This is a genomic window from Gordonia sp. N1V (genome assembly GCF_029269935.1).
GTDB classification, from domain to species: domain Bacteria; phylum Actinomycetota; class Actinomycetes; order Mycobacteriales; family Mycobacteriaceae; genus Gordonia; species Gordonia polyisoprenivorans.
This window is the reverse complement of record NZ_JARJDD010000011.1, coordinates 1-113,416: the sequence shown is the minus strand read 5'-3', so window position 1 is coordinate 113,416 and position 113,416 is coordinate 1. Positions and strand designations below refer to the sequence as shown.

111 protein-coding genes and 1 riboswitch (1 of these 112 cut by a window edge) are annotated in these 113,416 nt (G+C 67.6%); of the genes, 68 read left to right on the top strand and 43 right to left on the bottom strand.

Annotation, left to right across the window (positions count from 1 at the left end):
* The 3 genes in view from P3L18_RS15765 to ilvA are tightly spaced (at most 40 nt apart) and all read left to right on the top strand, a layout consistent with a single transcriptional unit that may run on beyond the window.
* On the top strand, positions 1-186 hold the 3' end of the coding sequence (locus P3L18_RS15765; protein ID WP_079930412.1) for a cystathionine beta-synthase. The gene continues 1,215 nt to the left of window position 1, outside the view; the window shows 186 of its 1,401 coding nt (coding positions 1,216-1,401); the start codon falls outside the window, past its left edge; it ends in the stop codon at positions 184-186.
* A gap of 40 nt (positions 187-226) precedes the next feature.
* The gene (locus P3L18_RS15760; protein WP_006372317.1) at positions 227-1,381 is read left to right on the top strand and encodes a cystathionine gamma-synthase; all 1,155 of its coding nucleotides are present in this window, start codon (positions 227-229) and stop codon (positions 1,379-1,381) included.
* A gap of 8 nt (positions 1,382-1,389) precedes the next feature.
* Complete coding sequence (gene ilvA / locus P3L18_RS15755; protein WP_276114585.1) at positions 1,390-2,589, top strand: threonine ammonia-lyase; 1,200 nt, start codon at positions 1,390-1,392, stop codon at positions 2,587-2,589.
* 46 nt (positions 2,590-2,635) lie between these two features.
* Here the strand turns inward: ilvA and P3L18_RS15750 are convergent, their stop codons facing one another.
* The gene (locus P3L18_RS15750; RefSeq protein ID WP_006372315.1) at positions 2,636-3,154 is read right to left on the bottom strand and encodes an SRPBCC family protein; all 519 of its coding nucleotides are present in this window, start codon (positions 3,152-3,154) and stop codon (positions 2,636-2,638) included.
* Positions 3,155-3,233: 79 nt separating this feature from the next.
* On the opposite strand from P3L18_RS15750, the gene P3L18_RS15745 reads away from it, so the two are divergent.
* Positions 3,234-6,533, top strand: coding sequence for a BTAD domain-containing putative transcriptional regulator (locus P3L18_RS15745; protein WP_276114584.1), 3,300 nt, complete (start codon positions 3,234-3,236; stop codon positions 6,531-6,533).
* Here P3L18_RS15745 and P3L18_RS15740 read toward each other — a convergent pair.
* From P3L18_RS15740 to P3L18_RS15730, 3 genes are all read right to left on the bottom strand, one after another.
* Positions 6,515-7,351, bottom strand: a complete 837-nt coding sequence (locus P3L18_RS15740; protein WP_006372312.1) for an ABC transporter permease — start codon at positions 7,349-7,351, stop codon at positions 6,515-6,517. The two genes, P3L18_RS15745 and P3L18_RS15740, sit on opposite strands and share 19 nt — an antisense overlap.
* Complete coding sequence (locus P3L18_RS15735; protein WP_276114583.1) at positions 7,348-8,385, bottom strand: ATP-binding cassette domain-containing protein; 1,038 nt, start codon at positions 8,383-8,385, stop codon at positions 7,348-7,350. The genes P3L18_RS15740 and P3L18_RS15735 overlap by 4 nt, the downstream gene beginning before the upstream one ends.
* An 89-nt stretch (positions 8,386-8,474) precedes the next feature.
* Positions 8,475-8,777 (bottom strand): hypothetical protein, encoded by a 303-nt coding sequence (locus tag P3L18_RS15730; RefSeq protein ID WP_006372310.1) that lies wholly within the window; start codon positions 8,775-8,777, stop codon positions 8,475-8,477.
* A 274-nt stretch (positions 8,778-9,051) separates the two neighbouring features.
* On the opposite strand from P3L18_RS15730, the gene P3L18_RS15725 reads away from it, so the two are divergent.
* The 3 genes from P3L18_RS15725 to P3L18_RS15715 all read left to right on the top strand — a co-directional run bounded on the left by P3L18_RS15725 (position 9,052) and on the right by P3L18_RS15715 (position 11,630).
* Complete coding sequence (locus tag P3L18_RS15725) at positions 9,052-9,825, top strand: hypothetical protein (protein ID WP_276114582.1); 774 nt, start codon at positions 9,052-9,054, stop codon at positions 9,823-9,825.
* 124 nt (positions 9,826-9,949) lie between these two features.
* The gene (locus P3L18_RS15720; RefSeq protein ID WP_026920237.1) at positions 9,950-10,678 is read left to right on the top strand and encodes a DUF4352 domain-containing protein; all 729 of its coding nucleotides are present in this window, start codon (positions 9,950-9,952) and stop codon (positions 10,676-10,678) included.
* Positions 10,679-10,772: 94 nt separating this feature from the next.
* Positions 10,773-11,630, top strand: a complete 858-nt coding sequence (locus P3L18_RS15715; protein WP_276114581.1) for a hypothetical protein — start codon at positions 10,773-10,775, stop codon at positions 11,628-11,630.
* Positions 11,631-11,654: 24 nt separating this feature from the next.
* Here P3L18_RS15715 and P3L18_RS15710 read toward each other — a convergent pair whose 3' ends face one another.
* The 4 genes from P3L18_RS15710 to P3L18_RS15695 all read right to left on the bottom strand — a co-directional run bounded on the left by P3L18_RS15710 (position 11,655) and on the right by P3L18_RS15695 (position 14,540).
* A complete protein-coding gene (locus P3L18_RS15710) occupies positions 11,655-12,554 on the bottom strand; it encodes an SGNH/GDSL hydrolase family protein (RefSeq protein WP_276114580.1) in 900 nt (299 codons plus the stop codon).
* Positions 12,555-12,669: 115 nt separating this feature from the next.
* A complete protein-coding gene (gene greA, locus P3L18_RS15705; RefSeq protein ID WP_006372305.1) occupies positions 12,670-13,164 on the bottom strand; it encodes a transcription elongation factor GreA in 495 nt (164 codons plus the stop codon).
* A gap of 138 nt (positions 13,165-13,302) precedes the next feature.
* A complete protein-coding gene (locus P3L18_RS15700; RefSeq protein WP_014359414.1) occupies positions 13,303-14,055 on the bottom strand; it encodes a queuosine precursor transporter in 753 nt (250 codons plus the stop codon).
* On the bottom strand, positions 14,052-14,540 hold the full coding sequence (locus tag P3L18_RS15695) for a DUF4307 domain-containing protein (RefSeq protein WP_006372303.1): 489 nt from the start codon (positions 14,538-14,540) through the stop codon (positions 14,052-14,054). The genes P3L18_RS15700 and P3L18_RS15695 overlap by 4 nt, the downstream gene beginning before the upstream one ends.
* Before the next feature lie 162 nt (positions 14,541-14,702).
* Here P3L18_RS15695 and mca point away from each other — a divergent pair, with 162 nt between their 5' ends.
* From mca to P3L18_RS15680, 3 genes are read left to right on the top strand one after another with little or no spacing between them, the layout of a single operon-like run.
* Complete coding sequence (gene mca, locus P3L18_RS15690) at positions 14,703-15,569, top strand: mycothiol conjugate amidase Mca (protein ID WP_006372302.1); 867 nt, start codon at positions 14,703-14,705, stop codon at positions 15,567-15,569.
* The gene (locus tag P3L18_RS15685; RefSeq protein WP_006372301.1) at positions 15,566-15,886 is read left to right on the top strand and encodes a hypothetical protein; all 321 of its coding nucleotides are present in this window, start codon (positions 15,566-15,568) and stop codon (positions 15,884-15,886) included. The genes mca and P3L18_RS15685 overlap by 4 nt, the downstream gene beginning before the upstream one ends.
* 49 nt (positions 15,887-15,935) lie before the next feature.
* The gene (locus P3L18_RS15680) at positions 15,936-17,972 is read left to right on the top strand and encodes a thioredoxin domain-containing protein (RefSeq protein ID WP_276114579.1); all 2,037 of its coding nucleotides are present in this window, start codon (positions 15,936-15,938) and stop codon (positions 17,970-17,972) included.
* Positions 17,973-17,981: 9 nt separating this feature from the next.
* Here the strand turns inward: P3L18_RS15680 and P3L18_RS15675 are convergent, their stop codons facing one another.
* Positions 17,982-18,587, bottom strand: a complete 606-nt coding sequence (locus P3L18_RS15675; RefSeq protein WP_271355346.1) for a TetR/AcrR family transcriptional regulator — start codon at positions 18,585-18,587, stop codon at positions 17,982-17,984.
* Positions 18,588-18,667: 80 nt separating this feature from the next.
* Here P3L18_RS15675 and P3L18_RS15670 point away from each other — a divergent pair, with 80 nt between their 5' ends.
* On the top strand, positions 18,668-19,063 hold the full coding sequence (locus P3L18_RS15670; protein WP_006372298.1) for a DUF4345 domain-containing protein: 396 nt from the start codon (positions 18,668-18,670) through the stop codon (positions 19,061-19,063).
* Here the strand turns inward: P3L18_RS15670 and P3L18_RS15665 are convergent.
* Positions 19,032-19,889 (bottom strand): patatin-like phospholipase family protein, encoded by an 858-nt coding sequence (locus P3L18_RS15665; protein ID WP_276114578.1) that lies wholly within the window; start codon positions 19,887-19,889, stop codon positions 19,032-19,034. The two genes, P3L18_RS15670 and P3L18_RS15665, sit on opposite strands and share 32 nt — an antisense overlap.
* Before the next feature lie 32 nt (positions 19,890-19,921).
* Entirely contained in the window at positions 19,922-20,545 is a 624-nt protein-coding gene (locus tag P3L18_RS15660) for a histidine phosphatase family protein (protein WP_014359419.1), read from the bottom strand.
* 182 nt (positions 20,546-20,727) lie between these two features.
* On the opposite strand from P3L18_RS15660, the gene P3L18_RS15655 reads away from it, so the two are divergent.
* A complete protein-coding gene (locus P3L18_RS15655) occupies positions 20,728-21,129 on the top strand; it encodes a YciI family protein (RefSeq protein WP_276114577.1) in 402 nt (133 codons plus the stop codon).
* An 8-nt stretch (positions 21,130-21,137) separates the two neighbouring features.
* Positions 21,138-22,400, top strand: coding sequence for a sigma-70 family RNA polymerase sigma factor (locus P3L18_RS15650; protein ID WP_276114576.1), 1,263 nt, complete (start codon positions 21,138-21,140; stop codon positions 22,398-22,400).
* On the opposite strand, the gene rocD is transcribed toward P3L18_RS15650, so the two are convergent.
* Positions 22,401-24,515, bottom strand: a complete 2,115-nt coding sequence (gene rocD, locus P3L18_RS15645; protein ID WP_276114575.1) for an ornithine--oxo-acid transaminase — start codon at positions 24,513-24,515, stop codon at positions 22,401-22,403.
* A gap of 97 nt (positions 24,516-24,612) precedes the next feature.
* On the opposite strand from rocD, the gene P3L18_RS15640 reads away from it, so the two are divergent.
* The 5 genes from P3L18_RS15640 to P3L18_RS15620 all read left to right on the top strand — a co-directional run bounded on the left by P3L18_RS15640 (position 24,613) and on the right by P3L18_RS15620 (position 28,713).
* Positions 24,613-25,059: an Lrp/AsnC family transcriptional regulator gene (locus tag P3L18_RS15640; protein WP_276114574.1), complete on the top strand. Its 447-nt coding sequence runs from the start codon at positions 24,613-24,615 to the stop codon at positions 25,057-25,059.
* Between the two features lie 276 nt (positions 25,060-25,335).
* Entirely contained in the window at positions 25,336-26,316 is a 981-nt protein-coding gene (locus tag P3L18_RS15635) for an alpha/beta hydrolase family protein (protein ID WP_006372288.1), read from the top strand.
* Entirely contained in the window at positions 26,309-26,821 is a 513-nt protein-coding gene (locus P3L18_RS15630; protein ID WP_276114573.1) for a hypothetical protein, read from the top strand. Before P3L18_RS15635 ends, P3L18_RS15630 begins: the two co-directional genes overlap by 8 nt.
* A gap of 309 nt (positions 26,822-27,130) precedes the next feature.
* Positions 27,131-28,228: a 3-deoxy-7-phosphoheptulonate synthase gene (locus tag P3L18_RS15625; protein WP_276114572.1), complete on the top strand. Its 1,098-nt coding sequence runs from the start codon at positions 27,131-27,133 to the stop codon at positions 28,226-28,228.
* Positions 28,229-28,323: 95 nt separating this feature from the next.
* Positions 28,324-28,713 carry a helix-turn-helix transcriptional regulator gene (locus P3L18_RS15620; RefSeq protein WP_079929167.1) on the top strand — a complete coding sequence of 130 codons (390 nt, stop codon included), beginning with the start codon at positions 28,324-28,326 and terminating at the stop codon, positions 28,711-28,713.
* 27 nt (positions 28,714-28,740) lie between these two features.
* On the opposite strand, the gene P3L18_RS15615 is transcribed toward P3L18_RS15620, so the two are convergent.
* The 3 genes from P3L18_RS15615 to P3L18_RS15605 all read right to left on the bottom strand — a co-directional run bounded on the left by P3L18_RS15615 (position 28,741) and on the right by P3L18_RS15605 (position 31,684).
* Positions 28,741-29,346 (bottom strand): ATP-dependent Clp protease proteolytic subunit, encoded by a 606-nt coding sequence (locus tag P3L18_RS15615; RefSeq protein ID WP_006372284.1) that lies wholly within the window; start codon positions 29,344-29,346, stop codon positions 28,741-28,743.
* The gene (locus P3L18_RS15610; protein ID WP_276114571.1) at positions 29,343-29,957 is read right to left on the bottom strand and encodes an ATP-dependent Clp protease proteolytic subunit; all 615 of its coding nucleotides are present in this window, start codon (positions 29,955-29,957) and stop codon (positions 29,343-29,345) included. The genes P3L18_RS15615 and P3L18_RS15610 overlap by 4 nt, the downstream gene beginning before the upstream one ends.
* Positions 29,958-30,067: 110 nt before the next feature.
* Complete coding sequence (locus P3L18_RS15605) at positions 30,068-31,684, bottom strand: alkaline phosphatase D family protein (protein ID WP_276114570.1); 1,617 nt, start codon at positions 31,682-31,684, stop codon at positions 30,068-30,070.
* Between the two features lie 101 nt (positions 31,685-31,785).
* Positions 31,786-31,996: riboswitch (cobalamin riboswitch) on the top strand.
* Positions 31,997-32,084: 88 nt separating this feature from the next.
* Between P3L18_RS15605 and P3L18_RS15600 the strand changes: the two genes are divergently transcribed.
* From P3L18_RS15600 to P3L18_RS15590, 3 genes are read left to right on the top strand one after another with little or no spacing between them, the layout of a single operon-like run.
* Positions 32,085-33,158, top strand: coding sequence for an iron ABC transporter permease (locus P3L18_RS15600; protein WP_276114569.1), 1,074 nt, complete (start codon positions 32,085-32,087; stop codon positions 33,156-33,158).
* Positions 33,159-33,189: 31 nt separating this feature from the next.
* The gene (locus P3L18_RS15595) at positions 33,190-33,963 is read left to right on the top strand and encodes an ABC transporter ATP-binding protein (protein WP_276114568.1); all 774 of its coding nucleotides are present in this window, start codon (positions 33,190-33,192) and stop codon (positions 33,961-33,963) included.
* The gene (locus P3L18_RS15590; protein WP_276114567.1) at positions 33,960-34,967 is read left to right on the top strand and encodes an ABC transporter substrate-binding protein; all 1,008 of its coding nucleotides are present in this window, start codon (positions 33,960-33,962) and stop codon (positions 34,965-34,967) included. Before P3L18_RS15595 ends, P3L18_RS15590 begins: the two co-directional genes overlap by 4 nt.
* A gap of 60 nt (positions 34,968-35,027) precedes the next feature.
* Here P3L18_RS15590 and P3L18_RS15585 read toward each other — a convergent pair whose 3' ends face one another.
* The gene (locus P3L18_RS15585) at positions 35,028-35,690 is read right to left on the bottom strand and encodes a hemolysin III family protein (RefSeq protein WP_172398762.1); all 663 of its coding nucleotides are present in this window, start codon (positions 35,688-35,690) and stop codon (positions 35,028-35,030) included.
* A gap of 122 nt (positions 35,691-35,812) precedes the next feature.
* Between P3L18_RS15585 and P3L18_RS15580 the strand changes: the two genes are divergently transcribed.
* On the top strand, positions 35,813-36,622 hold the full coding sequence (locus tag P3L18_RS15580; protein WP_276114566.1) for an isoprenyl transferase: 810 nt from the start codon (positions 35,813-35,815) through the stop codon (positions 36,620-36,622).
* Between the two features lie 18 nt (positions 36,623-36,640).
* Here P3L18_RS15580 and P3L18_RS15575 read toward each other — a convergent pair whose 3' ends face one another.
* Entirely contained in the window at positions 36,641-38,116 is a 1,476-nt protein-coding gene (locus P3L18_RS15575; RefSeq protein WP_276114565.1) for a PLP-dependent aminotransferase family protein, read from the bottom strand.
* Positions 38,117-38,199: 83 nt separating this feature from the next.
* Between P3L18_RS15575 and P3L18_RS15570 the strand changes: the two genes are divergently transcribed.
* Positions 38,200-38,964 carry an NAD(P)H-binding protein gene (locus tag P3L18_RS15570; RefSeq protein ID WP_276114564.1) on the top strand — a complete coding sequence of 255 codons (765 nt, stop codon included), beginning with the start codon at positions 38,200-38,202 and terminating at the stop codon, positions 38,962-38,964.
* The gene (locus P3L18_RS15565; RefSeq protein ID WP_276114563.1) at positions 38,961-39,440 is read left to right on the top strand and encodes a carboxymuconolactone decarboxylase family protein; all 480 of its coding nucleotides are present in this window, start codon (positions 38,961-38,963) and stop codon (positions 39,438-39,440) included. The genes P3L18_RS15570 and P3L18_RS15565 overlap by 4 nt, the downstream gene beginning before the upstream one ends.
* Positions 39,441-39,457: 17 nt before the next feature.
* On the opposite strand, the gene P3L18_RS15560 is transcribed toward P3L18_RS15565, so the two are convergent.
* Positions 39,458-39,910, bottom strand: coding sequence for a MarR family winged helix-turn-helix transcriptional regulator (locus P3L18_RS15560; RefSeq protein ID WP_079929155.1), 453 nt, complete (start codon positions 39,908-39,910; stop codon positions 39,458-39,460).
* Between the two features lie 58 nt (positions 39,911-39,968).
* On the opposite strand from P3L18_RS15560, the gene P3L18_RS15555 reads away from it, so the two are divergent.
* Entirely contained in the window at positions 39,969-40,337 is a 369-nt protein-coding gene (locus P3L18_RS15555) for a cupin domain-containing protein (protein ID WP_276114562.1), read from the top strand.
* Between the two features lie 23 nt (positions 40,338-40,360).
* Here P3L18_RS15555 and coaA read toward each other — a convergent pair whose 3' ends face one another.
* On the bottom strand, positions 40,361-41,302 hold the full coding sequence (gene coaA / locus P3L18_RS15550; RefSeq protein WP_006372267.1) for a type I pantothenate kinase: 942 nt from the start codon (positions 41,300-41,302) through the stop codon (positions 40,361-40,363).
* A 156-nt stretch (positions 41,303-41,458) separates the two neighbouring features.
* Here coaA and P3L18_RS15545 point away from each other — a divergent pair, with 156 nt between their 5' ends.
* The 4 genes from P3L18_RS15545 to P3L18_RS15530 all read left to right on the top strand — a co-directional run bounded on the left by P3L18_RS15545 (position 41,459) and on the right by P3L18_RS15530 (position 46,832).
* Positions 41,459-42,709: a DUF885 domain-containing protein gene (locus P3L18_RS15545; protein ID WP_276114561.1), complete on the top strand. Its 1,251-nt coding sequence runs from the start codon at positions 41,459-41,461 to the stop codon at positions 42,707-42,709.
* Between the two features lie 74 nt (positions 42,710-42,783).
* On the top strand, positions 42,784-44,115 hold the full coding sequence (glyA, locus tag P3L18_RS15540) for a serine hydroxymethyltransferase (protein ID WP_276114560.1): 1,332 nt from the start codon (positions 42,784-42,786) through the stop codon (positions 44,113-44,115).
* Positions 44,116-44,197: 82 nt separating this feature from the next.
* Positions 44,198-45,070 (top strand): acyl-ACP desaturase, encoded by an 873-nt coding sequence (locus P3L18_RS15535; RefSeq protein ID WP_079929185.1) that lies wholly within the window; start codon positions 44,198-44,200, stop codon positions 45,068-45,070.
* 454 nt (positions 45,071-45,524) lie between these two features.
* Positions 45,525-46,832 (top strand): PhoH family protein, encoded by a 1,308-nt coding sequence (locus tag P3L18_RS15530; protein WP_006372263.1) that lies wholly within the window; start codon positions 45,525-45,527, stop codon positions 46,830-46,832.
* A 57-nt stretch (positions 46,833-46,889) separates the two neighbouring features.
* Here P3L18_RS15530 and P3L18_RS15525 read toward each other — a convergent pair whose 3' ends face one another.
* The gene (locus tag P3L18_RS15525) at positions 46,890-48,314 is read right to left on the bottom strand and encodes an FAD-binding oxidoreductase (protein ID WP_276114559.1); all 1,425 of its coding nucleotides are present in this window, start codon (positions 48,312-48,314) and stop codon (positions 46,890-46,892) included.
* 132 nt (positions 48,315-48,446) lie between these two features.
* Here P3L18_RS15525 and P3L18_RS15520 point away from each other — a divergent pair, with 132 nt between their 5' ends.
* From P3L18_RS15520 to P3L18_RS15490, 7 genes are read left to right on the top strand one after another with little or no spacing between them, the layout of a single operon-like run.
* Positions 48,447-49,562: an ABC transporter ATP-binding protein gene (locus P3L18_RS15520; protein ID WP_276114558.1), complete on the top strand. Its 1,116-nt coding sequence runs from the start codon at positions 48,447-48,449 to the stop codon at positions 49,560-49,562.
* Entirely contained in the window at positions 49,559-50,740 is a 1,182-nt protein-coding gene (locus tag P3L18_RS15515; RefSeq protein WP_020171762.1) for a spermidine/putrescine ABC transporter substrate-binding protein, read from the top strand. The genes P3L18_RS15520 and P3L18_RS15515 overlap by 4 nt, the downstream gene beginning before the upstream one ends.
* Positions 50,737-52,578, top strand: coding sequence for an ABC transporter permease subunit (locus P3L18_RS15510; RefSeq protein WP_276114557.1), 1,842 nt, complete (start codon positions 50,737-50,739; stop codon positions 52,576-52,578). The genes P3L18_RS15515 and P3L18_RS15510 overlap by 4 nt, the downstream gene beginning before the upstream one ends.
* Positions 52,579-52,633: 55 nt before the next feature.
* Positions 52,634-53,455: an SDR family oxidoreductase gene (locus P3L18_RS15505; RefSeq protein ID WP_276114556.1), complete on the top strand. Its 822-nt coding sequence runs from the start codon at positions 52,634-52,636 to the stop codon at positions 53,453-53,455.
* Positions 53,456-53,512: 57 nt separating this feature from the next.
* Positions 53,513-54,781, top strand: coding sequence for an acyl-CoA dehydrogenase family protein (locus P3L18_RS15500; RefSeq protein WP_276114555.1), 1,269 nt, complete (start codon positions 53,513-53,515; stop codon positions 54,779-54,781).
* A gap of 59 nt (positions 54,782-54,840) precedes the next feature.
* Complete coding sequence (locus tag P3L18_RS15495) at positions 54,841-55,899, top strand: phosphotransferase family protein (RefSeq protein WP_276114554.1); 1,059 nt, start codon at positions 54,841-54,843, stop codon at positions 55,897-55,899.
* A gap of 28 nt (positions 55,900-55,927) precedes the next feature.
* Entirely contained in the window at positions 55,928-56,641 is a 714-nt protein-coding gene (locus tag P3L18_RS15490) for a TetR/AcrR family transcriptional regulator (RefSeq protein WP_079929194.1), read from the top strand.
* A gap of 6 nt (positions 56,642-56,647) precedes the next feature.
* On the opposite strand, the gene P3L18_RS15485 is transcribed toward P3L18_RS15490, so the two are convergent.
* From P3L18_RS15485 to P3L18_RS15475, 3 genes are all read right to left on the bottom strand, one after another.
* Positions 56,648-57,898: an MCE family protein gene (locus P3L18_RS15485; protein WP_276114553.1), complete on the bottom strand. Its 1,251-nt coding sequence runs from the start codon at positions 57,896-57,898 to the stop codon at positions 56,648-56,650.
* A gap of 148 nt (positions 57,899-58,046) precedes the next feature.
* On the bottom strand, positions 58,047-59,564 hold the full coding sequence (locus P3L18_RS15480; protein ID WP_276114552.1) for an AMP-binding protein: 1,518 nt from the start codon (positions 59,562-59,564) through the stop codon (positions 58,047-58,049).
* Positions 59,565-59,574: 10 nt separating this feature from the next.
* Positions 59,575-60,534, bottom strand: coding sequence for a phosphotriesterase (locus P3L18_RS15475; protein ID WP_014359450.1), 960 nt, complete (start codon positions 60,532-60,534; stop codon positions 59,575-59,577).
* A 194-nt stretch (positions 60,535-60,728) separates the two neighbouring features.
* On the opposite strand from P3L18_RS15475, the gene P3L18_RS15470 reads away from it, so the two are divergent.
* Positions 60,729-61,712, top strand: a complete 984-nt coding sequence (locus P3L18_RS15470; RefSeq protein ID WP_276114551.1) for a L,D-transpeptidase family protein — start codon at positions 60,729-60,731, stop codon at positions 61,710-61,712.
* Between the two features lie 72 nt (positions 61,713-61,784).
* Here P3L18_RS15470 and P3L18_RS15465 read toward each other — a convergent pair whose 3' ends face one another.
* The gene (locus tag P3L18_RS15465) at positions 61,785-62,519 is read right to left on the bottom strand and encodes a PIG-L family deacetylase (RefSeq protein WP_006372250.1); all 735 of its coding nucleotides are present in this window, start codon (positions 62,517-62,519) and stop codon (positions 61,785-61,787) included.
* 42 nt (positions 62,520-62,561) lie between these two features.
* Positions 62,562-63,962: a class II fumarate hydratase gene (locus P3L18_RS15460; RefSeq protein WP_276114550.1), complete on the bottom strand. Its 1,401-nt coding sequence runs from the start codon at positions 63,960-63,962 to the stop codon at positions 62,562-62,564.
* A 222-nt stretch (positions 63,963-64,184) separates the two neighbouring features.
* Between P3L18_RS15460 and P3L18_RS15455 the strand changes: the two genes are divergently transcribed.
* Complete coding sequence (locus P3L18_RS15455) at positions 64,185-65,138, top strand: type IV toxin-antitoxin system AbiEi family antitoxin domain-containing protein (RefSeq protein ID WP_276114549.1); 954 nt, start codon at positions 64,185-64,187, stop codon at positions 65,136-65,138.
* Positions 65,139-65,180: 42 nt separating this feature from the next.
* Here P3L18_RS15455 and P3L18_RS15450 read toward each other — a convergent pair whose 3' ends face one another.
* Positions 65,181-66,881 carry a fumarate hydratase gene (locus tag P3L18_RS15450; protein ID WP_276114548.1) on the bottom strand — a complete coding sequence of 567 codons (1,701 nt, stop codon included), beginning with the start codon at positions 66,879-66,881 and terminating at the stop codon, positions 65,181-65,183.
* Positions 66,882-66,903: 22 nt separating this feature from the next.
* Complete coding sequence (locus tag P3L18_RS15445) at positions 66,904-67,767, bottom strand: LysR family transcriptional regulator (protein WP_276114547.1); 864 nt, start codon at positions 67,765-67,767, stop codon at positions 66,904-66,906.
* Positions 67,768-67,837: 70 nt separating this feature from the next.
* Between P3L18_RS15445 and P3L18_RS15440 the strand changes: the two genes are divergently transcribed.
* Positions 67,838-68,206 (top strand): nuclear transport factor 2 family protein, encoded by a 369-nt coding sequence (locus P3L18_RS15440; RefSeq protein WP_276114546.1) that lies wholly within the window; start codon positions 67,838-67,840, stop codon positions 68,204-68,206.
* A gap of 47 nt (positions 68,207-68,253) precedes the next feature.
* Here P3L18_RS15440 and P3L18_RS15435 read toward each other — a convergent pair whose 3' ends face one another.
* The gene (locus tag P3L18_RS15435) at positions 68,254-68,439 is read right to left on the bottom strand and encodes a hypothetical protein (protein ID WP_276114545.1); all 186 of its coding nucleotides are present in this window, start codon (positions 68,437-68,439) and stop codon (positions 68,254-68,256) included.
* A 30-nt stretch (positions 68,440-68,469) separates the two neighbouring features.
* Positions 68,470-69,465, bottom strand: a complete 996-nt coding sequence (gene glpX / locus P3L18_RS15430; RefSeq protein ID WP_014359458.1) for a class II fructose-bisphosphatase — start codon at positions 69,463-69,465, stop codon at positions 68,470-68,472.
* 168 nt (positions 69,466-69,633) lie between these two features.
* Here glpX and P3L18_RS15425 point away from each other — a divergent pair, with 168 nt between their 5' ends.
* Positions 69,634-70,206: a DUF4245 domain-containing protein gene (locus P3L18_RS15425; protein ID WP_276114544.1), complete on the top strand. Its 573-nt coding sequence runs from the start codon at positions 69,634-69,636 to the stop codon at positions 70,204-70,206.
* An 11-nt stretch (positions 70,207-70,217) separates the two neighbouring features.
* Here the strand turns inward: P3L18_RS15425 and P3L18_RS15420 are convergent, their stop codons facing one another.
* The 4 genes from P3L18_RS15420 to P3L18_RS15405 are packed head-to-tail and all read right to left on the bottom strand — an operon-like array spanning position 70,218 to position 73,038.
* The gene (locus P3L18_RS15420) at positions 70,218-70,700 is read right to left on the bottom strand and encodes a GNAT family N-acetyltransferase (RefSeq protein WP_276114543.1); all 483 of its coding nucleotides are present in this window, start codon (positions 70,698-70,700) and stop codon (positions 70,218-70,220) included.
* A gap of 30 nt (positions 70,701-70,730) precedes the next feature.
* Complete coding sequence (locus tag P3L18_RS15415) at positions 70,731-71,042, bottom strand: exodeoxyribonuclease VII small subunit (RefSeq protein ID WP_276114542.1); 312 nt, start codon at positions 71,040-71,042, stop codon at positions 70,731-70,733.
* Positions 71,039-72,349 (bottom strand): exodeoxyribonuclease VII large subunit, encoded by a 1,311-nt coding sequence (xseA, locus tag P3L18_RS15410; RefSeq protein ID WP_276114541.1) that lies wholly within the window; start codon positions 72,347-72,349, stop codon positions 71,039-71,041. Before xseA ends, P3L18_RS15415 begins: the two co-directional genes overlap by 4 nt.
* Entirely contained in the window at positions 72,346-73,038 is a 693-nt protein-coding gene (locus P3L18_RS15405) for a lipid droplet-associated protein (protein ID WP_276114540.1), read from the bottom strand. The genes xseA and P3L18_RS15405 overlap by 4 nt, the downstream gene beginning before the upstream one ends.
* 52 nt (positions 73,039-73,090) lie before the next feature.
* On the opposite strand from P3L18_RS15405, the gene P3L18_RS15400 reads away from it, so the two are divergent.
* On the top strand, positions 73,091-74,044 hold the full coding sequence (locus tag P3L18_RS15400) for a 4-hydroxy-3-methylbut-2-enyl diphosphate reductase (protein ID WP_014359464.1): 954 nt from the start codon (positions 73,091-73,093) through the stop codon (positions 74,042-74,044).
* A gap of 33 nt (positions 74,045-74,077) precedes the next feature.
* Here P3L18_RS15400 and mycP read toward each other — a convergent pair whose 3' ends face one another.
* Positions 74,078-75,442, bottom strand: coding sequence for a type VII secretion-associated serine protease mycosin (gene mycP, locus P3L18_RS15395; protein WP_276114539.1), 1,365 nt, complete (start codon positions 75,440-75,442; stop codon positions 74,078-74,080).
* 71 nt (positions 75,443-75,513) lie between these two features.
* Positions 75,514-77,046 carry a type VII secretion integral membrane protein EccD gene (gene eccD, locus P3L18_RS15390; RefSeq protein WP_276114538.1) on the bottom strand — a complete coding sequence of 511 codons (1,533 nt, stop codon included), beginning with the start codon at positions 77,044-77,046 and terminating at the stop codon, positions 75,514-75,516.
* Between the two features lie 162 nt (positions 77,047-77,208).
* Between eccD and eccCa the strand changes: the two genes are divergently transcribed.
* From eccCa to P3L18_RS15330, 12 genes are all read left to right on the top strand, one after another.
* A complete protein-coding gene (gene eccCa / locus P3L18_RS15385; RefSeq protein ID WP_276114537.1) occupies positions 77,209-81,426 on the top strand; it encodes a type VII secretion protein EccCa in 4,218 nt (1,405 codons plus the stop codon).
* A complete protein-coding gene (locus tag P3L18_RS15380; RefSeq protein WP_276114536.1) occupies positions 81,423-82,757 on the top strand; it encodes a type VII secretion-associated protein in 1,335 nt (444 codons plus the stop codon). Before eccCa ends, P3L18_RS15380 begins: the two co-directional genes overlap by 4 nt.
* A gap of 221 nt (positions 82,758-82,978) precedes the next feature.
* Positions 82,979-83,422, top strand: coding sequence for a 50S ribosomal protein L13 (gene rplM / locus P3L18_RS15375; RefSeq protein WP_006372232.1), 444 nt, complete (start codon positions 82,979-82,981; stop codon positions 83,420-83,422).
* Entirely contained in the window at positions 83,419-84,015 is a 597-nt protein-coding gene (gene rpsI, locus P3L18_RS15370) for a 30S ribosomal protein S9 (RefSeq protein WP_276114535.1), read from the top strand. Before rplM ends, rpsI begins: the two co-directional genes overlap by 4 nt.
* 1 nt (position 84,016) lies before the next feature.
* Positions 84,017-85,345 carry a phosphoglucosamine mutase gene (gene glmM / locus P3L18_RS15365; protein WP_006372230.1) on the top strand — a complete coding sequence of 443 codons (1,329 nt, stop codon included), beginning with the start codon at positions 84,017-84,019 and terminating at the stop codon, positions 85,343-85,345.
* 13 nt (positions 85,346-85,358) lie between these two features.
* Complete coding sequence (locus tag P3L18_RS15360) at positions 85,359-86,054, top strand: HAD-IA family hydrolase (RefSeq protein WP_006372229.1); 696 nt, start codon at positions 85,359-85,361, stop codon at positions 86,052-86,054.
* A gap of 168 nt (positions 86,055-86,222) precedes the next feature.
* Positions 86,223-86,597 carry a hypothetical protein gene (locus tag P3L18_RS15355; RefSeq protein WP_006372228.1) on the top strand — a complete coding sequence of 125 codons (375 nt, stop codon included), beginning with the start codon at positions 86,223-86,225 and terminating at the stop codon, positions 86,595-86,597.
* Positions 86,590-87,666, top strand: a complete 1,077-nt coding sequence (locus P3L18_RS15350) for a hypothetical protein (RefSeq protein ID WP_276114534.1) — start codon at positions 86,590-86,592, stop codon at positions 87,664-87,666. The genes P3L18_RS15355 and P3L18_RS15350 overlap by 8 nt, the downstream gene beginning before the upstream one ends.
* Entirely contained in the window at positions 87,663-87,923 is a 261-nt protein-coding gene (locus P3L18_RS15345) for a hypothetical protein (protein WP_014359471.1), read from the top strand. The genes P3L18_RS15350 and P3L18_RS15345 overlap by 4 nt, the downstream gene beginning before the upstream one ends.
* 10 nt (positions 87,924-87,933) lie before the next feature.
* The gene (locus P3L18_RS15340; protein ID WP_014359472.1) at positions 87,934-88,875 is read left to right on the top strand and encodes a hypothetical protein; all 942 of its coding nucleotides are present in this window, start codon (positions 87,934-87,936) and stop codon (positions 88,873-88,875) included.
* A 6-nt stretch (positions 88,876-88,881) separates the two neighbouring features.
* Positions 88,882-90,744: a glutamine--fructose-6-phosphate transaminase (isomerizing) gene (glmS, locus tag P3L18_RS15335; protein ID WP_006372224.1), complete on the top strand. Its 1,863-nt coding sequence runs from the start codon at positions 88,882-88,884 to the stop codon at positions 90,742-90,744.
* A 15-nt stretch (positions 90,745-90,759) separates the two neighbouring features.
* Positions 90,760-92,196 (top strand): NAD(P)H-hydrate dehydratase, encoded by a 1,437-nt coding sequence (locus P3L18_RS15330; RefSeq protein ID WP_276114533.1) that lies wholly within the window; start codon positions 90,760-90,762, stop codon positions 92,194-92,196.
* A 46-nt stretch (positions 92,197-92,242) separates the two neighbouring features.
* Here P3L18_RS15330 and P3L18_RS15325 read toward each other — a convergent pair whose 3' ends face one another.
* A complete protein-coding gene (locus P3L18_RS15325) occupies positions 92,243-92,731 on the bottom strand; it encodes a hypothetical protein (protein ID WP_043456370.1) in 489 nt (162 codons plus the stop codon).
* 210 nt (positions 92,732-92,941) lie between these two features.
* Between P3L18_RS15325 and alr the strand changes: the two genes are divergently transcribed.
* The 6 genes from alr to tsaD are packed head-to-tail and all read left to right on the top strand — an operon-like array spanning position 92,942 to position 98,051.
* The gene (gene alr / locus P3L18_RS15320) at positions 92,942-94,114 is read left to right on the top strand and encodes an alanine racemase (protein WP_079929217.1); all 1,173 of its coding nucleotides are present in this window, start codon (positions 92,942-92,944) and stop codon (positions 94,112-94,114) included.
* Positions 94,111-95,235 carry an alpha/beta hydrolase gene (locus P3L18_RS15315; protein WP_276114654.1) on the top strand — a complete coding sequence of 375 codons (1,125 nt, stop codon included), beginning with the start codon at positions 94,111-94,113 and terminating at the stop codon, positions 95,233-95,235. The genes alr and P3L18_RS15315 overlap by 4 nt, the downstream gene beginning before the upstream one ends.
* Positions 95,232-95,678 carry a tRNA (adenosine(37)-N6)-threonylcarbamoyltransferase complex ATPase subunit type 1 TsaE gene (gene tsaE / locus P3L18_RS15310; RefSeq protein ID WP_014359478.1) on the top strand — a complete coding sequence of 149 codons (447 nt, stop codon included), beginning with the start codon at positions 95,232-95,234 and terminating at the stop codon, positions 95,676-95,678. Before P3L18_RS15315 ends, tsaE begins: the two co-directional genes overlap by 4 nt.
* The gene (gene tsaB / locus P3L18_RS15305) at positions 95,675-96,481 is read left to right on the top strand and encodes a tRNA (adenosine(37)-N6)-threonylcarbamoyltransferase complex dimerization subunit type 1 TsaB (RefSeq protein WP_276114532.1); all 807 of its coding nucleotides are present in this window, start codon (positions 95,675-95,677) and stop codon (positions 96,479-96,481) included. The genes tsaE and tsaB overlap by 4 nt, the downstream gene beginning before the upstream one ends.
* The gene (gene rimI / locus P3L18_RS15300) at positions 96,478-97,011 is read left to right on the top strand and encodes a ribosomal protein S18-alanine N-acetyltransferase (RefSeq protein WP_006367573.1); all 534 of its coding nucleotides are present in this window, start codon (positions 96,478-96,480) and stop codon (positions 97,009-97,011) included. The genes tsaB and rimI overlap by 4 nt, the downstream gene beginning before the upstream one ends.
* Positions 97,008-98,051: a tRNA (adenosine(37)-N6)-threonylcarbamoyltransferase complex transferase subunit TsaD gene (gene tsaD / locus P3L18_RS15295; RefSeq protein ID WP_276114531.1), complete on the top strand. Its 1,044-nt coding sequence runs from the start codon at positions 97,008-97,010 to the stop codon at positions 98,049-98,051. Before rimI ends, tsaD begins: the two co-directional genes overlap by 4 nt.
* A gap of 15 nt (positions 98,052-98,066) precedes the next feature.
* Here tsaD and P3L18_RS15290 read toward each other — a convergent pair whose 3' ends face one another.
* Complete coding sequence (locus P3L18_RS15290; protein ID WP_014359482.1) at positions 98,067-98,528, bottom strand: MarR family transcriptional regulator; 462 nt, start codon at positions 98,526-98,528, stop codon at positions 98,067-98,069.
* A gap of 99 nt (positions 98,529-98,627) precedes the next feature.
* Between P3L18_RS15290 and P3L18_RS15285 the strand changes: the two genes are divergently transcribed.
* The 3 genes from P3L18_RS15285 (at position 98,628) to groL (ending at position 102,644) form a co-directional block, all read left to right on the top strand.
* The gene (locus tag P3L18_RS15285; RefSeq protein ID WP_276114530.1) at positions 98,628-100,244 is read left to right on the top strand and encodes an MFS transporter; all 1,617 of its coding nucleotides are present in this window, start codon (positions 98,628-98,630) and stop codon (positions 100,242-100,244) included.
* 175 nt (positions 100,245-100,419) lie between these two features.
* Entirely contained in the window at positions 100,420-100,719 is a 300-nt protein-coding gene (gene groES, locus P3L18_RS15280) for a co-chaperone GroES (RefSeq protein WP_006334733.1), read from the top strand.
* 308 nt (positions 100,720-101,027) lie between these two features.
* Positions 101,028-102,644, top strand: coding sequence for a chaperonin GroEL (gene groL / locus P3L18_RS15275; RefSeq protein WP_014359484.1), 1,617 nt, complete (start codon positions 101,028-101,030; stop codon positions 102,642-102,644).
* A gap of 135 nt (positions 102,645-102,779) precedes the next feature.
* Here groL and P3L18_RS15270 read toward each other — a convergent pair whose 3' ends face one another.
* Positions 102,780-103,076, bottom strand: a complete 297-nt coding sequence (locus P3L18_RS15270) for a WhiB family transcriptional regulator (RefSeq protein ID WP_006367568.1) — start codon at positions 103,074-103,076, stop codon at positions 102,780-102,782.
* A 455-nt stretch (positions 103,077-103,531) separates the two neighbouring features.
* On the opposite strand from P3L18_RS15270, the gene P3L18_RS15265 reads away from it, so the two are divergent.
* The 3 genes from P3L18_RS15265 (at position 103,532) to P3L18_RS15255 (ending at position 106,007) form a co-directional block, all read left to right on the top strand.
* Positions 103,532-104,404: a hypothetical protein gene (locus P3L18_RS15265; protein ID WP_210739049.1), complete on the top strand. Its 873-nt coding sequence runs from the start codon at positions 103,532-103,534 to the stop codon at positions 104,402-104,404.
* A 132-nt stretch (positions 104,405-104,536) separates the two neighbouring features.
* Positions 104,537-105,127: a sigma-70 family RNA polymerase sigma factor gene (locus P3L18_RS15260; RefSeq protein ID WP_014359485.1), complete on the top strand. Its 591-nt coding sequence runs from the start codon at positions 104,537-104,539 to the stop codon at positions 105,125-105,127.
* Positions 105,128-105,140: 13 nt separating this feature from the next.
* Positions 105,141-106,007, top strand: coding sequence for an anti-sigma-D factor RsdA (locus tag P3L18_RS15255; protein WP_276114653.1), 867 nt, complete (start codon positions 105,141-105,143; stop codon positions 106,005-106,007).
* A gap of 86 nt (positions 106,008-106,093) precedes the next feature.
* On the opposite strand, the gene P3L18_RS15250 is transcribed toward P3L18_RS15255, so the two are convergent.
* A complete protein-coding gene (locus P3L18_RS15250; RefSeq protein ID WP_014359487.1) occupies positions 106,094-106,483 on the bottom strand; it encodes a DUF5319 domain-containing protein in 390 nt (129 codons plus the stop codon).
* Positions 106,484-106,628: 145 nt separating this feature from the next.
* Here P3L18_RS15250 and guaB point away from each other — a divergent pair, with 145 nt between their 5' ends.
* The 3 genes from guaB (at position 106,629) to P3L18_RS15235 (ending at position 111,218) form a co-directional block, all read left to right on the top strand.
* Positions 106,629-108,140 carry an IMP dehydrogenase gene (gene guaB / locus P3L18_RS15245; RefSeq protein ID WP_006367563.1) on the top strand — a complete coding sequence of 504 codons (1,512 nt, stop codon included), beginning with the start codon at positions 106,629-106,631 and terminating at the stop codon, positions 108,138-108,140.
* A gap of 114 nt (positions 108,141-108,254) precedes the next feature.
* A complete protein-coding gene (locus P3L18_RS15240) occupies positions 108,255-109,397 on the top strand; it encodes a GuaB3 family IMP dehydrogenase-related protein (RefSeq protein WP_006367562.1) in 1,143 nt (380 codons plus the stop codon).
* A 54-nt stretch (positions 109,398-109,451) separates the two neighbouring features.
* Complete coding sequence (locus tag P3L18_RS15235; protein WP_276114529.1) at positions 109,452-111,218, top strand: GMC family oxidoreductase; 1,767 nt, start codon at positions 109,452-109,454, stop codon at positions 111,216-111,218.
* An 84-nt stretch (positions 111,219-111,302) separates the two neighbouring features.
* Here the strand turns inward: P3L18_RS15235 and P3L18_RS15230 are convergent, their stop codons facing one another.
* The 4 genes from P3L18_RS15230 to P3L18_RS15215 all read right to left on the bottom strand — a co-directional run.
* Positions 111,303-111,905, bottom strand: a complete 603-nt coding sequence (locus tag P3L18_RS15230) for an energy-coupling factor transporter transmembrane component T (RefSeq protein ID WP_276114528.1) — start codon at positions 111,903-111,905, stop codon at positions 111,303-111,305.
* Positions 111,902-112,576, bottom strand: coding sequence for an energy-coupling factor ABC transporter ATP-binding protein (locus P3L18_RS15225; RefSeq protein WP_014359491.1), 675 nt, complete (start codon positions 112,574-112,576; stop codon positions 111,902-111,904). Before P3L18_RS15225 ends, P3L18_RS15230 begins: the two co-directional genes overlap by 4 nt.
* A 19-nt stretch (positions 112,577-112,595) precedes the next feature.
* Entirely contained in the window at positions 112,596-113,240 is a 645-nt protein-coding gene (locus P3L18_RS15220) for a biotin transporter BioY (protein WP_276114527.1), read from the bottom strand.
* Positions 113,237-113,416 (bottom strand): hypothetical protein (locus P3L18_RS15215; protein WP_276114526.1); only part of this gene is annotated, 180 nt, incomplete at its 5' end. The genes P3L18_RS15215 and P3L18_RS15220, both read right to left, overlap by 4 nt.

Here is a 113,416-nt window from a genome sequence, read left to right as displayed (position 1 = left end):
GTGTCGGCGCACATGGGAGAACCGTTCCCGCTCATCGGTTCCGGCGAGCCGGTGTCGGCGGCGACCAAGGCGCTCTCGGACACCGACGCGCTGATGGTGGTCGAGGACGGCAAGCCGATCGGCGTCATCACCCGCCACGATCTGCTGGCCTTCGTCAGCACCCATCCGACCATCACCGCCGGCTGACACCGGCTTCCCCCGACGTCCACCGACGAGGAGTTATCCCGTGAGTTCCCAGCAGCGTCCCCGCGGTTTCGCGACCGACGCCATCCACGCCGGCTACGAGCCCAACCCGCTCAACGGGGCGGTCAACGTCCCGATCTATGCCAGTTCGACCTTCGCCCAGGACGGCGTCGGCGGCATGCGCGACGGATTCGAATACGCCCGCACCGGCAACCCGACGCGCCGGGTGCTCGAGGCGAACATCGCCGCGATCGAACACGGCACCTACGGACGGGGTTTCGCCTCCGGGATGGCCGCCACCGACGCGTTGCTCCGTGCGTGCCTGCGCCCCGGGGATCATCTGGTCATCCCGAATGACGCCTACGGCGGCACCTTCCGGCTCATCGACAAGGTCTTCACCCAGTGGGGCATCACCTATTCGGTTGCGCCGGTCACCGACGCCGACGCCATCCGTGCGGCGATCACCCCGCAGACGAAGCTGGTGTGGGTGGAGACGCCCACCAATCCGCTGCTCAACGTCGGCGACATCGAACAGACCGCCGCGATCGCCCACGACGCCGGCGCAAAGTTGGTGGTGGACAACACCTTTGCCACACCTTACCTGCAGCAGCCGCTGTCGCTGGGGGCCGACGTCGTGCTGCACTCGACGACGAAGTACCTCGGCGGGCACTCCGACGTGGTCGGCGGCGCTCTGGTCACCGACGACGCCGAACTCGACGACGCGATCGCCTTCCTGCAGAACGGGGCCGGTGCGGTACCCGGGCCCTTCGACGCCTACCTGACCATGCGCGGCATCAAGACCCTGGCAGTGCGGATGGAAAAGCACTGCGACAACGCCGAAGCCGTCGTCGATTACCTGTCGAATCACGACCGGATCGACCGCGTGCTCTACCCGGGACTGCCGATGCACCCCGGTAACGAGGTCGCGAGCAAGCAGATGAAGCGTTTCGGCGGGATGGTCTCGGTCCTCGTGGCCGGCGGCATCGAGGACGCCCAGAAGTTCTGCGCGCGCACCGAGGTGTTCACCCTCGCCGAATCCCTGGGCGGGATCGAGTCACTCATCGAGCATCCCGGCGCGATGACCCACGCGTCGACGGCGGGCTCGCTGCTCGAGGTGCCCGCCAACCTCGTGCGGCTGTCGGTCGGCATCGAGGACGTCGACGACATCCTCGCCGACCTGGAGCAGGCACTGCAGTAGCGACGCCCATGCTGATCACCGCGTCCGAGATCGCCGACGCCGTCACCGAACTGCGCGGCGTCATGCGTCGTACCCCGATGGTCGCGTCCCGGGTGCTCAGCGAGCGCGCCGACCGCGAGGTCTGGCTCAAGTGCGAGAACCTGCAACGCACCGGATCGTTCAAACCCCGCGGGGCCTACTACCGGATCAGCCGGCTGAACCCGGCCGAACGCGAGCGCGGTGTGGTCGCGGCCAGTGCGGGCAACCACGCGCAGGGCGTGGCGTGGTCGGCGAGCAGACTGGGGATCTCCTCGCGGGTGTACATGCCGGTCGGCGCGGCCCTGCCGAAGATCGCCGCCACCCGCGCCTATGGCGCCGAGGTGGAGCTCGTCGGTGCCACCATCGACGAATCCCTGGTCGCCGCACGCGAATTCGCCGAGCGGACCGGAGCAGTACTGATCCACCCGTTCGATCATCGCGACATCGTGATCGGGCAGGCGACGGTCGGCGTGGAGATCTGTGAGCAGATGCCCGACGTCGGCACGATCGTGGTGCCGCTCGGCGGTGGCGGGCTGCTCGCCGGTATCGCGGCCGCGGTCAAACCCGTTCGCCCCGACGTGCGGATCATCGGCGTGCAGGCCGCAGAAGCGGCCGCGTGGCCACAGTCGCTGGCTGCCGGATCGCCGACGGCCGCGGCGCGGATGGCGACGATGGCCGACGGCATCGCGGTGGCGCTCCCGGGGGAGGTTCCGTTCGCCCACGTGACCGAACTCGTCGACGACGTCGTCACCGTCGACGAGGACGCGTTGGCGACCGCGCTGCTCCTGATGCTCGAGCGCGCCAAGCTCCTCGTCGAGCCGGCCGGGGCAGCCGGGGTCGCGGCGGTGGTTGAAGGCGTGTGTGGACAGTTGTCGGGGCCGGTGTGTGTGGTGGCCTCCGGCGGCAACATCGATCCGCTCGTGCTCAGCCACGTCACCACGACCGGACTGAGCGCCGCCGGACGGTTCCTCACCGTCACCGCCACCGTGCCGGACCGCCCCGGGGGTCTGATCTCGCTGCTGGAAATGCTGCGCGACCAGGGTGCCAGCGTCGTCGACGTGGTCCATTCACGTGTCGCCGAGGGACTCGCGCTCGGGCAGGTGCAGGTGACCGTCAGCGCCGAGACCCGGGGGCCCGACCACCAGGCGACGGTGCGCGAGGCGCTGGCCCAGGCGGGTTTCCTGCGCTGAACCGTTGGGGTGGCAGGGCCTTGAGGGGCTGAGCGCCCGGTCCGGGTCAGGCCTGCGGGGTCAGATGCGCGAAGTGCCGCAGGGTGTCCGATTCGATGCTCTTGAACACCGGCACCGAGGCCGGGTTGGAGAACGCATTCAGCGCCCGCGATGACGGGCCGAGTTCGAGGGCGAACGCCCACACGAGACGCGACCCGACTGCCGCCGGGGTGATCTCGGTGTACTCGCCGAACCGCCGCATCCCGGGGACATTGACCTTCGCGACGCGAAAAGCGTTGTGGTAGCTCGAGTTCTCGGCATCCTCGGTCCAGTCGAAGAACACCTCCGAGAGGGTGACATAGCCCGGGGCGAGCGACGCCTGCCGGGTGGTGCCGACTCCGTAGGGCGCCGCCGAGGTGAACTCGATCGACTTGATCGCCTTGCACCAGTCCAGTGTGTTCTGCCTGGTCAGTTCGGCCCACGCGCGCTGCGGTGACACCGGGATGTTGATGTCGATGCGATAGGAGATCGGGGCCGTGTCGAAGAAGTCGAGGTCGAACGGTTCGAGGTCATAGGTGCGCGCCATGAGTCGAGATTAGGGCATCGCCTCCCCGTGCACCGCCACGATCCGTCTGTCCGTCGGCGGAGTCCACTACGCTGGCGGGGTGGCCCATGACGGGGAGGTGATCATCGGACTGCTCGGTCCGGTGTCGGTGATCGCTGCGCCGCACCCGGATTCGGACTCCGACGCACCGCAGGCCACTCCGGTGCCCGGTCTTCGTGCCAAGCGCCTGCTGACGTCGCTGGCCTTGGCCGATGGACGGACCCGATCGGCCGAGCGACTCATCGACGACGTGTGGGGCGACGACGCGCCCCGGTCGCCGAGCTCGGCGTTGCACACCCAGATCTCCCGGTTGCGGCAGTTGCTCGGCGCCGCCCACCTGCAGGGGTCGGGCAGTGGATACCGGCTCGTCGGCTGCCGCACCGATCTCGACGTCGTCACCGAGATGATCGCCTCCACCGACGACGCGGAGTGCGCGGCGATCTGGTGGCGCGGGACCCCCGGCGATGATCTCGGTACCGACGAACCGGGCGGGCTGATCGACGAGCTGACCGCCCGCGCCCGGCAGGTCGCCGATCGCCTCGACCGTTCCCGCTACACTGCGGCCATGGCCGCCGGCGACCACGTCACGGCCCGATCGATCGCCGAAAAACGTTGCCTCGCTGATCCTCTCGACGAGTCCGCGCATCTGGATCTGATGCAGGCATTGGCCGCTGCGGGTCGGGTCGCCGACGCCATCGCGGTCTACACCGGACTCCGTCGGCGGCTCTCGGCCGAACTCGGGGTGGACCCGGGCGCCCAGATCAGTGCGCTGCACACCCAATTGCTCAGCGGCACCGACACTTCGGTCACGGAGCCGACCGAGGTGCCCCGGACCGTTCGTCGCGGTCGGGGCATCGGACTGCTCGCCGACACCACCGCGCTGATCGGTCGGGACGCCGACGTCGATGCGATTGTGTCGGCCATCGAGACCGGTCGGGTGGTGACCATCCAGGGTCCGGGTGGGGTCGGCAAGACCCGCGTGGCCAACCGCGTCGGTCATCGGCTCGTGGAGACCGGCGCCTCGGTGTTCTATGTCCCCCTGGCGCCGATCCGTGCCGACGACGACGTGGTCCCGGCGATCGCTGCGGCGCTCGGCGTCGGTGAGTCCGATCTGAGCGGTAACCGCCCGCGCATGAGCGTCGGTGACCTGCACGACCGGCTGCTCGACGCCGTGCGCGGTCGCGACGCGGTGCTCGTCCTCGACAACTGTGAACAGGTCATCGACCGGTGCGCCCAGATCGTCGCCGACCTACTCGCCGCCGACGACCACATCCGGGTCCTGGTCACCAGCCGCTCACCGCTCATGCTGCCCTCGGAGCGTATCCACCTGCTACCGACCCTCGACGCGCGCGAGGCCGGACCGGCAGTGCAACTGTTCGTCACCCGTGCCCGCGCGGTGCGCCCCGATGCGTTGTTGCCCCCGGACCGAGTCGCCGCGCTGTGCCGTCACCTCGACGGTCTGCCGCTGGCGATCGAACTGGCCGCCGCCCGAATCCGCACGATGACCGTCGAGGAGATCGCCGATCGCCTCGTCGAACGGTTCGCACTGTTGCGCGGTGCCGATCGCAGCGCGCCCGATCGGCACCGCACCCTCTATGCGGTCATCGACTGGAGCTGGGAGCTCCTCGACGAGGACGCACGAATCGCGTTGTGCCGGTTGTGCCGATTCCCCGGGGGAATCACCACCGACGCGGCCGCAACGGTGTTGGGCTACCACGGATTCCGGCTCGACGACACGCTCGCCGCACTGGTCAACCAGTCCTTGCTCGAGGTCACCGAGAGCGGTGGACGCGTGCGGTACCGAATGTTGGAGACGGTGCGCGAATTCGGCGAGGGCAAGCTCGGCGCCACCCCGGAGGAGTCGGAAGAGGTCGACCACCGGATGTGGCGGTGGGCCCGCGAATTCTGCGTCGACGCGGCCGCACGGTACGACGAGGGCATCGACGACGTGCTGCTCGGCGCGGTGGCCGCCGACGCCGAGAACCTCGTCTGGGTGATGCGCAGTTGCCTCGATCGCCTGAGTGCCGGCGAGCCGTCGTTGCACTCCGGCTCCCCGACCGACACCTTCCTGACCGTCATCCGGGTCTTCCCCGTGCTCTCCGGCCTGTGGATGGCGCGGGGATTGCATGCCGAGGTGTTGAACTGGGGGACAAAGATTCTCGCGGTGATCCCGACGCCACCGCGCACGGTCGCCGACGATGTGCGGCGAGACTGGGAGGCGTCGTTGCTCGCCGCGCTCGCCCACCAGGTGATGCGCCGTGATCTGCGTGCGCTGGCGAAGGGCCGCTATCACCTGCGCCTGCTCCACCGACCCGATCACGCCTACGACGAACCGACCGATCTGATCGCGGCATGCGCGCTCAGCCGTACTGCCCTCGAGGCCATGCGCCACATCGTCCGCGGCACACGGGCCGCCGAGGAGCGGGTGGCCACCGCGGCGATGGCCGCGCGGATGAACATCCGCGAGAACATGGGTGACCTCGAGGGTGCATTGCGAGACGGGGTGACCCTGCAGAAGCGAGCCGAGGCGAACGGCGACACGTGGATGTCGGCGATGGTCGAGGTAAGTGTCGGCAGCGTCCTGGGTCAACAGATGCTGTGGCGTGATGCGGTGCGTCACTATCGCAGGGGCATCGTCGAACTCGTACGCCTCGGCGCCTACGAGGACGAGATGCAGACCCGAACCTATCTGGTCGTGACACTGATCGCACTCGGTGAAATGGATTCTGCGGCAATAGAGCTCGACGTCGTCTCGGACGGGTGGACGCCGGATCAGCCCGATCCGCAGGGCAGCCCCGAACTCGGTGCGGCGCTGATGCTGGCCCACGCCGAATACCGATTCGCCAGGGGAGACACCGATCTCGCCGGTGATCTCTATCGTCGGGCCGGTGAGCAGGTGATGCGCGAGCATCCCCTCGGGGCGCAGGATCCGGGAGTGCTCATGATGGTGAGCGTCGCGGTGATCGGGTTGATGCGAGCGGGTCTCACAGAGCTGGCGCGCGGCTATCTGCCGATCCTGGGTGACGGCGTGGCGGCGACATTCTCCGCGCTCGGCTGGCACGATTCGCCCCAGGCCGGGGCGATGGCCCTGGCCGCGGGTTATGTCCTGAGCGCCGACCCGCAGACGCGCGGCGACGGCGCCCAACTCATGGTGCTGTCGCAGCGACTACGGGCTCGTCGGGATTACCCGGGCTTCGTCTACACCGTTGAACACATGCAAGAACTGTCGGGTCTCACCGATGAGGAGTGGGAGGCGCACACCGGTCCGGTCGCCGACCTGCCCCGACGCCAGGCGGCCGCACGGTTGCAGGCTATCCTGGCGTCGAGGCGTGCCGATGGTGCTCAGGCGTTGCGCATATAGGCGCGCACCGCGAGCGGTGCGAACACCGCGGTGATGACGGCCGCACCGATCAACGACCACACCACGTGAATGCCGATGTGTCCGTTGGCGGTCAGTTCCCGGACCGCGGTGACGAGATGGCTGATCGGATTGACGTTGACGAAGCCCTGCAACCAGCCGGGCATGGTGCTGACCGGGACGAAGGCATTGGACATGAAGGTCAGCGGGAACAGGATCAGCATCGAGATGCCCTGCACGGCTGAGGCTTTGCTCATCAAGCAGCCCATGAGTGCGAAGATCCAGGAGATCGCGAAGCTGCACACGATGACCAGCAGGGCGGCACCGATGGCGCCGAGGGCGTCGGGGCGCCAGCCCATGATGATGCCCATCACGATGGTCAGTGTGGTGGCGATCAGGTAGCGGATCATGTCGGCGAGCAGTGCGCCGGCGAGCGGACTGATCCGCGCGATGGGTAGGGCCCGGAATCGGTCGAAGACACCCTTGTCCATGTCCTCACGCAGCTGCGTGCCGGTGACGATGGAGGTGGTGATCACCGTCTGCACCATGATGCCGGGGATGATCACCGGCAGATACGAGTGGATGTTGCCGCTGATCGCGCCACCGAAGATGTAGGTGAACATCAGCGTGAAGATGATCGGCTGAAGCGTCACGTCGAACAGCTGCTCGGGGTTGTGCCGGATCTTGAGCACGCCGCGATAGGCCATGGTGAACGACTGGCGGATGGTCTCGCCAAGGCTCACAGAGGTTTTCACCTTGTCACGCACTTCGCGCGTGGTGATGGCCGACGGGGTGGACGTCCGGTTGAGTGTGGTGGTCATGACTGGGTCTCCTCGGTGGAGTCGTCGGTGGAGGTGTCGGCATCGGTCTCGGCGGGTTTGCCGGTGAGTGTCATGAACACCTCGTCGAGGCTGGGTTTCTGGACGTTGATCTCATCGACGGTGATGTTTTGCTCGCGCATGGCGATGAGGATGTCGGGGACGAGGTCGGGGCGGTGCAACGACGCCGAGACACGACCGGCCTCGGCCGACAGCGCGGCGGGCTCGCCGAGCATCTGCTCGACGATCTCCGCGACGCGCGGGGCGTCGGCACGGTCGGCGGGCCGCAGTTGCAGGGTGGCCGCGCCGATCGAGTTCTTGAGCCCGTCGGCGGTGTCGTCGGCGATGACGCGACCGTGGTCGATGACGGCGATGCGGTCGGCGAGCTGGTCGGCCTCGTCGAGGTACTGCGTGGTCAGCAGCACCGTTGATCCGCCGCGGACGAGATTGCGGATGGTGTCCCACATCTGGGCGCGGGTGCGGGGATCGAGGCCGGTGGTCGGCTCGTCGAGGAACAGCAGCGGCGGGGTGTCGATGAGACTGGCCGCGAGATCCAGGCGGCGACGCATGCCCCCGGAGAAGTTCTTCAGCGGCCGGTCGGCGGCGTCGGTGAGGGAGAACTCGTCGAGGAGTTCCTCGGCGCGTGACTTCGCGGCCTTGCGGGAGAAACCGAGGAGCCGGGCGAAGACGACGAGGTTCTGGGTGGCGGTGAGGTCCTCGTCGACCGAGGCGTACTGCCCGGTGACACCGACGAGCGAGCGGACCGCGACGGCGTCGGAGACGACGTCGTATCCGAAGACCGTCGCCGACCCCGCATCGGGTTTCAGGAGGGTGGCCAGCATGCTGACCGTGGTGGTCTTGCCGGCGCCGTTGGGGCCGAGGACGCCGTAGACCGAACCGGTGGGGACGGCCAGGTCCACGCCGTCGACGGCGCGGTTGTTACCGAATGTCTTGACCAGGCCGTGGGCGTCGATGGCGAGGTCGGTGGTCCGAGCCGCGCCACCCGGAGCCGGGCTGGTATGCAGTGCTGTGGTCATGGACACCACTGTGCCCGGTGTGGCTGTCGTCGCGCTTACGTCGGCTTACGCGTGGTGTCGGCGACTGACAGTGCGACTATCTCTGCAGGTCAGGCGGCTGAGGACACCGAGGTTGCCGGAAGGTCGGTGGCGTAGCGGACGACCGCACCGACAGGGCCGAGGCGGCGTTCGACCGTCACGATGGCGCCGGCGAGTTGCTCGGGGTCGTCGACATCGGCGACGAGTGCCACGGTGTGGCCGTTGTTGCCGAGCATGTAGGGCACGACGTCGGAGTAGGTGCTGCTGACGACGGCGAGCGGCATCCCCGCGTCGAACAGCGTGTCGGCGTAGGCGTGGACGGCCCGATCGTCGGTGAGGACGATCATCGGCACCTCGGGTGCGGGCTTGTGCATTCTCATCGGTCTCTCCGTTCGCGAGTTGTGGTGAACGCGATAGAACCACTGTGAACCCGCAGGTTGTCGGCGGTCTGCGACCAACCTGTGGATCGTCTGTGACCCATCGCACTGGTTGTGGACAGCTTCGCGGCGAATGCCCGAAATGCGCCTAGCCTCCTCGGCCATGGGAAAACGCAAACGCCATCGCAGAGCTCCTCGCACCCCGTCGCACGCGCGGCGCGCCAATCGGTCGTCGTCGCGATCGCTCCAGGCGCGGTGGTCACCCGAACGGATGGTCGTATTCCGCGATGAGCTTTCCGACGCCTATGACCGGACCCTGCGTGACTGCGCTGCGGTGACCGAAGACTTGGAGCCACGTCTGCGAGCATTGAACGCCCGGTACCACGAGCTGGCCGGCCTGGGTTGCGAGACCGGTGACGAGGACTACGACTGGCTGCTCGGTGAAGTGCGAGCTCAGTTGTCGATGTATCGCATGGCGGACGAGGTGGCGAATCGATGCGTCGATGCGAGCGAGGCACTTTCGGGCCTTGCGCCGATCTGGTTACCGACGTCGGCGCTGACGGTGGCGTCGGCGGTGACCGATATCGCCGGTCAGAACACCTTCGGATTGGCCGGTCTGCTTCCGAAAGGGCTGATGGTGTTCGCGAAACCCTTCGTCAAGGCCGGCGAGATCTATGAATGCGACTGTCCGCAGACACCGGACGTCGATGTCGACGCGGTGCTGTGGTGGACGGCCGAACCCGAGCACGACGGGATGGTCGACGACGGTGTCGACGAAGGGGAGGTCGACGAGGTCCTGGAGGTGGTGGCGTTGGCTCGTCGGAGTGGCGCACATTCGCCGCGGCTTGAGAATTGGGCGTCGTCGACCCTGATCGAGGTGACCGGTGTGCGCGTGCCGATCGGAAGCACTTTCGACGTACCCGATGGGGCGCGACCGTTGATCGAGATGTTGTGTCGAGTCGGAAAGGCGTTGCAGAACAACACCGTCGGTCTCGTCGAGATCAACGGGGGATGGATGGTGCAGGTGACTGCGAAGGCCGCATGACGGGCCCGGGACCCATGCGTCATCCGGTCGAATGACAGATTCGTCGGAATTGTCGGACCCTCTATGTTGAGTGAGTCGGGAGGCGGTACCGACCGGTTACCGCACCAAGTCAAAGGAGATCGACGTGACCACTCCCCAGGATCCGAATGCCCAGAATGCCGGGCCCCAGTACGGAGCACCCCAGTACGGAGCACCCCAGTACGGAGCACCCCAGTACGGGTCGCCCCAATACGGTGCACCCCAGTACGGCCAGACCGGTTATGGGGTTCCGCCGCAACCGATTCCGGCGCCTCCCAAGAAGAAGCGCAAGTGGCCGTGGATTCTCGGCGCCATCGTGGTGCTGATCATCATCATCGCTGTGGCGACGAGTGGCGGCTCCGATGATTCATCTCCGAGCGGGTCGCAGAACGGATCCGCGCAGAATGCGCCCGCGAACGGCGGTGGGGAGCAGGCGGCCGGGCTCAATACCCCGGTGCGGGACGGCAAATTCGAGTTCGTCGTGACCGGTGTCGAGAAGGGGCTCGCCAGCGTCGGCGACAACCCGTATCTCACCGAGCAGGCGCAAGGGCAGTTCGTGGTCGTCACGATGACCGTCAAGAACATCTCCGACAAGGCCTACGGATTCAGCCCGTCGGATCAGAAGCTCCTCGACGCGCAAGGGCGCGAATTCGAGCCGAGCACGAGTGCGCAGATTGCTCTGGGCGGCTCCGATATCCCGGTGTGGGACAACATCAATCCCGGCAACACCGTGACCGCCAAGGTGGTCTTCGACATGCCCAAGGACGCGGTGCCCACCGCCATCGAGTTGCACGATTCGATGTTCTCCGGTGGCGCGAAGGTCACCCTGGGCTGACCCGAGGAAGCCGCGACGTACCGGTGTCCGCACCGCCCGCAATGGGTGTGCGGACACCGGAGGGCGTCGGCACGAGGGAAGGTTCCCCGCGAATGTGAACCGTGCGACGCCTGCCCCGTGCCGACGCAAGCATCTCGAGGACGAGCTCGCGCAGGCGAAAGCGACTGATGGTCAGGAGATCTCGCCATGGGGCCCGGGTTGGGCGCCGACGGTGTACTCCGGTCTCGTGCAGGCCTACCGCACTCTCCTGACCGAATGGCCGCACCATCTCGCACACATCGAGAAGCGCCTCGAACACTACGATCGGGTGCTCGACGCGATGAAGGCCAACGGCCGGCAGGACACCGAAGCGTTTCGCGAACTCGACGCCCGATCGTTTGAACACGCCGACATGTATGTGACCGTGTATCGCAGCATGCTCACCACCGAGGCCGTCAGCGAGGCGGTGGCCGGGGTCGGCCCGGTCTGGGTGCCCGATACCGTGATGACGGAACTGGGTGCGCCCGGAATCGATATGCGCGACACCCGAATCCTCGCTTCACTCGGGCCGAGTGGGTTGTTGCTGTTCGAGCGGCCGCCGGCGCGCATGCATGAGGACCTAGGGCCGGGTATCCCGGTCATGCCGGAGGTGACTGTCGACGGGTTGCTCTGGCATCCCAAGGCGATCGGTGCGTGGGCCGCGCACGCCGACGACATGGCGCCGATGGTGGTCCTGGGCCCACTGACCCGGAGTACTGCGCTGCAACCACTGCGGGGCGTGGGATGGAAATCGTCGATCCTCACCGAGGCGACAGTGATCGATGTTCCGCTCCAGCAGCATCATTCGGTCGCCGACAACCTGTCACCGGTCGTCGAACTCGCCATCACACTCGCGTATGCCATGCACGACGGCGCGGTGCGAACCGACGTCGGCGCACCTGGGGCGGCCCTGACCATGGTGCGTGCTACGTGAGCGGCAATCCGGGTGGTGTGGCCCTCAGCGCCCCAGACCCAGCGCACCGGCAGTGATCGAGGCCAACTCCCGCTCGCCCAACGCATTCGGATGGACCGGAACGATTTGCTGGGTGGTCAGGATCGGTTCGATCCAGCGGGTCCCGACCGGCTTGCAACTGTCGTGGCCGACCGACGGGGTGGTGGCGTCGACGAAGGTCACACCGGTCTCGGTGGCCGCGCGTCGAATCGCGTCGTTGAGCGTTGCCTGGATGTCGTAGGTGTAGGCGACATCGCCTGCGGCGACCGGGAACGCGGGACAGGGCTCGTAGGTCGCCGGCATGATCCACGGATAGCTGATCACCGCGATGCGAGCGTGCGGTGCCTTGCTGCGTATCGCTCTCATGGCCTTCGCCAGCTTCGGAAAGGTTTGTGTCCGAATCTCATTCGCGATGGTGTCGCCGTAGGTGTCCTTACACGGTGAGCCGCGGCCCAGGGTGGTCGCGGCGGCTGCGAGGCACTTGCCCACGGTCCCGGCGAAGACCATTCCGTCGTTGCCGCCGATCATGAAGGTGACCAGGTCGGTGCCGGGGCCTAGAGCGTCGAGTTGTGGATGCAGGCCTGGGTATTGGACTGTGAAGAAATCGTCGGTGGTGGCGCCGCCGCAACTGACGTCGGTGAGGTGATAGCCGAACCGCTGCGCGATGAGATGCGAGTAGTTGTCGGCCGATTGTGCGCATTGCTCGAGGGTGCCCGGTGCCGTCGGCACGACACCGGAACCGGCGGAGTAACTGTCGCCGAGATTCACGTAGGTCAGCGCAGAGGTGGTCGGCGCAGAGGTCGGTCCAGGGGTGGCGAGGGCAGGTCCGGCGCCCATCAACGCGGCCGCGACGACGGCGGATGCGATGAGGCCCCCGACCCTGCGTGCGCGTACATGCAGGTTCACGCCGAATGTTGTAACACGTTCTCGTTCGCCACGTGGCCGGATCAGCGCACCCGGAAACGACGATCGCGGCCGTCCGGTGAGGACGGCCGCGATCGCAGATCTCGGGATGAACCGGTCAGCTGTGGTAGGGCTCGGCCTTGACCAGCGTCACCTTCACCGTCGCTCCGCTGGGGACGGTGTATTCGCGGGTTTCGCCGACCTTGGTGTCGATCAGCGCAGCGCCCAGTGGTGAGCTGGGGGAGTAGGTCTCCAGCTTCCCGCCCTGAGCGCCTTCCTCGCGGGTGGCGATCAGGAAGGTTTCGGTGTCGTTCTCGTCACCGTCGTAGTAGACGGTCACGACCGATCCGGGCAGCGCAACACCCGACTGGGTGGGTGCCTCGCCGACCTTGGCGTTGTTCAGGAGTTCCTGCAGCTGGCGGATACGCGCTTCCTGCTGGCCCTGCTCTTCGCGGGCAGCGTGGTAGCCGCCGTTCTCCTTGAGGTCACCCTCTTCACGACGCTCGTTGATCTCCGCAGCAATGACCGGACGGTTGGCGATCAGGGAATCCAGCTCGCCCTTGAGGCGGTCGTAGGACTCCTGGGTCAGCCAGGTCACCTGGGTGTCGGTCATCGGTCACTCCTTTGTGTTGTCCGCGCCCTGTCGCGATGTCTTCACGATGGGCATGTGGACTGCTCTAAATGCAGCAACACGACCCCTTGCGGAGCCGTGTATCCGTCTAGGGTACCAGCGAATGAGATCGAACGCACATCACGACGGGGTCGCGCGTGCCTCCGCGAGAGCTGCCACATAAGAGGGCTCGGCCTTTTTCAGCCACGCGCACACCAGATATGTGATGGGCATGATGATGATTTCGACCAACGTCTTCCACAAGAATCCGACGATCGTGTAGTTCCAGAAGTCACCCCAGGTCGAGATGCCCAGCGCCGAGGCGGCGACCGAACAGAACACGAGGGTGTCGGCGAATTCGCCGACGACGGTCGAGCCGAGCAGCCGCGCCCACAGTCGTCGCTCTCCGGCTCGTTCCTTCATCTTCACCAGGACAAAGGAATTGAGGAATTCGCCGGCGAGATATCCGAGTAGTCCGGCCAACAAGAACTGTGGTACCACCCCGGCGACGGCTTTGAACGATTCCTGATTGGAATAAAACGGGGCCGCCGGAAGGTGAATGGTCAGCCAGAAGCACGCGGAGGCGATGAGCAGGACGACGAATCCGGCGAGAATCACCCGACGCATGGTTTTGAAGCCGTACACCTCGCTGATGACGTCGCCGAGCACATAGGCGAGGGGGAACAGATAGAAAGCGCCGTCGGTGACCAAGCCGTTGAGGTGAAAGGGGCCGAGATCGAGATGCAACCACTGGTCGAACAGCAGCACACCTTTGGTGCCGGTGATGTTGCTGATGAGCATGACCCCGACGAACAGCGCGGTCAGCATCGGTAGATAGTGGCTCGTCACGGTCGCGAAGACCGCGCGGTTGGTACGCGTGTCGGTCGCGGTCATCCGGCCGATCCTGCCGACGGCGGAGCGGTGAGATAGGCGGGCACGCTGGTCGAGCAGCCGAACACCTCACCGATCACCGGTGGCTCGGAGGTCTTCACCTCGACCCGGTGTCCTTCTTGCACTTGTCCGGGGCCGATCAGGACCTCGCGGCGTCCGGTCTCCGACCCGTCCTTGGAGCGGGCGCGGATGACACAGGCGACCGGCTGTGACGGGTCGGCCCGGTTCACGGTGAACTGCACCGCCACGGTCGACGAGTTGAGGATGTCGTATCCGGTGGCCTGACCGGAGACGTCCGGATCGGCGAATTTGTGGTAGCCGATGACCGCGAGGATGACGCCGACGACCACGACGAGCACCGACAGTGCGATGAACCACAGTCGACGGCTCGACGCCGATTGTGCGACGGGATAGGTCGCCCGCGGGCCGCTCTGCGGGCGATCCTGCAGGTCGGAGCCCGGTGGCGTGCCCCCGTCTGAACTGTTCACGGGTCAATACCTACCATGAGAGAAGTACCGACCCGAAGGCGAGGAACCGTGCGCGAGACCCACACCGCCGAATCCCACCCGTCGACATCGTCGACCCAGGGTGCCGGCGCGTCGACGCCGACCGGGGTTGTCACGACGTCGTCGGGTGGTGGATTCCGATTGATGGCGGTGCATGCCCACCCCGACGACGAATCCAGCAAGGGCGCGGCGACGTCGGCGAAATACGCCGCGGAGGGCAACGACGTTCTGATCGTGACGCTGACCGGTGGTGAGCGCGGTGACATCCTCAACCCGGCGATGGATCGCCCGGGCGTCAAGGAGCGGATGAGCGAGGTTCGCAAGGAAGAGATGGCCAAGGCCGCCGCGGCGCTCGGTGTGCAGCAGCGGTGGCTCGGCTTCGTCGACTCCGGGCTACCCGAGGGCGATCCGCCGCCGCCATTGCCGGAGGGGTCGTTCGCCACCCTGCCGCTCGAGGTGCCCACCGAAGCGCTCGTGAAGCTCGTCCGCGAGTTCCGGCCGCACGTGATGATCACCTACGACGAGCGCGGCGGATACCCCCATCCCGACCACATCATGTGCCACAAGGTGTCGGTCGCCGCGTTCGAGTCCGCCGGTGACCCCGACGCCTATCCCGGGACCGGTGAACCGTGGACCGTCTCGAAGCTGTACTACACCCACGGCTTCATCCGGGACCGGATGATCCTGTTCTCCGACGAGTTCGAACGCCACGGGCAGGAGAGCCCGTTCAAGGAATGGCTGAGCAAGTGGGATTCCAGCCGCGGCGACCTGATGGCGCGGGTGACCACCCAGGTCGAGTGCGGCAAGTACTTTCCCCAGCGTGACGACGCGTTGCGCGCGCACGCCACCCAGATCGACCCGAACGGGATGTTCTTCGCCGTCCCGCTCGAGTGGCAGCAGCGTCTGTGGCCGACCGAGGAGTTCGAGCTGGCGCAGACCCGGGTGACCACCTCGATTCCCGAGAGCGATCTGTTCGCCGGGGTCGAGGCGAACAGCGAGGTATCCCGATGACTTCTGTTTCGATCGCCGCCGGGGTGCACAGCGTGCTCCTGGCCGCCGACCAGCAGCCCCAGGGGCCCGAGTTCGGCAAGGCCTCACCGCTGGGTCTGCTGATCATCATCCTGCTGCTGATCTGCACGGCCCTGCTCATCTGGTCGATGAACCGGCAACTGCGCAAGCTGCCCAAGACCTTCGACACCGAGCACCCCGAAGCCGATCAGGCCTTCGACGAGGGCACCGATTCGGCTGGCCCCACGACGCCGCAGTCGCTGGGCGACGTGAACGCCATCGGTGACGCGGGTACGGCGAGGAAGCCGGCCGACACCTGACCCGGCAGGTGGATCGTCGGACACCCGAGCACCGGATGCGAGGACACCGATGACCAGTGAGTCCAGCGCAGCGCGCAATGAGCTCGGCGCGGCGACCAGCCCCTATCTCCGTCAGCACGCCGACAACCCCGTGCATTGGCGGGAATGGGGTGACGGCGCGCTCGCCGAGGCTGCCCGTCGTGATGTCCCGGTCCTGTTGTCGGTCGGGTACGCCGCATGCCACTGGTGTCATGTGATGGCGCACGAATCGTTCGAGGACGAGGCGACCGCCGCACAGATGAACGCCGAGTTCGTGTGTATCAAGGTCGACCGTGAAGAGCGGCCCGACATCGACGCGATCTACATGAACGCCACCGTCGCGATGACCGGGCAGGGTGGTTGGCCGATGACCTGCTTTCTCACGCCCGGCGGGGAGCCGTTCTATTGCGGCACGTACTTTCCGGACTCGCCGCGCAACGGCATGCCATCGTTTCGGCAACTCCTCACCGCCATCACCGAGGCGTGGACGCAGCGGCGCGACGAGGTCTCCGATGTCGGGCGCAAGGTCCGAGATCATCTGCACGCCAATGCCGCGGCGTTACCGGCCGGGGCGCTCGAGGTCGACGACCGGCTCCTCGCGCACGCGGTGAACACGGTCCTCGGTGACGAGGACCGGGAGTCCGGCGGATTCGGCGGAGCGCCGAAGTTCCCGCCGTCGGCGTTGCTCGAAGCACTGCTCCGGCACACCGAATACACCGGAACGCCCGAGGCGCTCGACGCGGCTCACCGCACGTGTGAAGCCATGGCGCGCGGCGGTATTCACGACCAGCTCGCCGGCGGGTTCGCCCGCTACGCGGTCGATAACGACTGGGTGGTCCCGCACTTCGAGAAGATGCTCTACGACAACGCGCAGCTGTTGCGGGTGTACGCGCATCTGGCCCGGATCACCGGCGATCCCCTGGCCACCCGCGTCACCGGAGAGATCGTGGAGTTCCTACGACGGGACCTGCAAGTGCCCGGGGGCTTCGCGTCCGCACTCGACGCCGACGCCGCCGGCGTCGAAGGATCGACCTACGTGTGGACGCCGACACAACTGACCGAGGTGCTCGGCGATGCCGACGGCCAGTGGGCTGCAGAACTTTTCGGTGTGACCGCGACGGGCACCTTCGAGCACGGTACGTCGACGCTGCAGTTCCGGCTCGACCCCGACGGATTCGACACCCCTGCCGTCCGAGAGCGATTCGACGACGTGCGCCGGCGGTTGCTGGCCGCGCGCGCCGATCGGCCCCAGCCGGCCCGCGACGACAAGGTGGTCACCGGCTGGAACGCGATCGCCGTCACCGCCCTGGCGGAGGCCGGCGCGGGGCTCGGTCATCCGGAATGGATCGACCTCGCACGCGAGGTTGCCGTGACGCTGCTCGCCGAGCACGTCCGAGACGGTCGACTGCGCCGGGCCTCGCTCGGTGGCGTCGTCGGTGATCCTGTTGCCGCACTGGATGATCACGCATCGTTGGTCACCGCGCTGCTGACCCTGCACCAGGTGACCGGTGAGATCTCCCATCGTGATCAGGCGCTGGAACTCCTGGACACCACGATCGAGATCTTCGCCGATGCCGACGAGCCGGGAAGCTGGTACGACGCCGCGGGTACCGACCTGATCGCACGACCCCGCGACCCGATCGACGGGGCCACTCCCGCGGGTGCCTCACTGCTGGCCGAGGCCCTGCTCGCCGCGTCGGCTCTGGCCGACACCGCTCCCGCCGCGCGCTACGCGGAGCTCCTCGACGCCACTCTCGGCCGGGGTGCGGTGCTGTTGGCGAAACTTCCGCGCTCGGCCGGCCAGTGGCTTGCGGTGACACAGGCACGCGTCGCCGGGCCACTGCATATCGCCGTGTCCGAGACAGCGAGCAGCGCCGGGGCACTCGCCGGCCTCGCGCGGACGGTCGCGCCCGGCGGATCGATCATCGTTGCCGGTCAACGAGATTCGCTGCCGTTACTGGAAGACCGCGGGCCCGTCGGGGATGTCGATGCCGCCTATGTGTGCAGAGGTACGGTGTGTGATCTCCCGGTCACCGACGGGCAGGCGCTGCGAGCTGCGCTGGGGTGACCCGGCCATTCAGCTCCGAGGCTGCGTGGTGAGGTCGACGTGCGTTCCGACGGTGGAATCGAGCGCGGCCATGCAGAGGTCGCGGTTCTCCTGGGGTGAGATCTTGTTGTCCAGCAGGGACGCGATGGTGCTGGCTCGAACGAAGGCAATCCACCCGGCGAATCCCACCTCGGCCAGATCGCGTGCGTGGCCGTCGCTTCCGGCCGCGTCGAGCATCGTGTTCCAGAGTGACTCCATGTCGCGATCGATGGGACCGCGTACCGCCGGATCGGCCGATACCGAACTGCGATTGGCGATGAGTACCAAAGCCAGATTGTCGGCGTAGAAGGTCAAGTACGTATCGAGTGCCGTGGCGATGCGGTCGCGCACCGTGTCGGCGGGTGCGGTGGCTGTGTTCTCGCGCAGTCTGCTGTGGGCGCGTTGCCATACGGCACCGAAAAAATGGGCCTTGGTCGGGAAGTAGTGATACAACAATCGGCGCGTGACGCCCGCCGCGGCGGCGATGTCGTCCATTGAAAGGTCTTCGAACCGACCGGAGGATCCGAAGAGTTCCTCGCCGGTATCGAGGAGCGCCTCTCGGCGCTGCTCCGGAGACATCCGACGTCGGCTGGACATTGCTCCATCCTAAGTCTTGCGGACAGCAGGTCCGGCGATCTATCGTCTAGCTATTACACATACGTGAAATAGAGGTCGCCATGCTCACGGTTTTCCGGATCTGGCTCGTGGTCTTCGGTCTTGTCGTACTCGGTATCGCGTTGGCGCACTTGCTGTTCGGTCAAACAACCTATATCGGTGGTGGGACCGTCAACGCCACGATGGACTCCGATCTGCGGTTCTTCAACGTTCTCTTCGCGGCGTACGGCATCGGATTTCTCTGGGCGGCAGGAGATCTGGTCGGCCGAGCACGCGTCGTCGATCTGCTCGGACTTCTGTTCTTCCTCGGTGGCCTCGCCCGGCTACTGGCGTGGGCGACCAGTGGCGCGCCGAGCTGGTTCTACATGCTCATGACGCCGATCGAGCTGGTCATCCCGATTGTGAATCACCTGCTCTTGCGTGCGGTCACGCCGACGCCGACCACTCCGATGACGTGAGTGCGAGGACGCCGTCGTCGTAACCGAGAACCGCTGCCACACCACGGATGTCGGGATCAAGGGGATTGGTTCCGAATCCGGCGGCCGAACGTTGCGAGGGGGTGATCACGCGCGCCGCGCACAGGACCGTCGCGACCTGTGGGGTGACGGTATCGGGATCGTCGAGCATCGGCGCGATGACGATGACCTCGTCGAATCCGGCGGCCAGGTGGGCGTTGGTGGGTGAGAACGATCCGCCGTCGATGAATTCGGCGCCGCCGATGGTGACGGTCGGCCAGATCCCCGGTACGGCGCAACTCGCGGTGACCGCATCGGTCAGGTCGACGCCCGCGACGGATCGCGCTCCGTCGGGCACCGCGCGCTCCTCAGCGGTGAAGACCGTCAGCTCGCCATCCTCGCGCAGTGCGGTGATCTGCAGGTTCTCCGGCCAGATCTCGGAGGTGTAGCGACCGCGGACCGCGGCCCGACGGCTGCCGCGCTCCGTGCCGGCGTGAGTGTGTGACAGTTCGACGAATCGCCGGGCCCGCTCGGCGCGCGGTGCGCCGGACGACGCCACCTCGAAGAACGCCTCGAGCGCCGAGGCGACGTCGCCCTCGGGTGTCAGTTCGTCACTGCGTCGAGACGCGCGCACCATGATGTCGAATTGGTCGTCGGCCGAGCCTGATTGAAGAATGGCGGTACCGACGGCCGATCCCGCGGACGTGCCGATCACTGCTGCGGCGTCTCCGAGGCGCAGCGCACCGGCCTCCTCCAATGCCGCGAGTACGCCGGTCATCCAGCCGATACCGACCAGACCGCCACCGCCGAGCACGATTGCTGTCGCCATCACCGGTCTCCTCTCAGATCCCTCCGGACTTGTCAGATCGAGGTGGGTTTCGCCCATTCGCCCACGGGCCCACGCAATTCGGACAATCGGCGATCGCCGCCCGCCTCGGCGAGCAGGGCCGAACCCGCGGGCCGCAGGTCGATGTCGGCGCCTTGGCTGATGGGCCATCGCAGGAATCGGCAGATGAACGACCGCGAGAAATGCCCATGCGACACGACCACCACATCGCTTGCACCGAGCTGACTTTCGACGCGATCGACGGCGGCGTCGACTCGTCTGGTCATGTCCGCGACCGATTCGCCACCGGGTGCGCCGTGGGTCCAGATCGCCCACGTCGGATCGTGATCCGCCTGGATCTGCACCCGGGTCAATCCCTCGTAGTCGCCGTAATCCCACTCCGCGAACAATTCGTTGGTCTCATCGACGGTGAGGCCGGCGAGTTCGGCGGTCCGCTGGGCGCGGCGTCGGGGAGAGGCGAACACGAACGGCTGGTGCAGACCGATGCGCTCGGTGATGCCCTTCAGTGCAGCGGCATCCTGCTCGCCTTTTGCGGTCAGGTCGATGTCGGTGCGACCGGTGTGCTGATCGGACAGCGACCATTCGGTCTGTCCATGGCGGATGAGCAGGACACGGCGGCGGGTGCGATCGGTGGACACGCGACTCAGCGTAGTCGTCACCTGCCGGTGCCCGACGTCATCGACAAGAGCCGCAGGAGATTTCTTTTTCGGCGAGTTGTCGAGGTGCGCGTTCCATTTCGTCATAGGGGTGATCGCGCCGCTCGGATGCGATCATGGATCCGGCGAACGGCGTCGGATCGCACCCGATGAGAGGAATCGACATGCAGTATCTTCTGGCGATCACCACCGACGAGAGCGTTCCGCGACCCGCACCCGGCGAGCCCGGATTCGACGAGATGCGGCAGGCGTTCGCGAGCTACGGGAGGGCGCTGGCCGCAGCCGGGGTGCTGTGCGACGGGGGAAGTCTGCAGCCCAGCGCGTCGGCGACGACGCTGCGTCTGACCCTGGGGGACAAGCCCACGGTGACCGACGGTCCGTACACCGAGTCCAAGGAACAACTCGCCGGGTACTACCGGATCGAGGTCGACGACCTCGACGCGGCGCTGGAATGGGCCGGCAGGATTCCGGTCCCGTTCGGCGTCGTCGAGATCCGCCCGATCCTGCTGGTCCCGGGCCCCGACGGAACCTCCGCCCCGGTCGGCGACGCGGCTACGACGGCATAGCCGCTGTCGTGACCGACGATCCGGTCGGGGTCGCGGTGACCCGCGTGGCGCGTGAGGAGAGCGGGCGCCTGCTCGCTCTCCTCGCCGCCCGGTACGACGACGTCGACCTCGCCGACGACTGCGTCCAGGAGGCGTTGCTCAAGGCGATCGGGGCGTGGCGCCGCACCGGAATCCCCGACAACCCGACCGCATGGATCCACACCGTGGCCCGCAACGCGATGGTCGACGCGCTGCGCAGGCGCGCCGCCGATCGGCGACGGCTGGCGTCGGCGGCGCGAGATCTCGTGGCCGCGGATGAGATCGGCCCCTCGAGCCCGGAGCCGATCGTCGACGAGAGCGCCGTTCCCGACGAGCGGCTTCGCCTCATGTTCCTGTGTTGCCATCCCGCACTGGACCTCTCGGCGCAGACGGCGTTGACGCTTCGGCTGGTCGGTGGATTGACCACGGCCGAGATCGCCGCAGCCTTCGGTGTCACCGAAGCGACTCTGGCGCAACGTATCGTGCGGGCCAAACGCAAGATCCGCCAGGCCCGCATACCGCTGCGGGTACCCACCGATCTCGACGATCGGGTCGCCGCGCTCCTCGGGGTTCTCTATCTGATCTTCAACGAGGGCTATCTCGCCTCTGCGGTCGACGCCCCGGTATTGGTCCGCGTCGACCTCGCCGCGGAGGCGATACGGCTGACCGAGACGTTGGCGATGCTGCTGCCCGACAACGGAGAAGTCGCCGGGCTGCTCGCACTCGAGTTGTTCCAGCATTCCAGGGCGGCAGCACGCACCGACGACGGCGGTGGTCTCGTCACTCTGGATTGCCAGGACCGGACCCGTTGGGACACCGGGATGATCGGTCGGGCGCAACACCATCTCCGGGAGGCGGTGGCGCGCCCGGGTGTTGGACCCTACCGCTTGCAGGCGCTGATCGCCGGCATCCATGCACGAGCCGCCGGCAGCGCCGACACCGACTGGGGTGTCATCGTCGAGATCTACCGGATACTCGAACGGTTGACCCCCGGCCGGTTCGTCGCGTTGAACAGTGCGATCGCTCTCGCGATGCACGAGGGACCGGAGGCCGGACTGGCCGCCCTCGATCGTATCGACGGGCTCGACACCCACCATCTGTGGCATGCGGCCCGCGCCGAACAGTACGACAAGCTCGATCGGCGAGAGGAGTCCGTCGAATCCTTCTCTCGAGCACTGGAATTCGTACGCAACCCGGCAGAGCGACGGCACCTGGAGCGGCGACTGGAGCAGGTGCGGGGGATCGAGTGGTGATCAACCGCGTAGTGCGAGGGCGAATCGTTCGATCATCCAGTCGATCTCGTCGTGGGTGATCACCAGCGGCGGCGCAAACCGGATCGTCGAGGAGTGGGTGTCCTTGGCGAGCACACCCCACTGCGCGAGCCGTAGACAGATCTCCTTGCCGGTTCCGAGCTGCGGGTCGATGTCGAGGCCTGCCCACAAACCCTTGCCGCGCACGGCGAGGACGCCGCGGCCCACGAATTCGCGCAGCCGTGTGTGCAGGTGCTCACCGAGGTCCGCGGCGCGCGCCTGCCAGGTCCCGTCGGCGAGCATGCGCACCACGGTGTGACCGACCGCTGCCGCCAACGGGTTTCCGCCGAAGGTCGACCCGTGCTCACCGGGATGCAGGACCCCGAGCACGTCGGTGTCGGCGACGACCGCCGAGACCGGGAGCACCCCGCCACCGAGCGCTTTGCCCAGGGTGTAGACGTCGGGGACGACGTCCCAGTGTTGACATGCGAAGGTCTTCCCGGTGCGGCCGAGCCCGGATTGGATCTCGTCGGCGATCATCAGGACGTCGCGATCGGTGCACAGCCGGCGCACGGCGGGCAGGTAGTCGTCGGGCGGCACGATGATGCCGGCCTCGCCCTGGATCGGTTCGACGAGCACGGCGACGGTGTGGTCGGTGATCGCCGCGGCCATCGCGTCCGCATCGCCGAACGGGACCCGCACGAAACCCGGTGTGTACGGACCGAATCCGTCGCGTGCGGAGTCGTCGTCGCTGAAGCTGATGATGCTGATGGTTCGTCCGTGGAAGTTGCCGCCGGCGACGATGATCTCGGCGGTACCCGCAGGAATCCCCTTGACGTCGTAGCCCCACTTGCGGGCCACCTTCAGTGCGGACTCGACCGCCTCGGCACCGGTGTTCATCGGCAGCACGAGGTCCTTCTCGCACAGGGCCGCCAGTGCTGCGCAGAACGGTTCGAGTCGATCGGACCCGAAGGCGCGGCTGGTCAGGGTCAGACGATGGAGTTGTTCGGTTGCCGCCGCGACGATCTCGGGATTGCGGTGGCCGAAGTTCACTGCCGAGTAAGCGCCGAGACAGTCGAGATACCGGTGCCCGTCGACGTCGGTGATCCACGCGCCCTCTGCGGTGGCCGCGACCACCGGCAGCGGTGAATAGTTGTGGGCCACATGAGGTTCGGGCGCCAATTCGAGGTGGCGGGGAATCCCGATGGTGTTCGGTCCGGTCATGGGTGCCTCCGATGCTGACTGCCCGGCGTCGGCGGTCGGGCGCAATTCCAGTGTGCAACATTTGATGCCGCCGCCACCCTTGAGGAGTTCGGACAGATCGAGGGTGATCGGTTCGAATCCGGCGCGACGGATCTGCGACTCCAGATGTGGTGCGGCGTCGGTCATCACGACATGACGGCCGTCGGAGACCAGGTTCAGTCCGAGGACTTCGGCGTCGGCATCGGTGGCGATGATGGCATCGGGATGGAGTTCGGCGAGCAAGCGGCGAGAGGCCGCCGAGAAGGCCGGCGGGTAATAGGCGATGGTGTGCTCGTCGAGTACGCCCAGGGCGGTGTCGAGGTGGTAGAAGCGAGGGTCGACGAGGTCGAGGGTGATCACCGGCAGACCGGTCAGTGCGGCGACCTCGGCATGGGTGTCGGGGTGGGTGCGGAAGCCGGTGCCGGCGAGGATGCGGTCGCCGACGACGAGGAAGTCGCCCTCGCCCTCCTGCACCCCGGTGGTCTGGTGGACCTGACGGATTCCCGCGGTGCGGAACCACTGTGCGTAATGCCCGGCCTCGGCCGCCCGTTCGGGGAAGGTGAAGCGGGGCGCGATCGCTGTGCCGTCGACGACCAGGCCGCCGTTGGCGGCATAGACCATGTCCGGCAGACCCGGCTGCGCATCGACCGTGTGGACGGTGTGGCCGAGGGTTTCGTAGGTGCGGCGCAGGCATTCCCATTGCGCCATCGCGCGGTCGGAATCGACACCGACCGACGGATTCATCCATGGATTGATCGCATAGGTGACGGTGAAATGCGTCGGCGGGGTCATCGCATAGGAGCGTGTGCGCGCCACCCTCGCCGGGAATCCGGTGGTGGCTGGGCGCACAGAGATATTGGGGGTCGTCAGCGTCATAAATCGAGCGTATGCTCGCGCATCGTTGCAATCAATCGACGAAAATTGCGCACGTGATGAAGATGTCGTGCGTCAATGGCGAGATAGGGGCGATACGTTGCGTGGGATCGACGAACTGGACGAGAAGGTGTTGGCGTGTCTCACCCGGGACGCGCGCGCGACCTATGCGCAGATCGGTGACGAGGTCGGGCTCTCGGCACCGGCGGTCAAGCGGCGAGTCGACCGCCTCGTCGAGGACGGCGTGATCAAGGGATTCACCACGGTGGTCGACCCGGCAGCGATGCAGTGGACCACCGAGGCCTATGTGCAGATCTTCTGCCGCGGCAACATCTCGCCGGAGATCCTCAAGGAGTCGTGGGAACCCATTCAGGAGGTCGTCAGTGCGGCCACCATCACCGGGCAGGCCGACGCGATCCTGCGGATCATGGCCCGCGACGTGCATCACCTCGAGCAGGCGCTCGAACGAATCCGGCAGGCCGGTGGCGTCGATCGCACCGAATCGATCATCGTGCTCAGTCATCTCATCGATCGCGGCCATCCCTGACCGAGGTGTCCGGAATCAACCGATGGTCACATTTGGGGTGTACCCATCGTGCCCGACCGGCGGTGTAGGTTGATTCCGGCGGTGACAAATGTTGTGCCACTGGGAAGTTCGTCCGATTTGTCGCGGAGGTCGGTGCGCGGAATCGGTAACGGGGGCGGCGTATTCGCCGATAGTCGTCATGAGTTGTGGCAGAGACGAAGTGCTGTCGACGGGAGCGGGTAGATGGTGAGAGGTGTTCGGGCGGGCGCGAAGTGGCGTCGCCGATCGGGTCGGTCGGTGGGCGCCAGGGCGCTCACCCTGGTGCTGGCCGCGGTGAGTGTCGGGGTGTTGTCGGTCATCGGCCAGGGCGTCGCGCAGGCGGCACCCCCGGCGCAGACCTGGTGGATCAATTCGTGCGGCATGCCGACGCAAAGCCCTGGCGGACCGCCCAATTCGGTCAAAGTGCGCGCCTGGACGCGACCACAGAACACCAAGACCGTCGTCCTGCTCGACGGTCTTCGGGCCACCAACGATCTCAGCGGGTGGGAACACAACACGCACATCCAGGATCTCGCCGACCGCGGCGTCAATGTCGTTGAGCCGGTTGGGGGTTACGAGAGCTTCTACACGAACTGGGATACACCGGACAATTTCAGCCGGCAGAGCTACACCTACGAGTGGGGATGTGTGATCAGTCGGAGTCTGGTCGCCGCGATGGACGCGCACGGGTTGCGCGGGCCGTCGGGCCACTACGCGATCATGGGGATCTCGATGAGCGGTAGCTCGGCGTTGATCACCGCCGCCGACGATCACCGCGACTTCGACGCGGCCGGGTCGCTGTCGGGTCTGCTCAACACCACCGCCCCCGGCGTGCGTGAAGCGATTCGGGTCGCGATGATCTTTCCCGCGATCGACGGGGGCACCCCGGCGATGAACGTCGACGCCATGTGGGGCCCGCCGTGGTCGACTCGCTGGCTCGACAACGATCCGCTGGTGCAGATCGGCAAGATGCGTGGACTGCGACTGTTCCTCTACACCGGCAGCGGTATCCCGGGCTACACCGCGACCGCAGGCGCTGTCCTGACCGATCCGGCGCTGATCATCGAAGGAGTGCCGCTGGAGGTGCTCTCCTCGGCGCTGACGCACACCTTCGACGTGCAGGCGATGATCAACGGGGTGCCCGTCATGACCGACTTCCCGGTCTCGGGGATGCACGACTGGCCCTACTGGCAGGACGCGGTCAACAACGCCTTCGCGAGAGGGTTCTTCCATGCGTGACCCCGACGGTACGGATCGTCGATACCGGTCGACGCCGTGGACCGTGGTCGGGGTGGGGTGTTTCGGACTGGTGTTGTTCGTCGCCGGCTGCGCCCAGTCCGACAACGGCACCACCGCAAACGCATCGAGGACGTCGGCGTCGGTGAGTTCGGTGACGGCGACCAGCCCGGTGTCGGCCGCCGCCGGGTCGGCGTCGACCGCCGCATCGACCCAGGCGCCGCCACCGACACCGGTGACCCTGCCCAGCGCGGGCACCGCTGAGACGGTGGCGCCGCCGCCGACATCCGCGCGCACCGCCTTCCTGAACTCGCTGCGCGCGAAGGGGATCGACATGGACGCCGACACCGCGGTGTCGCTCGGGTCGTCGGTCTGCCGGGTTCGCAAGACCGGCGGCGAGGACGCGGCGCGCACGTTCGCGGCGCCGGTGATGAAGCAGGCCATGGGCGCCGAGCCCTCCGACGCACAGGTCGCGGCGTTGGTCGACTCCGCGGGCGGGCTCTGCTGAGCGGGTGGGCTCTGCCGAGCGGCGGCCCGGGTATCCGATCGGGTGCCTCGCAGGCGGTCGTTGGGTCCGGACCGCGGCCCGTGGTAGCCTCGCTGTCGTGATCAGCACCGTGCGCGCCTATTGGCGTTTCTTTATCGAGGCTCCGGGTGAGCCTGCGATGAAGCGCTGATCGCGCCGCACGCCACATCCCGGAGCCCCGAGCAGTGACCACCAGGTCACTGCTCTTGTCATGTCAGGGGCTTTCCGGCGACCACGATGCGGGCGGGCCCAGCGGACAACCAGGGCCCACAACCCGCGAAAGGCATACCAGTGACCACCCTCGGAGATCTCTCCCGAACTCCCGCCGACCGCTCTCTTTCGGCTGAATCGACCTCGGACCGCCGGATCCGCTCGTTCCGGTCGATCCCGTCGCCGGACACCATTCGCACCGAATTGCCACTGACCGCGCGGCGGGCCCTTGCGGTGCAACGCGACCGCGACGAGATCGCGGCCATCCTCGCCGGCGCCGACGATCGGCTGCTCGTCGTCGTCGGCCCGTGCTCGGTGCACGACCCGATCGCCGCACTCGACTACGCGCGCCGGTTGGCGCCGCTGGCCCAGCAGTACTCCGAGCGGCTCAAGATCGTGATGCGGGTGTACTTCGAGAAGCCCCGCACCACCGTCGGATGGAAGGGCCTGATCAACGACCCCGGCATGGACGAGACCTTCGATGTCGAGCGCGGTCTGCGGACGGCGCGGTCGTTGCTGCTCGACATCATCGACCTCGGGCTGCCGGTGGGATGTGAGTTCCTCGAACCGACCAGCCCGCAGTACATCGCCGACGCGGTCGCCTGGGGGGCGATCGGAGCCCGCACCACCGAATCCCAGGTGCACCGCCAACTCGCCTCGGGACTGTCGATGCCGATCGGCTTCAAGAACGGCACCGACGGCAACGTGCAGGTGGCGATCGACGGCGTGAAAGCCGCTGCGGCATCGCATGTCTTCTTCGGCGTCGACGACTTCGGGCACGGCGCGTTGGTGGAGTCGGCGGGCAACTCCGACTGTCACATCATCCTGCGCGGTGGCACCGCCGGACCCAACTACGACGACGACTCCGTCGCCGATGCTGTTGCGGCATTAGAGCGCTCGGGTCTGACGCCGCGGGTGATGATCGACGCCAGCCATGCCAACTCCGGCAAGGACCACCTCCGCCAGGCCGAGGTCGCCACACAGATCGCGGCATCGATCCGCGCGCGCCGGGAAACCGGCGACCCGGTGCAGGTGAGCGGCGTCATGCTGGAGAGCTTCCTCGAGGCCGGAGCCCAGTCTCCCGATGCCGATCCGCTCGTCTACGGCAAGTCGGTGACCGACAAATGCATGGACTGGGCGGTCAGCGCCGCGGTGCTCGCCGAATTGGCGCGTGGCTGAACCATTTCGGCGTGGCACCGTCGATCTGCCGCGACAGTTCTGCTCACAGCAGAAGGTGGCGGGTACCGCTCGGGTGCCGTCGTAGGATCGACCCCATGATCGAGCAGACGTCCAAGGCCGAGACCGCCGGAGCCCGGTCGTCGGCACCGGTGGAACCGCTGTTGCGCGAGGTGACCGGCAAGGTTCTGCGACGCCATCGCCACGATCGGGCCGAACGTCTCGTCGAGACCGCTGGTCGGGCCGGTGTCTCGAGCCAGTATCTTTCCGAACTCGAGCGCGGCCGCAAGGACGCGTCGAGCGAACTGCTCGGTGCCGTCGCCGGGGCTCTCGGCCTGTCACTGCTCGACCTCACCCGCGAGGTTGCGGCGGAGTTGGCCCGGTCGATGAGCGTTCCGGTGCTCGGTTCGGTGCCGGCGCGGGGCGGGGATCGGGTGACCACTCGGTGGCGCAACGCCTCCCGGGCGCCACTCGCGCTGGCCGCGTGAGTACTGCGGGCCGTCACCGGCGGGCCGTCACCGGCGGGCGAGCACGGCGCGCTCGTCGATGACGTGGTCGGCGATTCCGTAGTCGACGATCTCAGACGCTCGCAGGACCCGATCCCGGTCGGTGTCGTGGCGCAACGTCTCGACGTCGTTGCCGGTGTGGCGGCTCAATGCACGTTCGATCTCCTCGCGGGTCCGCAGGATCTCCTCCGCGGCGAGGATCAGATCGGGAATGGTGCCGCGGCCCTGCCCCGACGGCTGGTGCAGTAACACCCGCGCATGCGGCAGCACCGCACGCCGGCCTGGTCGGCCCGCCGCCAGCAGCAGGGCGGTCGACGAGAGTGCCTGTCCCACACAGGTGGTCGCGATGGGCGCGTGACAGTACTGCATGGTGTCGTAGAGCGCGAAGGTGGCCATCACCGATCCCCCGGGAGAGTTGATGTAGAGGTCGATCGGCGCCTCCGGGTTGTCGGAATCGAGGTGGAGCAATTGTGCGATGAGTGCGTTGGCGACGCCGTCGTCGAGTTCGGTTCCCAGATAGAGGATTCGGTCGTCGAGCAATCGGCTGTAGATGTCCATGACGCGCTCGCCCTGCGGCGTTCGGCTGATGACGTTGGGAATCGTGTAAGTGCTCATCGGATCACCCCGAATCCGGCCGGTGCGGTCGCGGCCGGACGCAACTGTGCCACCGAGTCGACGACGTGATCGACGAAGCCGTACGCAAGCGCCTCCTCCGCGGTGAACACGTGATCGCGCAGCGAGTCGGCGAACACCCGATCACGGGTCTGGCCCGTGCGCTCGGCGATGACCCCGAGAACGGTGTCCCGAACATGGCGCAGGTCGTCGGCCTGCAACTCGATATCGGGGGCGTAACCGCCGATCCCCGCAGATCCCTGGTGCAGCAACACCTTTGCGTGCGGCAAGATGAATCTTTTTCCGCGGGTGCCGCAGCAGAGCAAGAATTGTCCTGCGCTGTAGGCCATTCCGAGGTTGACCGTCACCACGTCGTTCGGGACGATACGCATCGTGTCCATGATGGCGAGCATCGCGGGCACCGAGCCGCCCGGAGAGTTGATCCACAGGCCGATGTCGGCGACCGGATCGTGTGCCGACAGCATCACCAACTGTGCGCACAGCGCACTGCCGATCTCGTCGTCGAGTGCCGAATCGAGCATCAGGATGCGTTGGTTCAGCAGGCTCTCGGCGGTGCGTTTACGGAGGGGTGGGGAGGTCTTCTGTTCGCTCATGTGTCCAGGTTGTCGAACGCTTCGCCAGTGGTGCCATCCGATGCTGCTGTGCGCGGAACCGCGCGGCGCACAGCAGATGTGGTGTGGGCACAGCAGATCTGATGGTCTCCTCAGAGCACCTCGACCTCGGGGCGTCCGGCCGGAATGGTCACGACTGCGCGTGTGTGGAGCCGGGCGTCGGCGGTGCTGACGGTCGGGCAGACCCGGAACCGCGCCTCCCACCGGTCGTGGGTGATCGTATTCAGGACGTATCCGCGTTGGGCGTTGCCGAATTGTACATGGGGTGAGGCGGCCTTGAGTTGTCGATCGGACTCGTCACTGTCGGGTCCGTCGCCGCCGGAGCTGATGGATGTGCCCGCCAACTCGACACCGACCGTGGGCGCAGGTCGGGTGTAGGTGGATCGCAACTCCGACACCACATTCCGGTGGATGTCGCCGACGATCGACACGAGGTTGGGGGTTCGGCGTTCGCGGGCGCCGTCGAGGACACGCGCCCGCGACGCCTCGTACCCGCTCCATCCGTCCATGCTCACCGCGCGGACCCCGTCACGCTCTCGCGCGAGGTCGGCGATCGTCGTCTGGTGGGCCAGGACGTTCCATCGGCAACCGGAGGCCGCGAGACCGTCGAGTATCCACCGCTCCTGGGCTGCGCCGGTGATGGTGCGGCGTGGGTCCGCGGTGGCCGCGTTCTGCCCGGTGTCGTTGTCGCCGTTCACCTGATCGCTGCGGTGGGTACGCGTGTCGAGGACGCTGAACCGAGCGAGATCGCCGAACGTGAAGCGACGATAGGCACGAAATCCGCGCCCGGGCGGGGCGAGCCGAACGGCGGTGTTCTCCCACCAGGCGCGCATGCCCGCAGCCCGCCGGAGCAGGAACTGCGGAATGGGTTGGTCGTCCTCGGGAGTGTCGGCGGCCCAGTTGTTGTCGACCTCGTGGTCATCGAAGATCGTGATGAACGGGCTCATCCGATGCGCCGCTTGCAGGTTCGGGTCGAGTTTGTACAGGGCGTAGCGCTCGCGGTAGTCGTCGAGGTCACGGCATTCGCGATACGCCGACGCCGGTACCACCGCGGTATCGCGTGCACCGCCGCCCATCGGGATCGGCTTCTCGTAGATGTAGTCGCCCAGATGAAACACCACGTCGGGGGCCTCGCGGGCCATTTCGCCGAACGCCGGGTAGTGGCCGTCGGCCCAGGCCTGGCAGGAGGCGAAGGCCAACGACAGTGCGCCGGTGGGTGTTCCGACGCGCTGTGCGGTCCGGGTTCGGCCGACCTCGGAGATCTCGCCGAGCGCGCGAAATCGGTAGAAGTAGTCGGTCCCGGGCGTCAGGCCGCGGACGTCGACGTGCACGCAGTGCCCGGTGTCCGGGCCGGCACCGGTCACACCACGCGCCACGACGCTCCGCATCCGCTCGTCGCGGGCCACTTCCCAGCCGACATCGTGGGATTCTCGGCCCATGCCCCCGCCGGGTGCGAGTGGGTCGGTCGCCAGCCTCGTCCACAGGATGACGGCGTCGGCGAGCGGGTCGCCGGAGGCGATTCCCAGGGCGAACGGGTGGCCGGCACCTCGGACCCGTCGAGCGGAGGCGGCGTCGGTGGCGAACAGGGTGGGGGCGGTGGCCAGCCCGGCGGCCAGCGCGGTCCAGGTGAGGAATCGACGGCGCGTCGTCCCGGCGCGCAGCACCTTGTCCGGGGTGACGCGTAGCGGAATATGGCTGGGGGAGGACATGCCTCGAGGCGATCACCGCACGGTGTCGTCGGGGATGACGACCGGCCACGACTCGGTGATGCGGTGGTGAAGACCTGGGCAACGCCTCGGCGAGATGCCTGCTACGCTCAGCGCGCGTCGGTTCCGACCGGGTCACACGGTCCGGTCGGTGAAAAGGGAATCTGGTGAGAATCCAGAGCTGCCCCGCAGCGGTGACGGAAACGACAGCGGCTCCTCGCACTGGACTTCACGGTCCGGGAAGCGGCCGCGGGTAGGTGGCATCTCGGTGCCGCGTCCGAAGTCCGAAGACCTGCCGCCGTGGCCATGGGGGACCGTGGTCGACACTTGCCTCGCGGGATATGGCCGGTGCGCCGATCTGTCGTGCGCGGCTGTCTTCCGCCCGACGAGAGACCGTGCCACAGTGGACGATCACACCTCACCGCAGGCCGCGCCACCCGCGCCGACCTGGGCGCGTGTCGGCGTGTTCGCGGTGCTCGGTGTGCTCGCGCTGTTCGTGGTCGCATGGGCGGGTGTGGCGTTCGGTACCGCCGACGTCGGTGGAACCGATGTGCCGCGCTTCGTGTGGGCCGCACTGACCGGCGGCTCGATCTCCGCCGACGACGCCGCCGCGTACTGGATCGTCATCGATTCGCGGGTACCACGGGTGATCACCGGAGCGGTGGTGGGCGCCGGGTTGTCGGTGGTGGGAGTGGTCGTGCAGGCGATGGTGCGCAACCCGCTCGCCGACCCGTACGTGCTCGGTATCTCCTCCGGCGCATCGGTGGGGGCCACGAGCGTGGTGCTCTTCGGCGTCCTGTCGGGCATCGGGCTCTATGCGATGCCGGTCGCGGCCTTCGCCGGAGCGCTGCTCGCGACCCTCATCGTGTTCGGGATGGCCTCCGGGGCAGGCGGATTGACACCGTTGCGACTCGTGTTGACCGGCACCGCGGTGGGCTACGGCTTCTCGGCGCTGACCACGGTGTTGGTGTTCCTCGCACCCACCGGCGACGCCGCGCGCAGCGTGATGTTCTGGCTCCTGGGCAGTCTGGCCGCGGCCAGCTGGTATTCGGCGGTCCTCGTGGGCGTCGTGACCGTCGGCGGGGTGATCGCGGTGGCAGGCTTGGCGCGCTCGCTCAATGCCCTCGCCATGGGCGACGAGGTCGCCGCGTCCCTCGGGTTGTCGGCGTCGCGGTTCCGCGTCATGGCATTTGCGTTGTCGGCGTTGATGACCGGTGTGATGGTGTCGGTGTGCGGGGCGATCGGCTTCGTCGGGCTCGTCGTTCCCCACGTCGCGCGGCTACTCGTCGGCGCCGACCATCGTCGCCTCGTGGTGATCGCTCCGCTGATCGGCGCGGTGTTCCTCGTCGCCGCCGATCTCGTCGCCAGAACCGCCGTGCCGCCACAGGAATTGCCGCTGGGCGCGATCACCGCCGCCGTCGGGGTGCCGATGTTCCTGATCCTCATGCACCGCCGACGCAGCGTGGTCGATCGATGAAACGGGTTGACGACCACCGGGGGTGGGGAAGATGACGACAGCGGGCTATCACGGGGTCGGCGTCGACATCGGTTCGGCAACGTTGCTGCGCGAGGTGACCTTCACCGCTGCGCCGGGGAGTTTTCTCGGCGTGATCGGACCCAACGGCAGCGGGAAATCGACACTGCTGCGCTGTCTGTATCGTGCGCAGCGGCCCACGACCGGCCACGTTGAGGTCGACGGCGTCGACGTGGCCGCGATCTCGATGCGCGACAACGCCCGTCAGGTCGCCGCGCTCACCCAGAGTTCCACGCTGGACTTCGATTTCACCGCTGCCGAGGTGATCGCCAGCGGTCGGTTCCCGCATCGGTCGATCGCGCGGACGTCCCGGGCGACCGACGGGGCGGCGGTCGAGGAGGCCATGGGTGTCGCCGGGGTCGGCCATCTCGCCGACCGGATCTTCACCTCGCTGTCCGGGGGTGAGGCGCAGCGGGTGCTGATCGCGCGGGTACTCGCCCAGCAGCCACGGGTCATGGTGCTCGACGAACCGACCAACCATCTCGATGTGCGACACCAGTTCTCGGTGCTGGCCGCAGCCCGGGACTCCGGTGTCACCGTGGTGGCCGCCCTGCATGATCTGAACATCGCCGCCCAGTTCTGTGACATGTTGCTCGTCCTCGTCGGCGGTCGGGTCGTCGGGAGCGGCACTCCCGAGCAGGTGCTCGTACCTGCGAATCTGCGCGCCTGGTTCGACATCGACGCCCACATCGTCCGACATCCTCGCCTCGACGTCCCCCAGATCCTCTTCGATGAAAGGCAATCATGAGAAGACTCCCGCTGCTCGCGCTGGCGTGCGCGGCACTGTTGACACTCGCCGGATGCGGCGCCGACGTGGCGTCGCCGTCGCAGAGGTCCGCCGGGGCCTCGGTGACCGTCACCAACTGTGGTGCGCCCCTGACGGTTCCCGGCGTGCCGGACCGCGTACTCACCAACGACACCGGTATCACCGAGTTCATGTTCGCCCTCGGGCTCGCCGATCGGATGGTCGGCTACACGACCTACGCGGGCAAGGAACGTGACATCGCCTCCTCGCCGTGGAAGTCGGATTTCGCATCGACCAAGAACCTCGGTGACGCCTTTACCCGAGAGGTCATCGCGGCCGCCGAACCCGACTTCGTGTTCGCCGGATGGAACTACGGGTTCAAGGAGTCCACGGGAGTCACCCCGGACTGGATACGCACCATCGGCGCGGTCCCGTATCAGTTGACCGAGGCGTGCCGGCAGGCCGGCAGCACCGCGCGCGGCATCATGCGGCCCTTCGATGCGCTCTACGCCGACATGAGCAATCTCGGTGAGATCTTCGGCGTGCAGCGCCGCGCCGGTGACCTTGTGTCGCAGTACAAGTCACAGGTCGCCGAGGCCGGGCGCGGAGCCCCGCAGGCCGGTTCACGGGCCAAGGTGTTCCTCTTCGACAGCGCCGACCCGAGCCCGTTCACCTCCGGGCGCAACGCGGCGCCGGATCAGATCATCGACGAGGCCGGCGGCACCAACGTGTTCGGCGATCTCAACGACTCCTGGACCACCACGTCGTGGGAGGCCGCGGCGCAGCGCAACCCCGACGTCATCGTCATCGTCGATTACGGTGCCGGCGAGCAGAACACGGTGGACGCCAAGATCCGCCAGCTCGAGTCACAGCCGCTGATGGCCAACACCACCGCCGTACGGGAGCGGCACTTCATCTCGTTCCCGTACGCCGCACTCGTCGAGGGCCCGCGGAATCCGGCGACCACGGTGGCGCTGGCGAAATACCTACGGTCGATCGGTCGGTGACGGCTCGGGGATGACGAACTCGGGGATGTTGTTGGTGGGGGCCCGGCACGGTGGGGCGTGTCAGGCCAGCACCAACCACACCGCGATGTAGTGCAGCAGCGCCGCGATCGCGGTGCACACGTGGAAGACCTCGTGGTGACCGAAGGTCGCCGGCCACGGGTTGGGACGTCGTAGCGCATAGAGGATGCCGCCGACGGTGTAGAAGATCCCACCGAGGGCGAGTAACACCATGACGGTGACCCCCGCGTGGGTCACCAGGCTCGGGGCGACGGCGACGATGACCCAACCGAGCAGAACGTAGAGCGCCACGCCGAGCCAGCGTGGTGCCGCGGGCCAGACGATCTTCAGCACCACCCCGGCGACGGCACCGATCCACACGATCCCGAGCACCCACAATCGCAGCGGGGACGGCAGGGCGACCACACAGAACGGTGTGTAGGTGCCGGCGATGAACAGGAAGATCATCGAATGGTCGGCGCGCTTCATGCGGATCTGGGCGCGGACGGTCTTCCAGTGCACGCGGTGATAGGTCGCCGACACGCCGAAGAGACCGACGATGGTGATCGCATAGATCGCACACGCCGTCGATGCGGCGGCGCCGCGCAGGAGTGCAGCGCCGATCACCACGGCGATACCGCAGGCCGCGGCCACGAAGGCCGCGTACTGATGGATCACGCCCCGCAACCTCGGCCGATCGGCCACTGGGGTGGTCAGTACGGTCATCACAGGAACCTACGGTACCGTAACTTATGCGGTCTGCATGACGATGTGGCGATCGCCTCCCGGGCGTCCCGACGCCGACGACCGCACACGCCCGCGACCGGGCGCGGCTAATCTGGGTCGCGATGAAACTGCTTCCCGATCGCCTGCGCGGCCCGATGCTCACCGTGTACGAGCGACGTCTGGTCCAGCTGATGGACACCACCCGCCTGCCGCGCCACGTCGCGATCATCTGCGATGGAAACCGGCGGTGGGCCCGAGAAGCCGGTTTCGAGGACGTCAGCCACGGCCACCGGGTCGGGGCGCGCCGGATAGCCGACATGCTCGGATGGTGTGCCGAGCTGGGAATCGAGACGGTCACCATCTACCTGCTGTCGACGGAGAACCTGCAGCGTGAATCCGAGGAACTCGACGCGCTGATGGAGATCGTGCCCGACATCGTCGACGAGATCTCGCGGCCGGCCGACGACGCCGACCCCGAGGCGCCGGCCGGCGACTGGCAGGTGCGCATCGTCGGCACGCTCGATCAGTTGCCGGAGGCGGTCGCGCAACGGCTGCGCAGTGCCTCCGAACGCACCCGGGGCCGCGACGGCATGAACGTCAACGTCGCTGTCGGCTACGGCGGCCGCCAGGAGATCGTCGACGCCGTGCGGGCGCTGCTCGCCGAGTGCAAAGCCGACGGCGGGACGCCCGAGCAGATGATCGACGCGGTCACCGTGGAGGCCATCGACCGCAACCTCTACACCAAGGGTCAGCCCGATCCGGATCTGGTCATCCGCACCTCCGGAGAGCAGCGACTCTCCGGATTCCTGCTGTGGCAGAGCGCGTACTCCGAAATCTGGTTCACCGACGCGTACTGGCCGGAGTTCCGGCGGGTGGACTTCCTGCGCGCGCTACGCGACTACGCGGCCCGGAATCGACGATTCGGTAAGTAACTCCGGGCCCTTCGTCGGTCAGCGGTACTCGGTGATCAGCGTGGCGAGGGCGTCGACGTCGCGGACGAAGGTCGAGTTGGCCGGACTCGCGAACCCGACGACCAGCCCGCCCTGAGCGACGCCGTTCTCGTCGACGGGCGGATCGGCGTCGGGGTGGCGCATGGCGTCGAGGCCGCCGAAGGCGAAACCTCGTGCATGACAGTCCCGCAGGAGTCGGTGCTCGACGTCGACCGGCAGCGGGATCACCGCGTGCAGACCGGCCGCGATCCCGGACACCTCGATCCCATCGGCGGCGAGCCGGGCGATGAGGTGATCGCGTCGGGCGCGATAGAACTGACGGCTGCGCCGGATGTGGGTGTCGTAGGTGCCGGCCGCGATCATGTCGGCGAGGACGAGCTGATCGACGATCGAGGCGTCCGGCTCGCGAACCCCCTTGGCCCACATGACCGCCGACACCAGCCGCGGCGGCAGGACGAGCCAGCCGATGCGTACCGCGGGCGAGAGGCTCTTGCTCACCGATCCGGTCTGGATCACCGAGTCGGGCGCGAGACCCTGCAGCGCTCCCACCGGGTCACGGTCGTAACGCAACTCGCCGTCGTAGTCGTCTTCGACGATCACCGCGTCGGTACGCGCGGCCCACTCGACGACCTCCGCGCGCCGATCCGGTGCCAGTGCCACGCCGAACGGATACTGATGACTCGGCGTCAGCACGACGGCGTCGACGCCGGAGTCGGCCAGACGCGACACGTCGGCACCCCGGGCATCGACGGGTAGCGGCGAGGTGGCGACACCGCGCCGGGCGATGACCTCCCGATGGAACGGCAGGCCGTGGCTTTCGACAGCCACTTTCCTCTCGAACACGGTGCGCGACAACAGATCCAGCGACCCACTGACCGAGGTGGTCAACACGATGCAGTCCGGGCTGGTCCGGACGCCGCGGGCACGGGCGAGGTAGGCGGCCAGTTCGGTGCGCAGTGTCTCGCTGCCGTTGGGTGCCGACGGCGCGAAGACGGAATCGGAGGCGCCGTTCAGTGCACGTCGTGTCGAGGCAGCCCACGCCGACCGCGGAAACAGCGACGGATTCGGTTGCCCGAGAGCGAAATCGTGGTCTGCAGTGGGCAGGGTGACCGTTGGTGGCGCCAGACTGGCCGGCTGTGGATGTATCCCGCCGGCCACTCGTGTGCCCGAGCCCTGACGCGCGGTGAGGCGGCCCTCGGCAACGAGTTCGGCGTACACGGCGGCCACCGTGCCGCGGGCGAGTCCGAGATCGGCGGCCAGCGACCGGTACGGCGGCACCATGGTTCCCGGGGGTAGCCGGCCATCGGAGATGGCGTCGCGCAGGCCGTCGGCGAGAGCGCGGCGTCGCATGGCTCCGCGTCCTCGTGCCGTCGTCGACGGGTCCGGCTGGAGATCGAGGAACAGGTCGGTGCCCAGGCGTGCCGCCACACGCTCCCACGGGTCGCCCTCGGTCGAATTGACCTTCTTTTCGGCCATCGGATTGGACCTCTTTTCCGGTGCAATTACTCCCTACCGTAGGTGACACGACACTTGAGATGAGAGAACTGGAGGAGGCAGGGATGCGGACAGTCGTGTTCGGGGCGAGCGGTGAGATCGGACGCCGCCTGGGCGAAACGTTGCAGGGCAGAGGGATCGAGGTGGTCGCCGCGCAGAGGTCGGCCGGTGTCGATGTCTACACCGGCGACGGCGTGGCCCGGGCGTGCGCGGGTGCCGACGTGGTCGTCGACTGCGTCAATGTCACGACCACTCGTGCGAAGGTCGCCGTCGACTTCTTCGGCACGGCTGCGCGGCGGATCGCCGAGGGCGCGGTCACCGCCGGCGTGGGCCGGGTGGTCTGCCTGTCGATCATCAATGCCGCCGATCCGGCGGTCAACGCGAAGTTCGGCTACTACCAGGGCAAGGGTGAGCAGGAGCGGGTCTACCGCGAGTTGCTCGGGCCCGACGTGCTGAGGGTGGTGCACTCGGCGCAATGGTTCGAACTCGCCGAGCAACTGCTCGCGCGCACGAGTCTGGGGCCGGTGGCGGTGGTACCGCGCATGAGGTGTCGGCCCTTGGCGGCCGCCGACGCCGCCGATGCCGTGGCCGATGCGGCGCTCGAACCCGTACACGGCGATGTCGAGGTGGCCGGGCCGGAGGTGATCGATCTCGCCGATCTGGCGAAAGAGGTTGCTCGTCAGGACGGTTCCCCACGATGGGTGATTCCGGTGCGGATCGGGGGTAAGGCGCTTCGGACGGACGGGTTGCTGCCGCGCGGTGAGTTCGTGCAGACCGAGACAACCGTTGAGGCCTGGCTCGCCCGGCGCGGTGAGCGGGTGTCACGATGAGCCCGGCGGCGCCCGACGGGGTGCGCTATTGGTTACCAACGGCCAACCCCGGTGTCTACAAGGCGCTCGTCGCCCTTCAGCGCGCCTCGGCAGATGCGCTCGATCGAGAGCTGTTGGAACTCATCAAGATCCGCGCTTCGCAACTCAACGGGTGCGCATACTGCCTACACATGCATCTGTCCGATGCGCTCGGTCTCGGCATGGATCCGATCACCCTCGGGATGGTTGGGGTGTGGCGGGAATGTCTTTCGATGTTCGACGAGAAGTCCAGAGCGGCATTGGAGTTGACCGAGTACGTCACACGGATCGGTGACGACGGGGTGCCCGACGAGGTCTACGAGCGGGTGCGTTCGGTATTCGGCGACGCGGCCTTCGGTCAGGTGCTCGCATCGATCGCCATGATCAATGTCTGGAACCGGATTGCCCTCACCGGGGGCTATCCGGCCGGTCTCGATGAGCGCACGCTGCGTTCCTGAGTTCTCGCCGACAGGTGTCACCACAGGGGGCGGGGAGTGGCGTCCGCGCCGAGTCTCTGCAATGCGCCGACGACCGTCGCCATCGCGTCGTGCCCGATGTCGCACTCGAGGTCGGCGGCGACGTCGGCGGCGCTCTGCGCGGCCAGCCGGGTCACCGCCCGACCGCGTCGGGTGAGTTCGACCAGCCGCGCTCGCCGATCGGTCGGATGCGGCCCGCGTGTGACGTAGCCCTGATCCTCCAGCGTTTCCACGATCGCGGAGGCCGATTGCTTGGTGACCCCGAGGTGCGTGGCGATCTCGTTGACCGTCGCCCCGGCGGAGGCGATCCGCGCGAACACCAGTCCGTGCACCGGACGTAGGCCCGGGTGTCCGTGCGCGACGACCCGGGAGTTGATGTGTTCGGTGACCGCCGCCTGTGCGCGCATCAACAAGAAGGGGAGATCGGCCATCGGGGGACCCGGGGTTGACATGTGGACAGTCTAGCTGTCTTATAAAGACAGTTTAACTGTCTGATGGGGAGTGGTTGTCATGTCTGTCGTCGTTCGACCGGTGGTTCACGGAATGCATGGTGCGCGGTTCGAATCCTTTGTGGCGCCGTCGCGCGGTAGTGCCGAATTATGTGCGTGGCGAACGGTTCTGGAATCCGAACAGATCGGCACGGCGCATCGGGTGGATCGCGAGGAGGTCTTTCTGGTGTTGACCGGGGAGCCGGAGTGCGAGCTCGATGGTCGGCGGCACACTTTGACGGCGGGGTCGGTCGTCCATGTACCGGCCGGGTCGCGGGTGCGGCTGGACAACCCGGGATCGGCGGAGGCGACGGTGTGGGTCACCGCACCGGCCGGCCTGACCGCGGTCACCGACTCCGGGGAGACGATCACTCCGCCCTGGGCTCGCTAGGGCGTGTCTCCCACACCCCGGGTTCACAACTTGCGCAGGCGAACCCGATTGATCGAGTGGTCGGCGTCCTTGCGGAGTACCAGGCTCGCTCGGGGGCGGGTCGGCAAGATGTTCTCGCGCAGGTTGGGCAGGTTGATGGAGGTCCAGATGTCGCGCGCGGCGATCATTGCCTGATCGTCGGTCAACGACGCGTAGTGGTGGAAGTGCGAATTGGGGTCGGCGAACGATGTCGACCGCATCTGCAGAAACCGGGAGATATACCATTTCTCGATGTCGTCGGTCTTGGCATCGACGTAGATCGAGAAATCGAACAGGTCCGACACCATCAGGGTGGGGCCGGTCTGTAAGACGTTGAGCCCCTCCAGGATCAGGATGTCGGGCTGGCGGATGTAGTGGCGGACATCGGGAACGATGTCGTAGGTGAGGTGTGAATAGACCGGCGCGGTGACCTCCCGGGCGCCCGATTTCACCTCGGTGACGAAGCGCAACAGCGCCCGACGGTCATACGACTCGGGAAAACCCTTGCGGTGCATGATGGCCCGACGTTCCAACTCCGCGGTCGGCAGCAAGAAGCCGTCGGTGGTGACGAGATCGACCTTGGGGTGCGACTCCCAGCGTGCGAGTAGCGCCGCGAGCACACGCGCGGTCGTGGACTTGCCCACGGCGACACTGCCCGCGATGCCGATCACGAACGGCACCTGCTTTTCTCCGTGGCGGTCGCCGAGGAAGGTCGAGGTCGCGGCGAACAGTCGTTGCCGCGCGGCCACCTGCAGATGGATGAGTCGCGACAACGGCAGGTAGACCTCGGCGACCTCGGTCAGGTCGATCTGCTCGCCGAGGCCGACGAGCTGATCGAGTTCGTCGGAGGTCAACACCATCGGCATCGATTCACGCAGTTCACGCCACTGTTTGCGGTCGAGTTCCATGTACAGGCTCGGGTCGCGATCGCTGGAGTGGCGTGCCATCAGCGCAGCACCGGATCCGTGACGGTCGCTGCATGGGTGCTCGACATGCCACCCACCCTATAAGCACCGCAGAATCGGCGGTGTCGGTGCCCTATCGGGACGAACGCGACATGACGGCGTGGCCGTTACGCGATGTGGTGGGTAGCGTGTCCGACTATGTCTCCTGCCCAGGCGAGCACCTCCTCGTCCGACGTGGTCACCGCATACCTCCGGCTCGGGCTGGCCTTCGATCGCATCGAGGAGGGATTCGTCGACGCCTACACCGGCGACCCGAACCTGCGTGCCGCGGTGGGCAATGCGCCGGCACCGCAACCCGCCGAACTCGCCGATGTCGCACGGGGGCTGCTCGCCGACCTACCCGGCGACCTCGATCCCGACCGCGCCGCGTTCGTCGGCGCCCACCTGCGCGCACTGGAGTGTTCGGCCCGCAAGTTCGCCGGCGACGACATCGGCTTCGTCGACGAGGTGCGCGCCTACTTCGACGTCGACATCGAGCCGGAGGACCCGGCGATCTACCGGGCCGCCCACGTTGAACTCGCTGCGGCCCTGGGTGTTCCGGGAAGTTCGGGAGAGGCGCTGGCGGCGGCTTATGCCCGCCATCGGCGTGCCGACGAGATTCCGCCGGAACGGGTCGACGAGTGCGTACGTGCCTTCAGCGGCGCGCTGCGTGAGCGGGTGCGGGCCACCTATCCGCTGCCCGACTCCGAGATCGTCGACTTCGAGGTGGTCACCGACAAGCCGTGGTCGGGGTTCAACTACTACCTCGGCGACTATCGCTCCCGAGTGGCGATCAACGTCGATCTGACACAACACATGTCGAACCTGCCGCACCTGATCGCCCACGAGGCCTATCCGGGTCATCACACCGAACACTGCCGCAAGGAGCAGCGACTCGTCGGCGGGGGACAGCAGGAGCAGACGATATTTCTCGTGAACACCCCGCAATGCCTCATGGCCGAGGGTTTGGCCGACCACGCCCTGCACGCGATCGTCGGGCCCGAGTGGGGTGTGTGGGCGCAGGAGATCTACGCCGATCTCGGCCTGCGGTTCGACGGGCAGCACGCACAACAGGTGAGCCGGGCGACCGCCGGGCTGCTCGGCGTGCGCCAGGACGCCGCCCTGATGCTGCACGATCAGCACCGCGACGCCGACACCGTCGCCGAATTCTTGCAGCGCTGGCTCCTCGCGCCACCCGAACGGGCGCGGCAGATGCTGCGCTTTCTCACCTCGCCGTTGTGGCGCGCCTACATCTCCACCTACGTCGAGGGCTATCGCCTGCTGCAGCGGTGGCTCGACTCCGATGCCCCCGGTATCGGCGGCACCGATCGCGCGGCCCGCTTCGGGCGGCTGCTCGACGAGCCGTTGATCCCGGCGTCGTTGCGGGCCGAACTCGGCGAGACCGCCTGACCTCGCCCCGGAGGACCTCACAGGATGGCCCGGGGGATTCGGTCAGCGGGCGCCGGGCCCATAGACTTGCGGGCATGACCGAGAACGCCTCGTCCGCACAGTCCGTGAACTCGACGTCGGTGAACGCGATGTCGCTGGTCGACGTCGACCCCGACGTCGCCGCCGCGATGAACGGTGAGTTGAGCCGGCAGCGCGACACCCTCGAGATGATCGCGTCGGAGAACTTCGTCCCGCGCGCGGTTCTGCAGGCGCAGGGCAGCGTCCTGACGAACAAGTACGCCGAGGGATATCCGGGTCGGCGCTACTACGGCGGTTGCGAGTACGTCGACGTCGTCGAGGACATCGCGCGTGACCGGGCCAAGGCGCTCTTCGGCGCCGACTTCGCCAATGTGCAGCCGCATTCGGGGGCGCAGGCCAACGCCGCGGTGCTGATGGCGTTGATGAATCCGGGTGAGACGATGCTCGGTCTCGACCTCGCGCACGGCGGGCACCTGACCCACGGGATGCGACTGAACTTCTCCGGCAAGCTCTACGAGAACGCCTTCTACGGCGTGAGCAAAGAGGACTTCCGCATCGACATGGACGAGGTGCGCAAGATCGCCCTCGACACCCGCCCGAAGGTGATCGTCGCCGGGTGGTCGGCCTATCCGCGCACCCTCGACTTCGACGCATTCCGCTCGATCGCCGACGAAGTCGGCGCCTACCTGTGGACCGACATGGCGCACTTCGCCGGCCTGGTCGCCGCCGGGCTGCACCCCAACCCGGTACCCGCCTCCGACGTCGTGTCCTCGACGGTCCACAAGACCCTCGGCGGACCGCGCTCGGGCATCATCCTGGCCAAGCAGGAATGGGCCAAGAAGCTCAACTCGGCGGTGTTCCCCGGTCAGCAGGGTGGTCCGCTCATGCACGTCATCGCCGGTAAGGCCGTCGCACTGAAGATCGCCGGCACCGAAGAGTTCGCCGAGCGGCAGCGTCGCACACTCTCCGGCGCAAAGATCCTCGCCGACCGGCTCACCGGCGCCGACGTCGCCAAGGCCGGTGTCTCGGTGCTCACCGGCGGCACCGACGTGCACCTGGTGCTCGTCGATCTGCGCAACAGCCCGCTCGATGGCCAGCAGGCCGAGGATCTGCTGCACGAGGTCGGCATCACCGTGAACCGCAACGCGGTGCCCTTCGATCCGCGCCCGCCGATGGTGACCTCCGGACTGCGGATCGGAACCCCTGCGCTGGCCACCCGCGGGTTCGGTGACGAGCAGTTCACCGAGGTCGCCGACATCATCGCTACCGCGCTGGCCGCCGGGACCGGCGCCGACACCTCGGCGTTGCGGGCACGCGTGTCGCGTCTCGCGCTGGACTTCCCCCTCTACGACGGGCTCGAGTCGTGGGGGCTGATGAGCCGCATCTGATCGGCCGTCGCGGCTGGCGGCGCGCCACGCAGGCGATGTCCGGATTGCCCCCGATGGTTACGCATCCGTATCCTCTTACGCGATGAACGCACTCACCGAAGACGACCTGATCATTGCGCTCGAGAAGGCGCTTCCGGAGATCGCCGAGGATCACGCCGCGGCGGCCACGCCCTGGAACCCGCACGACTGGGTGCCGTGGGACGACGGCCGCAACTTTGCCTTCCTCGGCGGTGACGACTGGGATCCGTCGCAGGCGACGCTGTCCGACGAGGCGCGCGCCGGCACCCTCGCGCTGCTGCTCACCAAGGACAACCTGCCGTCCTACCACCGTGTGCTCGCCAAGCACTTCCCGGCGTTCTCCGACTGGCGTCAGCTCGTCGGGGTGTGGACCGCCGAGGACAACCGGCACGCCATCGTGTTGCGCGACTACCTGGTGGTGCGTCGCGCGATCGACCCGGTCGATGCCGAGGAGCGTCGTCGCGAGCACGTCACCAAGGGTTACCGTCAGCGTCCCGAGCTCGTCCGGGATCTCGGCCCGCTCGACGTCCTGGCATTGATGGCGGTGCACGAGTACCAGTGCGTGCATTACGTCAAGCGTCTGGCGACCGCGGTGACCGACGACGTCTACCAGACGATCCTCACCAAGATCGTCGGTGACGACGAACTGCAGGCCCGGACCTTCACCAACTTCCTCGGTGCCGGGCTCGTCGCCGATCAGGACGCCACCGTGATCGCCGTCGACGAGGCACTGGCCCGACTGACCACCGAGCCCATCGGATTCGACATCGACGACTTCGACGCGGAGCGCGCGCTGATCGCCGACTACGAGAGCGGCGAGACGCACACGGCGATCGCCGCCGCCATCGCCGACGGCCTCAAGCTCGAGAGCTTGCAGGAACTCGGTGACGACGCGCAGGCCGCACGGCAGCGCATCCAGGCGCTCGCCGGCCGATAGTCCGCCAACTCACCACACTCCCGGTACCCCGCGATCACGTGGGTGCCGGGAGTGTGTGCGTGAGCGGGTGCCGCGGTCTCGCGTCGCACGCGGTTCCGGCGCTGTCCCGGGCCAGTCACCGGCGGTGAAAACTGTTCCGGACATGCCGATTGAGCACGGCTTTTCCCCCGGTGGCGGCGCCATCGTCACTTCGCTCAAACGATACGTGCGTTTACGCGAAATTCACGCCGACACACCTTCTCCGGCGCGCCGCCACGCGCCACACCGCGTACGTTGGCGAGTGACGGGCCGCGGGGAAGCGGTTCGTCCGGGAGGTTCTCATTCGTGGTTTGCAAGAGCAGCGCGAGGGGGCCGGCCCCGGTCCCCGTCCACTTCGGCTAACCGGAGCGGACCGAGACCCAGCCGGTCGACTTGAACTGGTTTGTGCGGGCGCCGCACAAATGTAGGAGCCCACGTGACCACACGCACCTACGTCCTCGACACCTCCGTCCTGCTTTCTGATCCCTGGGCGGTCACCCGTTTCGCCGAACACCATGTGGTTCTTCCGCTGGTGGTCATCGGCGAACTCGAGGGCAAACGTCACCACCACGAGCTCGGCTGGTTCGCACGTGAGGCCTTGCGGCTCCTCGACGATCTGCGGCTGGAATACGGTCGACTCGACATGCCGTTCCCCATCGGGGACGAGGGCGGCACGTTACAGGTGGAACTCAATCACACCGATCCGGCCGTACTGCCGGCCGGATTCCGCACGGAGACAAACGATTCACGGATTCTCGCGTGTGCACTCAACCTGCGGGCCGAGGGTAAGAACGTCACCCTGGTCTCCAAGGACACGCCGCTGCGGGTGAAGGCCGGCGCGGTGGGCCTGGCCGCCGACGAGTACCACGCCCAGGATGTCGTGGTCTCCGGATGGTCGGGGATGGCCGAACTCGACGTCGACCAGCCCGCCATCGACACCCTGTTCGCCGACGGCGTCGTGGACATCGACGCGGCGCGGGAACTGCCGTGCCACACCGGGGTTCGGCTGATCGGTCAGGGCTCGTCGAGTGCGCTGGGCCGGGTGAACGACGCCAAGCAAGTGCAGTTGGTGCGCGGCGACCGCGAGGCTTTCGGTCTGCACGGGCGCTCCGCCGAACAGCGTGTGGCGCTCGATCTGCTGCTCGACGACAGTGTCGGCATCGTGTCGCTGGGCGGCAAGGCCGGAACCGGCAAGTCCGCGTTGGCCTTGTGTGCCGGACTGGAAGCCGTCCTCGAACGACGGACCCAGCGCAAGGTGGTCGTCTTCCGGCCGCTCTACGCGGTCGGCGGACAGCAGCTCGGATACCTACCCGGCGGCGCCGACGAGAAGATGGGCCCGTGGGCGCAGGCGGTGTTCGACACGCTGGAAGGCCTTGCCTCGCAAGAAGTCATCGAGGAGGTGCTGGCACGCGGCATGCTGGAGGTGTTGCCGCTCACCCACATTCGTGGCCGGTCATTGCATGACTCGTTCGTGATCGTCGACGAGGCACAGTCGCTGGAGCGCAACGTCTTGCTGACCGTGCTCTCGCGTCTGGGGTCGGGGTCGCGGGTGGTGCTCACCCACGATGTCGCGCAGCGCGACAACCTGCGCGTCGGACGACACGACGGGGTGGCGGCAGTCATCGAAAAGCTCAAGGGCCACCCGCTTTTCGCGCACATCACGCTGACCCGCAGCGAACGGTCGCCGATCGCTGCGCTCGTGACCGAAGTGCTCGAGGAATTCGCGCCGGGCGCGGCGTACTGATCACCGGGTGAAAGTCAGGGTGCTCGAAACCTACTGAGTCGCACCGGGTGTCGGGGTTCAGGACCGACCCGACACCCGGTCGGCCATCCGTGCGATGACATTCGTCCGCGATGAGCCATCGGCCAGTTCACGTCGATCGGCCGTGCGGTAGGCGGCGTACATCGTCGCCACGCCGAGCCAACGAAGCGGTTCTGGTTCCCAGTTGCGTGTGCGGTGTCCGACCCACGGTAGGTCGGTGAGATCGGTGCGGTCGCCGGCGACGAGGTCGCACAGCGTTCGCCCGGCCACGTTGGTGGTGGTCAGACCTGATCCCACATATCCACTGGCAGAACCGATTCCGGTGACCGGGTCGTAGCAGATGGACGCCGACCAGTCCCGGCTCACCCCCAGCACCCCACACCAGGTGTGGGCGATCGGGGTGTCCGCGGTGGCCGGGAACATCTCGTGCAACGCGGTTATCAGGGACGCCGTCGTTCGCTCCTGGGTCCGGCCACGATCATCGATGCCGGAACCGAATCGATAGGGAACACCGCGCCCGCCCAACGCAATCCGGCCGTCGGCGGTGCGCTGCGAGTAGGTGTAGGCGTGAGCGGTCTCGCCCAGCAGCTCGCACCCGCCCCATCCGATGCGGTCCCAGATCTCGTCGTCGACTGGCTCGGTGACGATCATCGACGAATTCATCGGCAGTAGCTTGCGGTGTGTACCGGGCATGGTGGCGGTGAAGCCCTCGAGGCAGACCAGAATCGATTCGGCCCGCACCACACCGCGATCGGTGTCGACCCGGCGCGGACCGATGCCGGTGACGGTGGTGCCCTCGAAGATCTGTACGCCCCGGCGGGCCACCGCGTCGGCGACGCCCCGGGTGAGCTTTGCCGGGTTCACCCGCGCGCACTGAGATGAGTACATCGCCGATCGTGCACCCGCAACGGTGATCCGTTCGGCGACGGCGACGTCGTCGAGATACTCCCATCGACCACCGAGATGCTCCTCGTGCTCGATCTCGGCGCGTAGTCGGGCGTCCTGTGCCGCGCAACGGGCGATGTGCAGGACCCCCGACTTCACCGCGTCACACTCGATGGACTCGTTGGTGATGCGGTCGAGAACCTCGTCGACGCCGGACCGCATCGTCGCCGTGAGACGGCGATTCGCGTCGAGACCGTCGCGACCGCGGGATTCGGCGACCGCCGCGTAGGTGCGGCGATTGCCCGCGACCTCGGCCGAGAGCCATCCACCGTTGCGGCCGCTGGCGCCGAAACCGCAGAACTCGCGCTCGAGCACGACGATGCGCGCGTCGGGCAAGCGCTCGGCGAGGTAGTACGCCGACCACAGGCCGGTGAGTCCGCCGCCGACGATCGCGATGTCCGCGTCGCGATCGCCCGGCAGCGGTGGCCGTGGCGCCGACGGTCCGGTGGTGCTGTGCCAGAAGGAGACGTCGCCGTTGCGCATGTGGCCACCGTACGTCGCTGAATGTTGCGCGCGCATTAAGAATCAGTTGTTCAGTTGGCGATCGGAGACTGAATCCGTGACGATTTCAGCGAAGGACTGCCGTAATCGATACTCCCAAGGTTCGACCGACCCGCCCGCCGCCGGCGTGGTCGCCACGAAAGGCCCACCATGACCACTGTCTCGCAGGCTCCGATTGCCGAGCCCGTGCCGACCACCCGCGGTGCGGTCGCCCTCCGGGCGATCCGCAAGGTGTATGCCAACGGCCACGTCGCGGTCACCGGCATCGATCTCGACGTCGCCGCCGGCGAGTTCGTGTCGCTGCTGGGCCCGTCGGGGTGTGGCAAGACGACGCTGCTGCGCATGCTGGCCGGTTTCGAGCGGCCCACCGCAGGTGACATTCTGCTCGACGGTGCCTCGATCGTGGATGTGCCACCCGAACGCCGCCCGGTCAACACCGTGTTTCAGTCCTATGCGTTGTTCCCGCACATGACGGTCGCGCAGAACGTGGGTTTTGGTCTGCGACAACGCAAGGTGGCGAAGAAGGAGATCGGCCAACGCGTCGCCGACGCGCTCGATCTGGTGCAGATGACGCGCTTCGCCGACCGCAAACCGGCCATGCTCTCCGGCGGTCAGCAGCAGCGGGTGGCGCTGGCCCGCGCGCTGGCGAACCGGCCCGACGTGCTGTTGCTCGACGAGCCGATGAGCGCGCTGGACCGCAAGTTGCGCGAGGAGATGCAGATCGAACTCAAACTGCTGCAGAAGGAGCTCGGCACCACCTTCATCTTCGTGACCCACGATCAGGAGGAGGCATTGTCGATGAGCGATCGGATCGTGGTGATGAGCGAGGGGCGCATCGCCCAGGTCGGCGTCGGTAAGGACATCTACGCCGCGCCGACCAACCGGTTCGTCGCCGACTTCATCGGCAAACAGACCTTCTTCGACGTCACCGGCGACTACGAGGACGGACGCATCGCCACCACCGACGGGCGTTTCGCCGTCGCCGAGATCTCGGCCGACGCCACCGGTGGCCTGGTCGTCGCGGTACGCCCGGAGGCGATCTGGTTCGCCGAGAACGACTCCGACGTCGACGCCGCCGACAACGTCGTGTCCGGCACCGCCGCAGGCGTGTCGTTCCTCGGCGACCTGACGCAGGTGGTGGTCACCACCGACGCCGGCACCGAGGTGCTCGTACGCGGCGCCACCCGCAACTTCCCGCCATTGCACGAGGGACAGCGTGTGCGGTGCACCTTCGCCGCCTCCGACGCCCGGGTGTACGCCAAATGACCGCCCGCACAGCGTCGGACGCATCGGACGCGGTGCGCGCACTGGTGCCGAATCGGTCCGTCGCGCGGATCACCCGTCGCAGCTTCCTCGCCGGAATCGGTGTGGCGGTCGCCGGGGTCACGGTGTCGGCGTGCGGTGGTAGTCACAAGATCGCGAGCTCGGCGCCGATGGGCGCGGCCGCCGAGGGCAGGCTGAACTACTACAGCTGGGGCGACTATGAGGACCCCAACGATCTCGACGGCTACGAGAACCGCTACGGGGTCACGCTACAGGTCGATTCCTTCGGCTCCAACGAGGAGATGATCGCCAAACTCGCTGCGGCACGCGGAACCTCGGGTTATGACGTGGTGGTGCCCACCGGGGTGTACATCCCGCAGATGGTGGAGCACGACCTGCTCGATCCGCTCGATCATGCGCGCGTGCCCAACCTCGCCAACCTGGAGGAGCGGTTCTTCGACCCGCCGTGGAATCCGCGCTCGCGCTACGGCGCCTGCAAGGACTGGGGCACCACCGGATTCATGTATCTCAAGTCGCTGACGACGAGGACGCCGACCACCTGGCGCGATTTCATCGAGCTGGCCCAGGGTCCGGCCCGGGGAAAGGTCAGTGTCCTCGAGGATCCCTGGGAGGTGGTCTCGATCGCCATGGGGGCGTTGAACATCGACCCCAACACCACCGACGAGAAGGATCTCGCCGCGGCCCGGACACTGCTCGTCAACGATCTCGCCCCGACGCTGCAGGGGTACAACTCGTCGATCACGTCGGTGGTGTCGGGCGGCGCCTACAGCTTGCTGCAGGCGTGGAACGGCGATGCGCGTCTGACGCTGACGAACGAGAGCGACCCCGACAAGTGGGGATTCGTTTATCCGCTGCCGACGGCCAACCTGTTCGTCGACAACTTCGCGATCGTGCGCGGGACCCAACACCCGGTCGCCGCACACGAATTCATCAATTACATGCTCGACCCGGAGGTGTCGTACCGGGAGATGGAGTACATCGGCTACCAGACCGGGGTGAAAGGGATGGCGGAGAAGGGCCGGGCCGCCGACCTCGACTACCCCGACCTGTTGTTCCCACCCGACGAGGTGGTCGATCGGCTGGTGTCGGCCAATGTCGACTCGGCCACCCAGGAGCGCACCGAGATCCTGGGGCAGATGCAGGCGAGGAGCGCCCGATGACCACTACCGTCGACACCCCGGCGATCACCCCAGAACCGATCACCCCGACCCCGAAACCGCCATGGCGGCAACGGTTGTTCGGTGCAGGTGGGCTGACCTTCCCGGCCTGGGCGTATCTGCTGTTCTTCTTCGTCGTCCCGGTGGCCTTGGTGGTGTGGTACAGCTTCGGCTACAAACCCGACCAGTTCACCACCTATGCCACCGACCAACTGAGCTTCGGCCGCTATTCGGAAGCCTTCGGCGCGGACTACCGGTCGACCTTCTACAACACCCTCACCATCGCCGTCACCGGCGTGGTGATCGCGCTCGTCGTCGGTGTGCCGTTCGCCTATTGGCTTGCGGTCAAATCGAATCCGCGACGACGACCGATCTATCTCGCGCTCATCATCATCCCGTTCTTCACCAACTTCCTGGTGCGCACCATCGGCTGGCAGATCACCCTGGCGCCGTCGGGATGGCTCTCGGGCGTGATGCAGAGCGTGGGGCTGGGCGAACTCGGCATCCTCTACACCCGCGCCGCGGTGCAGGTCGGCGTGGTCTACAACTACCTGCCGCTCATGATCTTTCCCCTGTTCGTTGCCATGGACCGAGCGGGTCTGCCGCTGCGGGAGGCCGGGCGCGACCTCGGCGCCAACCGCTGGACGACGTTCTTCCGGATCACCCTGCCGCTGGCGTCGCCGGGCATCGTCTCGGGCACGCTTCTGGTGTTCATACCGTTGATGGGCGACTACGTGACACCGTCGGTGCTCGGCGGCGCCAAGGGCACGATGGCCGGGCAGATGATCGCCGCGCAGTTCGAGACCGCCCAGAACTGGGCGCTCGGCAGTGCGATGACGGTATCGCTGATGATGATGGTGCTTGTGTGCGTGGTGCTCGCCGGTCTCATCGTCAAAGGTGTTGCGGTGGTGCTGGATCGGCGGGTCTTCTCGGTGACCCTGCCGACCGGCGACCCGGCCGATCTCGGCGCCCTGCCGCGTCTGGTGATGACGCCGCTGCGCACCCGGCGGGACTGGTACTCGATCTGCCTGAAGGTGTGGGCGGTCGTGGTCTATGCCTTCCTGTTCCTACCGATCCTGGTGATCGTCGCCTACTCGTTCAACACCGGGCGTGTGCTCGCCTCGTTCGAGGGTTTCGGGTTCGGCGCCTACCGCGACGCGCTCACCGACGACACGATCCTGCACAGTGTGCGCATTTCCTTGGAGGTGGGCCTGCTGTCGGCTCTGCTGGCCACCCTCCTGGGGTCGTTGGCCGGCATCGCCATCGGGATGTCGCGGCGCCCGCGCTGGTGGTCGGTGGGGTTGCTGGCCCTGCTGACGGTCACCCTGGTGACGCCCGACATCGCCGATGCGGTGGCCTTCCTGCCCTGGTACGTCACGCTCGGCGTCGACTGGAATCTGTTGCCGTTCAACAACGGTCTGGTGCGGTTGGTCATCTCGCACGCAGTGGTGTCGATGGTTGTGGTGACATTCATCGTGCGAGCCCGGGTGTCGGCCATCGATCCGGCACTCGAGGAAGCGGCCGCAGATCTCTACGCCTCGCCGCTCGCGCGGCTGCGGCACGTGATCCTGCCCGCCGCCACCCCGGGCATCGTCGCCGGGATGATGCTGGCCTTCACGTTCAGTCTCGACGACGTCGTGATCTCGACCTTCGTCCAGCAGCCGGGCTACACGCCGTGGCCGGTCTACATATTCTCCGCGGTGCGTATCGCCCTGCGGCCGGAGGTGGCCGCGATGTCGACGCTGATGCTCGTCCTGACGCTGGTGGTGCTGGCGCTGTCGGCCCTCGTGCTGCGCAGGTCGGGGGAGGATGCGACCTCGATGACCAAGATGATCGGCTGAGGCACGACCCGACCCGAACCTTGAAGGTGAAACCGGGTTCAAGTACGGTCGGGGCATGGAGATCCAGAACACAGTTGCCGTGGTCACCGGTGCCGGCGGCGGCATCGGTGGCGCGATCGCCCGCGCGCTGAGCGTTGCCGGCGTCCGCGTGGTGCTGACCGACCTCGATTCCGACGCCGTCGCGCGCACCGCCGAGGCGATCATCGAGGCCGGTGGCCAGGCGATTGCGCTGGCCGGCGACGCCTCGGACAACGCGCACATCGACGACGTGCTCGCCACGGCCGGTGAGCATTTCGGCCCCGTTGATCTGTATTTCGCCAACGCCGGAATCGGCGGTGCGGCGGGTCTGGATGTCACCGACGACGACTGGGACACCGTCATCGACGTGAACCTGATGGCACACGTACGCGCCGCGCGTCGGCTCGTGCCCGAGTGGAGCGAACGCGGCCGCGGATACTTCGTCAGCACTGCGTCGGCGGCCGGCTTGCTCACCCAACTGGGGTCGGCGACCTACTCGGTGACCAAGCATGCGGCGGTCGGGTTCGCCGAGTGGCTCAGCGCCACCTACGGCGACGCCGGCATACGCGTCAGTTGTCTGTGCCCGATGGGCGTCGACACCAAGCTGCTGCGTCCCGACCATGCGCCGGACACCGACGGCGAGCGCCTGATGCAACGAGCGGTCGAGACCGCCGGCGCGGTGATCACCCCCGAGGAGGTCGCCGGCCTCGTGCTGGCGGCGATCGCCGATGAGCGTTTCCTGATCCTGCCGCATCCGGAGGTACTCGAGATGTACCGACAGAAGGGCGCCGACTACGACAGGTGGCTGCGCGGCATGCGGCGCTATCAGGCCGCGTTGCTCGCCCCGCAGGACGCCTGAAGCGCCACCGTCGGCGAATCCGTCGAGACCACAACCGCTCTCATCGAGGAGACAACCATGACATTGTTCGAGCCATCACCGCGCGCCGAGGAATACCGGCAGAAGCTGCTGGCCTTCATGGACACCTACGTCTATCCCAACGAGGCCGTCTACGACCAGCAGATGCGGGAGTCGGCCAATCCCCATGCCACCCCGGACATCCTGATCGAACTCAAGGCGAAGGCTAAGGCCGAAGGATTGTGGAATCTGTTCCACCCCTACGCCGAATGGGGGCCGGGGCTGTTGAACCTGGAGTACGCGCATCTCGCCGAGATCATGGGACGGGTCGGTTGGGCGCCGGAGGTGTTCAACTGCAACGCCCCCGACACCGGCAACATCGAGGTACTGACCCTCTTCGGCACCGACGAACACAAGCAGCGCTACCTCAAGCCCCTGCTCGACGGAGAGATCGCCTCGGCATTCGCGATGACCGAGCCCGCGGTCGCCAGCTCCGACGCGACCAACATCGAGTTGCAGATGGTCCGTGACGGCGACGAGTACGTCCTCAACGGACGAAAGTGGTTCGCCTCCAACGCGGTGCGGCCCGACTGCAAGGTACTCATCGTGATGGGCAAGACCGATCCCACCGCCCCCACCCATCGACAGCAGTCGATGATGGTGGTGCCCACCGACGCAGAAGGTCTCACCATCCTGCGCAACCTGCCGGTCTTCGGCTACGTCGACCGGGAGAGCCACGGCGAGTTGGTGTTCGAGAACGTCCGGGTGCCCGCGACCGACGTCCTCAAAGGAGAGGGTGAGGGATTCGCGATCGCACAGGCGCGTCTGGGGCCGGGCCGCATCCATCACTGCATGCGCACCATCGGGATGGCCGAGCGGGCACTGGAACTCATGTGTCGGCGAGCGGCCGCACGCTCGACGTTCGGACAGCCACTGGCCGACCGCGCCAACATCCAGGACTGGATCGCCGAGGCGCGCATCGACATCGAAATGGTGCGGCTGCTGACCCTCAAGGCCGCGTACATGATGGACACCGTCGGCAACAAGGCCGCGGCGACCGAGATCGCCGCCATCAAGGTGGCTGCACCCAACATGGCGCTCAAGATCATCGACCGCGCCATCCAGGTCCACGGAGGTGCCGGTGTCACCGACGACTTCCCGCTGGCCATGGCCTACGCGCACCTGCGCACGCTGCGCCTGGCCGACGGTCCCGACGAGGTACACAAGCGCGCGATCGCCCGCCGCGAGTTGCGCAGTTTCCGGGAAGCCGCCACGGTGCCGGAGACGGTGGCCGGCGTGTCCGACGACGCGCTCTCGGCCCGGTACTGATCGAAGGCGGGAAGCCGTTGCAGCGCAAGAGAGTCCGGTGATCGAGTGGGGAGCGGGTAATGAGTGAGACCGACGTGGTGGGGGATCTGGCGGAGATCGCCGAGGTCGATCCCGTCGCCCTGCTCGGCTGGCTGCGCGGAGCGGGTATCGAGTGGGCCGGCACGGTGCGGTGTACGCGCGTCGGATTCGGTCAGTCGAATCTCACCTATCTCCTCACCGATGACGCCGATGGCCGATGGGTGCTGCGTCGTCCGCCGGTCGGCACCCTGCTGGCCTCGGCGCATGACGTGGCGCGTGAGGCGCGCATCCTCGCTGCGCTGGCCCCGACCGACGTCGCGGTTCCGGCCGTCCTCGGTGTGTGCACCGACGAGTCGGTGAGTCCTGTTCCGCTGGTGGTGATGGAGTTCGTGGACGGTGTCGTCCTGGACCGGCTCCCGGCGGCGCAGGCGCTCTCGCCCGCGATACGGCGGGCGGTGGGGGAGTCGATGATCGACACCCTCGCCCGCATCCACGACGTGGACATCGAGCAGGCCGGTTTGGCCGACCTGGCGAGCCACACGCCCTACGCGGCACGCCAACTCAAGAGGTGGAGCGCGCAGTGGGAGAAGTCGAAGACCCGCGAGATCCCGGCGCTGGACGAGTTGACCCGACGACTGTCGGCAAGTGCCCCCGAACAACGGGAGACCCGACTGGTCCACGGGGACCTCCACATCCGCAACGTCATGATCGATCCGGAGAGTGGAAGGGTACGGGCGGCACTGGATTGGGAGTTGTCGACCCTGGGTGATCCGCTCGCCGACATCGGCAGCACCTTGGCGTACTGGCCGGCGGCCGGTGAACCGCCGCTCAGTGCGGCGCCGGTGGAACTGCTCGAGGGGTTCCCGACCCGCGACCAGCTGGCCGAGATGTACCTCGACCGCACCGGCCGTGACGCGAGAGCCCTGCAGTTCTGGCACGCACTCGGACTGTGGAAGGTCGCGATCATCGCCGAGGGCGTGCTCCGTCGTGCGCGGGACAATCCGGCGAACCGAGCCGCCGCCGGCGTCCCCACCGACGAGGTGATCGACAGTCTGGTCGCGCGGGCCATCGCCGTCGCCGACGCGGCCGGACTCGGATGAGAACGCCGATGGGTGAGAAGATGTCGGCATGACTGCACGTGATTCGCGCGCGGTGGGGACACAGCCGGTGGGGGAGCAGCCACTGCCCCCTCTGGCGGTGACCGACGGGGACAAGGCCCCGCCGGTGACCGCGCGCGGCGAGCGCACCCGCTCCGCCCTGATTGCCGCCGCGCGACGGATCTTCGAGCGCGACGGCTTCTCCGACGCGCGACTCACCGACATCACGGCCGAGGCGAAGTGTTCGACGGGCACCTTTTACACCTATTTCGACAGCAAGGAAGAGGTCCTCGACGCCGTCCTCGCGCTCGCCCACGAGGACATGCTGCATCCCGGGCTCCCGCACATCGAAACCGATCCGCACGAGGATCCGTATGCGGTGCTCGAGGCCGCCAACCGCGCGTACTTCGAGGCGTACAAGCGCAACGCCGGATTACGGCTCGTTCTCGAGCAGGTGACCGCCAACATTCCGGAGTTCCGCGAGAAGCGGCGTCAGCGTGGGCTCGTGTTCGCCACCCGAAATGCCAGGCACATCAAGGATCTCCAGAACCGCGGCCTCGCAGATCCTGAACTCGACCCGCTGGCTGCGGCGAGCGCTCTCTCGGGCATGGTCTCGCGGATGGCCTACCAGGCCTTCGCACTCGGCGACGATGCCGATCTGGATCAGATGGTGTTCACTGCAACCCGGTTGTGGGCCAACGCCATCGGCTTACGGAGTGGTGATCGCCGACCGTCTCGACGGTGATCGCACTCAGACCGGTCGGACGCCCATGAGCGCGGCCAGTTGCCGGGCCAGCGGGGTCAGGTCGAGGCGGTCGGGGTCCTTCTTGGGTGTCGAATCCCATGGCTGCGGCGTGTTCGGATTGGCGTAGACGGTTCGTGCGGCACTGCGGACGCCCGTCGGATTGCCTTGTGGAACAGTGCATCCGGCACTCGTGTTGAATGGGAAGTCGTCGTAGCGGATGTCGAAATCCGGGTTGGCGCGTTTCATCTCGTCGATGATGCGGGTGGTGCCTTCGTATCCCTGAGTGCATGCCGGTGGGTTGTTCGTCTCGAGCACGACACCGAAATGGATCTGCCCGTCGCCGGGGGCGGTGGAGTGGCTGCCGGCCGAGAGGTTGGACAGCATCGCGAACGTCAAGGACGTGGTGTAGGTGGCAGGTCGGAGCGTGCGCATCACCGACGCCAGGTCGTGGACGACCTTTGCGGCGTCACCACCGTTGCGTTGCACCAGTTCTGAGAGCTGGGTTGCCGAGGCGCTCCCGGTGGTCAGCAGCCGGCGCAGGTCGGGATCGGATGCCGACAGCGTTGCCGTGAGCACGTCGAGCCCATGAGACCAGGTGAGAATGGCGTCGGACTGGTCGGCCTGGGTGGCCAGTACCGAATTCGCGTCGCGGATCACTCCGATCGTCGCGGGTAGATTGTCGGCACCCTCGGCGGCCAGCGTCGACAACGAGTTGACGAGCCGGGACAGGTTGTCGCCCTGTCCGTTCAGCGCTTTCCCGAGCTCGGTGATCACGGTGTGCAGATCGTCGAGCGGTATCGATTGTGCGAGTCGCACGGTGGAGGCCACCACCTCATCGAGAGGCGGTGGTACCGAGGACCTCGTGATCGTCGACCCGTCGTGGAGGTGCGCATCGTCATCGCCGCGGGTCGGCTGGAGGTCGATGAACTGTTCGCCGATCGCGGATCGGTTCGCGACGACCGCCATTGCCGACGCCGGGACCTTCGCCGCTCCCGAGTCCAGCTGGAGCTCGACGTCGACGCCGTCACGCGTGAGATGCAGCGGCCCGACGCGGCCGACCGGTATGCCGAGGTAAGTGACCTCGGCATTGGTGAAGATGCCCCCGGAATCGGGGAGATGGGCGGTCACCGTGTAGACCCCGACACCGACGACGCGGTTCACGTGGACCAGCCAGATCCCCGCCACCACACTGACCACCAGTCCGAGGACGACGATCGCGGTGATCTGAAGTCGCGCAATCCGACTCAGCGGTGGCATGTGTGAGGACCCGACCCTTCCGCCTCGCGTTCTCGCGAGGCTGGTCGAACATTACTCGGGGGTAAGGTCCGGCAGCCAGGGCTCTGTGGTCAACACCGCGATGAGCCTGCACTATGACGGGCGACATAGCGTAGTGGTGGGCCTGTGGTCAGTGCGGAACCGAGGCCAGCGGTGCGCGGTCGATGGCCCGCTTGAGGATCTTGCCGGTTGCCCCCTTGGGGAGTTCGTCGACGACGTGCACGATGCGCGGCACCTTATAGGCCGACAGACGTTCTTTTGCCCACTCGCGCAACGTGTCCTGCTCGATCGTGGCACCCGGGCGCACCGCGACGACGGCGGCGATCTCCTCGCCGTAATGGTCGTCGGGTATTCCGATGACGGCAACCTCGACGATGTCGGGGTGGGTGTAGAGGACCTCCTCGACCTCACGGGGATACACGTTGTAGCCGCCGCGGATGATGAGGTCTTTGGCGCGATCGACGATGCGGACGTCGCCGTCGGCGTCCATTGAGCCCAGATCGCCGGTGCGCAGCCATCCGTCGACGAGCTCGGCCGCGGTGGCGTCGGGCCGATTCCAGTAGCCGGTCATCACCGTCGGGCCGCTGATGAAGATCTCGCCGACCTCGTCGGCGGGCAGGACGGTGCCGTCGGGGTCGCGGATCTCGATCCGGAAGCCGGGCAGCGCTGTCCCCACGGTCCCCACCTTGGGCGGACCGTCGAGATTGCGGAAGGTGGCGGTGCCTGCGGTCTCGGTGAGGCCGTAGCCCTCGAGGATGGAGCAGCCGAACCGCTCCTCGAAGACGCGGATCACCTCACCGGGAAGAGAGGCGCCGCCCGAGCAGGCCAGTCGTAGGTCGGCGAAATCGCCTGGGGTGTAGCCCCCGGTGACCTGCAGCATGGCGTTCCACATGGTGGGCACTCCGCACGCGATCGTGATGTGCTCGTCGCGCAGGCGATCCATGAACTCGGTCGGCGTGAAGGGGCTCATCAGCGACAACGTGCCCGCCCAGGTGAGTGCGCCGTGCATGACGACCACTTGACCGAAACAGTGGAACAAGGGTAACGCGGTGGCCCATCGCTCGGTGTCGTGCAGGCGCAATGGGTCGCGGAACGCCTGTGGTGCGGCGTTGACGTTCGCGATGCTCAGCTGTGCGCCCTTGGGTTTGCCGGTGGTGCCGGAGGTGTAGAGGATCACCGCGGTCTCGTGCTCGTCACGCTCGACATACGTTGTCACGCCGTCGATCTCGGTGGCATCTTCCTCGAAGGGCCGGATCTCGGCGAAGGGCAGCCCCCGCTGCTCGGCGACCTTGCGGGCATTGGTCGCACAGTCCTGCCAGGCGACGATCATCGTCGTGCCCGAATCGTCGACGACGTAATCGATCTCGGGAACCGTCGAAATCACGTTCATGGTGATGACGGTGGCGCCGAGGGTGTGCAGACCGTAGTAGACGATCGGGAATTCGGGGATGGTCGGTGCGATGAGCAGGACGCGGTCCCCGGGCGCCACCCCGGCGGCGGCGAATCGGGCCGCGGCCCGGGCGATGCGGGCCCGAAGGTCGGCGTAGGTCAGCGCTCGCGACCCGCTGCGTACCGCGATGCGATCGGGATGCTGCTCGGCGTTGTTCCACAGTGCGGCAACAGGGTTGGCTGCGACAGGAGTGTTCATGAGGTGCCTCTCACTCGAAGTAACGGCGGGGGACCTCGACGAGCATCGTGGTGATTTGCTCGTCGGAGACTCCGCGTTCACGCAGGGTCGGTAGGACGTCTTCGCTGATGTGGCGGTAATTCCACTTGGGCACCGCCTGCTTCTTGGCCTCGGGATCGAACCAGTCGATGAAGCATGCGGCGTCGTGCGCGAGACCGATGCGATCGGCGTATCCGCGTTTGCACAGTTCGACGATGGTGTTGATGCGATCGTCGAAGGGCAACAAGACATCGAGCCCGAACCGATCCATGCCCAGGATCGACCCGGCGTCGGCGATCTTCATCAGATAGTCGAGGTCGGTGCTGTCTCCGGAGTGTCCGATGACGACCTTGCTCAGATCGGCACCCTCCTCGGCGAGCACACGCTGGGCGACGAGCCCGGATTCGGTGTGCGGATTGGTGTGCACGGTGATGGGGGCGCCGGTGGCGACGCTGGCCTGCCCGACCGCGCGCATCACCCGCTCGACGCCCGGGGTGAGCCCCTGTTCCTCGATGGCGCACTTCAAGAACGCCGCGCGCACGCCGGTGTCGGCGATGCCCTCGGTGAGATCGCGCACGAAATAGGTGACGAGCGGTTCGTCGACGTCGAAGAGCAAGCCCGGGCCGGTGTAATGGAACTGGAAGGGGATCTCGTTGTAGGTGTAGAGCCCGGTCGCGACGACGATGTTGAGGTCGACCTGCTCGGCGATCTTCTGGATGCGAGGGATGTACCGACCGAGACCGAGGACCGTCGGGTCGAAGATGGTGTCGATGCCCAGGGACTTGAGTTCGTTGAGGTCGCGGACGGCCTCGTCGATCTTGCGCTCTTCGTCCCAGTCGTCCTGATAGTTGAGCCGATACTCCTCGCCGACGACGAAGACGTGTTCGTGGATGAGGGTGCGACCGAGGTCGTCCGAGGAGATCGGACCGTTGACGGTGGTGACGGTGGACATGCGCTTCCCTTCGATGCGAGCGAGATCCGGTGATGCACTGTGGTCTGCATCACTGGAAGGACCCTAGTTGAGGGTGAGTTCAGATTCAAGGAGGCGGTGGTGATCGGATCCATGTCGCACCGTGACCATCGCGAGACTCATCGCCTCTTGCCTTTTGCCACACTGGTGTGGTGCAGAAGTTACTGATGAGGCGAATGAGGTTTTTGGGACTAATGGTGATTGCGGTGCTGGCCGCTTTCGCCGGTGGTGCCGGCATCGCGACTGCCGCCCCATCGACCACGCCGACGACCCCGACCACGCCGGCCACTCCCGGTGCGACGCTGCCCGGCGGCATCAGCATTCCGCAGACCGGCATCCCCGAACTCGACAAAGTCCTCGACACTCTCTCCGGGACCGGCTCGTCCGGCGGTGGGACGCAGTCGAGTCAGACAAGTCAGCTGGTCGTGGTGACCGCACCCAAGGCGAGTGACCAGAAGGCGACGCTCACGGCGTTCGAACGCGACTCCGCCAGTGGTGGCTGGAAGCCGGTGTTCGGGCCGACCCAGGCGTTCCTGGGGGAGGTGGGAATGGGCGAGCCCGCCGACAACGTCTACCGCACCCCGCAAGGCACCTTCGCGCTCGACCAGGCCTTCGGGCGGCTGGCCAATCCCGGCACCAAGATGCCGTATTTCCAGGTGACACAGCAGGACTGGTGGGACTCCAACATGAAGTCACCCACCTACAACACGCACGTGCACCAGGCGCAGAGTCCCGGCGGGGACAGTGAGAACCTCTACGACGCCGGACCCGCGTACGACTACGCGGTCAACATCGCGTCCAATCCGCAGCGCATCCCCGGCAAGGCGTCGGCGATCTTCCTGCATGCCAGTACCGGCGAGCCGACGATGGGTTGTGTGGCGATCGACAAGGATGTGCTGCGCAACATCTTGACCTGGCTGGATCCCGCCAAGAGCCCGAAGATCACCATCGGTGTCAATCAGGCTGCGCCCACGGGTAATGCGCCGGCGCTGACGACACCGCAATCAACGCCCCAGTCGGGAACCCCCCAATCAGGAACCCCGCAGTCGGGAACCCCGCAGTCGGGCACCACGAGTGGACTCCTCGACGACAATGCCCTGACCCAGTTGCTCAATCAACTCGTCGGCATCCTGCCGTCGATGCTGGGAGTCGGTGGCTGACAACCACATCCGTGAGGTGACGAGGCGACGCCGTCGATCCATGTGGGATCGGCGGCGTAGCCGTGTCAGTGGTCAATGGTCGGGGTCGGTGTCACCGTCGCGCACCAGTGTGAAAGCGACCGCACGTCGGCCCCCGAAATCCTCCCTGGGCGCGGTGACCTTCTCGATCTGGGCGCGGGCCTGCTCGTCGACCGGAGTGTCGGGGTCGAGGACCTCCAGATACCTACGATGCGCGGCAAGGGATCTCACTGCAACCTCGACCTCGTCGCCGACCTCGACGGCATGGCTGGCGTTCGGACCGTTCTCGAACAGCCACCGCTGATGTGCGCGCGGTAGGAGCGCGTCGTAGGCGTCGACGACCGCAGCGGCGAACTCGATGTGGTCGCGTTGGTTGGGCGCGCCGGGTGCCCAGTGGTCGCCACCGAAGAGCGAGATGATCACGTCGGGGTCGACGGCCATGATCGTCTCGGTGATCCGGGCGCGCAGGGCCTCACTGTTGGCGATGTCGCTGTCGGGAAAGCCCCAGAATTCCACCTCGTCGACCCCGACGATGGATGCGGCTTCGCGTTGCTCCTGCTCACGCAGTGGACCGGCCTCGTCCGGGTCCATCCCCGCGATGCCTTTCTCGCCGCTGGAGGCCAGCGCGTAGACGATGCGCTTGCCCTCGCCGACCCATCGCGCCACCGCGGCGGACATCCCGTATTCGGGATCGTCTGGGTGGGCGACCAACGCCAGACCGGTGTGCCACCGGGTCGGGAAGTCGGCGAGGTCGCCGGTGCTCTGCTCGGTCGTCGTTGCGTCGCCCATCTCTGAAGACCGTAGTGCGCTCCGAGGGAGATTCGTCGCCGATCAGCGTTCGCGGTCGAGATTCGCCATCTTCAGCACGTCGAGCCGCTTGTCGAGCTCGGCCTCGCTGAGCTTGTCGCCGATGAGGCCACGGTCGATGACGGTCTGCCGAATCGTCTTGCCCTCCTTGAGGGCTTGTTTGGCGACCGCGGCCGCCTCCTCGTACCCGATCGCCGAGTTGAGCGGGGTGACGATCGACGGAGAACTCTCGGCAAGCGTCTTGAGGCGCTCCTCGTGGGCGACGAGGCCGGAGATGCAGCGGTCGGCGAACAGCCGGGACACGTTGGCCAGCAACTTGAGCGACTCCAGCACGTTGCGTGCCATCATCGGGATGTACACGTTCAGCTCGAAGGCGCCGTTGCCGCCACCCCAGGTGACCGCGGCGTCGTTGCCGACGACCTGTGCGGCGACTTGGGTGACCGCCTCGGGCAGAACGGGATTGACCTTGCCGGGCATGATCGAGCTGCCGGGCTGCAGATCGGGCAGCTGGATTTCGCCGAGGCCGGTGAGTGGGCCCGACCCCATCCAGCGGACGTCGTTGGCGATTTTGGTCAGCGACACCGCGACCGTCTTCAGCTGACCCGACAGTTCGACCAGCCCGTCCCGGGCGGCCTGCGCCTCGAAGTTGTCCTTGGCGAGTGAGAGGGCGTCGACGTCGGTGAGCTTGCGCAGTTCGGCGACGACCTTGGTGCCGAAGCCGGCCGGCGCGTTGAGTCCGGTGCCGACGGCCGTTCCGCCGATCGGCAGTTCGCCGACCCGGGGGAGTGTCGAGGTGATGCGTTCGATACCGGCCTCGACCTGGCGGGCATAACCGCCGAACTCCTGGCCCAGGGTCACCGGTACCGCATCCATCAGGTGGGTGCGACCGCTCTTGACGACCTCACGCCACTCGTTCGACTTCTCCAACAGGGCCAGCCGGAGATGGTCGAGCGCCGGGATCAGATCGCTGACCGCGGCCTCGGTGGCGGCGACGTGGGTGGCGGTCGGAAAGGTGTCGTTGGACGACTGCGACATGTTGACGTGGTCGTTGGGATGGACCTCGACGCCGGCCGCATTGGCGATCGAGGCGATGACCTCGTTGGTGTTCATGTTGGAGCTGGTGCCCGAGCCGGTCTGGAAGACATCGATGGGGAACTGGTCGTCGTGGCGGCCGTCGGCGATCTCCTTGGCCGCGGCGATGATGGCGTCGGCCTTCGCCGCATCGAGTAGCCCGAGATCCTTGTTGACCTGCGCGCACGCCGCCTTGAGCAGTCCCATCGCCCGGATCTGGGTGCGCTCGAGTGGGCGGTGGCTGATCGGGAAGTTCTCGACGGCGCGCTGGGTCTGGGCCCGCCACAGCGCGTCGACGGGGACTTTGACCTCGCCCATGGTGTCGTGCTCGATGCGGTACTGCTGCTCGGTCATGGTGCTGCGTCCTCCGATGGTCGACGGCGAGTTAGGACTACCTCAATTCACGCTACTCGTCGCGTGTGCAGCCCGGCGCGCAGGCCTGTCGACAGACCATGCCGTACTTCGGTGTCACTGGGCGACACGAAAGTACGGCACAAGTGGTGGTCTCGACCGAGTTGTCCACAGATCCTCCTCGCGGGCGACCAATGGCGCCGTCGAGCGGTCACACTGTGCGCCATGACTGTTGCTGCGCCCGACACGGCTCGTCTCGACGACCTGCTCGCGTCGCAGGACGGTGTCATCACCCGCGGGCAGGTGATCGACTGTGGATTCTCCGCAGCCTTCGTCCGCCGCATGGTGCGGTGCCGGGAATGGGCGACGGTGTTCCCCGGCGTCTATGTCGATCACACCGGGCCACTGACCGCACGACAGCGCCAGTGGAGTGCGGTACTCGACGCGTTTCCGGCGGCGCTGAGTCACTCATCGGCGATACTCGACGGCGACGTGGCGCCGACCCAGCCGGTGCACATCGTCGTAGACCGACAACGCCGGGTGACCAGACGCCAGGGTGTGGTCGTCCACTACGGCTCTCGGCTGGACGACAGGGTGCTCTGGCATGCGCGTCCCCCGCGCCTGCGTATCGAGGAGGCCGTGCTCGATGTCGTCGATGCGTCGTCGTCGTCGGCGCGCGTCGTCGCCTGCCTGGCAGATGCGGTGCAGGCTCGCCGAACCACCGCAGACCGCCTGCTCGCGGCGCTGCGCCGCCGGCCACGGATCGCGCACCGACGGTTCGTCGAGGGCGTTCTCCGTGATGTACGGGACGGCACGTGTTCGGTTCTCGAGCACGGATACCTGACGAAAGTTGAACGGGCCCATGGTCTTCCTGCGCCGATCCGGCAGGCGCCGACCACCGTGGGACGTCGGGGCCTGCGCGATGTGGAGTTCGTCAACTTCGGTCTCGTCGTCGAACTCGACGGCCGACTCGGTCACGACGGTCCGGTGGCACGCGACCGCGACCTCGAACGTGACCTCGACGCCGCGGTTCACGGCGATCGGCTGACGCTTCGTCTGGGATGGGGACAGGTGTACGAACGTCCGTGTGCCACAGCGACGAAGATCGCCCGCGCGCTGCGCGCCCGTGGATGGCGGGGAACCGTCGCCGGATGCCCGGCATGTCCGTCATCGCCGTAGATCGGTGTCACATGGTGGCATCGATCTACGGCGTAAGCCCGCTCAGCGCTCCTTCGACCGGATGCGCACCCCACCCAGCGGGACGGTCACCGCGCCACCAGGATCGGTGAAGAAGTCGTTGCCCTTGTCGTCGACGACGATGAACGCCGGGAAGTTCTCGACCTCGATCTTCCAGACGGCTTCCATACCGAGCTCGGGGTATTCGATGACCTCCTGGCTCCTGATGCAATCAAGCGCCAGCCGTGCAGCCGGGCCACCGATCGAGCCGAGATAGAAACCACCGTGTGCCGCACAGGCATTGGTGACCTGCTTGGAGCGGTTGCCCTTGGCCAGCATGACCATCGAGCCGCCCGCCGCCTGGAACTTCTCGACATAGGAGTCCATGCGGCCGGCCGTGGTCGGTCCGAACGAGCCCGAGGCCATACCCTCCGGGGTCTTCGCCGGTCCGGCGTAGTAGACAGGGTGATCGCGCAGGTACTGCGGCATCGGTTCACCCGCGTCGAGGCGCTCGGCGATCTTGGCATGCGCGATGTCTCGGGCGACGACGAGCGGGCCGGTGAGCGAAAGCCGGGTCTTGACAGGGTAGTTGGACAGCTCCGCCAGGATCTCACTCATCGGGCGGTTCAGGTCGACGTCGACGACCGCGCCGCCCTCGATGTCCTCGGCGACCCCGGCGTCCGGCATGTATTGGGCGGGATCGGTTTCGAGCTGCTCGAGGAACACGCCATCGGCGGTGATCTTGCCCAATGCCTGGCGGTCGGCCGAACACGACACCGCGATCGCGACCGGACAGGAGGCGCCGTGGCGCGGCAGGCGCACGACGCGGACGTCGTGGCAGAAGTACTTGCCGCCGAATTGTGCTCCGATGCCGAAGGATTGGGTGAGCTTGAACACCTCCTCCTCCAATTCGACGTCCCGGAAGCCGTGTGCGGCCATCGATCCCTCGGTGGGCAGGGTGTCGAGATAATGAGCCGAGGCGTATTTCGCCGTCTTCAACGCGAACTCGGCGGAGGTTCCACCGATGACCACCGCGAGGTGATACGGCGGGCAGGCTGCGGTGCCGAGCGAGCGGATCTTCTCGTCCAGGAACTCCAGCAGCCGCTTGGGATTCAGGATGGCCTTGGTCTCCTGGAACAGGAACGACTTGTTGGCGCTACCGCCACCCTTGGCCATGAACAAGAACTTGTATTCGGGGCCCTTCGGTCCCTGCTCGGTGGAGTAGATCTCCACCTGCGCAGGCAGATTGGTGCCCGTGTTCGTCTCGTCGTAGGTGGTCAGGGGCGCCAGCTGCGAATACCGCAGATTGAGCTTGGTGTAGGCGTCGTAGACACCGCGTGAGATCCACTCACCGTCGGTGACCCCGGTGAGCACCCCCTCGGACTTCTTGCCCATGACGATCGCGGTACCGGTGTCCTGGCACATCGGCAGCACGCCGCCGGCGGAGATGTTGACGTTCTTGAGCAGGTCGAGCGCGACGAAGCGGTCGTTGCCCGAGGCCTCCGGATCGTCGATGATCTTGCGCAACTGCGCGAGGTGCGCGGGCCGCAGATAGTGGCTGATGTCGTGCATCGCCTCGGCGGTCAGTCGCTGCAAGGCCTCGGGGGCGACTTTGAGGAAGGTCTGACCATCGGCGGTGAAGGTCGAGACCCCCTCGGTGGTGATCAGTCGATACGGGGTGTCATCGGCGCCGGAGGGCAGCAAATCGGCATAGCGGAACTCCGGAGCAAGGGCTGGTTTGCTCACGCGGAAATCCTAGCGCGGCACCTCAGAGCCCGAGCAGGGAGCGGAACGCCTGCGCGGCCGCCGACGGATCGCGGCGCGAGACGACCCCGAGACTCGAGCGGGCTGCGGCGTCGGCAAGGGGCACCGCGACGACGCCGTCGAAGCCGGCCGCGGTGTTCTCGCTGAGTGCACCGACGCCGATGCCGCGCCGGGCCAGCAGGCTCACCTGGGCGGGCGTCGTGACCTCCCAGCGTGGGGTTGTGGTCATCCCGATACGAGCAGCTGCGGCATCGAGTGCGGCGCGTGCCCCGGTACCGACCGGCAAGGAGATCAGATCGGCGGTCAACAGGTGCGCGGTGTCCAGGGTCGTCGACGACGCCCACGGATGATCGGGGGCGAGGACCGCGCACAACGCGTCCTCGACGATGACGTGGGTGAGCATGTCGGCCGGGGCCTCGCCCGCCCATCCGGCGACGGCGACGTCGAGCCCGCCGTCACGCACCGCGCGCATCAGATCGTCGGAGAGACCCTCGATCAGCCGGACGTCGATCCCCGGGTGACTGTCGTGCATCACCGCAAGCGCGTCGACGAGCGGATCCCACGTCAGTCCGGTGACGGCTCCGACATGCAGCGATCCGGTCATCACACCGCGGATCGCGTTGGCCGTGTCGGTGACGGCGTCGATGCCGCTCAGGGCCTGACGGATCACCGGAAGCAGCGTGCGGCCCTCCGCGGTGAGCGACACCCGCCGCGAGGTGCGATCGAAAAGCGTCACGCCTAGTTCGCGTTCGAGCTTCGCGATCTGGGTGGACACCCCGGACTGGCTGACACGCACGGTCTGCGCGCCGGCGGTGAACGTGCCGGCGTCGACGACCGCGGTCACGTATCGCAACTGATGCAGTTCCATTGCTGAAAATGATAGATGCTATCCGAAAGATCTGTTGGACGGATGGACTCTCGGACTCCACCATGGAGTCATGACAGAGATGATCTCCACCACCGAGACCACCCGTACCGTCGCTGAGACCTACTTCGATGCTTGGCGCACAAGAGATTTCGACCGGTTGCGGTCGGTGCTCGCCCCCGACGTGAGCTTCGTCGGCGTCATGGGTGTTGCCGACGGCGCCGACGCCTGCCTCGCCGGACTGCGGGGCATGGCCGAATCGATCATGGATGACCTCGTCCTGCACGCCCGTGTGGCCGACGGCGACGACGTCATCACCTGGTTCGACCTGGTGACCAAGGACGGCGCCACGTTGCCGACCGCCAATTGGAGCCATGTCGAGGACGGACTGATCACCCGCATCCGGGTCACCTTCGATCCGCGGCCACTCGGAAACGTTTGAGCCTCAGGGGTAGTGGCGCACCGGCCCGAACTGGGGCCGGTGCGCTTTCAGAAGCGGTGCTCGATGTCGGCGTAGTCGCCGATCTCAGCAGCGAGAAGCTCGGCTATGCGATGTCCCTCGGTTCGCCAGCGTGCCTCGATGGCTGAATCGCACTCCTCCGTGCTCACCGCCGTCCAGGCCGGCAGGGCCGGCTCACCGTCGGCGGCCGCCGGCTCGGTTGCGTACAGAACCACGTGTGTCGTCCGGGTGCTCCTCGCGAGGACTCAGATGCTCAGGCGTGCGTACTCGCGGAGCTTGGCGGTCTTGTGGACGGCCTCGATCCGGCGAATGGTGCCCGACTTGGAGCGCATGACCAGCGAACGCGTGGTGGCGCCGCCGGGTCGGTAGGTAACGCCGCGCAGCATGTCGCCGTTGGTGACGCCGGTCGCGCAGAAGAACGAGTTCTCACCGCTGACCAGATCGTTGGTGCCGAGCACACGGTCGAGATCGTGGCCGGCGTCGAGTGCCTTCTTGCGCTCTTCCTCGTTGCGCGGCCAGAGCTTGCCCTGGATCTCGCCGCCCATGCACTTCATCGCGACAGCGGTGATGATGCCCTCGGGGGTACCACCGACACCCATCAGCATGTCGACGGTGCTGTAGTCGCCCGCAGCGGCGATCGACCCCGCGACGTCGCCGTCGGAGATGAGGCGGATCTTGGCGCCGGCCTGTCGGATCTCGCCGATCAGATCGGCGTGGCGCGGCCGGTCGAGGACGACGACGGTCAGGTCGGCGACGTCGATGCCCTTGGCCTTGGCGACGGAGTTGATGTTCCATTCCACCGATTCGTCGATGTTGATGGCGCCCTTGGCCTCCGGCCCCACGGCGATCTTGTCCATGTAGAACACCGCCGACGGGTCGTACATGGTGCCGCGCTCGGACACCGCGATCACCGCGATCGAGTTGGGGCGGCCCTCGGCCATCAGGGTGGTCCCGTCGATGGGGTCGACCGCGACGTCGCAGTCGGGTCCGCTGCCGTCGCCGACCTCTTCGCCGTTGAACAGCATCGGGGCTTCATCCTTCTCGCCCTCACCGATCACCACGACGCCGCGCATCGACACCGTCGAGAGCAGCTCACGCATCGCGTCGACGGCGGCACCATCGCCGCCCTTCTTGTCGCCACGACCCACCCAGCGTCCGGCTGCCAACGCGGCGGCCTCGGTGACTCGCACCAACTCCATCGCGAGGTTGCGGTCAGGGGCCTGGGGGGTGGCTTCGGTCATGTCTTGGACTCCTCGGCGTGCGGCGGTGCGACTGCCCTCCATCCTCGCATGTCACCTCGATGCGCTGGTCACCGCCCGGTGTGATCGATCCGTGCGGTTGCGTGCGGCCGGTAAACGGCGGATGGGCGATTTGCCGAACGGCGTGTGTCGGCTGGAATACTGAGCCCCATGGCCCAGAAACCGCGCTATCTCGTCAGCGGTAAGGACATGATCTGGTCGATCATTCCGCTGTTGGCGATCTGCGCGCTCGTCGCGATCGCCTCGGGGAACTGCTCGGTGGGGCTCACCGGAAGTGCCTCCGACGACCGGCGCAGCCCGTTCGACGTGCAGGGTGCGCTGCTCTCGGACTCGCAGACGCTGCCCTTCCCGATCCGCAAGCCGCCGGACCCCGCCGGATGGAAACCGAGTTCGGGCAGCCGTGAGAACGTGGCCGGACACGTGGTCAGCAACGTCGGCTGGATCACCAACAGCGGTAGCTACGTGCAGCTGACCCAGACCGACGCGTCCGAGGACGAACTCGTCGACCATCTCGCCGATGGTTCGACCGTGGCCTCGGGGACCGGCACCCGTGAGATCGGTGGGCAGCGCTGGGTGACCTACAGCACCCACGACGGCAACAAATTCTGGATCACCGACCTCGGGTCGGTCCGAATCGCGGTCATGTCCACCGGTTCCGACAGCGGGATGGCCACGATGGCCGAATCGGTGATGGAGCAGCAGCCGCTGCCGGGTAGGGGTTGACGCGCACCGCGTCAGCGATAGCGAACCATCAGATCGTTGTCAGTGCTGAATCCGCAACGTGCGTATAGCGGAACGGATTTCGAGGTCGGGGACAGAACGACCTTGGTGTAGCCTCGAGCGTCGGCGAATCTGAGTACCGCTTCGATGAGGTCGTGGCCGATGCCGCGGCCTCGATGTTCGGCAGCTACGTAGAGATGCCCGAGATATCCCCACGATTCCGCGGCGACAGACCTGGGACTGGGCATGCGCGTGTATTCGGTCAGACAGACCATGCCCACCGCGGCCGACGTTGTGCGATCCGCTGCCACGACCTCCGTAACGGCGGTCCACACGGACCGGTGCGGGGCAGTCATCCAGCGCTCAACCTCAGTGACGAACTCGGCATCGGCCGACCACGCCGGTATCTCCGGCGCGGTTTCCCGCGCCCAGGCCCATCGCAGCACGGCCACGTCGGTGGGACTGGTGCACTCGGAGATCATCGTCGCTTCGGCCACTGTGCTCCTCGTGTTCTTCTGACTCCAAGCTCAGTCGTCGAACTCGTCGTCATCCTCCGACGCGTCCTCCTCGTCCAATTCCTCACCGTCGTTGAGCACCGCCTCGATGCGTTCGCGTGCGCCGGCGAGGTGGGCCTCGCAGCGATCGGCGAGCGCCTCGCCGCGTTCCCACAGCGCGAGCGAGGCGTCGAGGTCGAGGCCTCCGCGCTCCAGGGCCGCGACCACTTCGTTGAGTTCGTCGCGGGCTTGTTCGTATCCGAGTTCGTCGATCGGGGTGCGTCCGTCGTCGGAGGTGTTGGCCTTTTGTGAAGCCGAATTCTTGGCTGCCCGTTGGGGACTCACTGTTCCTCCTGCGTATGGTCGTCGGTCTCGTCGTGGTGGTGAGGGGCGTCGTGGTGGTGAGGGGAGTGCGCGGCCGATTCGATCGAGGTGACGTCGGCGTGAATCGATCCGTCGCCCAACCGGATTCGTAGCCGCGCCGACGTCGGCAGACCGTCCACGGAGTCGAGCACGTGCGGCGGGTCGGTGTCGACGCGCTGCACGACCGCGTAGCCGCGGGCCAGCGTCTGAGCAGGCCCCAGCGTCGCCAGCCGGGCCACGAGATGTTCGGTGCGGCGGTCCTCGGTGTCGAGTCGGCCGATGAGGGTACGACGCAGATCGGCTCGCAGTCGGTCGACGCGTTCGTTGTGTCGGTCGAGCACGGTGAACGGATCGGCGAGCACCGGGCGAGCACGAAGGCCGGCGATCACCCGGTCCTCGCGGTGCACCCAGTTGCGCAGGGCGTGCGCGCTGCGGCGGCGCAGGGCGGCGATCCCGGCGAGTTCGGCCTCCACGTCGGGGACCACGCGTTTGGCCGCGTCGGTGGGGGTGGCGGCACGGATGTCGGCGACGAAGTCCAGGAGCGGATTGTCGGGTTCGTGGCCAATCGCGCTGATCACGGGCGTCGAACACGCGGCGACCGCCCGCAACAGCGCCTCGTCGGAGAACGGCAACAGGTCCTCGACGCTGCCGCCGCCGCGGGCGATGATGATGACGTCGATGTCGGCGTGCGCGTCGAGCTCGCGAAGGTGGCCGATGATCCGCGGTACCGCCGTCGGGCCCTGCACCGGTGCATCGCGCACATCGAAGCGCACCGCCGACCACCGCGCCGAGGCCACCGACACCACGTCGCGTTGCGCGGCACTGGCGCGGCCGGAGATCAGGCCGATGGTGCGCGGTAGGAACGGGATCGGACGTTTCAGACGCGCGTCGAAGAGTCCCTCGGCGGCCAGCAGCTGCCGTAGCCGCTCGATGCGCAACAGCAGCTGACCCACGCCGATGGGGCGAATGTCGCTGACGCGCAACGAGATCGTGCCGCGGCCGGTGTAGTAGCTGGGACGACCGAGCATCACCACATGAGCCCCATCGGTGATCGGGACCTCGGTGCGGGCCAGCAGATCGGGGCTGCAGGTCACCGAGATGGAGATGTCGGCGGCCGGATCGCGCAGCGTCAGAAACGATGTGCGCGTACCGGGGCGGCGGCTGATCTGGGTGACCTGGCCCTCCACCCAGATCTGGCCGAGCCGGTGAATCCAGTCGCCGATCTTCGTGTTGACGGTGCGCACCGGCCACGGGTTGTCGGCCGAATTGGCCGAACCGCCACCGCTCACTTCGATGGCGAGCGCTTGTTCTCGGCCGCGGTGATCCGATTGTCGATCATGGTGATGAACGGCGCGCGGTTGCGGTTGGCCTTCTCGTAGGCGAGCAACTCGGAGAGTTCGTCGACGCCGACCGACCTCAGCTTGGCACGCAGCTGGGCCAGGGTGAGGTTGTCGTATTCGGTGTATTCGACGACCTCGGGCACCGGACCGGTGGGCGCCGGGGTGTCACTGCCGGGGCCGGTGGTCGAGGAGGTGATGACCTCCTCGGGGGCCGATGAGTACAGCGCGAATCGCCCGGCGTCGGCGCGCGGGGCCGGCGACTCGGCGGGTGTGGACTCGGACGGCGCGGGCCCGGTGTCGTCGTCCGCAGCGGTGTCGTGCTCGTCATCGGTGGTGTCGGTGAGGCTCGCCCGCCCGGACTCGATCGGCACGACGGTATCGGCGACCTCGGCGTCATCCTCGTCGAACCGCGCCCACGCGGGTTCTTCGCTGGGGCGGTCGAAGATCATTTCCAGTGCGGTGTCGCCCTTGATGGCCAACTCGGCGATGCCCTGTTGGGCGCGCATCGCCAACTGCAGCGTCTCGCTGACCGCGGTCACCGGCAGGGTGAACAGCAGAGTCGGCAACTTGCGCGTCTCTTCGACGGCCGTGACGACGAGACCTGCGGCGATACGGGCCGGATAAGGAGCACGAACCATGGGTTCACTCTGCCATCTCGCGGCGAGTGGTCCAACACGTACCCTTGGGGACATGACTGAATCCAAGCGCATCCTGCTCGCCGAACCGCGGGGATATTGCGCCGGCGTGGATCGCGCCGTGGAGACCGTCGAGCGTGCACTCGACAAGCACGGTGCGCCCGTCTACGTCCGCAAGGAGATCGTGCACAACCGGCACGTCGTCGACACCCTCGCCGAGCGTGGCGCGATCTTCGTCGGCGAGACCGACGAGGTACCCGAAGGCGCCATCGTCGTGTTCTCCGCCCACGGCGTCTCCCCGGAGGTGCATCGCACCGCCGCGCAACGCAACCTCAAGACCATCGACGCCACCTGCCCGCTGGTCACCAAGGTGCATCAAGAGGCCAAGCGCTTCGCCCGCGATGACTACGACATCCTGCTCATCGGTCACGAGGGCCACGAGGAGGTCGAGGGCACCGCGGGGGAGGCGCCGGAGCACATCCAGCTCGTGGACGGTCCCGACGCCGTCGACACCGTGAGTGTGCGTGACGAATCGAAGGTCATCTGGCTCTCCCAGACCACGTTGTCGGTGGACGAGACGATGGAGACCGTGCGCCGCCTCCGTGAGCGATTCCCCGAGCTCAACGACCCGCCGAGCGACGACATCTGTTACGCGACCCAGAATCGTCAGGTCGCCGTGAAGGCGATGGCCCCGAAGTGCGATCTGGTGATCGTCGTCGGCTCGAAGAACTCGTCGAACTCGGTGCGGCTCGTCGAGGTGGCGCTGCAGAACGGCGCGTCGGCCTCCTACCTGGTCGACTATGCGCGTGAGATCGACCCGGCCTGGCTCGACGGCGTCGAGACCGTCGGCATCACCTCGGGTGCATCGGTGCCGGAGGTCCTGGTCCGTGGGGTCATCGACTTCCTGTCCGAGTACGGCTTCGATTCCGTCGAAAAGGTCACCACCGCCGAGGAAACGCTGACCTTCGCCCTGCCGCGTGAACTGCGGCCGGCTCGAACGGCCAAGTAACCCAACACCGGATCCGTCGTGGGCGGATTCCGGTCAGTACTCGTCAGGGTCGAGTCGACGGACCCGACGATGGGGTAGCGAGAGCGCCAGGACCGCAACCACCACGGCCACGGCGAGCCCCACGCCCACCAGCGCGACGTTGCGCGGGCTGTGATCGGGTGCCGTCGCGACCGCGGGAGCCGCGATCGGCGTAGGCACCTCGGGATCGGCGAGCGGTCCCTCGGGCAGCTCAGCGGTCAGCGCCGCGACAGTGTCGATGACCCCGTGACCGATCGCCTGATCGTGGCCCGGTCCCGGGGCGTGCGCGGTGCGGACGATACGGTCCATCACCTCACCCGCCGACAACCCCGGGTACCGTGCGCGGACCAATGCCACCGTGCCGGCGACGAACGGGGTGGAGAAGCTGGTACCCAGCAACGGAAGCGGGCCCGAGTTGCTCCGCTGCGCGTTGACCAGCGACGAACTGCGGGGAGTGCTGTCGAGACTGATGATCCCGGTACCCGGTGCCGCGACATCGACCCACGGCCCGTGCAAGCTGAACGAGCTCGGCGCTCCGGTGCCGGCATCGACCGAGCCCACCGCGAGAACATAGGGCGAGAACCAGGCGGGACTGGCCACGGTCTGGACCGATCCCCACCCGTCGGGATCGCCGGGTAGCGGTGGCGGATTCTGTTCGGCACACGCCGACCCCTGCGACAGGTTGCCTGCAGCGACCACCACGACCACGTTGCGGTCGAAGGCGTAGCGGACCGCGGCGCCCAGCGAACGGTCGGCGGGCCGGGCACCCGCCGGGGAACACGCCACCTCGGAGATGTTGATGACCGTGGCACCGAGGTCGACGGCGCGGACCACCGCGTTGGCGAGGGTGGTCACCGACCCGTATCCGCCGCCGACCGCCGGGTCCGCGTCGTCGCGACGCCGGTCCTTGGCGTCGAAGGCGCTGCTGGACTGGCGAATCGAGATGATCGAGGCATCCGGTGCGACTCCGGAGAACGCGTCGTCAGGCGACGGGGCGGCCGCGATGAGCCCGGCCACCAGCGTGCCGTGCGCATCACAGTCGGCGAGTCCGTCGCCACCCGAGACATAGTCGCCGCCGCCGCGCAATCGCGGCAGTCGGGGATGCGGCGTGACACCGGTGTCGATCACGGCGACGCGTTGTCCCGCTCCGCGCGAAAAGCGCCAGGCCTCTTCCAGATTCATCATCTGTTGAGCAGGAGAGGGCTGGCTCGCGGCGGTGACGGCGACGGGTCGCGCGCAGAGCGTGCGTTGTTCGGTGGGTTCGGGCGGTGCCACCGGGGCGGACCGGTTCAACGCCCCCGGATCGACCTGAGGCGGACTCAGCGCGAAGGCGGGCCCACCACCGGAGACGGCGACAAGCGTGGCGACGGCCAGTGCCATGGCGAGGCCGGTCGGGAAACGACGACGACGGACAACTCCGGACGCCGGTCGCCCAGCTCCGTGACGGACCACTAGATGTCCCGAACCGTCTGGTACAGATCGAGAATCCAGACGAGCAGCGGCACGATCACCACGATCAGGGCGTACTCGCCGAGTTCGGCGAGGCGTCGCATCACCGGCGAGAACTCATGTCCGGGTGCGAGCACACCGACCACGAGTGCGACAACGAGAGCTGTTGCCGCGACCACGAATCCGACGAACGGCCACCACCCGTCGACCGCGGTCAACGAATCGACGAGCGCAGCGAGGGTCAGCACCCCACCGCCGATCAGGACACACGCCTGCACGAGGTCGCTGTGTGAGCGGCCGCGCAGGCACAACACGACGGCCAGGATGACCGCCAGTGCCATCGACTTGGCGTCGACGCCGTTCCACGGGGTCGCGGTGATGACCGCGGCGGGGCCGATCACCGCGGTGGCACCGGCCACGATGCCCGTGAGATAGGCGTTCGCCAGATACGAACGACGTTCGAGCGCATCGGCTTTCGGAAGAGCCATCGCTCCGATCGCGCCGATGCCCTCGATGGTGGGGACAGGCTGGGCGTCGTCCGGATCGAGCGGCACACCAGCCGTCGGCACCGGCGGCAGCGGTAGTTTCGCCAACACGATCGTCAGCCGGGGCGCCATCGCGACGACGAGCAAGGCCGCGGCCGCGCCGACGGCGGCGACATTGCGCGTCGAGCTGTCGATGAGCAGAGCAGCCAGCGAGATCGCACCACCGATCACCGAGGCGGTCAGCAGGGCGGCGTGCACCACCGCGCCGACCGCGCTCAGCCGATAGGACACGACGCAGACGAGCACCACCACCGCGAACCCCAGCGAGAGATGCGCGGAGCCGTAGGGTCCGGGAACGGTGAGCATGCCGGCCACGAACGCCGTCGGAGCGGCCGCGGCAGCCAGGACCGTCGCCGTGGTGTCGTCGCGATATCGATGGGCGACGATGGCCGATGCGGTGACCAACGCCAGCGTCATCGTCGCGGCCGGGATCGCCGGCCACCAGACATCGGCATGCCACCGCATCCCGGCCAGGGGCACCGCGCCGACGATGCCCGCCAGGATCGCCGCGGCGAATCCGATCACCCGGGCTCCCTGCGCCGACCAGTTGGCGAAGCGCGATTCGTTCAGGCGCGCAACGGCATCGACGACGTCGTCGAACAGTGCCGGCGAATCGTCGGTGCGCACCGAGGTGACCATCAGCAGGTCGCCGTCACGCACCCCGGAGTCGGCGAGCGAACGGTTCACGGGCAGCGGCGGCTGCCCGATGCGCGACAGGGTCCATCGCGACCGCCGATCGAGCACGTTGTCGCCGCTCGGGTCCGGCTCGGTGTCGTCGGGGTCTCGCCGGCGCGGGCTGCGCGACTCGATCTGGGTGACGAGATCGCCGAGGAGCGCAGCCACCGGGACTGCAGCCGGAAGTGCGACGTCGAGCTGGGTGTTGCCGCCGAGCACCGACACCCGTACCAACGCGGGTTCGATCGACGGCGCCGACGCCCGCAGCGCACCGTTCTCGGCGGGTGCCGCTGGTCGGGTATCCACAGATGACATCTCGACGTTCCTCCCCCTTGATTCGCAGTTACCATAACCACACGTTCGGCTTTGGGTGAGATGTCCTATTCGTTCCGGTGGATAACACGGTGTACGGAACGTCTCGGTGAGTCGACGGGGGACAACGCGCGAGGGGCGAGGTAGAGGGGACGAGGGGGACAGGTGAGCACAACCGATGGTTTCGTGCGGCGGCCACGGATCACGCCACCACGTGCGCCCGGTGGTGAACTGAACATCCAGCCGCCCCCGGATGTGCCGCGGGTGGTTCCGGGCGGGATGTTGCTGAAGTTGCTGCCGGTGATCATGGTGGTCGCGGTCATCGGCATGTTGGCGATGATGTTCGCGACCGGGGGTCGCAACATCCTGACCAATCCGCTGTTCATGATGTTCCCCCTGATGATGCTGATGTCGATGTTCGGCATGTTCGCAGCGGGAGGTCGTGGGGGCGGCAAGAAGGCCGCCGAACTCAACGAGGAACGCAAGGACTACTTCCGCTACCTCGCCGGCCTGCGCACGCAGGTCGGCGACACCAGTGGTGCACAGCGTGCGGCGTTGGCCTGGAGCCATCCCGATCCGCGCAGCATTCCCGATCTGATCGGGACGCGCCGGATGTGGGAGCGGCGACCGGCCGACAACGATTTCGCGCATGTGCGGGTCGGTCTGGGTACGCAGCGATTGGCCACCCGTCTGGTGCCGCCGGAGACCGGGCCGCTGGAGGATCTCGAGCCGGTGTCGATGGTCGCGCTGCGGCGATTCGTCCGGACGCATTCGGTGGTGCACCGACTGCCGACCGCGGTGTCATTGCGGGGCTTTCCGGCCATCAACATCGAGGGTGTGCGTCAGGAGACCCGAGAACTGCTGCGCGCCATGGTCATCGAGTTGTGTGCCTTCCACGGGCCGGACCATCTCCGGGTGGCCGTGGTGACCGCAGACCCGGCCGGTGAGGCCTGGGACTGGGCGAAATGGCTGCCGCACGTCGGGCATCCCTCGCTGGCCGATGCCGTCGGACCGATGCGGATGATCTTCCCGACATTGGCGGACCTGGAGACCGCGCTCGCCACCGAACTGGCCGACCGCGGCCGGTTCTCCCGGTCGGCGCCGCCGACTCCCGGTCGGGTGCACCTGGTGGTGATCATCGACGACGGCAGGGTGACCGGAGCCGAGCGGCTCGTCAACGACGCCGGGATGGAGGGCGTCACCGTACTCGATCTGACCGCACCGCCCGACGGGCTCGCCGCCAGACGCGGACTGCAGCTGGTGGTCTCCGACGGCACTGTGTCGGCGAGAAGTGCCTATGGCACCGAGGATTTCGCGACGATGGATGCGTTGGGTATCGCCGAATGCGAGGCCATGGCCCGACGGCTGGCTCGCTATCGGTTGGCGACGGCGGCCTCCCTGGCCAGTCTCGATTCCGAGGCCACCGCCCTCGACCCCGGACTACCGGCGTTACTGGGCATCGACGACGTGTCCCGCTTCGACACGGCGGTGCACTGGCGAGGGCGCACCGGGCGTGACCGCTTGCGCGTTCCGATCGGCTACACACCATCGGGTGGGACAGTCGAACTCGACATCAAGGAGAGCGCGCACGGCGGCACCGGTCCGCACGGGTTGTGCATCGGCGCAACCGGTTCGGGAAAGTCGGAATTCCTGCGCACGCTCGTGGTGGCGATGCTGGCCACCCACTCACCCGCCGAGCTCAATCTGGTCCTCGTCGACTTCAAGGGCGGCGCCACCTTCCTCGGGCTCGAACGCAGCCCCCATGTGGCGGCCTTGATCACCAACCTCGAGCAGGAATTGGCGATGGTCGACCGGATGAAGGATGCGCTGTCGGGGGAATTGAATCGTCGTCAAGAAGTGTTGCGCGCGGCCGGGAACTTCGCCAACGTCACCGAATACGAACAGGCCCGCGCCGCCGGCGCTCCGTTGCAACCCCTGCCGGCATTGTTCATCGTCGTGGACGAGTTCTCCGAATTGCTGGCGCAGAAACCGGATTTCGCCGAACTGTTCGTCGCGATCGGACGGCTCGGGCGGTCGCTGCACATTCATCTGCTGCTTGCCTCCCAACGACTCGAGGAGGGCAAGTTGCGCGGTCTCGACAGCCACCTCTCGTATCGGATCGGTCTGAAGACGTTCTCGGCGAACGAATCCCGATCGGTACTCGGGGTTCCCGACGCGTACCATCTGCCCAGCGTGCCCGGTTCGGGATACCTCAAATGCGATGCGGGCGAGCCGATCAGGTTCAACACCTGCTACGTCTCGGGTCCGTATCACCCGCCCGCCGACGTGCGAGACACCGTAACCGGGGTCGGTGACGCGCCGGGGTTACGGGGTGCGATGAAGATGTTCACCGCCCTGCCCGTCCCGTTCGACGCCGCCGACGACGCCTCGGGCCTGGATACGACGGGGACGAATCGGGTGCCGCCCGCCGCGTCCGTTGGTGCCGGTGGCTCGGTGCTCGACCAGGCGGCCGCACTGCTGTCGGCGATGCCGCCCGCCTCCTCACCCCCTTCCGTGCCGGCCCCCGCTGCGTCGACCCCACCTGCGTCCACCGCCACCTCCGACACCCCACCGGAGCCGGCGGGCGTGACCGCCGGAACCGTGAGTGTTCCGTCCCTGCTGCAGACCCTGGTCGGACGGATCGCCGGTGCCGGGCCCAGCGCCCACGAGGTCTGGCTGCCACCGCTCGACGAGTCGCCGACCGTCGACGGGTTGATCGGCGACCGCGACTTCTCGACGCCGTCGGCTCCCGGCGATCTGCGGGTACCGGTCGGCATCATCGATCGCCCCTTCGATCAGCGCCGTGACCAGCACGTCCTGGACCTGTCCGGTGCGGCAGGCAACGTCGCGGTCGTCGGCGGCCCCCAGACCGGCAAGTCGACCGCGGTACGCACGCTGATCGTCGCCGCGGCCGCCACCCACACCCCCGAACAGGTGCAGTTCTACTGTCTGGACTTCGGTGGGGGTTCCCTCGCCGGTATCGCGGGCCTGCCCCACGTGGGTTCGGTCGCGACCCGCGGCGACATGGACGCGGTGCGTCGCACGGTCGCCGAGGTGACCGCGGTGGTGCGGGCGCGGGAGTTGCGGTTCGCCCGTCTCGGTATCGAGTCGATGTCCGATTACCGTGCGCGGCGCCAGGACTGGATGCGGACCGGCCGCACCGGGCCCGACGATCCGCTCGCCGATGACCCGCACGGCGATGTGTTCCTGGTTCTCGACGGGGTCGGCGTGTTGCGCGGGGAGATGGAGTTCCTGGAAGAACAGATCGGGATCATCGTCTCCCAGGGGCTTTCCTACGGCGTCCACCTGATCGTGACGGCCACCCGCTGGGCCGAGGTCCGCCCGGCGATGCGGGACCTGATCGGCAGTCGACTCGAACTACGCCTCGGTGACGCCATGGATTCCGAGCTCGGACGCAAAGCGGCCTCGCAGGTGCCGCACAACCGGCCCGGTCGTGGACTCAGCCCCGACGGTATGCATCTGCTGGTGGCATTACCGCGCCTCGACGGCGACCCCTCGCCGGCGACATTGCCGATGGGCGGACAACTCGCCCTCGACACGATCTCGCTGGCCTACCCCGACCGGCGAGCACTGCCGGTGCGCAAGCTCGGCACCGAGATCTCCGCGGCACGCGTTGCCGAGCTCGTCGCCGACGCCGAGATCGTCCTCGGTCCCCACCAGGTGGCCATCGGAGTGGGGGAGCTCGAACTCGCCCCGGTCATCCTGGATTTCGGTGTGCAGCCCCATTTCATGGCCTTCGCCGACGTCGAGCACGGCAAGAGCACACTGCTGAAAACGATCGTCTCCGGTTTGGTCGGCGGGGCCACGCCGGATCAGGTGAAGATCGTGTTGATCGACTACCGCCGCACCATGCTCGGCATCATCACCGGTGATCATCTCGCCGGGTACGCAAGTTCGGGGGAGAACGCGACGAAGATGATGCACCAGCTCGCCGCGTACTTCACCAAACGCCTGCCACCCGACGACCTGACCGTCGATGCGCTCAAGGCACGCAGCTGGTGGTCGGGACCGGACGTGTACATCGTCGTCGACGACTACGACATGGTCGCCACCTCGTCGGGGAATCCGTTGTTGCCCTTGATCGATCTGGCATCCCACGCCCGCGACATCGGTATGCACATAGTGTTGGCGCGTCGCTCCGGCGGACTCGGGCGGGCGCTGTTCGACCCGGTGATCGGGCGACTCAAGGATCTCTCGTCGGACATGCTGCTGATGAGTGGTGACCGCGACGAGGGATACATCACCGGACGAAACCGCATGCAGCGGTTGGTGCCCGGCCGCGGTGAACTCGTGTCCCGCACCCGCACGCAGGAGATGATTCAGGTCGCCACCTCCGACCCGACCGGTCCGGACACCGCATGACGGGAATGCTGGCCACCGACCGGGGCATCCCGGGCGCCGCGACGACGACCTCGGCGAGACCGCTCGTGATCGATCTCGCCTACGGGCACACCACGATCGGTGCCGTCGGCGGCCCGGACGTCACCGACCTCCTCGAGGCCATCGATGCGGACGTCATCGTCGCAGGCGGGGTCCGGATCGGCGTCGAACAACGCTGGCGTGAGGTGTTCGCGCAGATGATCGGCGGGTACCGCGGGCCCCTGCTCATCGGCCATCCCAGCACCTGGGGTGCCATACGTAGAGGGGTGCTCACCCGGGCCGCGGGCTCGCTGCGCCCGGACATCACGCTGGTACCCCGGGCGATCCTCGTCGCCCGCAGCCATGCCGATGCGACGGTCAGCAGGTGCGCCGTCGTCGAGACCACCCACCGGCCCACGCACCACTGCGAACCGGTGCCGCCGCGCTGGGGCGTGCAGCGTCTGCGTCGCGGGGCCGCCGGCTGGGAGATCGAGGATTCCGCGGTGCTCCGCCCGGCCGGCTCGACGGCCGCCGACGCCGCGGCGGTCGAAGAGGCGATCGACGACGGCGTCGAGGCGGTCTACGTCGACGGTGACGATCCGGCGGAGGTGGGCCGGGCCGTCGACCTGATCCTCGACCACGCTGTGGCCGGCCGGGTCGTGTCGGTCGATCGCCGACTGATCGCCCGCTGGGGTTCTCGCGTCGCCCACCTCGAGCCGCTGGATTTCGGCGACCTCGAGGCGCGGGTGGCCGCATCGTCGGGGCGCCGGCGTGTGGAGCTGACGCGATGGCAGGTGCTCGGCGCGATATTGGCGGTCGCCATGCTTGTTGTCGGTGTCGTCGCCGCGGTGGCGTTGACCCGACACGACCGGCCACCTGCGCCCGCCGACCACCGCGTCACCCAGGGGCGGACGAGTCTGCTGATCCCGACCGACTGGCAGCAGGCCGAGCAGAGTGCGCCGAGTGGTGCGACGTCCTCGTCGGTGCAGTCGCGCATCGTGTTCGTCGCCCCCGAGGACGGTAGCCGCATCCTGCTGGTCCAGAGCACCGTGCGGGCGGGCTCGACGCCGTCGTCGGTGGCGCTGAGCCTGCGCAATCGGATCGCCCAGCGTGGCGACGACGTGGTCAGTGAGTTCTCCGCGTCGACCCGCTTCGCCGGGCGGGATGTGATCAGCTACCGCGAGGCCCCGGCATCGGGTGCGCCGATCCGCTGGTACGTGCTCGTCGAGCACGATCTACAGGTGAGTGTCGGATGCCAGGCCGGCACCGGCGGTGACTCCGTCGACGAACCATGCGCGCAGGCGGTGGCCTCGGCGCGCATCGCCCCGGCCTGACCTGCGGGTGCCGACGGGTACCCCGCCGGCGCGGGTGAGGCGTGTTTTGACCCTGACCTGGGCTCTCGCGTAGCCTGGATCGCTGGTGCGTGGCACCTTCTCGTCGTGCTCATCGAGCGCGGTGCGAGGAGGTAGTCGAGGCCCGGGTCCCCACTGGTCGCCGGAACATCCTCTGCCGTCGTGCCCGACCAGCATCCATGACAAGAGTTGAAGGACCAACTGTGCCTACCTACACCCCGAAGGCCGGTGACATCACCCACGCGTGGCATGTCATCGACGCCACCGACGTGGTGCTCGGCCGGCTGGCCGTGCAGAGCGCGAACCTGCTCCGCGGCAAGCACAAGCCGACCTACGCCCCGCATGTCGACGGTGGCGATTTCGTCATCATCATCAACGCCGAGAAGGTCGCGCTGACCAGCAACAAGGCCGAGCGCAAGCTGAACTACCGGCACTCCGGGCATCCCGGTGGCCTCAAGGTCCAGACGACTGCCGAGTTGCTCGAGAGCCACCCCGAGCGCGTGGTCGAGAAGGCCATCACCGGCATGCTGCCGCACACCAAGCTCGGCCGCGCCATGGCGTCCAAGCTGAAGGTCTACGCCGGCCCGAATCACCCCCACGCGGCCCAGCGCCCCGTCCCCTTCGAGATCAAGCAGGTGGCCCAGTGAGCAACGAGAACATTTCCGACGAGGCCGTCGAGGCCGCCGTGGAGAACGCTGCCGAGGTCCAGGCTGCCGCCGGTGACGACACCGCAGCTGCCGAGAGCGCCGTCGAAGCCGCCGTCGAGGCTGTCGAGTCGGTCGAGCAGGCTGCCGACGGCTACGACGCCGATGCCGTCGCCGAGCCCGCCTTCGATCGTGGCCCGGTCGTCATCGACCGCCCGATCCAGACCGTCGGTCGCCGCAAGGAGGCCGTGGTCCGTGTTCGCCTGGTGCCCGGCTCCGGTCAGTTCCACCTCAACGGCCGCACCATCGAGGAGTACTTCCCGAACAAGGTGCACCAGCAGCTGATCAAGGCCCCGCTGGTCACCGTAGAGCGCACCGAGTCGTTCGACATCTACGCCAAGCTCGTCGGTGGCGGCCCCTCGGGCCAGGCCGGCGCGCTGCGTCTGGCGATCGCCCGTGCCCTCATCGAGGTCACCCCGGAGGATCGTCCGGCCCTGAAGAAGGCCGGCTTCCTCACGCGCGACCCGCGTGCGGTCGAGCGCAAGAAGTACGGCCTGAAGAAGGCCCGCAAGGCGTCGCAGTACTCCAAGCGCTGACTTGGCACGCCTTTTCGGAACCGACGGCGTCCGAGGCCTGGCCAACGCCGAGCTCACCACCGAGCTCGCGTTGCGCCTGGCCTCGGCCGCCGCGTTCGTTCTCGGTACCGGCCCCCGACCCCGCGCGGTCGTCGGCCGGGATCCGCGCGCCTCGGGCGAAATGCTGGAGGCCGCGGTCTGCGCCGGGCTGGCCGCCTCGGGTGTCGACGCGATCCGCGTCGGCGTCCTGCCCACCCCGGCCATCGCTTTTCTCACCGCCGACTACGGCGCGGCGTTCGGCGTGATGATTTCGGCGTCGCACAATGCGATGCCCGACAACGGGATCAAGTTCTTCGGCGCCGGTGGCCACAAACTCGACGACGAGATCGAGGACCGTATCGCCGCGGCGATGGACACCGAGTTGCCCCGTCCCACCGGTGCCGGCGTCGGCCGACTGTCCGACGCGCCCGATGCGTCGCAGCGTTATGCCCGGCATCTGGCCGAGGCGATCGATGTGCGACTCGACTCGCTGACCGTGGTGGTCGACTGCGCCAACGGCGCAGCGTCACTCATCGCCCCGCAGGTCTACGCCGCCGCGGGGGCCACGGTCATCCCCATTCACGCCGACCCCGACGGCATCAACATCAACGAGGACTGCGGCTCGACCCACATGGGGAAGTTGCAGGCCGCGGTACTCGAACACGGCGCCGACCTCGGGTTGGCCCACGACGGTGACGCCGATCGGTGTCTCGCGGTCGATTCCACCGGCCAGATCGTCGACGGCGACCACATCATGGCGATTCTCGCAGCCGCGCTGCACCGCCACGGACGCCTGCACGAGGGCGTGCTCGTCGCCACGGTGATGAGCAACCTCGGCCTGCACATCGCGATGCGGGAAGCGGGAATCACGTTGCGCACCACCGCTGTCGGCGACCGCTACGTCCTCGAGGAACTCCGCCGCGGTGGCTTCTCGCTCGGCGGCGAACAATCCGGGCACATCGTTGTCCCGGCCTCGGGCACCACAGGCGACGGCATCCTCACCGGTCTGCTGCTGATGGCGGAGATGGTCGAGAGCTCCTCGCGACTGGCCGATCTCGCGGCCGTCATGACGGTGTTGCCGCAGGAACTGATCAACGTGCGCGTCACCGACAAGCATGCGGTCGCCACCGCGGCGGCCGTCACCGAGGCGGTCTCGGCCGCAGCGGCCGAGCTCGGTGACGGAGGTCGAATCCTGTTGCGCCCGTCCGGAACCGAGCAGTTGGTTCGCGTGATGGTGGAGGCACCGACCCCGGATCTGGCACACACGATCGCCGCGCGCGTCGCCGACGTCGTCGAGACCGCCGGCGCGTGACGCACACACGGTCATGAGCGGTGTCCCAAAGGCTGTCCTGTTCGATTTCTCGGGCACGCTCTTCCGCTTCGAGGCACGTGACGAGTGGTTCGCCGACCTCCACGACCAGCAGGGCCGGCCGCTGCACGTCGACGCGCAGGCCGAGTTGGTGCGCCGGATGACCCAGCCGGTCGGATTGCCCGCCGACATCATCGACGACGACCGGATCGCCTGGGAGCAGCGAGATCTCGATCCCGTCCAACATCGGCGCGCGTATCTGGCGATGCTGCGCACTTCTGGGCTCACCGTGCCCGGCCAGGCGGAATCGCTGTACGAACGGGTACTCGACCCGCACTCGTGGGTACCCTTCCTCGACACCGCGGCGGTCTTGACCGCGCTGTCCGCCCGGCGGATTCCCGTGGGCGTCGTCAGCAACATCGCCTTCGATCTCCGAAAAGTCTTGGCGCTGCACGACCTCGCCGACACCGTCGGCGCGTACGCGCTGTCCTACGAGGTCGGTGCGATCAAACCCAATCCCCGGATCTTCCATGCCGCGCTCGATGCGCTCGGCGTGGCGGGCTATGACTGCCTGATGGTCGGGGACAGCGAGGAGGCCGACGGCGGAGCCCGCCGGATCGGCGCCGCCTTCGAACTCGTGCACGACCTCCCGCCGGAGCAGCGGCCCACCGCGCTCGGCGACGCCGTCCGCGCGCACGGCATCGACCTCTGACGGCGCGACCGGCCCGGAGAAGAAAGCCGCGCACGTCGGCGCCCGATACGTGAGACTTGGGTCAGTTGGGTGAACCTGGCGTGAGGGGAACCACGGGGACGTCGCGTGCGTCCAACCTCACGGTGGACATCTCGAGGCGAGTGATGATGGGCAGGGGAGGGAGTCGGTATGAAGCACGAGGCAGCCTCATCCGAGGAGGCGACCGGGGTGACGTCGAGGGCCGGGGTGTCGGTGGAAACCGACGAGGTGCTCGCCGTCGCCGACTTCTATCGCAAGACCTCGCAGGTACTCGCGGTGGCCGCGGGCGACCTCGACGAGCACCGATTCGGCACCTGGGCCGCCGACGATGACGACCACGCCCGGCTCGCCGGCCGCTTCACCGAGATCAGCCGGGTGCTGACCGGACGATTGCGTGATCAGTCGGAGTCGGCCGCGGCGCTCGCAGAGCTCCTGACGCGCGGACTCGCCGCGATCGATGCCGCCGACGACGAGGCGGCGCGAGGTGTGTCCGCCGCGGTGGCGGGAGCTGATTCGGATGGCTGATCCGTCGGAAACACTTGTCGCGCTACGTGATCGGGCGATCGCGGGCGTCGAGGACCTGATCTCGGTGCTCGGTGCCGGCCGCGTCGTCGGGGTGGCCGTCCCCGCCGACGATGAACTCCGGGCAGTACTGGCGCGGACCGGACGGCTCGACATCCCCGGGCTGGCCGCCGACGCACGCCGGCTGGCCGCCGTGCACCGGGTCGTCGCCGACCAGATGCACCGGCTGCCCGAGCAGCAGGTACGTCTCGACCACGGCTGGTCGTCAGGTGCCGGAGCCGTTGCCGTCGGCCTGGTGATCGAACACCAACGCCGCGCCGAGGCCGATCTGGCGGTGGTCCGCTCCGTGGCGGAGGCGACGAGCGCCGCAGCGGCGGGAATCGATCAGATCCTGCGTACCTGGTATCGCACGGTGGCCCGGCTGTCATCGCCGCTGGTCGCAGGCGTGCCATTGCCCGAGCTACCCGCGGCGGTGCTGACCGGTCGTGTCCCGCCCGCTGTGGTCGCCGCCGACATCACCTCCCGGATCGCGCTGCTGACCACGACCGCACACGCCACTCAAAGCGGTGTGCAGGCAATTCTGTCGATCCTTACCCGATCCGCCGACGAGTGGGATCTGACTCAACGCACCGAGGCACCGGCGCGGGTGCGCGTGCCGGATGGTGACGGCGGTTCACCGGACGAGCGAGGCGATGTCCCCGTCGAGGGCAAGGTACCGACGCCCGACGCCGCGCGACCCGTGGCCGCCGGACAACCCGCGCACGTCACGGTGACCGACGGATCGCCCGCCGTCGAACCGAAGTCGAATCCGGCCCCGGACGGCCCCGACGTACCGTTCACGCTCACCGCAGAGGAGGCGGGTACGGGTCAGAACGGCTCGAGTATCCAGCCGGCCCCGGGACCCGAGCCCGCCCCGAGACCCGAGCCGGCGCCGGCCGAATCGCCGTCGTCACCGCAGTCGGCCCCGTCACCGCAATCGGCCCCAGCGCCCCAGTCGGCCCCGACACCTGCACCGAATCCGGGGACCCAGCGGGCCCCGGCGTCGGATCTGGCTCTGGCAGGTGATCAATGAACGCGGCCGAGCAGATCGAACACCTCACCCGATCGACGATCGGGAGCCTGACTGCCGCGTCCCGCGAGTTCAGCGAGACGCAGCAGGCGCTGGTTGCCCGACTCGACGATCACCAGCACGCACACCGCACCGAGGTGTCGCAACTGCGCACCGACCTGCAGACCGCCGCCGATGCCGCCGACAACGCCACGCCGCGGATCCTGCTGCCCGCCGACATCGCCGAGGCCAGTCCCCACGGCGCGGCCGCAACCGAATAGGCTGTTTCCCGTGTCCGGCAAGAAGCGATCCAGCAAGCCGTCCAAGCCACCTGCCAAGCAATTCAAGGCGTTGACGAGGCGCGGTCCGCACCGTGTGCTCGCGGGCAATCTGGGCATCGTCGGAATCGAGGGGCGGGTGTTCACGCCCGCCGACGGCACCCGGTTACCGGCCATCGCGTTCGGCCACACCTGGCTGTCCGGCGGCAACCGATACCGGGACCTGGCCTACCACCTGGCCTCGTGGGGTTTCGTCGTCGCACTCCCACAGGGGCAGCGCGGACTGATGCCCTCGGATGTGGGACTTGCCGCCGAGATGCGTTCGGCACTTGGTGTGGTCTGCAGTGCGCCCCTCGGCGACGGCGGGATCACCGTCGACGCAGCGAAGGTCGGGTTCGCCGGACACGGCTTCGGCGCCGCGGCTGCGGTGCTCGCCGCCTCCGACGAGCTGTTGCTGGGTCAGGAACCGGTGCCGACGTCGGGTGTGGTGGCGATCTTCCCCGCCCCGACGACCGCATTGCTGCCGGCCGCCGCGCCACGCGTCACCGCGCCCGGGCTCATCCTGGCCGCCGGGACCGAACTCGACACCTTCGACGCCAATGCCCGTCCGCTCGCGCGCGTGTACGGCGGTGATGTGGTGTTGCGCACTCTGCCTGCCGCAACCAGTCGCGGGCTTCTCGAACGCCGCACCTGGAAGACGATCCTCGGGGCGAACGGGGCCGACAAGACCACACATCGGCAGGTCCGCGCACTGATGACGGGATTCCTCCTGCACACCGTTGCCGGCGACACCGACTATGCCGGGTTCGGTGACCCGCAGGCCGTCATCGGCAAGAGTCTGGTTGTCGACCCCTCCGACGAGCCCGAACACGAGTTGGATCACATCTCTCGTCTGCTCGGCGCCAAGCCCCGCGAACAGCGTGGCCGGATCGCCCGCAGAATCCCGGTACCCTGACCTTCTATGTGTGGAATCGTCGGATATGTGGGAGGGCGTGACGCCCTCGACATCGTGGTCGAAGCGCTGCGGCGGATGGAGTATCGCGGCTACGACTCGGCGGGTGTGGCAATTCTCGACGGCCACGGGCATACCGCGATCGAGAAGAAGGCCGGACGGCTGGAGAACCTCGACAAGGTGATCGCCGGCGTCGGGCGGGAGAAGCTGTCGGGCACCACCGGGATGGGCCACACCAGGTGGGCGACCCATGGTCAGCCGACCGACCGCAACGCGCACCCGCACGCGAGCACCGACGGCAAGCTCGCCGTGGTGCACAACGGCATCATCGAGAACTACGCGCCGCTGCGTGACGAACTCGAGGCCGACGGTATCGAGTTCACCTCCGACACCGACACCGAGACCGCGGTCCATCTCGTCGAACGCGAGTATGTGAACGGCCCCGACGCCGGTGACTTCGTGGCGAGTGCCTACCGCGCCCTGCGCCGTCTCGAAGGTGCGTTCACGCTGGTGTTCACCCACTCCGATCATCCGGGCACGATCGTGGCGGCACGCCGCTCGACCCCGCTCGTGGTGGGCGTGGGTGTCGGCGAGATGTTCGTCGCGTCCGACGTGACGGCGTTCATCGAGCACACCCGCGAAGCGGTGGAGCTCGGCCAGGACGAGGTCGTGGTGATCACCGCCGACAGCTACGCCATCACCGACTTCGACCAGAATCCCCGGGCGGGTAAACCGTTCCACATCGACTGGGACCTCGCCGCCGCCGAGAAGGGCGGCTACGACTTCTTCATGCTCAAGGAGATCGCCGAGCAGCCCGCCGCGCTGGCCGATACCCTCCTCGGCCATCTCGAGGAGGGCCGCATCGTCCTCGACGAGCAACGCCTCACCGATCAGGACCTGCGTGACGTCGACAAGGTCTTCGTCGTGGCCTGCGGCACGGCCTACCACGCCGGGATGCTGGCCAAGTACGCGATCGAGCACTGGACGCGACTGCCCGTCGAGGTCGAACTCGCCAGCGAGTTCCGTTATCGGGACCCGGTGCTGGATCGCTCGACGCTGGTCGTGGCGATCTCGCAGTCCGGCGAAACCGCCGACACCCTCGAGGCCGTCCGGCACGCCAAGGACCAGAAGGCCCGGGTGTTGGCGATCTGCAACACCAACGGCGCGCAGATCCCGCGCGAGTCCGACGCCGTGCTCTACACCCACGCCGGACCAGAGATCGGGGTGGCCTCCACCAAGTGTTTCCTCGCCCAGATCGCGGCGGCCTACATGGTCGGCCTGGCTCTGGCCCAGGCCCGCGGGACCAAGTACGCCGACGAGGTCGCCCGTGAGTTCGCGGCGATGGAGCACATGATCGAGGCGGTCCGCGACGTCCTGGGCACGATGGAACCGGTGCGCGAGCTCGCTCACTCGCTGGCCCATCACAACACGGTGCTGTTCATCGGCCGTCACGTCGGGTATCCGGTGGCGCTCGAGGGTGCGCTGAAACTCAAGGAACTCGCGTACATGCACGCGGAGGGTTTCGCGGCCGGCGAGCTCAAACACGGCCCGATCGCACTCATCGAGGACGGCTTGCCGGTGATCGTCGTGATGCCCTCACCCGACGGTCGTGCGGTCCTGCATTCGAAGATGGTCTCCAACATCCGGGAGATCCAGGCCCGCGGGGCAGTCACCATCGTGATCGCCGAGGACGACGACGCATCGGCGAAATCCGTTGCCGATCACTTCATCCCGATCCCCAAGACGCCGACGCTGTTGCAGCCGCTGGTGTCGACGGTGCCGTTGCAGGTGTTCGCCGCCAGTGTCGCGCAGGCCCGTGGCTACGACGTCGACAAGCCTCGTAACCTGGCCAAGTCGGTCACGGTCGAGTAGGTCCGGGACGCGCCCATGCCGGTCAGTCACTTCACCGCCGAGGAGGTCCGGGCCGCCGAGCGCGCCACCGGGCACCTGCTGACCGACGGCACCCTGATGCGCCGCGCCTCGCACGGCGTCGCGCAGGTGGTCATCGGCGAATTCGCTTCTACGGGCGGATGTTACGGACGCCGGGTGGGGCTCGTGGTGGGTGCCGGTGACAACGGTGGCGACGCCCTGTTCGCCGGAGCGGAGCTCGCTCGCCGTGGTGTCGACGTGACCGCCGTGCTCCTCGCCCCCGACAAGGCGCACCCGGCCGGATTGGCCGCGCTGCGACGTCGCGGTGGGCGTGTCGTCGCGGCACTGCCCGTCGATCTCGACGCCGTCATCGACGGTGTGGTGGGCATCGGTGGGCGAGGTCCGTTGCGCGGCAACGCCGCCGAGGTGTTCGCGGCGCTCGACCCGAGTGTGACCGTCGTCGCGGTCGACCTGCCCTCCGGCGTGGACGCCGACACCGGCGAGGTCCATCACCCGGCGGTGCGCGCCGATGTCACCGTCACCTTCGGCGTGCTGCGTCACGCGCACCTGCTCGCCGGACCGCAGTGCGGGCGCATCCATGTGGTGGACATCGGGCTGTCGGGAACCATCGGCCGGCAGGGCGGTCCCTTCCTGTACTCGTTGTCGGACACCGAGATCGCCGAGGCATGGCCGATTCCGGGCGCCCACGACGACAAGTACACCCAAGGGGTCGTCGGCGTGATCGCCGGCTCGCACCGCTATCCCGGCGCGGCCATCCTCGCCTCGGGCGCCGCCGTCACCGCCACGTCGGGCATGACCCGCTACGTCGGTTCCGCGCACGCCGAAGTCGTCGAACATTTCCCGGAAGTGGTTGCGGTGCCGGATCTCTCCGATGCGGGCCGGGTACAGGCGTGGGTGATCGGGCCCGGAGCGGGCACCGACGCCGCCGCACTCGAGGTGCTGCGCACCGTGCTGGGCACCGATCTGCCCGTGCTCGTCGACGCCGACGCGCTCACCCTCGTCGCCGACCACCACGATCTCGTCGTCGGCCGTGACGCGCCGACACTGCTCACCCCGCACGCCGGCGAATTCGCCCGTCTCACCGGCGAACCGGTCGGCCCGGACCGGCTCGGCGCGGTCTCGTCGCTGGCCCGGCGGTGGGGGGTGACCGTACTCCTCAAGGGACGTATCACTCTCGTCGCCGAATCCGACGGCGTCGTTCATGGGAACGATGCCGGGTCGTCGTGGGCGGCCACCGCCGGCGCGGGAGACGTGCTCTCGGGGATCGCCGGAGCACTGCTCGCGGCCGGGCTCCCGCCGATCTGGGCCGGTGCCGCCGCCGCCCGGGTCCACGCGCGCGCCGCCGCGCTGGCGGCGCGCGGCGCCCCCATCGGCGCGTCGGCTCTCCTCGGCGCACTCCGGCCGGCGATCCGAGAGTTGCTCGCCGGCTCGTGACCCCAAGGCTCGTGACCCAAAGGGCACCGGTCGACGGGCTTGGGGGTCACAAGAAGAACGGCAGCCACCACACTCCCGGTATCAGCACGGGCATCGTGACCACACCACTCGCGATCGCCGCGCCGACGAATTCGCTCGTCGCGGGTAGCGGTCCGGTCGGGTGGTGGAGGGCCGTTCGATCCGGCTTCGCCGGGTGTCGCGCGGGTCGCGAGATGAACGCCGTGATCACCAGCACCACCGATGTCCACGCGCCGAGGACCGCTTGCACCCCGTGGACGGCCGCCAGCACCAGGACCGGCCGCCACCACCGACCGCCGGAGCCGGAGATCTCGGCGTCGAGGCCGCCCAAGCCGCCAATCATGAACAGGACGCCACCGACGAGGTAGCAGACCCCGGCCGCGCCACAGGCGATCCATGCGCCGCGTAACAACACTTTGGTGGCCGGTTGGCGGGGACTGTGACCGGCTGGGATCCCGGCCGCCGACGTGGCGGGTGCCATGGGCGGGTGCGGGGTGTGGAATCGGGGAGCGTGCATGCGCAGGGGCCTTTCGGCGACGGGGTTTTCCCCAGTCAAGTGCCCGGATGGGCCGATGGCATGAGCGAATTCCTCAGGTGTGGACAGATCGCCGCCTGTGGACACGGGGCGTGCGCTCCGACGCAAGGTGCGCTATGTGCGAGCCCGGTGGGGGCAACGCCGGCACACCGGACCACGGCGGCCCTCACAAATCTGGGACAATGGGCGGCGATGATCACCTCACCGCCGCCCGGCTCCGGGCATCACGGCTCGGCCCTGGCCGCCGTCGTCGACCTCGACGCCATCGCCCACAACGTGGGTGTGGTGCGCGAGGCAGCGGGTACGGGCGTGATCGCCGTGGTCAAGGCCGACGGGTACGGGCACGGTGCGGTGCCGGTGGCACGTGCGGCCCTGGACGCCGGAGCGGCCGAACTGGGCGTGGCGGTGATCGGCGAGGGACTCGCGCTTCGGGCCGCTGGGATCACCGAACACATCACGTGCTGGCTGCACACCAACAGCGCGGACTTCTCCGCCGCCATCGACGCCGACCTCGACGTCGCACTCTCGTCGGGTCGTCAGCTCGCGGCCGTCCTCGAGGCGGCCCGAGATCGGGGTACCGCGGCCACGGTCACCGTCAAACTCGACACCGGCCTCGGGCGCAGCGGGGTGGCGCCGGAGGAATGGGCGGATTTCGCCGACGATCTCGCGAAGGCCGTCGCCGAGGACGCCGTCCGGGTACGAGCGCTGATGTGCCACCTCGCCCGCGGCGACGAACCCGAGCACCCGTTGAACTCGCTGCAGGCCGAGCGCCTCGACGAGGCGCGCGCCGACCTGATCCGTCTCGACGCGCCGCCGGAGGTCATGCACATCGCGAATTCTCCTGCGGCACTGACCCGCCCGGACCTTGCGCGCGATCTCGTGCGGCCCGGAATCGCCCTCTACGGCGGGGTACCGATCCTTGGACGTGAATTCGGGTTGATCCCGGCGATGAGCCTGCGTGCCGAGGTGGCGTTGGTGAAGAGAATCCCGGCCGGACAAGGGGTTTCCTACAGTCACACCTGGACCACCGAGCGCGACACCACGATCGCGGTGATCCCGGCCGGATACGCCGATGGCGTACCACGACTCGCGTCGGGACGGTTGCGGGTCCGAATCGGCGATCGTGTCTTCGGTCAGGTGGGCCGGGTGTGCATGGATCAGTTCGTGATCGACCTCGGCCCCGACGGTGGCGGCGTGCGCGAGGGTGACATCGCCGAGTTGTTCGGTACCGGCGTCGGCGGCGGACCCACCGCGGCGGAGTGGGCCGAGACGATCGGCACCATCGACTACGAGATCCTCGCACGGATCGGCGGGCGAGCGCGCCGCGAGTACGTCTCATCCCGGCGGCAGGAGGCGACGTGGTGAACTCCACCGAGCGTGTCGGCCTGGCAGCCGGACTCGCCGGGGTGGCGACCCTCGGCGGGCTGGCCGCCGCGGGAGCGGCACGCAGCGCCACCCGGCGTCGAATCCGACGGGGCCAGGATCCCTATCAGGGGATCGATTTCACCACGATGTACCAGGATCGGGCGTCGACGGTGCTCGCGGCCGACGGCGTGCAGCTGGCGGTACGCACCGTCGACCTCGGTGGCCTCGAGCCGGACGAGACGCCGGAGCTGACCGTGATCTTCGTGCACGGGTTCAGCCTGCGGCTGGCGAGCTGGCACTTTCAGCGCTATGCCCTGGCACAGCTGTGGGCCGATCGCCGAATTCGCATGGTGTTCTACGACAATCGCGGTCACGGTCGCAGTGGCGAGGCCCCCGCGGACACGTGCACGATGCAGCAACTCGCCGATGACGCCGTCGCGATCCTCGATGCCACGCCACCCGAGGGGCGGGTGGTCCTGGTCGGGCATTCGATGGGCGGGATGACACTGATGGCGCTGGCGCGGCGGTATCCGCAGCTCTTCGCCGCCGACGGCCGGATCGCGGGAGTGGCGCTCGTGGCGACCGCCGCCAGCGGTCTGACCGAGGCCGGACTCGGTCGGGGACTGCGCAATCCACTGCTCGACGGGTTCGCGGTCGCCGCCCGCAACACCCCGCGGGTCATCGAGGCGGGCCGCGACCTGACCCGGCTACTCCTCGAGCCGGTGCTCGTCGCCGCCAGCTTCGGCCCGGATTTCCACAGTCCGGCTGCCGGGCGGGCGGTGGAGAAGATGATTCAGAACACGCCCATCGTGACCGTGGTCAACTTCCTCAACGCGCTGGAGCGTCATGACGAGTGGATGGGTGTTCCGGTGATCGCCCAGGTGCCCTCGGTGGTCGTATGCGGCGACGAGGACCGGATGACGCCGTTGCCCAATTCCCTGCAGCTCTACGGTGAACTCGGCACCGACTCGCGGATGGAGGTGGTCGACGGCGCCGGGCACATGGTGCAGATGGAGGCGCCCGACCGCGTCACCGACGCGATCGCCGATCTCGTCGACCGTGCGCGTCCGGCCCGCCCGGCTCCGCGGCGTCGCTGGTGGCAGCGGAGGCTGCGCGCATGAGCGGACCGCAGACCCGCGATCTCCCGGACGTCGCCGACACCGAGATGTTCGGAGAGGAACTCGCGCAAGGACTTTCGGCCGGTGACCTGGTGATACTGGACGGACCTCTGGGTGCGGGCAAGACCGCTCTCGCCCGCGGCATCGGGCGAGGGCTGCACGTCGCCGGCCCGGTCTCCTCACCGACGTTCATCATCGCGCGCGAACACCGGCCGACCTCGGCCGGTCGGCCCGGGATGATTCACGTCGACGCCTATCGGCTCGGGGGGCTCGAAGAACTCGACGCACTCGACCTCGACACCGACCTCGCCGACGCCGTCGTGGTGGTCGAGTGGGGCGAGGGGGTGGCCGAACGTCTGGCCGAGCGACATCTGCTGGTACGTCTGGTCCGCGACCCCGACACCGACGTGCGGCACGCGAGTTGGGAATGGGTGAATCACCGATGAGCACAACGGAATCGACACCGTCGGCGCAGTCACCGTCGGCGCAGACGGCCCCCGGCACCGTGGCGGGTGAGAGCACTCCCACCGGGCGCACTCGGACCGTGCTCGTGATCGACACCGCCACCGACACCGTCGTCACCGGGATCGGCCGCATCACGACGACGGCCGGGGCTCCCGAGTGCCATGTGGTCGCCGTCCGCGCGGTGGCCGACGGGCGTCGCCACGCGGAGATCCTGACCTCGCTCATCGCCGAGGTACTCGAGGAATCGGGCGTCGGCCGCGATGGCATCGACGCGGTGGTCGTCGGAACCGGGCCCGGGCCGTTCACCGGCCTGCGGGTGGGCATGGCAACCGGCGCCGGATTCGGTGACGCCCTGGACATTCCGGTGTTCGGTGTCTGTTCGCTCGATGCCATCGCGCACGATGTGGGGCGCGTGAGCGCGCCGGGCGCCACGGTGCTCGCGCTCACCGACGCGCGCCGCCGTGAGGTGTACTGGGCGCTCTACCGCGACGGCGGGCACACCCGCACGCGTGGACCGGAGGTGAGCGCTCCCGGTGTCGTCGCCGAGATCCTCTCCGACTCGGGTGTCGACGCGGTTGGCGGGTCGGCGACCCACCTGCGCCAGAGTGGTTGGGGTGGCGACGATCCGGCGATCACCGTACCCTCGGTCGCCGGATTGCTCGGTGCGGCCGCGATTGCGGTGACCGGTGGGCAGAGTCCACCGCCGCTCCTTCCGCTCTATCTGCGCCGACCCGATGCGGTGGAACGAAAGGACCAGCAACCCAAGAAGGTCGGCGCGTCGTGACCACCGGTGCGCCGATCATCGATGCTCTCGACTACCGCGACATCCCCCGTTGTGCCGCCCTGGAGAAGGAGATGTTCGCCGGCGATTCACCGTGGCCGGCAACGGCTTTCCGGGCAGAGCTGAACGCGCCGTATAACCGCTACTTCGCGGCCCGGGACGAGCTCGGTGGTGCCGTCGCCGGCTACGCGGGTATCTCCACCCTCGGATCCGAGGGCAGCTTCGACTGCGAGATCCACACGATCGCCGTCGCGCCGACCCATCGCGGACGCGGTTACGGCAGGGCGTTACTCGATGCGCTGCTCGAGGTCGCCGACTCCGTCGACGCACCGGTCTTCCTCGAGGTGCGCGTCGACAACGTCACCGCGATCGCGCTCTACGAGCGCAACGGTTTCGTGACGTCGGGCGTGCGGCGCGGCTACTACCAGCCCTCGGGTGCCGACGCCTACACGATGATCCGTCCGTCGGCCTCCGGTCGGGTCGGCGTCGACGAGACACTGGATTCGGCAGGCAAGGGCGGGCAGCACACATGATCGTGATGGGTATCGAGAGCTCCTGCGACGAAACGGGAGTCGGGATCGTGCGCTGGGAGCCGGGCACCGACGAGCCCGGTCGGGCGGTCTTGCTTGCCGACGAGGTGGCCTCCAGCGTCGACGAGCATGCCCGATTCGGGGGAGTGGTCCCCGAGATCGCCTCCCGCGCACACCTCGAGGCGATCGTGCCCACCATGCGGCGGGCTCGCGCGGCGGCCGGGATCGATCGTCCCGATGCCATCGCGGTCACCATCGGCCCGGGTCTGGCCGGGGCCCTGTTGGTGGGAGTGGCGGCAGCGAAATCCTATGCGCTGGCCTGGGATGTCCCGCTGTATGCGATGAATCATCTCGGCGGACATGTCGCGGTCGACACGCTGGAGCACGGACCGATGCCCGAATGCGTGGCCCTGCTGGTCTCCGGCGGGCACACGCACCTGCTGCACGTCACCGATCTCGCCGAGCCGATCGTCGAACTCGGTACCACCGTCGACGATGCGGCCGGCGAGGCGTTCGACAAGGTCGCCCGCCTGCTCGACCTCGGTTTCCCTGGTGGACCGGCTCTGGACAAGGCTGCAGCGCTTGGGGATCGGGCGGCGATCGCGTTCCCCCGGGGAATGACCGGGCCCCGCGACGCCCGGTATGACTTCTCGTTCAGTGGGGTCAAGACGGCGGTGGCCCGCTACGTGGAGAAGTGTCGACGAGACGGCGTCGAGGTACCGATCGCCGACGTCGCGGCGTCCTTTCAGGAGGCGGTCGCCGACGTGTTGACGCTCAAGGCCGTACGTGCGTGCGATGACCTCGGCGTCGACACTCTCGTGCTCGGAGGCGGGGCGACGGCCAACTCGCGTATTCGATCTCTGGCGCAAGAACGTTGTGCTGCAGCGGGTATCACGCTGCGGGTACCCACTCCGCGCCGGTGCACCGACAACGGGGTGATGATCGCGACGCTCGGCGCCCACGTCATCGCCGGCGGTGCGCAGCCCTCACCGCTGACGGTGGCGACCGATCCGGGGATGAGCGTGCAGGTCTCGCAGTTGTGACGGCGGAGCGCTGCGTCAGGTGGTGGTGAACCCGCCGCCGGACACCTCGGGGCACGTCACGCACTGCTCGGCGAGGATTCGACGTTGGGTCGGCCGGGCATCGGTGTACCGTCGCGCTCCCTCGTCGGTGAGAGCAGCGAACACCGACCGTCGGTCCGTGGCGCACATCGTGCGCTCGACGAGTCCGTCCTTGTCGAGTCGGGCGACCACGCGCGACAGTGCGCTCTGCGTCAGATGCACCCGCCCGGCCAGATCGCTCATCCGAAGGCTGTGATCCGCTGCGCCCCAAAGAAGTTCGAGGACCTCGAATTCACTGGAGGACAGTTGGTGCAGCGTCTGTAGTTCGCGGTCGAGGGTGCACTGGATGCGGTGGAAGCGGACCGAGAGATCGTGCCATGCGGCGGCGAGTTCCTCGGCACGGTCGTCGCTGGCGGCGCCGGCTCCGCTCGTCGCGTCTCCTTCTGCCGCCGTGGTCATGGCCGCAGCATATCACTGCCACCGCATCTTATGCGTGAGAAAATAATGTGAGATCAAATAATGTAGACGCATTAGATGCGTATGCATATAGTGATCGGCATGGCATTCACAGATCGCAAGGTGGTTTCCCCGGCCGTGCCGGGACACACGGGGGCGCCGCGCGCGCCGCACGACGCGTCACCGCTCGACCCGGCCGACCATGTGGCGGCCGGTCATGTCACGACCGGATCGGGTTGGCCGGCGCGAACCTGGATTCTGCTCGTGGTGCTGGCCGGCGCCTTGTTCCTCGACGGGCTCGACGTGTCGATGGTCGGGGTCGCACTTCCCTCGATCGGCTCCGATCTCGGCATGGTGCAGAGCGAGCTCCAATGGATCGTCAGCGGATATGTCCTGGGCTACGGCGGTCTGCTCATGCTCGGCGGCCGGGTGAGCGATCTCCTCGGCCGGCGGCGGGTCTTCCTCGTCGCGCTCGGCGTCTTCGCGGTCGCGTCGGTGGCCAGCGCCGTCGTCGACATCGACATGCTGATCGTGGCCCTGCGATTCATCAAGGGGGTGGCGGCGGCGTTCACCGTGCCGGCCGGGTTGTCGATCATCACGACCACCTTCGCCGAGGGGCCTGCGCGCAACCGCGCACTGAGCATCTACACCGTCTGCGGGGCCAGCGGCTTCTCGCTCGGTCTGGTCTTCGGTGGACTGCTCACCGAGTGGTCCTGGAGGGCCACCCTGATGTTCCCGGGACCGGTGGCGATCGGATTGTTCTTCGCCGGGCTGCGGGTCATCCCGCACGGTGAGCGGGTCGCGTTCCGCTGGGCGCAGTTCGACGTCCTCGGTGCGGCGACGAGCACGGGTGCGCTGCTGCTGCTCGTGTTCGCGGTGGTCCGGGCTCCCGAGATCGGGTGGGCGTCGACGGCCACCATCGGCACCTTCGTCGCCTCGGCCGTGCTGGCCGTCGCTTTCCTGGTCATCGAGATCCGGCACCGACACCCGCTCGTGCGACTGGGCATCCTGCGGTCGTACCTGCTGGTACACGCCAACATCTCCGGTGCGCTGATGTTCGGCGGGTATGTCGCCTTCCAGTTCGTCGTCACCCTCTACCTGCAGGACTCGCTCGGCTGGACCCCGCTGGCCATGGCCCTCGGCTTCTTGCCGGCCGGGTTGATCGTCGCGGCCAGCGCGACCCGGATGGACCGGGTACTCGACCGCGTGCCCACCCCGTTGCTGATGGTGCTGGGATTCGCGGCCTTCCTCGGCGGATACCTCTGGTTCGCACGAGCCCAGCCCGGCATGGCCTACGCGGATTTCCTGTTGCCGACCATCATCCTGCTCGGCATCGGTTTCGCGCTCACGTTCCCGTCGGTGACCTCTCAGGGCACCGCGGGCGTCGACGACGACGAGCAGGGGCTCGCGTCCGGATTGGTCAACACCAGCGTGCAGATCGGCGGGGCGGTGATGCTCGCCGTCGTGACCGCCGTGCTCTCCAGCTCGGGGGAGCACAATCGACCCGGCGAGTTGCTCGGCGGGATGACCACGGCGATCTGGCTGGTCAGCGCGCTGTCGGTGATCGGTCTGGTCGGCGCGGTGGCGGTGAGTTGGTTCGGTCGACGCGACGCCGCCGCGGGTGGAGGGCGGTCGGGCGAGTCGAGGGACGAGCCTGCCGCATCGCCGGCCGCAGCGGTGGCGGAGGTGTCCGTTCCGCAGCCGTGTGCCCACTGCTGAGAATTTTGCACCCGCCGCCCTTGAGTGCTGGCACTCGCATGTATAGAGTGCCAATAGGCACTGTGTTGTGAACCTCGGCACCCGCGACGACGAGGTTTGTGGCAGAGCCCCCCAATGCAGGTCAACTGCAACAAGTACATCCACTTCTCGAACGAGAAAGTTGAGGACTGACATCGTGGCGAGCGTGAACATCAAGCCGCTTGAGGACAAGATCCTGGTGCAGGCCGTCGAGGCCGAGACGACCACCGCGTCGGGTCTGGTCATCCCGGACACCGCCAAGGAGAAGCCGCAGGAAGGCACCGTCATCGCAGTCGGTGAGGGACGGGTGACCGAGCAGGGCAACCGTGTCCCGGTCGACGTCAAGGAAGGCGACACCGTCATCTACAGCAAGTACGGCGGCACCGAGATCAAGTACGCCGGCGAGGAGTACCTGATCCTGTCGGCGCGCGACGTGCTCGCGGTCATCGGCAAGTAAGAGCGCAACGCGTTGGAGCGACACGAGAATTCGTGAACCTCTCTCCGCCCCGGTGCCCCTTGGGTCACCGGGGCGGAGTTGCCTGACCGCATCGGTCACACGGAACGCTTCATTCCCGACCCCCACCACCTGTTCGCGCATCACTCCCTATCTCTCGTGCGTTTGCCGCTCCCCCATGTGTTCGCGCCGCGCCGCGATGCAGGAGGAGCCGGCGAGGAGCGTAGCGACAAGCCGGCGACGACGAAGAGCGGCGACTTGAGGCGCGAACACCGCGACTCGCGGAGCGATCGCAGAAAGTACAGAAACTCATGTCCAAGCAGATCGAATTCGATGAAAAGGCGCGCCGCGCGCTCGAACGCGGCATCAATCAACTCGCCGACACGGTGAAGGTCACGCTGGGGCCCCGTGGCCGCCACGTGGTGCTCGCCAAGGCTTTCGGCGGGCCGAGCGTCACCAACGACGGTGTCACGATCGCGCGTGACGTCGATCTCGAAGACCCCTTCGAGAATCTGGGTGCGCAGCTGGTCAAGTCGGTTGCCACCAAGACCAACGACGTGGCCGGGGATGGCACCACCACGGCGACGGTTCTCGCGCAGGCGATCGTCTCGGCCGGTCTGCGCAATGTCGCTGCCGGTGCGGGTCCGATGGCGCTCGGCGCAGGCATCGGCAAGGCTGCCGACGCCCTGAGCGCCGAACTGTTGCGGACGGCGACGCCGGTCGAGGGGCAGAAGGCGATCTCGCAGGTGGCGACCGTGTCCTCGCGGGACGCCGAGATCGGCGAGATGGTCGGTAAGGCGATGGAGACCGTCGGCGTCGACGGTGTCGTCACCGTGGAGGAGGGTTCGGGCCTGAGCACCGAACTCGATGTCACCGAGGGTGTCCAGTTCGACAAGGGCTATCTGTCGCCGTACTTCGTGACCGATGCCGACGCACAGGAAGCCGTTCTCGAGGACGCGCTGGTGTTGTTGTACCGCGACAAGATCAGTTCGCTGCCGGATTTCCTGCCGCTGCTGGAGAAGATCGTCAACGCCGGCAAGTCGGTGTTGATCATCGCCGAGGACGTCGAGGGCGAGCCGCTGTCGACGCTCGTGGTCAACTCGATCCGCAAGACGATCAAGGCCGTCGCGGTGAAGGCCCCGTTCTTCGGTGACCGTCGCAAGGCGTTCCTCGAGGATCTCGCCGTGGTCACCGGCGGGACCGTCATCTCCTCCGACATCGGGCTGAGCCTGGCGACCGCCGAGCTGGACCTGCTGGGGTCGGCGCGGCGCGTGGTGGTCACCAAGGACACCACGACGATCGTCGAGGGTGCCGGGACCGCGGACGCGATCGCCGATCGCGCCGCCCAGTTGCGTCGCGAGATCGAGAACAGTGATTCCGACTGGGATCGTGAGAAGCTCGCCGAGCGGCTCGCGAAGCTGTCCGGTGGCATCGCGGTGATCCGGGTCGGGGCGGCCACCGAAACCGCGCTCAAGGAGCGCAAGCACCGCGTCGAGGATGCGGTGGCCGCGGCCAAGGCCGCCGTCGAGGAGGGCATCATCGCCGGTGGCGGTTCGGCCATCGTGCAGGCCGCCAAGGTGCTCGACGCCCTCGCCGACTCGCTGCCCGGCGACGAGGCGCTCGGCGTGCGGGTTGTTCGCGAGGCCGTCAAGGCGCCGCTGTTCTGGATCGCCACCAACGCCGGTGTCGACGGAGCGGTCGTGGTGAATCGCGTCGCCGAGTCCGGTGCGGGGGAGGGGTACAACGCCGCCACCCTCACCTACGGCGATCTCATTGCCGAGGGCATCATCGACCCGGTCAAGGTCACCCGCTCGGCGGTCGTCAATGCCGCGTCGGTGGCCCGGATGGTTCTCACCACCGAGACCGCGGTCACCGACAAGCCCGAGCAGGCCGCCGAGGCCGGTCACGGACACGGGCACGCGCACTGACGGTCGGTCTTCTTCACGACGGTTTCTTCACGACGATGCCGGGGTGGTCACCACAAGGGTGACCACCCCGGCATCGTCATGTGGTGAGAGGGGTGTCGGGGAGGTCGTTGCGCCCCGGTGGTGGTTGGTGCGCGTTCAGCTCGCGATACGGCGTCCGACACCGCGCTTCATCAGCATGCTGCGTTCGGATTCCGACAGCCCGCCCCAGATGCCGTACGGTTCGGCCACCGCGAGTGCGTGCTCGCGGCATTGGGCGATCACCGGGCACTGATGGCACATCTCCTTGGCGCGCCGTTCACGCTGTGCCCGGGCCCGGCCGCGTTCGCCGTCGGGATGAAAGAACATCGACGATTCGACACCACGGCACAGGCCGTGCATCTGCCAATCCCAGACGTCGGCGTTGGGGCCGGGAAGGTGGTTCGGTGCAGGCATGGCAGCATCTCCTTCTGCAAGGGCGTGGACTCGCGTGGACCTTGTGGGCGTCGAGTCGCGACGTGATCCGACGGTGGCGCCGGTCTGGAGTTCATGACGGTCGTTGTCGTGGTCGTTTCCGGCGACGCAAGAGAACAGTAAGCGGGCCTGAGAAACAACGTCAATACCGTCAATCAGCGGGAAATGATCGAAAAGATTCCGCCATTGTTAACGCAGTGTTAGCTAGAGTCCCGGCGTTAGCACAGCCGTGCCGACCGGTGTTGCGGGGGCGTCCGTGGCCTGCGGAGATGCGGTGTGAGCAGTGCGTATTGGCGTATCCGGAAGGAAATGGGAGGGCGTGGAGAAATGGTGCGGCACGAGCGGCCAAGATATTCGATTAACCTGACGGAAACCGTCACGTCATCGACCGTTGATGCCACCGAGATTTTTAACAATTGTGTCGCCGAGTTAAATTCATGCTAACTGGGACGCCGGACGGTGACGCCGGACACGTTTTCGCTGGTGATGAGCGCGTGCGGCGGTGGTGTACGGCAGTCGAGACCGGTGGGCTCGGGTACGGGGCGGCCGCGTTGACCGCGCTGGCGGAGTTGGTGGCCGACGCCCGGCGTGCCGGCGACGGTCCGATGGCGGCACTCGCCACGAGCACCGCGGCGTCGCTGTACCGGCAGTCGGGTCGTCACCGCGACGCGCGTGCCCTGGACTCGCGCGCGCTGGCATACGTCGATGCCGCCGGGTCGTCGCCACGGCACGCTGACTCGAGGTGGACTCGCGCCGCCCTGGCCGACACTCTCGTCAATCTCGCCGCCGACAATCTGGGGTTGCTGCGGTTCGGTGTGTCGCATCGACTCCTCGAACGGGCCGATGTGGTCCTCGGACGGCCGCAGGATCTGGGCGAGGGTCCATGGCTGCCCGACGCCCGGTGCCGGCTTCGATTGCTCTGGGTGCGTGCGGAGTGGGCTCTCTACACCGGCGACGCGAAGCACGCGGTCGAGGTCGCCGAGCGAGCGCAGGCACAGCTCGCCGACCGCGCAGACCATGGAAGCGAGCGCCATCGGATCAAGACCGGGCTGGTCCTCGCGGCTGCGCGCGCCGGCGCCGGGCAGACCGAGCACGCACGACAGGACGCCTCGACGGTGCGTGATCAGGCGGCCGAGGCGGGCCTGCTTCCCCTGTGCTGGGCAGCGTCATCGCTGTTACAAGGACTCGGCGACGCCCCGGATTCGGGACCCGGCGGTCCAGCGCCTTCGACCGGCGCCTCCGTCATCGATCTGCATCGATTGCTGATGGAGCGCGGCATGCCGTTCGTGACGTCGGCGAACGATCGCTAAGGTATTTGGGGTTCGCCGCGCCCGCATGGCAGTCCCCGCGCAGGGCGGCACCGCTGTTCAGGCCGTCATGGCACCGCAACGGACCAGGTGAGGTCCGCCACACACTATGTAACACGGGGATCTCGACTGACGATGAAACTGACGGGTGATGAGCTGGACGCCGCCGTCCGCGCCGCGAGGCAGGGCGATCGCGTGGCTCTCACGTCAGTTCTCGAGAGTGTGCATGAACCCATCCTGCGCTACTGCCGAGGGCGAATCGGAGTCGGAGAGCGCCACTTGTTCTCCGCGGATGACATTGCGCAGGAGGCGTTGATGGCGGTGATGACCGCGCTGCCCCGATATGAGGATCAGGGCAAACCGTTCATGGCCTTCGTCTACGGCATCGCGTCCCACAAGGTCGCCGACGCGATGCGGGTTGCCGGTCGGGTCAAGGCCGATCCGGTGGAGGCGGTTCCCGATGTCACCACGGTCCTCGGCGGGCCCGAGGAGATGGCATTGGACTCCGATGCCAGCCGACGGATGCGACAACTGCTGTCGGTGTTACCCGACAAGCAGCGCGAGATCCTCGTGTTGCGACTGGTGGTCGGGATGTCCGCGGAGGAGACCGCCGACGCGGTCGGCAGCACACCGGGAGCGGTGCGCGTCGCCCAGCATCGAGCGCTGGCAAAACTGAAAGACGAGCTGAGGAAGGCAGGTGGACGACGCAATGAACGACGAGCATGACCGGCGTCGACCCATGCCGGGCCCGCAGCCGTCGGGGGGCGTTCCGGGTTCCGGTGTCGGGCCACATGCACCACGTGGCCACGGCCATTCCGGTGCACCCGACTACAACGATCGACGAGCCGACATCGACCTGCGGCAGGTGCACTTCGATGACGCATTCATCGACGCGCTCTCCCATGACGTGCCCACGCCCACCCGTGACGACACCGAGTATCAGTTGGCCGCATTGCTGTCGGGTTGGCGCCACGAGGTTCTCTCCGAGCCCGCACCGCCGATCCCCGGTGTCGCCGAGGTCGAGCGCGCGATGGCGGCGCGCTCCGGTGCACGTCGCGGTGGCAGGGTGGTGCGCTCGCTGCGCGTCGTCGCCGGTGCGGCGGCGATCGCGGTGGTCGCCGCAGCCGGTCTGACCGTGGTGAGCGAGGGCGCCCAGCCGGGCGACTCGCTGTGGGGTGTCAAGAAGGTCGTGTTCGCACAGGCCGCGTCGGAGACGCAGGCCGCCTACGACGTGCGTTCGGATCTCGAGCAGGCCGAGGCGGCACTCGCCTCCGGTGATGTCACCCAGGCGCAGCAGCTCATCGCGCGGGCGCAGACCAAGATGGGCCCGGTACGCGACTCGCAAACCCGGGATCAGATGAATCAGTGGATCACCCGGCTGCAGTCCGACGAGTCGGGCACACCCGCTGCGCCCACGTCGCAGCGTCCGGGTACCACGGCTCCCGGTGCCAGTGGCACCGAGAGCAGTGCTCCGCAGACCTCGGATCAGACGAGCGTTCCCTCGGAGCCGTCGTCGACGCCGACCACCACACCGACGACCACGCCGACGACCAGTTCACCGCCACCGACGACGGCGACGACCACCACGACCACGCCGGCAGGCTGATCGCCGTCTGCCTGATCGACGTCTGCCTCATTGACGTCTGCGGGGGCCGGCCGACACCACCCGACCGGAACGCCTGAGCGATCAGCTCAGCGTTCGTCGCCGAGGTGGTTGTGCGCGTCGGCGTACCCGCGGCAGTAGTCCCACGTGACGTAGTCGTCGGGGCGGGGGTCGACGGCGGGCTCGTGCGGACGCACGGTGCCGTCGATCAGAAGCTGTAAAAGGTTGGCGCGCAACATATCCCAGTCGTGGTAATGGTCCTCGTGGCAGTCTTCGCACACGACGACGAGGCCACGGACCCCGCGATGGGCCAGGAGTGCCTCGTAGACGGCCAGATCGGCGAGATCCTCTTCGACCGCGACCCGCTCGTTCTCGTCGAGGGGGATGCCGGGCTCCATCGAGTCCAACGCCGACGCGGGATCGCTGGGATCATCGGCGAACGGGTCGGGCGGAAGTCCTGGTGGCAAGTGGTCACGCACACCTCCACCGTAACCGATATCGCGTGACCTGCGCCGCATCGGTTCCACAGTTCGACGGGCCGATACGCGCATGCTCCACAGGGGTCACGGGTGAGCTGAATCGCCGCATTGGGTTGTGGCTCCGGTTGCCCGATACCATGGACCGATGACCCACGTTCGCACCGGTGGAGACGATCCCGGCAAGGTCGCAATGCTCGGCCTCACCTTCGACGACGTCCTGTTGCTACCCGCGGCATCGGATGTGATCCCCAGCGAGGCCGATACGTCCTCGCGGGTGACCAAGAACATCTCCCTGCGGGTGCCCCTGGTGAGTTCGGCGATGGACACCGTCACCGAATCCCGGATGGCCATCGCGATGGCCCGCGCCGGCGGCATGGGCGTATTGCACCGCAATCTGTCGATCGCCGACCAGGCCGCCCAGGTAGAGACGGTCAAGCGCTCCGAGGCCGGCATGGTCACCGACCCGGTCACCTGCTCACCGCACAACACCCTCGCCGAGGTCGATGCGATGTGTGCGCGTTATCGCATCTCCGGGCTGCCCGTGGTCGATGAGAAGGGTGAGCTCGTCGGCATCATCACCAACCGCGACATGCGATTCGAGGTCGATCAGGACCGGCCGGTCGCCGAGGTGATGACCAAGGCCCCATTGATCACCGCCCAGGAAGGGGTCTCCGCGGAGGCCGCCCTGGGTCTGTTGCGGCGCAACAAGGTCGAGAAGCTGCCGATCGTGGACGGCAACGGCAAACTGACCGGGCTGATCACCGTCAAGGACTTCGTCAAGACCGAGCAGCACCCGTTCGCGACCAAGGACTCCGACGGCCGGCTGCTCGTCGGCGCCGCCGTGGGTACCGGTGACACGCAGTGGGATCGGGCCATGGCACTCGCCGACGCGGGTGTCGACGTGATCATCGTCGACACCGCCCACGCCCACAACCGGCTGGTGCTCGACATGGTGTCCAAGGTGAAGTCCGAGGTCGGCGACCGCGTTGAGGTGGTCGGCGGCAACGTCGCCACCCGGGAGGCCGCGCAGGCACTCGTCGACGCCGGCGCCGACGCGGTGAAGGTCGGCGTCGGGCCCGGCTCGATCTGCACCACCCGCGTCGTCGCCGGGGTGGGCGCCCCGCAGATCACCGCGATCCTCGAGGCGGTGACGGTGTGTCAGGCGGCCGGCGTGCCGGTGATCGCCGACGGCGGACTGCAGTACTCCGGCGACATCGCCAAGGCGCTGGCCGCCGGCGCGTCGACGGCGATGCTCGGGTCGTTGCTCGCCGGTACCGCCGAGGCGCCGGGCGATCTGATCCTGGTCAACGGCAAGCAGTTCAAGAGCTACCGCGGCATGGGATCGCTCGGTGCCATGCAGGGCCGCGGGCAGGGCAAGTCCTACTCCAAGGACCGCTACTTCCAGGACGACGTCCTCAAGGAGGAGAAGCTCGTCCCGGAGGGCATCGAGGGTCGGGTCCCGTTCCGGGGTCCGCTGAACCAGGTGATCCATCAGCTCGTCGGCGGCCTGCGTGCAGCGATGGGCTACACCGGTGCCACCACGATCCCGGAACTGCAGAAGGCGCGCTTCGTGCAGATCACCGCGGCCGGACTCAAGGAGTCCCATCCGCACGACATCACCCTGACCGCCGAGGCGCCCAACTACTATTCTCGCTGAGTTCGCCTCGACGACTCCGACCCGCAAGTTCACCGGTCCGCACGTGAGGCGGCCCAGAAGACCCTCGTGGCGTGCGTTGCAACATGACCGTGCGCCGGACAGAAAGGCGCAACGGTGCGTGACCTCGTGGACCTCGGCATGGGCCGGACGGCGCGGCAGACCTTCGAACTCGACGACGTCAGCATCGTTCCGTCGCGGCGGACCCGGTCGTCCAAGGACGTCTCGACCGCATGGCAGATCGATGCCTACCGTTTCGAGGCGCCGATTCTGAGTCACCCGACCGACGCCCTGGTGTCGCCTGCGGTGGCCATCGAACTCGGACGACTCGGCGCTCTCGGTGTCATCAACGGTGAAGGGCTCTGGGCGCGTCATCGCGACGTCGAGGACAAGATCGCCGAGCTGGTCGAGGTGGCAACCACCGACCCCGATCCGCAGGCCGCGGTGCGGCGCCTTCAGGAACTGCATGCGGCACCACTGGATCCCGATCTGCTCGGTGCGGCCGTGGCCACCATCCGCGAGGCCGGGGTGACCACCGCGGTACGTGTCAGCCCCCAGCACGCACCCGAGCTGACCCCGGCCCTGGTGGCCGGTGGTGTGGAGTTGCTGGTGGTGCACGGCACGATCATCTCCGCCGAGCACGTCGTGCAGGGCGCCGAGCATCCGCTCAACCTCAAGACCTTCATCGCCGACCTCGACATCCCCGTCATCGCCGGCGGGGTGCACGATCATCGCACCGCACTGCACCTGATGCGCACCGGCGCCGCCGGCGTCATCGTCGGTTACGGCTCCACCGCGGGTGCCACCACCACCGGCGAGGTCCTGGGTATCGGGGTGCCGATGGCCACCGCGATCGCCGATGCGGCCGCCGCCCGCCGGGACTACCTCGACGAGACCGGCGGACGGTATGTCCACGTCATCGCCGACGGCGACATCCACACCTCCGGCGACCTCGCCAAGGCGATCGCCTGCGGAGCCGACGCGGCGGTGCTCGGCACTCCGCTGGCCGCCGCGGCGCAGGCCCCGGGGCGGGGCTGGTACTGGCCGTCGGCGGCCGCGCATCCCGACACCCCGCGTGGGGCCATGTTGCAGGTGGCCACGCCCGACGGCCGACCGACCCTCGAAGAGATTCTCACCGGCCCGTCCGCCGATCCGTTCGGGGAGTTGAATCTGGTTGGCGCACTTCGTCGTTCGATGGCCAAAGCGGGCTACTCCGATCTCAAGGAGTTCCAGAAGGTCGGGCTGACCATCCACCGCTGAGGGAAAACGAGACCCCCATCACTCAATGTGACAATCGGCGTTAGAATATTCGCCATGGCAGCCCACCATGGTTCACCCGACTTCGACGTGCTCATCATCGGTTCCGGCTTCGGCGGCAGCGTCAGCGCGTTACGCCTGGTCGAGAAGGGGTATCGCGTCGCCGTCGTCGAAGCGGGTCGCCGCTTCGACGACGAGGACTTCGCCAAGACCAGCTGGCGGCTCAACAAGTGGCTCTGGGCACCCAAGCTCGGCCTGTACGGCATTCAGCGCATCCACGCCCTCAAGGACGTGATGATTCTGGCCGGTGCGGGCGTCGGCGGCGGGTCGCTCAATTACGCGAACACCCTGTACAAGCCGCCCACCCCGTTCTTCACCGATCCCCAGTGGAATCACATCACCGACTGGGAGGACGAACTGTCGCCGTACTACGATCAGGCGCGGCGGATGCTCGGGGTGGTCACCAATCCGACGTTCACCGAATCCGACCGCATCATGCGTGAGGTCGCCGACGAGATGGGTGTCGGCGACACCTTCACCTCGACCCCGGTCGGTGTGTTCTTCGGAGAGAAGGTCGGTCTGGCCGGTCGTCCCGGACAGACTGTCCCCGACCCGTACTTCGGCGGGGCCGGACCCGAGCGCACCGCGTGCACCGAATGCGGCGCCTGTATGACCGGGTGCCGGGTCGGCGCCAAGAACACCCTGATGAAGAACTACCTGGGGCTGGCCGAACGCCACGGGGCGACGATCATCGACCGCACGACCGTCGACGGACTGTCCCGGCGCGCCGACGGTACCTGGGAGGTGAGCACGCATGGGTCGTCGTCGTGGGGGCCGCTGGGCCGACGTAGCCGCACCTACACCGCGTCGCAGGTGGTCGTCGCGGCGGGCACCTTCAACACCCAGCGTCTGCTCCACCACGCCAAGGAGCGCACCCTGCCCGCGATCTCGGATGCCATGGGGCGTCTGACCCGCACCAACTCCGAGTCAATCCTCGGCGCCAATGCGGCGAAATACGATCCCCGGCACGACTATTCACACGGTGTCGCGATCACCTCGTCGTTCCATCCGGAGCCGAACACGCACATCGAACCCGTCCGGTACGGCAAGGGCTCCAACGCCATCGCCTATCTGCAGACGCTGCTCACCGACGGTGGCACCCCGGCCCAACGATTCGGACAGTTCCTGCGTGCGGTGGCCCGCAATCCGTTCCTGCTCGCCCGGATTCTGTTGGTGCACAAGTGGAGTCAGCGCACCGTGATCGCGCTGGTGATGCAGAACAACAACAATTCGCTGACGACCTTCGTCCGCAAACGCGGACCCCTGCGCTACATCACCAGCAAGCAGGGCATCGGCGAGCCCAATCCGACCTGGATTCCCAAGGGCAACGAGGCCACCCGCCGGATCGCCGACAAACTCCCGGGCGGGATGGCCGGCGGCACGTGGGGCGACATCGTCAACATGCCGCTGACCGCCCACTATCTCGGTGGGTGCGCCATCTCCGACGATCCGGCCAACGGTGTCATCGACCCCTATCACCGCGTCTGGAACTACCCGACGCTGCACATCACCGACGGTGCGTCGATCTCGGCCAATCTCGGGGTCAATCCGTCGTTGTCGATCTGTGCCCAGGCCGAGCGCGCGATGGCGTTCTGGCCCAACAAGGGTGAGATCGACACCCGGCCGGAACAGGGTGTGGGATACACGCGACTGCAACCGGTGGCACCTAATGCGCCCGTGGTACCCGCGGATGCGCCCGGGGCGCTGCGATTGCCGATCACGCCGGTCGAGCGGGCCGAATTGCCTACGGCGCCGGGAGCGTAGCGAGCGGGCCGGGTGGGTACGGCGCCGGGAGCGTAGCGAGCGGGCCGGGTGGGTACGGCGCCGGGAGCGTGGCGAGTGGCGCGGTCATTCCAGGCCGCGTGCCGAGAGGCTCTCGGCGAATCCGTCTGCGGTGCGCAGGGCGCCGAGCACGATGGGCGCCACCAGGATTCGCGGTCCGGGGCGTAGGCCGCGGGCCCGTCGGGCCTCGTCGACCTGACCGGCGATCTCGACCATCAGGGGGATGGCGCGGATCGTGAGTGCCAGGGCGATCGCGATGAGGTCGGTACGAATCCCGAAGCGCCGCAACGGGTGTAGTGCGCGGGTCAGTGAGTCGAGCATGTCGGTGGTCCGGGTGGTCAGGGTGACCACCGCCGCCAGCAGCACCGACAGCGCCAGGATTCCGCACACGAGCAGGGCGCGCCGCGCGTCGGTGAAGATCCACTGGAAAGCGAAGATGAACACCAGGATCCAGAGGGTGGGCCGGAACTGTCGCCAGGCGGTGACCGGTCCGATCCCGGCCAGCGCGTAGAGCGCCGCCACGGCGAGTGTGGCAATGCCCAGCGCGGGCAGTGAGCGTACGGCCAGGGAGATCGCCAGGATCGCCGCGGCGAGCCCGACCAGCTTGATTCCCGGCGAGAGTCGGTGCAGCGGTGAGTGTCCCGGACGGTAGGTGCCCAGCGGATTCACGTCATCATCTCCCGGTAGTGACGCAGTGCCGGTGTGGGCTCGTCGTCGGCGACGATGCGTCCGTCGTCCATCACCAGTACGCGGTCGAAGTCGGAGACGAGATCGAGGTCGTGACTGACGACGATGAGTTGTTCGGTCAGTCCGGCGAACACCGCGCGCAACATCCGGGCGTTGCGCAGATCCAGCAGGGTGGTCGGTTCGTCGGCGACGATCACCGCGGGTTCGGTGACGAACACCGATGCCAGGGCGAGGAGTTGCTTCTGGCCGCCGGAGAGCCGTCCGGCGGGGGAGTCGGCGTGGTCGGCCAATCCGAACCGGTCGAGGACGGTCCGGGTGCGTTCGGCGCGTTCGGTTCTGCTCAGATCGGTGCGGGTGAGGGAGAGCTCGATGTCCTCGGCGACGGTCGGCATGATGATCTGGCGGTCGGGGTCGGAGAAGATGAAGCCGACCTCGCGTCGGACGCGTCGTTTGTGGCGTCGTGCGTCGATCCCGTTCACGGTCACGGTGCCGTGGTCGGGGATGACGAGCGCGTTGATCATTCGCACCAGGGTCGATTTGCCGCTGCCGTTGGCGCCGACGATCCCGATTCGGCGTTCCGACAGGGTCAGCGACACCTCGCGCAGGACGGTGCGGGCACCGAAGGCGTGGGTGATGTCGCAGAACTCGATCACGATGGCGCTCCGGTCGCGGTCAGTTCGACGGGGAGGCCTCGTGGGTCGGTCGCCGCAGCGGGCCGATCAGACCCGGCCATCCGCGGTGGACCTGGGCGGCGACCAAGGCGGCGACGACGGCCTTGATCGCGTCGCCGAGGATGAACCAGCCGTTCGCGGCGATCGCCGCCCACAGCGTCATGTCGGCGCGGATCATCAGGCCGATGGTGCCGCAGATGTACACCACGAGGATGCCGCCGATGATGTTGATCACGATGCCGGGCAGTACCCGATACCGCGGCACCGTCTGCGATCGGGTACGCGTCCACATCATCAGCGCGGTCAGTACGCCGATGACGATCACTCCCGGCAGGAAGCCGACGAAGAAGCCCGCGGTGGGGGAGCTCAATGCCGTCAAGCCGTTACGGCCACCGGAGAGGATCGGCAGGCCGGCGATCGCGAGCACCATGAAGATGACCACCGACAGCGTGCCCTTCTTGGGGCCGAGGATCGCCCCGGCGAGCATCACGCCGAGTGTCTGGAAGGTGATCGGCACGCCGGCGGTGCCCACGGTGATGGTGCCGGGCAGGCCGAGTGCGGCGATCAGCGCGGCGAACACCGCCGCCTGGGTGATGTCGGCGATGGTCAGTGACCAGGCACTGGGCCGGGTATCAGAAGTAGTCATTGCGAAAGATGAGTATTCCACGACGATCGGGGCGTGCGATCCGCCAGGGCGCGCAGGGTGAACCGCCCGGTGTCCGGCGGTGCCACTAGACTCGCCCCGTGACCGATTCGCAGGGATTCATCGACGGCCCGCGCCCGGTGCTCGTCGTCGACTTCGGTGCCCAGTACGCGCAGTTG

Bases quoted from the DNA above. Each gene is read 5' to 3' on its own strand.
- glpX (WP_014359458.1), bottom strand. From the start codon at position 69,465: ATGACCGAAGCCACCCCCCAGGCCCCTGACCGCAACCTCGCGATGGAG.
- P3L18_RS15460 (WP_276114550.1), bottom strand. From the start codon at position 63,962: ATGACCGAGCAGCAGTACCGCATCGAGCACGACACCATGGGCGAGGTC.
- P3L18_RS15270 (WP_006367568.1), bottom strand. From the start codon at position 103,076: ATGCCTGCACCGAACCACCTTCCCGGCCCCAACGCCGACGTCTGGGAT.
- greA (WP_006372305.1), bottom strand. From the start codon at position 13,164: ATGACCGACACCCAGGTGACCTGGCTGACCCAGGAGTCCTACGACCGC.
- P3L18_RS15350 (WP_276114534.1), top strand. From the start codon at position 86,590: ATGGCTGATCCGTCGGAAACACTTGTCGCGCTACGTGATCGGGCGATC.
- P3L18_RS15405 (WP_276114540.1), bottom strand. From the start codon at position 73,038: ATGGTTCGTGCTCCTTATCCGGCCCGTATCGCCGCAGGTCTCGTCGTC.
- P3L18_RS15655 (WP_276114577.1), top strand. From the start codon at position 20,728: ATGCAGTATCTTCTGGCGATCACCACCGACGAGAGCGTTCCGCGACCC.
- P3L18_RS15465 (WP_006372250.1), bottom strand. From the start codon at position 62,519: ATGGGCGACGCAACGACGACCGAGCAGAGCACCGGCGACCTCGCCGAC.
- P3L18_RS15480 (WP_276114552.1), bottom strand. From the start codon at position 59,564: ATGAACACTCCTGTCGCAGCCAACCCTGTTGCCGCACTGTGGAACAAC.
- P3L18_RS15505 (WP_276114556.1), top strand. From the start codon at position 52,634: ATGGAGATCCAGAACACAGTTGCCGTGGTCACCGGTGCCGGCGGCGGC.
- P3L18_RS15740 (WP_006372312.1), bottom strand. From the start codon at position 7,351: ATGACCACCACACTCAACCGGACGTCCACCCCGTCGGCCATCACCACG.
- mca (WP_006372302.1), top strand. From the start codon at position 14,703: ATGGCGGTGCATGCCCACCCCGACGACGAATCCAGCAAGGGCGCGGCG.
- P3L18_RS15475 (WP_014359450.1), bottom strand. From the start codon at position 60,534: ATGTCCACCGTCACCACCGTCAACGGTCCGATCTCCTCGGACGACCTC.
- eccD (WP_276114538.1), bottom strand. From the start codon at position 77,046: ATGTCATCTGTGGATACCCGACCAGCGGCACCCGCCGAGAACGGTGCG.
- guaB (WP_006367563.1), top strand. From the start codon at position 106,629: ATGACCCACGTTCGCACCGGTGGAGACGATCCCGGCAAGGTCGCAATG.
- P3L18_RS15560 (WP_079929155.1), bottom strand. From the start codon at position 39,910: ATGTCAACCCCGGGTCCCCCGATGGCCGATCTCCCCTTCTTGTTGATG.
- P3L18_RS15255 (WP_276114653.1), top strand. From the start codon at position 105,141: ATGCCGGGCCCGCAGCCGTCGGGGGGCGTTCCGGGTTCCGGTGTCGGG.
- P3L18_RS15725 (WP_276114582.1), top strand. From the start codon at position 9,052: ATGGTCGTATTCCGCGATGAGCTTTCCGACGCCTATGACCGGACCCTG.
- P3L18_RS15380 (WP_276114536.1), top strand. From the start codon at position 81,423: ATGACGGGAATGCTGGCCACCGACCGGGGCATCCCGGGCGCCGCGACG.
- P3L18_RS15525 (WP_276114559.1), bottom strand. From the start codon at position 48,314: ATGCGCGCGCAACATTCAGCGACGTACGGTGGCCACATGCGCAACGGC.
- tsaB (WP_276114532.1), top strand. From the start codon at position 95,675: ATGAGCACAACGGAATCGACACCGTCGGCGCAGTCACCGTCGGCGCAG.
- P3L18_RS15440 (WP_276114546.1), top strand. From the start codon at position 67,838: ATGACAGAGATGATCTCCACCACCGAGACCACCCGTACCGTCGCTGAG.
- tsaE (WP_014359478.1), top strand. From the start codon at position 95,232: ATGAGCGGACCGCAGACCCGCGATCTCCCGGACGTCGCCGACACCGAG.
- P3L18_RS15750 (WP_006372315.1), bottom strand. From the start codon at position 3,154: ATGGCGCGCACCTATGACCTCGAACCGTTCGACCTCGACTTCTTCGAC.
- P3L18_RS15290 (WP_014359482.1), bottom strand. From the start codon at position 98,528: ATGACCACGGCGGCAGAAGGAGACGCGACGAGCGGAGCCGGCGCCGCC.
- ilvA (WP_276114585.1), top strand. From the start codon at position 1,390: ATGCTGATCACCGCGTCCGAGATCGCCGACGCCGTCACCGAACTGCGC.
- P3L18_RS15680 (WP_276114579.1), top strand. From the start codon at position 15,936: ATGACCAGTGAGTCCAGCGCAGCGCGCAATGAGCTCGGCGCGGCGACC.
- P3L18_RS15500 (WP_276114555.1), top strand. From the start codon at position 53,513: ATGACATTGTTCGAGCCATCACCGCGCGCCGAGGAATACCGGCAGAAG.
- P3L18_RS15325 (WP_043456370.1), bottom strand. From the start codon at position 92,731: ATGCACGCTCCCCGATTCCACACCCCGCACCCGCCCATGGCACCCGCC.
- alr (WP_079929217.1), top strand. From the start codon at position 92,942: ATGATCACCTCACCGCCGCCCGGCTCCGGGCATCACGGCTCGGCCCTG.
- P3L18_RS15580 (WP_276114566.1), top strand. From the start codon at position 35,813: ATGAAACTGCTTCCCGATCGCCTGCGCGGCCCGATGCTCACCGTGTAC.
- tsaD (WP_276114531.1), top strand. From the start codon at position 97,008: ATGATCGTGATGGGTATCGAGAGCTCCTGCGACGAAACGGGAGTCGGG.
- coaA (WP_006372267.1), bottom strand. From the start codon at position 41,302: ATGGCACGCCACTCCAGCGATCGCGACCCGAGCCTGTACATGGAACTC.
- P3L18_RS15595 (WP_276114568.1), top strand. From the start codon at position 33,190: ATGACGACAGCGGGCTATCACGGGGTCGGCGTCGACATCGGTTCGGCA.
- P3L18_RS15425 (WP_276114544.1), top strand. From the start codon at position 69,634: ATGGCCCAGAAACCGCGCTATCTCGTCAGCGGTAAGGACATGATCTGG.
- P3L18_RS15330 (WP_276114533.1), top strand. From the start codon at position 90,760: ATGCCGGTCAGTCACTTCACCGCCGAGGAGGTCCGGGCCGCCGAGCGC.
- rocD (WP_276114575.1), bottom strand. From the start codon at position 24,515: ATGACGCTGACGACCCCCAATATCTCTGTGCGCCCAGCCACCACCGGA.
- P3L18_RS15565 (WP_276114563.1), top strand. From the start codon at position 38,961: ATGAGCCCGGCGGCGCCCGACGGGGTGCGCTATTGGTTACCAACGGCC.
- P3L18_RS15265 (WP_210739049.1), top strand. From the start codon at position 103,532: ATGCTAACTGGGACGCCGGACGGTGACGCCGGACACGTTTTCGCTGGT.
- P3L18_RS15355 (WP_006372228.1), top strand. From the start codon at position 86,223: ATGAAGCACGAGGCAGCCTCATCCGAGGAGGCGACCGGGGTGACGTCG.
- P3L18_RS15630 (WP_276114573.1), top strand. From the start codon at position 26,309: ATGCGTGACCCCGACGGTACGGATCGTCGATACCGGTCGACGCCGTGG.
- P3L18_RS15535 (WP_079929185.1), top strand. From the start codon at position 44,198: ATGAACGCACTCACCGAAGACGACCTGATCATTGCGCTCGAGAAGGCG.
- P3L18_RS15235 (WP_276114529.1), top strand. From the start codon at position 109,452: ATGGCAGCCCACCATGGTTCACCCGACTTCGACGTGCTCATCATCGGT.
- P3L18_RS15605 (WP_276114570.1), bottom strand. From the start codon at position 31,684: ATGTCCTCCCCCAGCCATATTCCGCTACGCGTCACCCCGGACAAGGTG.
- P3L18_RS15545 (WP_276114561.1), top strand. From the start codon at position 41,459: ATGTCTCCTGCCCAGGCGAGCACCTCCTCGTCCGACGTGGTCACCGCA.
- P3L18_RS15455 (WP_276114549.1), top strand. From the start codon at position 64,185: ATGACTGTTGCTGCGCCCGACACGGCTCGTCTCGACGACCTGCTCGCG.
- P3L18_RS15490 (WP_079929194.1), top strand. From the start codon at position 55,928: ATGACTGCACGTGATTCGCGCGCGGTGGGGACACAGCCGGTGGGGGAG.
- P3L18_RS15485 (WP_276114553.1), bottom strand. From the start codon at position 57,898: ATGCCACCGCTGAGTCGGATTGCGCGACTTCAGATCACCGCGATCGTC.
- P3L18_RS15555 (WP_276114562.1), top strand. From the start codon at position 39,969: ATGTCTGTCGTCGTTCGACCGGTGGTTCACGGAATGCATGGTGCGCGG.
- mycP (WP_276114539.1), bottom strand. From the start codon at position 75,442: ATGGCACTGGCCGTCGCCACGCTTGTCGCCGTCTCCGGTGGTGGGCCC.
- P3L18_RS15470 (WP_276114551.1), top strand. From the start codon at position 60,729: ATGAGGTTTTTGGGACTAATGGTGATTGCGGTGCTGGCCGCTTTCGCC.
- P3L18_RS15730 (WP_006372310.1), bottom strand. From the start codon at position 8,777: ATGCACAAGCCCGCACCCGAGGTGCCGATGATCGTCCTCACCGACGAT.
- P3L18_RS15360 (WP_006372229.1), top strand. From the start codon at position 85,359: ATGAGCGGTGTCCCAAAGGCTGTCCTGTTCGATTTCTCGGGCACGCTC.
- glmS (WP_006372224.1), top strand. From the start codon at position 88,882: ATGTGTGGAATCGTCGGATATGTGGGAGGGCGTGACGCCCTCGACATC.
- P3L18_RS15700 (WP_014359414.1), bottom strand. From the start codon at position 14,055: ATGACCGCGACCGACACGCGTACCAACCGCGCGGTCTTCGCGACCGTG.
- P3L18_RS15685 (WP_006372301.1), top strand. From the start codon at position 15,566: ATGACTTCTGTTTCGATCGCCGCCGGGGTGCACAGCGTGCTCCTGGCC.
- P3L18_RS15345 (WP_014359471.1), top strand. From the start codon at position 87,663: ATGAACGCGGCCGAGCAGATCGAACACCTCACCCGATCGACGATCGGG.
- P3L18_RS15665 (WP_276114578.1), bottom strand. From the start codon at position 19,889: ATGGCGACAGCAATCGTGCTCGGCGGTGGCGGTCTGGTCGGTATCGGC.
- P3L18_RS15670 (WP_006372298.1), top strand. From the start codon at position 18,668: ATGCTCACGGTTTTCCGGATCTGGCTCGTGGTCTTCGGTCTTGTCGTA.
- P3L18_RS15510 (WP_276114557.1), top strand. From the start codon at position 50,737: ATGACCACTACCGTCGACACCCCGGCGATCACCCCAGAACCGATCACC.
- glyA (WP_276114560.1), top strand. From the start codon at position 42,784: ATGACCGAGAACGCCTCGTCCGCACAGTCCGTGAACTCGACGTCGGTG.
- P3L18_RS15575 (WP_276114565.1), bottom strand. From the start codon at position 38,116: ATGGCCGAAAAGAAGGTCAATTCGACCGAGGGCGACCCGTGGGAGCGT.
- P3L18_RS15445 (WP_276114547.1), bottom strand. From the start codon at position 67,767: ATGGAACTGCATCAGTTGCGATACGTGACCGCGGTCGTCGACGCCGGC.
- groL (WP_014359484.1), top strand. From the start codon at position 101,028: ATGTCCAAGCAGATCGAATTCGATGAAAAGGCGCGCCGCGCGCTCGAA.
- P3L18_RS15735 (WP_276114583.1), bottom strand. From the start codon at position 8,385: ATGACCACAGCACTGCATACCAGCCCGGCTCCGGGTGGCGCGGCTCGG.
- P3L18_RS15615 (WP_006372284.1), bottom strand. From the start codon at position 29,346: ATGAGCACTTACACGATTCCCAACGTCATCAGCCGAACGCCGCAGGGC.
- P3L18_RS15610 (WP_276114571.1), bottom strand. From the start codon at position 29,957: ATGAGCGAACAGAAGACCTCCCCACCCCTCCGTAAACGCACCGCCGAG.
- P3L18_RS15495 (WP_276114554.1), top strand. From the start codon at position 54,841: ATGAGTGAGACCGACGTGGTGGGGGATCTGGCGGAGATCGCCGAGGTC.
- P3L18_RS15675 (WP_271355346.1), bottom strand. From the start codon at position 18,587: ATGTCCAGCCGACGTCGGATGTCTCCGGAGCAGCGCCGAGAGGCGCTC.
- P3L18_RS15515 (WP_020171762.1), top strand. From the start codon at position 49,559: ATGACCGCCCGCACAGCGTCGGACGCATCGGACGCGGTGCGCGCACTG.
- P3L18_RS15400 (WP_014359464.1), top strand. From the start codon at position 73,091: ATGACTGAATCCAAGCGCATCCTGCTCGCCGAACCGCGGGGATATTGC.
- P3L18_RS15520 (WP_276114558.1), top strand. From the start codon at position 48,447: ATGACCACTGTCTCGCAGGCTCCGATTGCCGAGCCCGTGCCGACCACC.
- P3L18_RS15260 (WP_014359485.1), top strand. From the start codon at position 104,537: ATGAAACTGACGGGTGATGAGCTGGACGCCGCCGTCCGCGCCGCGAGG.
- P3L18_RS15590 (WP_276114567.1), top strand. From the start codon at position 33,960: ATGAGAAGACTCCCGCTGCTCGCGCTGGCGTGCGCGGCACTGTTGACA.
- P3L18_RS15620 (WP_079929167.1), top strand. From the start codon at position 28,324: ATGATCGAGCAGACGTCCAAGGCCGAGACCGCCGGAGCCCGGTCGTCG.
- P3L18_RS15585 (WP_172398762.1), bottom strand. From the start codon at position 35,690: ATGACCGTACTGACCACCCCAGTGGCCGATCGGCCGAGGTTGCGGGGC.
- P3L18_RS15220 (WP_276114527.1), bottom strand. From the start codon at position 113,240: ATGACTACTTCTGATACCCGGCCCAGTGCCTGGTCACTGACCATCGCC.
- P3L18_RS15285 (WP_276114530.1), top strand. From the start codon at position 98,628: ATGGCATTCACAGATCGCAAGGTGGTTTCCCCGGCCGTGCCGGGACAC.
- P3L18_RS15570 (WP_276114564.1), top strand. From the start codon at position 38,200: ATGCGGACAGTCGTGTTCGGGGCGAGCGGTGAGATCGGACGCCGCCTG.